This window comes from Streptomyces sp. NPDC052721, assembly GCF_040678315.1.
Classification (GTDB): Bacteria; Actinomycetota; Actinomycetes; order Streptomycetales; family Streptomycetaceae; genus Streptomyces.
In genome coordinates, this window is sequence record NZ_JBFATL010000003.1 from 57672 (window position 1) to 170101 (window position 112430).

Annotated in this window: 102 protein-coding genes, 3 tRNA genes and 4 pseudogenes (2 of these 109 cut by a window edge); 62 read left to right on the forward strand and 47 right to left on the reverse strand. The window is 71.4% G+C overall.

The genetic code is table 11. From position 1 onward, the window contains the following. From AB0L21_RS04010 to dapE, 4 genes are all read left to right on the forward strand, one after another. A protein-coding gene (locus AB0L21_RS04010; protein ID WP_365782073.1) for a DEAD/DEAH box helicase crosses the window boundary here: on the forward strand, positions 1-1102 show its 3' portion. Its footprint begins 698 nt before the window's first position; 1102 of the gene's 1800 nt are visible here — the last part of the coding sequence; its start codon lies beyond the left edge, outside the window; the stop codon is at positions 1100-1102. 427 nt (positions 1103-1529) lie between these two features. Then, on the forward strand, positions 1530-2171 hold the full coding sequence (locus tag AB0L21_RS04015) for a helix-turn-helix domain-containing protein (protein ID WP_365782075.1): 642 nt from the start codon (positions 1530-1532) through the stop codon (positions 2169-2171). 301 nt (positions 2172-2472) lie between these two features. Further along, positions 2473-3930, forward strand: a complete 1458-nt coding sequence (locus AB0L21_RS04020; RefSeq protein ID WP_365703502.1) for an amino acid permease — start codon at positions 2473-2475, stop codon at positions 3928-3930. Then, a complete protein-coding gene (gene dapE / locus AB0L21_RS04025) occupies positions 3927-4982 on the forward strand; it encodes a succinyl-diaminopimelate desuccinylase (protein WP_365703500.1) in 1056 nt (351 codons plus the stop codon). The genes AB0L21_RS04020 and dapE overlap by 4 nt, the downstream gene beginning before the upstream one ends. Here the strand turns inward: dapE and AB0L21_RS04030 are convergent. Continuing rightward, entirely contained in the window at positions 4963-6531 is a 1569-nt protein-coding gene (locus AB0L21_RS04030) for a helix-turn-helix domain-containing protein (protein ID WP_365782077.1), read from the reverse strand. The genes dapE and AB0L21_RS04030 overlap by 20 nt on opposite strands. Positions 6532-6632: 101 nt before the next feature. Here AB0L21_RS04030 and AB0L21_RS04035 point away from each other — a divergent pair, with 101 nt between their 5' ends. From AB0L21_RS04035 to AB0L21_RS04050, 4 genes and pseudogenes are all read left to right on the forward strand, one after another. After that, positions 6633-7382 carry a chorismate synthase gene (locus AB0L21_RS04035; protein WP_365703496.1) on the forward strand — a complete coding sequence of 250 codons (750 nt, stop codon included), beginning with the start codon at positions 6633-6635 and terminating at the stop codon, positions 7380-7382. Continuing rightward, positions 7379-8491 (forward strand): o-succinylbenzoate synthase, encoded by a 1113-nt coding sequence (gene menC, locus AB0L21_RS04040; RefSeq protein ID WP_365782079.1) that lies wholly within the window; start codon positions 7379-7381, stop codon positions 8489-8491. The genes AB0L21_RS04035 and menC overlap by 4 nt, the downstream gene beginning before the upstream one ends. Before the next feature lie 12 nt (positions 8492-8503). Next, positions 8504-8725: pseudogene (locus tag AB0L21_RS04045) on the forward strand (hypothetical protein); the annotation flags it as partial. Between the two features lie 9 nt (positions 8726-8734). Next, positions 8735-9526 carry a S16 family serine protease gene (locus tag AB0L21_RS04050; protein WP_365703492.1) on the forward strand — a complete coding sequence of 264 codons (792 nt, stop codon included), beginning with the start codon at positions 8735-8737 and terminating at the stop codon, positions 9524-9526. 12 nt (positions 9527-9538) lie between these two features. Here AB0L21_RS04050 and AB0L21_RS04055 read toward each other — a convergent pair whose 3' ends face one another. Beyond that, on the reverse strand, positions 9539-10018 hold the full coding sequence (locus AB0L21_RS04055) for an Lrp/AsnC family transcriptional regulator (RefSeq protein WP_365782081.1): 480 nt from the start codon (positions 10016-10018) through the stop codon (positions 9539-9541). Between the two features lie 122 nt (positions 10019-10140). Between AB0L21_RS04055 and hppD the strand changes: the two genes are divergently transcribed. Next, complete coding sequence (hppD, locus tag AB0L21_RS04060) at positions 10141-11289, forward strand: 4-hydroxyphenylpyruvate dioxygenase (protein ID WP_365782083.1); 1149 nt, start codon at positions 10141-10143, stop codon at positions 11287-11289. Positions 11290-11298: 9 nt separating this feature from the next. Here hppD and AB0L21_RS04065 read toward each other — a convergent pair whose 3' ends face one another. Beyond that, the gene (locus AB0L21_RS04065; RefSeq protein ID WP_365782085.1) at positions 11299-12771 is read right to left on the reverse strand and encodes a tetratricopeptide repeat protein; all 1473 of its coding nucleotides are present in this window, start codon (positions 12769-12771) and stop codon (positions 11299-11301) included. A gap of 92 nt (positions 12772-12863) precedes the next feature. Here AB0L21_RS04065 and AB0L21_RS04070 point away from each other — a divergent pair, with 92 nt between their 5' ends. Continuing rightward, positions 12864-14270 carry an FAD-linked oxidase C-terminal domain-containing protein gene (locus tag AB0L21_RS04070; RefSeq protein WP_365703484.1) on the forward strand — a complete coding sequence of 469 codons (1407 nt, stop codon included), beginning with the start codon at positions 12864-12866 and terminating at the stop codon, positions 14268-14270. Positions 14271-14312: 42 nt separating this feature from the next. Here AB0L21_RS04070 and AB0L21_RS04075 read toward each other — a convergent pair whose 3' ends face one another. Continuing rightward, complete coding sequence (locus tag AB0L21_RS04075) at positions 14313-14726, reverse strand: SsgA family sporulation/cell division regulator (protein WP_365782087.1); 414 nt, start codon at positions 14724-14726, stop codon at positions 14313-14315. A 234-nt stretch (positions 14727-14960) separates the two neighbouring features. On the opposite strand from AB0L21_RS04075, the gene AB0L21_RS04080 reads away from it, so the two are divergent. Next, positions 14961-16526 carry an RDD family protein gene (locus tag AB0L21_RS04080; RefSeq protein ID WP_365782089.1) on the forward strand — a complete coding sequence of 522 codons (1566 nt, stop codon included), beginning with the start codon at positions 14961-14963 and terminating at the stop codon, positions 16524-16526. Positions 16527-16591: 65 nt separating this feature from the next. Then, positions 16592-17287, forward strand: a complete 696-nt coding sequence (locus AB0L21_RS04085; protein WP_365782091.1) for an RDD family protein — start codon at positions 16592-16594, stop codon at positions 17285-17287. A gap of 93 nt (positions 17288-17380) precedes the next feature. Here AB0L21_RS04085 and AB0L21_RS04090 read toward each other — a convergent pair whose 3' ends face one another. Continuing rightward, positions 17381-17617 (reverse strand): hypothetical protein, encoded by a 237-nt coding sequence (locus AB0L21_RS04090; RefSeq protein ID WP_365703476.1) that lies wholly within the window; start codon positions 17615-17617, stop codon positions 17381-17383. Positions 17618-17977: 360 nt separating this feature from the next. Between AB0L21_RS04090 and AB0L21_RS04095 the strand changes: the two genes are divergently transcribed. Together AB0L21_RS04095 and AB0L21_RS04100 are read left to right on the forward strand one after the other, a co-directional pair. Further along, the gene (locus AB0L21_RS04095; protein ID WP_365782094.1) at positions 17978-20335 is read left to right on the forward strand and encodes an immune inhibitor A domain-containing protein; all 2358 of its coding nucleotides are present in this window, start codon (positions 17978-17980) and stop codon (positions 20333-20335) included. A gap of 121 nt (positions 20336-20456) precedes the next feature. Next, positions 20457-20783: a hypothetical protein gene (locus tag AB0L21_RS04100; protein ID WP_365703472.1), complete on the forward strand. Its 327-nt coding sequence runs from the start codon at positions 20457-20459 to the stop codon at positions 20781-20783. 88 nt (positions 20784-20871) lie between these two features. Here the strand turns inward: AB0L21_RS04100 and AB0L21_RS04105 are convergent, their stop codons facing one another. Then, on the reverse strand, positions 20872-21465 hold the full coding sequence (locus AB0L21_RS04105; RefSeq protein WP_365703470.1) for an isochorismatase family protein: 594 nt from the start codon (positions 21463-21465) through the stop codon (positions 20872-20874). A gap of 37 nt (positions 21466-21502) precedes the next feature. Then, positions 21503-22906 carry a nicotinate phosphoribosyltransferase gene (locus tag AB0L21_RS04110; protein WP_365782097.1) on the reverse strand — a complete coding sequence of 468 codons (1404 nt, stop codon included), beginning with the start codon at positions 22904-22906 and terminating at the stop codon, positions 21503-21505. Between the two features lie 57 nt (positions 22907-22963). Between AB0L21_RS04110 and clpS the strand changes: the two genes are divergently transcribed. The 8 genes from clpS to AB0L21_RS04150 all read left to right on the forward strand — a co-directional run bounded on the left by clpS (position 22964) and on the right by AB0L21_RS04150 (position 28251). Beyond that, positions 22964-23281 (forward strand): ATP-dependent Clp protease adapter ClpS, encoded by a 318-nt coding sequence (clpS, locus tag AB0L21_RS04115; protein ID WP_188290919.1) that lies wholly within the window; start codon positions 22964-22966, stop codon positions 23279-23281. Positions 23282-23291: 10 nt separating this feature from the next. Continuing rightward, positions 23292-23897 carry a DUF2017 domain-containing protein gene (locus tag AB0L21_RS04120; protein WP_365703465.1) on the forward strand — a complete coding sequence of 202 codons (606 nt, stop codon included), beginning with the start codon at positions 23292-23294 and terminating at the stop codon, positions 23895-23897. Between the two features lie 329 nt (positions 23898-24226). Continuing rightward, positions 24227-25645, forward strand: a complete 1419-nt coding sequence (locus AB0L21_RS04125; protein WP_365703464.1) for an amino acid permease — start codon at positions 24227-24229, stop codon at positions 25643-25645. A gap of 144 nt (positions 25646-25789) precedes the next feature. Then, positions 25790-26212: a M67 family metallopeptidase gene (locus AB0L21_RS04130; protein ID WP_365703462.1), complete on the forward strand. Its 423-nt coding sequence runs from the start codon at positions 25790-25792 to the stop codon at positions 26210-26212. Positions 26213-26291: 79 nt separating this feature from the next. Then, positions 26292-26387 carry a putative leader peptide gene (locus AB0L21_RS04135; RefSeq protein WP_309550412.1) on the forward strand — a complete coding sequence of 32 codons (96 nt, stop codon included), beginning with the start codon at positions 26292-26294 and terminating at the stop codon, positions 26385-26387. A gap of 88 nt (positions 26388-26475) precedes the next feature. Continuing rightward, a complete protein-coding gene (locus AB0L21_RS04140) occupies positions 26476-26754 on the forward strand; it encodes a MoaD/ThiS family protein (protein WP_014672988.1) in 279 nt (92 codons plus the stop codon). A gap of 17 nt (positions 26755-26771) precedes the next feature. Continuing rightward, complete coding sequence (locus tag AB0L21_RS04145; protein ID WP_365782099.1) at positions 26772-27722, forward strand: cysteine synthase; 951 nt, start codon at positions 26772-26774, stop codon at positions 27720-27722. A 67-nt stretch (positions 27723-27789) separates the two neighbouring features. Further along, a complete protein-coding gene (locus tag AB0L21_RS04150; RefSeq protein WP_365703457.1) occupies positions 27790-28251 on the forward strand; it encodes a hypothetical protein in 462 nt (153 codons plus the stop codon). Between the two features lie 8 nt (positions 28252-28259). Here the strand turns inward: AB0L21_RS04150 and AB0L21_RS04155 are convergent, their stop codons facing one another. Further along, a complete protein-coding gene (locus AB0L21_RS04155) occupies positions 28260-28718 on the reverse strand; it encodes a type II toxin-antitoxin system PemK/MazF family toxin (RefSeq protein ID WP_365703455.1) in 459 nt (152 codons plus the stop codon). A gap of 238 nt (positions 28719-28956) precedes the next feature. Between AB0L21_RS04155 and AB0L21_RS04160 the strand changes: the two genes are divergently transcribed. After that, the gene (locus AB0L21_RS04160) at positions 28957-29709 is read left to right on the forward strand and encodes an MBL fold metallo-hydrolase (protein ID WP_365703453.1); all 753 of its coding nucleotides are present in this window, start codon (positions 28957-28959) and stop codon (positions 29707-29709) included. Positions 29710-29771: 62 nt separating this feature from the next. Here the strand turns inward: AB0L21_RS04160 and AB0L21_RS04165 are convergent, their stop codons facing one another. Both AB0L21_RS04165 and AB0L21_RS04170 read right to left on the reverse strand, forming a co-directional pair. Continuing rightward, on the reverse strand, positions 29772-31037 hold the full coding sequence (locus tag AB0L21_RS04165; protein ID WP_365703451.1) for a PTS transporter subunit EIIC: 1266 nt from the start codon (positions 31035-31037) through the stop codon (positions 29772-29774). 181 nt (positions 31038-31218) lie between these two features. Then, positions 31219-32505 (reverse strand): PTS transporter subunit EIIC, encoded by a 1287-nt coding sequence (locus tag AB0L21_RS04170; RefSeq protein ID WP_365703449.1) that lies wholly within the window; start codon positions 32503-32505, stop codon positions 31219-31221. 155 nt (positions 32506-32660) lie between these two features. Between AB0L21_RS04170 and AB0L21_RS04175 the strand changes: the two genes are divergently transcribed. From AB0L21_RS04175 to AB0L21_RS04185, 3 genes are all read left to right on the forward strand, one after another. Continuing rightward, positions 32661-32894, forward strand: coding sequence for a glucose PTS transporter subunit EIIB (locus AB0L21_RS04175; protein ID WP_014672981.1), 234 nt, complete (start codon positions 32661-32663; stop codon positions 32892-32894). Between the two features lie 78 nt (positions 32895-32972). Further along, positions 32973-33707, forward strand: coding sequence for a ribonuclease PH (rph, locus tag AB0L21_RS04180; RefSeq protein WP_014672980.1), 735 nt, complete (start codon positions 32973-32975; stop codon positions 33705-33707). Between the two features lie 115 nt (positions 33708-33822). Continuing rightward, a complete protein-coding gene (locus AB0L21_RS04185) occupies positions 33823-34215 on the forward strand; it encodes a hypothetical protein (RefSeq protein ID WP_365703446.1) in 393 nt (130 codons plus the stop codon). 21 nt (positions 34216-34236) lie between these two features. On the opposite strand, the gene AB0L21_RS04190 is transcribed toward AB0L21_RS04185, so the two are convergent. The 4 genes from AB0L21_RS04190 to AB0L21_RS04205 are packed head-to-tail and all read right to left on the reverse strand — an operon-like array spanning position 34237 to position 37547. Continuing rightward, positions 34237-34890 (reverse strand): DUF1707 domain-containing protein, encoded by a 654-nt coding sequence (locus AB0L21_RS04190; protein ID WP_365703444.1) that lies wholly within the window; start codon positions 34888-34890, stop codon positions 34237-34239. Between the two features lie 9 nt (positions 34891-34899). Continuing rightward, on the reverse strand, positions 34900-35913 hold the full coding sequence (locus AB0L21_RS04195) for an ATP-binding cassette domain-containing protein (protein WP_365782101.1): 1014 nt from the start codon (positions 35911-35913) through the stop codon (positions 34900-34902). Position 35914: 1 nt separating this feature from the next. Then, a complete protein-coding gene (locus AB0L21_RS04200) occupies positions 35915-36754 on the reverse strand; it encodes an ABC transporter permease (RefSeq protein ID WP_365703440.1) in 840 nt (279 codons plus the stop codon). Continuing rightward, a complete protein-coding gene (locus AB0L21_RS04205; RefSeq protein WP_365782103.1) occupies positions 36747-37547 on the reverse strand; it encodes an ABC-2 family transporter protein in 801 nt (266 codons plus the stop codon). The genes AB0L21_RS04200 and AB0L21_RS04205 overlap by 8 nt, the downstream gene beginning before the upstream one ends. Before the next feature lie 1662 nt (positions 37548-39209). Here AB0L21_RS04205 and AB0L21_RS04210 point away from each other — a divergent pair. After that, positions 39210-41585, forward strand: coding sequence for a transglycosylase domain-containing protein (locus tag AB0L21_RS04210; protein WP_365782336.1), 2376 nt, complete (start codon positions 39210-39212; stop codon positions 41583-41585). Positions 41586-41604: 19 nt separating this feature from the next. Here AB0L21_RS04210 and AB0L21_RS04215 read toward each other — a convergent pair. The 3 genes and pseudogenes from AB0L21_RS04215 to AB0L21_RS04225 form a co-directional block, all read right to left on the reverse strand. Beyond that, positions 41605-41769: pseudogene (locus AB0L21_RS04215) on the reverse strand (SMR family transporter); the annotation flags it as partial. A gap of 58 nt (positions 41770-41827) precedes the next feature. Next, a complete protein-coding gene (locus AB0L21_RS04220) occupies positions 41828-42187 on the reverse strand; it encodes a co-chaperone GroES (protein WP_171155827.1) in 360 nt (119 codons plus the stop codon). Positions 42188-42209: 22 nt separating this feature from the next. After that, a complete protein-coding gene (locus AB0L21_RS04225) occupies positions 42210-42539 on the reverse strand; it encodes a DUF3618 domain-containing protein (RefSeq protein WP_365703436.1) in 330 nt (109 codons plus the stop codon). A gap of 93 nt (positions 42540-42632) precedes the next feature. Between AB0L21_RS04225 and bcp the strand changes: the two genes are divergently transcribed. The 4 genes from bcp (at position 42633) to AB0L21_RS04245 (ending at position 44682) form a co-directional block, all read left to right on the forward strand. After that, entirely contained in the window at positions 42633-43100 is a 468-nt protein-coding gene (gene bcp / locus AB0L21_RS04230) for a thioredoxin-dependent thiol peroxidase (protein ID WP_103810147.1), read from the forward strand. Positions 43101-43240: 140 nt separating this feature from the next. Next, entirely contained in the window at positions 43241-43894 is a 654-nt protein-coding gene (locus tag AB0L21_RS04235) for an HNH endonuclease signature motif containing protein (protein ID WP_365782105.1), read from the forward strand. Continuing rightward, entirely contained in the window at positions 43891-44586 is a 696-nt protein-coding gene (locus tag AB0L21_RS04240) for an HNH endonuclease (protein WP_365782107.1), read from the forward strand. The genes AB0L21_RS04235 and AB0L21_RS04240 overlap by 4 nt, the downstream gene beginning before the upstream one ends. Before the next feature lie 11 nt (positions 44587-44597). After that, positions 44598-44682, forward strand: a tRNA-Leu gene (locus tag AB0L21_RS04245). A gap of 41 nt (positions 44683-44723) precedes the next feature. On the opposite strand, the gene rdgB is transcribed toward AB0L21_RS04245, so the two are convergent. Further along, positions 44724-45326 (reverse strand): RdgB/HAM1 family non-canonical purine NTP pyrophosphatase, encoded by a 603-nt coding sequence (gene rdgB, locus AB0L21_RS04250; RefSeq protein ID WP_365782109.1) that lies wholly within the window; start codon positions 45324-45326, stop codon positions 44724-44726. 26 nt (positions 45327-45352) lie between these two features. Further along, on the reverse strand, positions 45353-46687 hold the full coding sequence (locus AB0L21_RS04255) for an SGNH/GDSL hydrolase family protein (protein ID WP_365782111.1): 1335 nt from the start codon (positions 46685-46687) through the stop codon (positions 45353-45355). 195 nt (positions 46688-46882) lie between these two features. Here AB0L21_RS04255 and AB0L21_RS04260 point away from each other — a divergent pair, with 195 nt between their 5' ends. Beyond that, positions 46883-48196, forward strand: a complete 1314-nt coding sequence (locus AB0L21_RS04260; protein WP_365782113.1) for a DUF445 domain-containing protein — start codon at positions 46883-46885, stop codon at positions 48194-48196. A gap of 63 nt (positions 48197-48259) precedes the next feature. After that, complete coding sequence (locus AB0L21_RS04265; protein WP_365703425.1) at positions 48260-49813, forward strand: MFS transporter; 1554 nt, start codon at positions 48260-48262, stop codon at positions 49811-49813. Between the two features lie 3 nt (positions 49814-49816). Here the strand turns inward: AB0L21_RS04265 and AB0L21_RS04270 are convergent, their stop codons facing one another. Then, positions 49817-50290 carry a hypothetical protein gene (locus AB0L21_RS04270; protein ID WP_365782115.1) on the reverse strand — a complete coding sequence of 158 codons (474 nt, stop codon included), beginning with the start codon at positions 50288-50290 and terminating at the stop codon, positions 49817-49819. A gap of 164 nt (positions 50291-50454) precedes the next feature. Here AB0L21_RS04270 and AB0L21_RS04275 point away from each other — a divergent pair, with 164 nt between their 5' ends. After that, complete coding sequence (locus AB0L21_RS04275; protein WP_365782117.1) at positions 50455-51411, forward strand: helix-turn-helix domain-containing protein; 957 nt, start codon at positions 50455-50457, stop codon at positions 51409-51411. A gap of 55 nt (positions 51412-51466) precedes the next feature. On the opposite strand, the gene AB0L21_RS04280 is transcribed toward AB0L21_RS04275, so the two are convergent. Continuing rightward, on the reverse strand, positions 51467-51769 hold the full coding sequence (locus AB0L21_RS04280) for a hypothetical protein (RefSeq protein WP_365782119.1): 303 nt from the start codon (positions 51767-51769) through the stop codon (positions 51467-51469). 186 nt (positions 51770-51955) lie between these two features. Here AB0L21_RS04280 and AB0L21_RS04285 point away from each other — a divergent pair, with 186 nt between their 5' ends. Further along, the gene (locus AB0L21_RS04285; protein WP_365703417.1) at positions 51956-52381 is read left to right on the forward strand and encodes an Hsp20/alpha crystallin family protein; all 426 of its coding nucleotides are present in this window, start codon (positions 51956-51958) and stop codon (positions 52379-52381) included. 302 nt (positions 52382-52683) lie between these two features. Next, the gene (locus AB0L21_RS04290) at positions 52684-53163 is read left to right on the forward strand and encodes a DUF2267 domain-containing protein (RefSeq protein ID WP_365782121.1); all 480 of its coding nucleotides are present in this window, start codon (positions 52684-52686) and stop codon (positions 53161-53163) included. 364 nt (positions 53164-53527) lie between these two features. Here the strand turns inward: AB0L21_RS04290 and AB0L21_RS04295 are convergent, their stop codons facing one another. Together AB0L21_RS04295 and AB0L21_RS04300 are read right to left on the reverse strand one after the other, a co-directional pair. Continuing rightward, entirely contained in the window at positions 53528-54700 is a 1173-nt protein-coding gene (locus AB0L21_RS04295) for a serine hydrolase domain-containing protein (protein WP_365782122.1), read from the reverse strand. A gap of 72 nt (positions 54701-54772) precedes the next feature. Beyond that, on the reverse strand, positions 54773-56116 hold the full coding sequence (locus AB0L21_RS04300; protein WP_365782124.1) for a transcriptional regulator: 1344 nt from the start codon (positions 56114-56116) through the stop codon (positions 54773-54775). A gap of 329 nt (positions 56117-56445) precedes the next feature. On the opposite strand from AB0L21_RS04300, the gene AB0L21_RS04305 reads away from it, so the two are divergent. The 3 genes from AB0L21_RS04305 to AB0L21_RS04315 all read left to right on the forward strand — a co-directional run bounded on the left by AB0L21_RS04305 (position 56446) and on the right by AB0L21_RS04315 (position 58687). Then, a complete protein-coding gene (locus AB0L21_RS04305) occupies positions 56446-56613 on the forward strand; it encodes a hypothetical protein (RefSeq protein ID WP_365782126.1) in 168 nt (55 codons plus the stop codon). Positions 56614-56696: 83 nt separating this feature from the next. Further along, positions 56697-57896, forward strand: coding sequence for a cupin domain-containing protein (locus AB0L21_RS04310; protein WP_365782128.1), 1200 nt, complete (start codon positions 56697-56699; stop codon positions 57894-57896). Further along, on the forward strand, positions 57830-58687 hold the full coding sequence (locus AB0L21_RS04315) for an aldo/keto reductase (RefSeq protein WP_365782131.1): 858 nt from the start codon (positions 57830-57832) through the stop codon (positions 58685-58687). Before AB0L21_RS04310 ends, AB0L21_RS04315 begins: the two co-directional genes overlap by 67 nt. Here AB0L21_RS04315 and AB0L21_RS04320 read toward each other — a convergent pair. The 5 genes from AB0L21_RS04320 to AB0L21_RS04340 all read right to left on the reverse strand — a co-directional run bounded on the left by AB0L21_RS04320 (position 58675) and on the right by AB0L21_RS04340 (position 71608). Beyond that, positions 58675-59532 carry a hypothetical protein gene (locus AB0L21_RS04320; RefSeq protein WP_365782134.1) on the reverse strand — a complete coding sequence of 286 codons (858 nt, stop codon included), beginning with the start codon at positions 59530-59532 and terminating at the stop codon, positions 58675-58677. The two genes, AB0L21_RS04315 and AB0L21_RS04320, sit on opposite strands and share 13 nt — an antisense overlap. Positions 59533-60136: 604 nt before the next feature. After that, positions 60137-61996 (reverse strand): DUF1998 domain-containing protein, encoded by a 1860-nt coding sequence (locus tag AB0L21_RS04325; RefSeq protein WP_365782136.1) that lies wholly within the window; start codon positions 61994-61996, stop codon positions 60137-60139. Then, positions 61993-65238 (reverse strand): helicase-related protein, encoded by a 3246-nt coding sequence (locus AB0L21_RS04330; RefSeq protein WP_365703399.1) that lies wholly within the window; start codon positions 65236-65238, stop codon positions 61993-61995. The genes AB0L21_RS04325 and AB0L21_RS04330 overlap by 4 nt, the downstream gene beginning before the upstream one ends. Continuing rightward, on the reverse strand, positions 65235-67148 hold the full coding sequence (locus AB0L21_RS04335; RefSeq protein ID WP_365782138.1) for a UvrD-helicase domain-containing protein: 1914 nt from the start codon (positions 67146-67148) through the stop codon (positions 65235-65237). Before AB0L21_RS04335 ends, AB0L21_RS04330 begins: the two co-directional genes overlap by 4 nt. After that, positions 67145-71608: a DEAD/DEAH box helicase family protein gene (locus AB0L21_RS04340; RefSeq protein WP_365782338.1), complete on the reverse strand. Its 4464-nt coding sequence runs from the start codon at positions 71606-71608 to the stop codon at positions 67145-67147. Before AB0L21_RS04340 ends, AB0L21_RS04335 begins: the two co-directional genes overlap by 4 nt. A gap of 66 nt (positions 71609-71674) precedes the next feature. Between AB0L21_RS04340 and AB0L21_RS04345 the strand changes: the two genes are divergently transcribed. The 4 genes from AB0L21_RS04345 (at position 71675) to AB0L21_RS04360 (ending at position 76550) form a co-directional block, all read left to right on the forward strand. Further along, complete coding sequence (locus AB0L21_RS04345; RefSeq protein ID WP_365703395.1) at positions 71675-72100, forward strand: hypothetical protein; 426 nt, start codon at positions 71675-71677, stop codon at positions 72098-72100. A gap of 434 nt (positions 72101-72534) precedes the next feature. Next, positions 72535-74676 carry a helix-turn-helix transcriptional regulator gene (locus tag AB0L21_RS04350; RefSeq protein ID WP_365782340.1) on the forward strand — a complete coding sequence of 714 codons (2142 nt, stop codon included), beginning with the start codon at positions 72535-72537 and terminating at the stop codon, positions 74674-74676. Positions 74677-74679: 3 nt separating this feature from the next. Continuing rightward, positions 74680-75675, forward strand: coding sequence for a hypothetical protein (locus AB0L21_RS04355; protein WP_365782140.1), 996 nt, complete (start codon positions 74680-74682; stop codon positions 75673-75675). Then, the gene (locus AB0L21_RS04360; protein WP_365703391.1) at positions 75672-76550 is read left to right on the forward strand and encodes a DUF6339 family protein; all 879 of its coding nucleotides are present in this window, start codon (positions 75672-75674) and stop codon (positions 76548-76550) included. The genes AB0L21_RS04355 and AB0L21_RS04360 overlap by 4 nt, the downstream gene beginning before the upstream one ends. A gap of 9 nt (positions 76551-76559) precedes the next feature. Here the strand turns inward: AB0L21_RS04360 and AB0L21_RS04365 are convergent, their stop codons facing one another. The 4 genes from AB0L21_RS04365 to AB0L21_RS04380 all read right to left on the reverse strand — a co-directional run bounded on the left by AB0L21_RS04365 (position 76560) and on the right by AB0L21_RS04380 (position 80823). Then, the gene (locus AB0L21_RS04365; protein WP_365782142.1) at positions 76560-78104 is read right to left on the reverse strand and encodes a DNA cytosine methyltransferase; all 1545 of its coding nucleotides are present in this window, start codon (positions 78102-78104) and stop codon (positions 76560-76562) included. A 97-nt stretch (positions 78105-78201) separates the two neighbouring features. After that, positions 78202-79173: a DNA cytosine methyltransferase gene (locus AB0L21_RS04370; protein WP_365782144.1), complete on the reverse strand. Its 972-nt coding sequence runs from the start codon at positions 79171-79173 to the stop codon at positions 78202-78204. Beyond that, positions 79170-79571, reverse strand: coding sequence for a very short patch repair endonuclease (locus AB0L21_RS04375; RefSeq protein ID WP_365703582.1), 402 nt, complete (start codon positions 79569-79571; stop codon positions 79170-79172). Before AB0L21_RS04375 ends, AB0L21_RS04370 begins: the two co-directional genes overlap by 4 nt. A gap of 229 nt (positions 79572-79800) precedes the next feature. Further along, positions 79801-80823 carry a hypothetical protein gene (locus AB0L21_RS04380; RefSeq protein WP_365782146.1) on the reverse strand — a complete coding sequence of 341 codons (1023 nt, stop codon included), beginning with the start codon at positions 80821-80823 and terminating at the stop codon, positions 79801-79803. A gap of 124 nt (positions 80824-80947) precedes the next feature. On the opposite strand from AB0L21_RS04380, the gene AB0L21_RS04385 reads away from it, so the two are divergent. Together AB0L21_RS04385 and AB0L21_RS04390 are read left to right on the forward strand one after the other, a co-directional pair. After that, on the forward strand, positions 80948-81994 hold the full coding sequence (locus AB0L21_RS04385) for a permease (protein WP_365782148.1): 1047 nt from the start codon (positions 80948-80950) through the stop codon (positions 81992-81994). A 20-nt stretch (positions 81995-82014) separates the two neighbouring features. Continuing rightward, positions 82015-82734, forward strand: coding sequence for a TIGR03943 family protein (locus tag AB0L21_RS04390; RefSeq protein WP_365782150.1), 720 nt, complete (start codon positions 82015-82017; stop codon positions 82732-82734). Between the two features lie 17 nt (positions 82735-82751). On the opposite strand, the pseudogene AB0L21_RS04395 reads toward AB0L21_RS04390, so the two are convergent. Beyond that, positions 82752-82910, reverse strand: a pseudogene (locus AB0L21_RS04395) (beta-1,6-galactanase); the annotation flags it as partial. Between the two features lie 297 nt (positions 82911-83207). On the opposite strand from AB0L21_RS04395, the gene AB0L21_RS04400 reads away from it, so the two are divergent. Beyond that, entirely contained in the window at positions 83208-84035 is an 828-nt protein-coding gene (locus AB0L21_RS04400) for a class E sortase (RefSeq protein ID WP_365782152.1), read from the forward strand. 4 nt (positions 84036-84039) lie between these two features. On the opposite strand, the gene AB0L21_RS04405 is transcribed toward AB0L21_RS04400, so the two are convergent. Continuing rightward, a complete protein-coding gene (locus AB0L21_RS04405) occupies positions 84040-85434 on the reverse strand; it encodes an MFS transporter (protein ID WP_365782342.1) in 1395 nt (464 codons plus the stop codon). Between the two features lie 167 nt (positions 85435-85601). Here AB0L21_RS04405 and AB0L21_RS04410 point away from each other — a divergent pair, with 167 nt between their 5' ends. From AB0L21_RS04410 to AB0L21_RS04425, 4 genes are all read left to right on the forward strand, one after another. Beyond that, a complete protein-coding gene (locus AB0L21_RS04410; RefSeq protein WP_365782154.1) occupies positions 85602-86141 on the forward strand; it encodes a helix-turn-helix domain-containing protein in 540 nt (179 codons plus the stop codon). Between the two features lie 44 nt (positions 86142-86185). Continuing rightward, positions 86186-86509 carry a DUF6412 domain-containing protein gene (locus AB0L21_RS04415; RefSeq protein ID WP_365703377.1) on the forward strand — a complete coding sequence of 108 codons (324 nt, stop codon included), beginning with the start codon at positions 86186-86188 and terminating at the stop codon, positions 86507-86509. Positions 86510-86622: 113 nt separating this feature from the next. Beyond that, on the forward strand, positions 86623-87333 hold the full coding sequence (yidC, locus tag AB0L21_RS04420; protein WP_365782156.1) for a membrane protein insertase YidC: 711 nt from the start codon (positions 86623-86625) through the stop codon (positions 87331-87333). Positions 87334-87479: 146 nt separating this feature from the next. Continuing rightward, positions 87480-88337: a fumarylacetoacetate hydrolase family protein gene (locus tag AB0L21_RS04425; RefSeq protein WP_365782158.1), complete on the forward strand. Its 858-nt coding sequence runs from the start codon at positions 87480-87482 to the stop codon at positions 88335-88337. Positions 88338-88533: 196 nt separating this feature from the next. On the opposite strand, the gene AB0L21_RS04430 is transcribed toward AB0L21_RS04425, so the two are convergent. From AB0L21_RS04430 to AB0L21_RS04440, 3 genes are all read right to left on the reverse strand, one after another. After that, complete coding sequence (locus AB0L21_RS04430; RefSeq protein ID WP_365782160.1) at positions 88534-89400, reverse strand: LLM class F420-dependent oxidoreductase; 867 nt, start codon at positions 89398-89400, stop codon at positions 88534-88536. Between the two features lie 95 nt (positions 89401-89495). Next, positions 89496-90005, reverse strand: coding sequence for a heme-degrading domain-containing protein (locus AB0L21_RS04435; protein ID WP_365703369.1), 510 nt, complete (start codon positions 90003-90005; stop codon positions 89496-89498). Continuing rightward, positions 90005-91078, reverse strand: coding sequence for a Gfo/Idh/MocA family oxidoreductase (locus AB0L21_RS04440; RefSeq protein ID WP_365782162.1), 1074 nt, complete (start codon positions 91076-91078; stop codon positions 90005-90007). The genes AB0L21_RS04435 and AB0L21_RS04440 overlap by 1 nt, the downstream gene beginning before the upstream one ends. 55 nt (positions 91079-91133) lie before the next feature. Between AB0L21_RS04440 and AB0L21_RS04445 the strand changes: the two genes are divergently transcribed. The 6 genes from AB0L21_RS04445 to AB0L21_RS04470 all read left to right on the forward strand — a co-directional run bounded on the left by AB0L21_RS04445 (position 91134) and on the right by AB0L21_RS04470 (position 98962). Next, entirely contained in the window at positions 91134-92333 is a 1200-nt protein-coding gene (locus tag AB0L21_RS04445) for an ROK family transcriptional regulator (RefSeq protein ID WP_365703365.1), read from the forward strand. A gap of 296 nt (positions 92334-92629) precedes the next feature. Further along, positions 92630-95368: an AAA family ATPase gene (locus AB0L21_RS04450; RefSeq protein WP_365782164.1), complete on the forward strand. Its 2739-nt coding sequence runs from the start codon at positions 92630-92632 to the stop codon at positions 95366-95368. Between the two features lie 273 nt (positions 95369-95641). Then, positions 95642-96610: a hypothetical protein gene (locus AB0L21_RS04455; RefSeq protein WP_365782166.1), complete on the forward strand. Its 969-nt coding sequence runs from the start codon at positions 95642-95644 to the stop codon at positions 96608-96610. A 219-nt stretch (positions 96611-96829) separates the two neighbouring features. Next, positions 96830-97609, forward strand: a complete 780-nt coding sequence (locus AB0L21_RS04460; protein ID WP_365699537.1) for an HAD-IIA family hydrolase — start codon at positions 96830-96832, stop codon at positions 97607-97609. A gap of 103 nt (positions 97610-97712) precedes the next feature. Further along, on the forward strand, positions 97713-98282 hold the full coding sequence (locus AB0L21_RS04465; RefSeq protein WP_365782168.1) for a hypothetical protein: 570 nt from the start codon (positions 97713-97715) through the stop codon (positions 98280-98282). A gap of 8 nt (positions 98283-98290) precedes the next feature. Beyond that, a complete protein-coding gene (locus AB0L21_RS04470) occupies positions 98291-98962 on the forward strand; it encodes a class F sortase (RefSeq protein WP_365782170.1) in 672 nt (223 codons plus the stop codon). Positions 98963-98977: 15 nt separating this feature from the next. Here AB0L21_RS04470 and AB0L21_RS04475 read toward each other — a convergent pair. Further along, positions 98978-99449: pseudogene (locus tag AB0L21_RS04475) on the reverse strand (FCD domain-containing protein). A gap of 106 nt (positions 99450-99555) precedes the next feature. Beyond that, positions 99556-99629: transfer RNA gene (locus AB0L21_RS04480), tRNA-Lys, on the reverse strand. A gap of 187 nt (positions 99630-99816) precedes the next feature. On the opposite strand from AB0L21_RS04480, the gene AB0L21_RS04485 reads away from it, so the two are divergent. From AB0L21_RS04485 to AB0L21_RS04510, 6 genes are all read left to right on the forward strand, one after another. Next, on the forward strand, positions 99817-101100 hold the full coding sequence (locus AB0L21_RS04485; RefSeq protein WP_365782172.1) for a peptidoglycan-binding protein: 1284 nt from the start codon (positions 99817-99819) through the stop codon (positions 101098-101100). A gap of 72 nt (positions 101101-101172) precedes the next feature. After that, complete coding sequence (locus AB0L21_RS04490) at positions 101173-102309, forward strand: SPFH domain-containing protein (RefSeq protein WP_365782174.1); 1137 nt, start codon at positions 101173-101175, stop codon at positions 102307-102309. A gap of 148 nt (positions 102310-102457) precedes the next feature. Further along, positions 102458-103063 carry a lytic polysaccharide monooxygenase gene (locus AB0L21_RS04495; protein ID WP_365699542.1) on the forward strand — a complete coding sequence of 202 codons (606 nt, stop codon included), beginning with the start codon at positions 102458-102460 and terminating at the stop codon, positions 103061-103063. Positions 103064-103155: 92 nt separating this feature from the next. Beyond that, on the forward strand, positions 103156-103587 hold the full coding sequence (locus tag AB0L21_RS04500; RefSeq protein WP_365699543.1) for a DUF3592 domain-containing protein: 432 nt from the start codon (positions 103156-103158) through the stop codon (positions 103585-103587). A gap of 96 nt (positions 103588-103683) precedes the next feature. Then, entirely contained in the window at positions 103684-104148 is a 465-nt protein-coding gene (locus tag AB0L21_RS04505; RefSeq protein ID WP_365699544.1) for a DUF3592 domain-containing protein, read from the forward strand. Between the two features lie 40 nt (positions 104149-104188). After that, a complete protein-coding gene (locus AB0L21_RS04510) occupies positions 104189-105853 on the forward strand; it encodes an AMP-binding protein (RefSeq protein WP_365782176.1) in 1665 nt (554 codons plus the stop codon). 56 nt (positions 105854-105909) lie between these two features. Here AB0L21_RS04510 and AB0L21_RS04515 read toward each other — a convergent pair. The 8 genes from AB0L21_RS04515 to AB0L21_RS04550 all read right to left on the reverse strand — a co-directional run. Continuing rightward, positions 105910-105983 (reverse strand) — tRNA-Lys (locus AB0L21_RS04515). Between the two features lie 96 nt (positions 105984-106079). Further along, entirely contained in the window at positions 106080-106832 is a 753-nt protein-coding gene (locus AB0L21_RS04520) for an IclR family transcriptional regulator C-terminal domain-containing protein (RefSeq protein WP_365699546.1), read from the reverse strand. A gap of 208 nt (positions 106833-107040) precedes the next feature. Beyond that, positions 107041-107823: an ectoine/hydroxyectoine ABC transporter ATP-binding protein EhuA gene (gene ehuA, locus AB0L21_RS04525; RefSeq protein ID WP_365782178.1), complete on the reverse strand. Its 783-nt coding sequence runs from the start codon at positions 107821-107823 to the stop codon at positions 107041-107043. After that, complete coding sequence (ehuD, locus tag AB0L21_RS04530) at positions 107813-108463, reverse strand: ectoine/hydroxyectoine ABC transporter permease subunit EhuD (RefSeq protein WP_365699548.1); 651 nt, start codon at positions 108461-108463, stop codon at positions 107813-107815. The genes ehuA and ehuD overlap by 11 nt, the downstream gene beginning before the upstream one ends. After that, entirely contained in the window at positions 108460-109107 is a 648-nt protein-coding gene (ehuC, locus tag AB0L21_RS04535; RefSeq protein WP_365782180.1) for an ectoine/hydroxyectoine ABC transporter permease subunit EhuC, read from the reverse strand. The genes ehuD and ehuC overlap by 4 nt, the downstream gene beginning before the upstream one ends. Then, positions 109104-110021 (reverse strand): ectoine/hydroxyectoine ABC transporter substrate-binding protein EhuB, encoded by a 918-nt coding sequence (gene ehuB / locus AB0L21_RS04540; RefSeq protein ID WP_365782182.1) that lies wholly within the window; start codon positions 110019-110021, stop codon positions 109104-109106. The genes ehuC and ehuB overlap by 4 nt, the downstream gene beginning before the upstream one ends. Positions 110022-110150: 129 nt before the next feature. Then, entirely contained in the window at positions 110151-111557 is a 1407-nt protein-coding gene (locus AB0L21_RS04545) for an amidase (protein ID WP_365699551.1), read from the reverse strand. A 28-nt stretch (positions 111558-111585) separates the two neighbouring features. Then, positions 111586-112430: the 3' portion of a D-2-hydroxyacid dehydrogenase gene (locus AB0L21_RS04550; RefSeq protein WP_365782184.1), read on the reverse strand. The gene runs 109 nt beyond the window's last position; 845 of the gene's 954 nt are visible here — the last part of the coding sequence; its start codon lies off the right edge, out of view — the gene reads right to left on this strand; the stop codon is at positions 111586-111588.

Here is a 112430-nt window from a genome sequence, read left to right on the forward strand (position 1 = left end):
GCGGACCAAGGCCGGTGACGAGGTCGCCGCGCGGCTCGGCGAGCCGATGACCAAGGACGCGATCAGCCAGGCCTGGCGTACGGCCCTCGACCCGCGCGGCGACTGGATGCCGAGCGTGCTGCGCGCAGCCGACCAGCGGCTGACCGAGGTACGCAAGGCCATCCCGGACGCGGGCGCGCTCGTCATCGCCTCCGACCAGGACTCCGCGCGCGCCTACGCCAAGCTCATCCGGGAGATCACCGGGACGAAGGCGACGCTCGTGCTGTCGGACGACGCCGGCGCGTCGAAGAAGATCGACGAGTTCAGCGCGAGCGACGACCGGTGGATGGTCGCCGTGCGGATGGTGTCCGAGGGGGTCGACGTGCCGCGGCTCGCGGTGGGCGTGTACGCGACGACCATCTCGACGCCGTTGTTCTTCGCGCAGGCCGTCGGGCGATTCGTACGGTCCCGGCGGCGCGGCGAGACCGCGTCCGTGTTCCTGCCGACCGTGCCCGACCTGCTGACCTTCGCCAACGAGATGGAGAAGGAACGGGACCACGCCCTCGACAAGCCGAAGAAGGAGGGCGAGGAGGACCCGTACGCCGCATCCGAGAAGGAGATGGAGGAGGCGAACAAGCAGCAGGACGAGGACACCGGTGAGCAGGACATGCTGCCCTTCGAGGCGCTGGAGTCCGACGCCGTGTTCGACCGGGTGCTGTACGACGGCGCCGAGTTCGGCATGCAGGCGCACCCCGGTAGCGAGGAGGAGCAGGACTACCTGGGGATCCCGGGACTGCTGGAGCCCGAACAGGTGCAGCTGCTGCTGCAGAAACGGCAGGCTCGGCAGATCGCGCACAGCCGGAAGAAGCCGGACACCGAGGCCGACCTGCTGGAGCTGCCGGCCGAGCGGCGGCCGGTGGTCACGCACAAGGAGCTGATGGAGCTGCGGAAGCAGCTGAACACGCTGGTCGGCGCGTATGTGCACCAGAGCGGCAAGCCGCACGGGGTGATCCACACCGAGCTGCGGCGGGTGTGCGGGGGGCCGCCGAGTGCGGAGGCCACGGCGGGGCAGTTGCGGCAGCGGATCGAGAAGGTACGGGAGTGGGCTACGCGCATGCGGTGACGCTGCGCTGGGCTTGGGCGGATGTGCTTTGCCCACCCGCCCACCCGACTCGGTCGGCTGAACAGGCACCGCCCAGCGGCTCCGCCCCGGACCCCGCGCCCAGGGTTCGCGCTGGATCACGGGTGGGTGGGATGCCGTGTCTGCGGGTGTGGCCGTGTGCGTATCCGGACGAATGGAGGCAGGCCGGAACTGGGCTTGCCCGGATTCTGGACGAAGACTTCCGCTGAGCGAACCGGCTTCGCTACTGTCCCGCTACGCACACGCCCCGTGGCAGCGCCGCCGCGGAGCGCAGCCGTGAAGCGACTCGGCCCGGGAGCCGCCGGGCCGTCCTGCCGATCGGCGGCCTCTCCAGCGCGTCGCCGACGGGACTCGGTGACGCATCCGCCGAACAGGGGCTGCCGACCTCACCGCCAAAGGAGTGGGCGTCGTGACCGCGGAGACCTCTCAGACGCTCGACCGGGGACTGCGCGTCCTCAAGCTGCTGGCCGACACGGACCACGGGCTGACCGTCACCGAGTTGTCCACCAAACTGGGCGTGAACCGGACCGTGGTGTACCGGTTGCTCGCGACGCTGGAGCAGCACGCGCTCGTACGGCGTGATCTCGGCGGGCGAGCCCGGGTCGGACTCGGCGTGCTGCGGCTCGGACGGCAGGTGCATCCGCTGGTACGGGAGGCCGCGCTGCCCGCGTTGCGGTCGCTCGCGGAGGACATCGGGGCGACGGCGCACCTCACCCTCGTGGACGGGTCCGAGGCGCTGGCCGTGGCGGTGGTGGAGCCCACCTGGACGGACTACCACGTGGCCTATCGGGCCGGGTTCCGGCATCCGCTGGACCGGGGTGCGGCCGGCAAGGCGATCCTCGCCGCGCGGCAGTCGGCGTCCTCCGATCCCGGGTACACGCTCACGCACGGGGAGCTGGAGGCGGGGGCGAGCGGCGCCGCGGCGCCCTTGGTCGGGGTGACGGGGGTCGAGGGCAGCGTGGGTGTGGTGATGCTCGCGGACGCCGTGCCCGAGCGGGTGGGGGCGCGGGTGGTGGAGGCGGCGAGGGAGGTCGCGGAAGCGTTGCGCTGAGCCCGTCGCGGCCGACGGCACCGCAGCGCCCCGGAAGGGACGCGCGGACCTGCGCGACCAGCCACCCGCTCGCCGCACTCGCCAACGGCCCCCGCATCCTCGGCACCGCCCGCACCCCCAGCACCGCGTGCACCGTCAGCACCCGGCCCCCCTCACCGCTTGCACCCCCCGTCACCCCTCGCACCCCTTGGCCACTGCTCCAATCCCGCTCTCCGACCTTTGGCCGATCCGCACACCCCCGCGCGCCCTCCCCTCCGCATCATCAAGGGCCAAGCAACCCCGAGGCGGAGGGAACGGCACGGTGGACAGAGTGGGGACGGCTGCCGCACCAGGTCGGCGGACAGGACGTACGGCAGGCAGGCTCACCCGGCGGCAGACCATCGGGGACCTCGTCGGTGAAGCCGCCGGGAGTCCGCTGAAGCGGACGATGGGCGTGGCCCAGCTCACCCTGCTCAGCGTGGGGGCCACCCTGGGCACCGGGATCTTCGTGGTGCTGGGGCAGGCCGTGCCTCAGGCCGGTCCCGCCGTCGTCGTGTCCTTCGTGCTGGCCGGCGTCACCGCTCTGTTCTCCGCGCTGTCGTACGCGGAGCTGGCCGGTATGATCCCCGGCTCCGGGTCGTCGTACAGCTACGCCTACGCCACCCTCGGCGAGCTGGTCGCCTGGGTCTGCGGCTGGTGTCTGATCCTGGAGTACGGGGTGTCGGTCGCCGCCGTCGCCGTGGGCTGGGGGCAGTACGTCAACGAGCTGCTGGAGCTCACCCTCGGCCTCTCCCTGCCCGCGTCCCTCAGCGCGCCGCCCGGCGCCGGTGGTGTGCTCAACGTCCCGGCCGCCCTCATCGTCGTCCTCGCCATGGTGGTGCTGCTGCGCGGCGCGAAGGAGAGCGCCGTCGCCAACACCGTCATGGTCGCCGTCAAGGTCGCGGCTCTGGTGCTGTTCTGCGCCGTCGCCTTCACCGCCTTCCGGGCCGGCAACTTCCAGCCCCTGTTCCCGCTCGGCGCGGCGGGCATGAGCGCCGGAGCGGCCTCCCTCTTCTTCTCCTACATCGGGTTCGACGCGGCCTCCACGGCGGGTGAAGAGGCGCGTGATCCGCAGCGGGACCTGCCCCGCGCGATCATCCTGTCCCTCGTCCTCGTCACCGCCCTGTACGTCCTCGTCGCCGTCGCCGCGCTCGGCGCGATGCCCTGGCGGGAGTTCGCGGGGACCGAGGCGACGCTGAGCGAGGTGCTCGTGCGGGCCGTCGGCGGCGGGAGCCTGTGGCCGGTCCTGCTGTCCGTGGGGGCCGTCGTCGCCACCACCAGCGTCGTGCTCACCGTGCAGTACGGGCAGATCCGCATCCTGTTCGCCATGGCCCGGGACGGACTCGTGCCGCCGCTGTTCGCCAAGGTGCACCCGCGCACCGGGGTGCCCCGCGCGGGCACCGTCATCGTCTCCGGCTTCATCGCCGTCCTCGCCGCGCTCGTCCCGCTCGGCAGCCTCGCCGACGCCACCAGCATCGGCACCCTCTTCGCGTTCATGCTGGTCAACCTGGCGGTGGTGCTGCTGCGCCGGCGCGACCCCGGCGCGCCCCGCTCCTTCCGGGTGCCGTTCTCCCCGGTCACGCCCCTGCTCGGCGTCGCCTTCTGCGGCTTCATGCTGTGCAGCCTCGGCGCCGACACCTGGATCGCGTTCGGCGCGTGGCTGGCGGCCGGGCTCGTCGTCTACGGCCTCTACGGCATCCGGCACTCCAAGCTCGCCCAGACCCAGGAAGACCCCGCATGACCGCCCTCGATCTCACCGCCGACGTCGTCACCCTGACCCGCGCCCTCGTCGATCTGCCCTCCGAGAGCGGGGAGGAGAAGCGGATCGCGGATGCCGTGGAAGCGGCCCTCCGGCGCCTGCCGCACCTCGTCGTGGACCGGGTCGGCAACTCCGTCGTCGCCCGCACCGACCTCGGGCGCGGCGAGCGTGCCCTGATCGCGGGGCACCTGGACACCGTGCCGGCCGCCGGGAACCTGCCCTCCCGGCTCGCCGGCGGGCGGGTCCACGGGCTCGGCGCCTGTGACATGAAGGGCGGGGTGGCCGTCGCGCTGCGGCTCGCGGCCACCGTGCCGGAGCCCGCCCGCGATCTCACGTACGTCTTCTACGAGTGCGAGGAGGTCGAAGGGGAGCGGAACGGGCTCGGCCGGATCGCCGCCGCCCGGCCGGGACTGCTGGAGGAGGCCGGCCTCGCGATCCTCATGGAGCCCTCGGACGCCGGTGTCGAGGCCGGCTGCCAGGGCATCCTGACCGCCGACATCGTGGTCAGGGGCGCCCGCGCGCACACCGCCCGCGCCTGGCAGGGCACCAACGCCGCGCACAAGGCGGGGCAGGTGCTCCAGCGGCTCGACGCACACGTCCCGGAGCGGGTCGTGATCGACGGACTGGAGTTCCGGGAGGGGATCAGCGCGGTCGCCGTACGCGCCGGGGTCGCCGGGAACGTCGTACCCGACGAGTGTGTCGTGACCGTCAACTGCCGTTTCGCGCCCAGCCGTTCGGCTCAGCAGGCGGAGGCGTACGTGCGGGGGCTCTTCCCGGAGTACGAGGTGCGGGTCACCGAGGTCACCGGAGGGGCGCTGCCGCACCTGGACCGGGTGGGCCCGCTGGTGGCCGCCCTCGGGGCCGAGCCGCGGGCCAAGCTGGGGTGGACCGACGTGGCCAGGTTCACCGCGCTCGGGGTGCCCGCGCTCAACTACGGCCCCGGCGACCCCTCGTTGGCGCACACGGCGGGGGAGTACGTCCCCGTGGCGCACCTGGAGCAGTGCGAGGCCCGGCTCAGGGCGTGGCTGCGCTGAGCCCGGCCAGCGTCCGCAACTGAAGCCACAGCACCAGCCGTTCGTCGGGGTCGTCCAGGTCGACCCCGGCGTGCTGCTGGAGCTGCCTGAGGCGGTAGCGGCAGGTGTTGGGGTGCACGGCCAGCAGCCTGGCCGCGCCGGCCATGTCGCAGCCCGCGTCGAACCAGCACACCAGCGTGCGCGCGTACTCGGTGCCGTGCCCGGCGTCGTACGCCAGCACCCGCCGCCACGCGCCCGCGCTCAACTCCCGGCGCCCCTCCATCACTTCGGCCAGCCGCAGCAGCGTCACCCGGGCCCGCACCTCGTCCACCACGGCCACCGGCAGGTCCGCGTCCAGGACCCGCAGCACCAGGTCGGCGTCCGCCCGCGAGTCCGTGAGCCCGTCCGCGTCCGGCACCAGCTCGCCGAGCGCCGCACGGACCGGCACCCGCAGTGCCTGCCCGGCCCGCGCCACGATGTCCCCGGCGAGCGCCCGGTGCCGCTCTCCCGGCCCGGGCAGCACCGCGTACACCACCCCGTCCAGCAGCACGCACGCGTGCCGGCCGTAGCGGGCCTCGCACTGCAGGCGTACGACGTCCAGCAGGCGCAGCGCGGTGCGTTCGGCGTCCGGGACGCTCGCGCCGGAGTCCAGGACGAAGGCCGCCACCCGGGCCGGGCCGTCGACGCCCAGGCGGGCGGCGGCCGTCGCCGGGTCGTCCGCCGTGCCGTCCAGGAGCCGGCGCAGCAGGTCGCCGCCCCGGTGCCGGGCCAGTTCCCGGGCCGCCCGGGCGCGCAGCAGGAGCAGCGCGGCGGTGGAGGCGCCCTGGGCGAGGGTGTCCTCGGCGTCCGGGGCGAGCGAGCCGCCGTCGATCACCCACACCGAGCCGAGGGTCTCCCCGCCGGCCCGGACCGGCATCGCCAGCCGGGGCAGGCCGCTGCCGGTCAGCGCGGGCAGCCGCACCGGCCGGTCGGCGGCGAACAGCCGCCGGTACTGCTCGGTGTTCTCGGCGCTGGCCGGCACCTGCCGGCCGAGGATGCCCTGCCGGCGGTCCTCGTCCACGGGCTGGCCGGGGACCGTGGAGTAGGCGAGGATCCGCTGGCGCGGGTCCTCGATGGCGGTGGCCCCGCCGGTCGCCGTCGCGACGGCGTCGGCCAGCGCGAACAGATCGCCGAGCCCGCTGTCGCCCGCCCCGGTGTCGGCGGCGAGGGCGGCGGGCCGGGCGGCGACAGCCGAGGCCAGCAGCAGATGGACCCGGTGCCAGGCCGCGTCGTCCGCGACCGACAGCAGGGCCACGCCGTGCTCCCGCGCCGCCGCGACCGGCCCGTCCGCGCCGCGCACCACCACCCCGGTCAGCCCCGCCTCCGCCGCCGCCTCCAGCAGGGGTCCCGCGTCCGCCGCCGGCACCCCGACCGCCAGCAGCAGCGCGCCGGGCAGCCTTGGGAGCGGGGTGCGGCCCTCGTACAGGACCGTCTCGGTGACCGGGGCGGTGAGCCCGGCGGGGGCGGTGTGCAGGCGCAGCGCGGGGGCGCCGACGACGTCCAGGAGGTCGCCGAGGGTGCAGGCGTCCATGAGTTCCTCAGCTTGCCGGTTGGCGGATGGTGCAACGAACGTACGCGTGCCTTGGCCGCTCGCACAACACATCCGCCTCCGGGGCCTCCGAGACTCGTCCCATGACAGGAGGAGCCACCATCCGTACCGTCCACGACGTCGCCGGGCTCGCGGCCGTCGCCGACCACTTCAGCGACGTCTGGCGGACACCCCGCACCGCCCCGCCCTACCCGGCCGAGGTCCTGCACAGCCTGGTCCACGCCGGCGGCGCCGTGCACGCCGCCCACGACGGGCAGCGGCTCGCCGGGGCGTCCGTCGCCGTCCTCGGCCCGGACCGGAGCACGTACTCCCTGGTGGCCGCCGCCGAGCGCGGTCTCGGGCACCGCCTGAAGCTGGCCCAGCGGGAGTGGGCCGTCGCCCTCGGCGCCCGCACCATGCGCTGGACCTTCGACCCGCTGGTCGGCCGCAACGCCCGCTTCAACCTGGTCAAGCTGGGTGCCGTCGGCACCGAGTACCTGGTCGACTTCTACGGCCCCATGACCGACGGCGTGAACGACGGCGACGAGAGCGACCGCCTGACGGTGACCTGGGACCTGACGGCGCGGGGAACGCCGTACGACGCCGAGCCGCACGGGCCCGTCCTGCGCGGCGCCCCCGACGGCGGGCCGCTCGTCCGGCGCGCCGGGCGGCACGTCTGGTGCCGGGTCCCGGACGACGTCGTCACGCTGCGCGCCGCCGATCCCGCCCTGGCGCTGCGCTGGCGGCACGCCGTGCGCGAGGTGTTCCTGGAGGCCTTCACGGAGGGGTTCCGGGCCACCGGGATGTCCCGCGACGGCTGGTACACGCTGACCCGGACCGAGGAGGCCGCGTGAAGCTGGAGCGCGTGGAGATCGTGCATGTGGCGATCCCGCTGGTCACCCCGTTCCGTACGTCCTTCGGGACCATGACGACGAAGGACACCTTCCTGCTGCGCGTCGTCACCGACTCGGCCGAGGGCTGGTCGGAGTTCGCCGCCGACCCCGAGCCGCTGTACTGCTCGGAGTTCGTCGCCGGCGCCGAGATCGTGCTGCGCGACTTCCTGCTGCCCCGCGTGGCCGCGCTCCCGCACCTCACCACGGCCGCGCTGGCCCCCGCCCTGGCGAAGATCAAGGGCCACGAGCTGGCGAAGGCGGCCCTGGAGACGGCCCTGCTCGACGCGGAGCTGCGCGGGTACGGCATGTCGCTCGCGACCTACCTGGGCGCGGTGCGGGACCGGGTGCCCGCCGGGGTCTCCGTCGGCATCAAGAACTCGGTGCCCGAGCTGCTGGACGACGTCGAGCGCTACCTCGCCGAGGGGTACGTCCGCATCAAGCTGAAGATCGAGCCCGGCTGGGACGTCGAGCCGGTGCGGGCGGTCCGCGAGCGCTTCGGCGACGACCTCCCCCTCCAGGTCGACGCCAACACCGCCTACACCCTCGCCGACGCCGAGCACCTGCGGCGGCTGGACGCGTTCGGGCTGCTGCTCATCGAGGAGCCGCTGGAGGAGAACAACCTGCACGCCCACGCGCAGCTCCAGAAGCGGCTGCGCACCCCGGTCTGCCTGGACGAGTCCCTGCACCACGCCCGGGACACCGCGTCCGCCATCGCCCTGGACGCCTGCCGGGTGGTCAACGTCAAGCCCGCCCGGGTCGGCGGCTATCTGGAGGCCCGCCGGGTCCACGACGTGGCCCACGCGCACGGGGTGCCGGTGTGGTGCGGCGGCATGCTGGAGACCGGCATCGGCCGCGCGCCCAACCTCGCCCTGGCCGCGCTGCCCGGGTTCACCCTGCCCGGGGACACCTCGGCGTCCAGCCGCTATTTCGCGGAGGACATCACCGAGCCGTTCGTCCTCGGCGCGGACGGCCGCCTGCCCGTCCCGGACGGCCCCGGCATCGGCGTCACGCCCCTGCCGGACGCGCTGCGCCGCTTCACGCGGGCGCGCCGGGACCTTCACAGGGCGTGACGGGACCCGAACGCGCCCGACCTCGCCCTGGCCGCGCTGCCCGGGGACACCTCGGCGTCCAGCCGCTGTTTCGCGGAGGACATCACCGAGCCGTTCGTCCTCGGCGCGGACGGCCGCCTGCCCGTCCCGGACGGTCCCGGCATCGGCGTCACGCCCCTGCCGGACGCGCCGGGACCTCTGCGCGGCATGACGGGTCCTGCACGCGGCAGAAAGGGCACGTGGTCGTCACGTTAGATTGACCTCGTGCTCTCACGTCTCACACGCCCCCAGGCCCTCGCCGTCTGCGCGCTGCCCGTCGTGGCCCTGCTCGCCACGGCGGCGTTCGCGCCGCTGCCGTTCTCGGTGGCGCAGCCCGGCATGACGGCGAACGTGCTCGGGCGGAACCAGGGCACCCCGGTGATCACGGTCTCGGGGGCGGAGACCCGTAGGACCAGCGGGCAGCTGCGGATGACCACGATCGAGGCGACCGGTCCGGATGCCCGGGTCGGGCTCGGTGACGTGGTCGACAGCTGGTTCCGCACCGACCGCGCGGTGCTGCCGCGCGACTCGGTCTACCCGAGCGGCGACACCGTCAAGGAGATCGAGCGGCACAACGAGGCGCAGATGCGGCAGTCCCAGGACGCGGCGACCCAGGCGGCGCTGAAGTACCTGGGACTCGGCGCCGGCCAGGTCAAGGTCACGCTGAAACTCGCCGACGTGGGCGGGCCCAGCGCGGGGCTGCTGTTCTCCCTGGGGATCATCGACAAGCTGGACGGCGACGGCAGCGGCGGCGACCTCACGGGGGGCCGCGTCATCGCCGGTACGGGCACGATCGACGCGGCCGGCAAGGTCGGCGCGGTCGGCGGGGTGGCCCTGAAGACGCAGGCCGCGCGCCGGGACGGGGCCACCGTCTTCCTGGTGCCGAAGGCGGAGTGCGCCGACGCCGAGGCGGAGCTGCCGAAGGGGCTGCGACTGGTCCCGGTGACCACGCTCAAGGGCGCGGTCGACTCCCTGGTGGCGCTGGAGACGGGCAAGGGCACGGTCCCGAGCTGTTGATTCCCAGGTCGCCTACGTCCGTTCGGCGTCCGCCGCCGCCTGCTCCACCAGCGGGATGATCCGCAGCGGAACGGGGTTCTCCATGACGATCGCCGTGGAGGCCCGGACGATGCCGTCGAAGCCGACGACCCGGTCGATCACCCGTTGCAGATCGGCGTTCGAGCGGGCCACCAGCCGGCACAGCATGTCCCCGCTGCCGGTGGTGGTCAGCAGCTCCAGCACCTCGGGCACGGTCGCCAGATGTGCCCGCACGTCCTGGCCCTGCCCCTGCCGGATCTGGAGGGTGGCGAACGCGGTGACCGGGTAGCCGAGGGCCGCCGGATCCACCTGCGGACCGAAGCCGCGGATGACCCCGTTCGACTGAAGCCGGTCGAGGCGCGCCTGCACGGTCCCGCGCGCCACGCCCAGCCGCCGGGACATCTCCAGCACCCCGATGCGCGGTTCCCGGGCCAGCAGCCCGATGATGCGCCCGTCCAGATGATCGATCGCCATGGGACCCCCTGAGATGGTCATCCTGTACAGAAAGACCGCCGGGACGGTCGTACCACTGGTCAGATTGCCCAGCGATAGCGCGAACTATTGCGCACCTTGCAGAGCAGAGCCACCCTTCCGCTATGACGCAGACCACAGACCTCACTCCCGACACGACCGCCCGGCAGGACGACCCCTTCCCGGTCAAGGGAATGGACGCGGTCGTCTTCGCCGTGGGCAACGCCAAGCAGGCGGCGCACTACTACTCCACCGCCTTCGGCATGCGGCTGGTCGCCTACTCCGGACCGGAGAACGGCAGCCGCGAGACCGCCAGTTACGTGCTGGAGAGCGGCTCCGCCCGCTTCGTCCTCACCTCCGTGATCAAGCCGAGCAGCACGTGGGGCCACTTCCTCGCCCAGCACGTCGCCGCGCACGGCGACGGCGTCATCGACCTGGCCATCGAGGTCCCGGACGCGCGCGCCGCGTACGCGTACGCCGTCGAGCAGGGCGCGAAGAGCGTCACCGAGCCGTACGAGCTGAAGGACGAGCACGGCACGGTCGTCCTCGCCGCCGTCGCCACCTACGGGGAGACCCGGCACACCCTGGTCGAGCGCACCGGCTACGACGGCCCCTACCTGCCCGGCTACACCGCCGCCAAGCCGATGGTCGAGCCGCCCGCCCACCGCGTCTTCCAGGCCATCGACCACTGCGTCGGCAACGTCGAACTCGGCCGGATGAACGAGTGGGTGGCCTTCTACAACAAGGTCATGGGCTTCACGAACATGAAGGAGTTCGTGGGCGACGACATCGCCACCGAGTACAGCGCGCTGATGTCGAAGGTGGTCGCGGACGGCACCCTCAAGGTCAAGTTCCCGATCAACGAGCCCGCCATCGCCAAGAAGAAGTCCCAGATCGACGAGTACCTGGAGTTCTACGGCGGCGCGGGCGTCCAGCACATCGCGCTCAACACCAACGACATCGTGCAGACGGTCCGCACCATGCGCGCGGCCGGCGTCGAGTTCCTCGACACCCCCGACTCGTACTACGACACCCTCGGCGAGTGGGTCGGCGACACCCGCGTGCCGGTCGAGACCCTGCGCGAGCTGAAGATCCTGGCCGACCGCGACGAGGACGGCTACCTGCTGCAGATCTTCACCAAGCCGGTCCAGGACCGCCCGACCGTGTTCTTCGAGCTCATCGAGCGGCACGGCTCCATGGGCTTCGGCAAGGGCAACTTCAAGGCGCTGTTCGAGGCGATCGAACGCGAGCAGGCCAAGCGGGGCAACCTGTAAGGGCGGGACCTACTCGCTGGGCGGCGGCTCGTCGGGTACGTCGCCCAGCTCCCGCAGCGTCTCCCGCGCCAGCGGCGCCTTCAGCGGCGAGAAGTACGGATTGATGCGCAGCGCCTCCTCCAGATGCCGCCGCGCGGGCGCGTACCGCTCCAGTTCCGCCTCGATCACGCCCCGGTGGAACGCGTACAGCGCGCTGCGCACCCCGCCCCCCTTCGCCTTGTCCGTCGCGGCGGTCGCGTAGGTCAGCGCCTCCTGGTCCTCACCGGCCCGGTGCAGCGCCCAGCCCAGCGCGTCGGCCACCTCGATCCCCGGCTGCCGCCGCCACTCCTCCCGCAACCGCTCCACGGCCTCCCACGGGTCCCCGTGGTCCGCCTCGAACCGGCCGATCAGCACCTCCTCGTCCACCCCGCCCGACACCGCCCGCCGCACCGCCGCCTTGAGCCGCGTGTACTGCTCCTCGGCGAGCCCGGGCTGCCCCAGCGACTCGTACAGCTCGCCCAGCTCCAGCAGATCCTCGGGGTCCGGCTGCTTCGCGACGGCGGCCCGGTACGCGGCCAGCGCCTGCGGCGTGCGCCCCAGCGCGGCCAGTGTCCGCGCCCGCCCGGCCGGTGCCGCCCGCTGGTCGGGATCGAGCCGCAGCGCGGCCTCGAAGTGCCGCAGTGCGTCCGGCAGGTCCCCGCGCTCCCACGCCAGCTGTCCCAGCGCGGTGAGCCACGCGGCCTGCTCCGCCGGGGTGCGGGCGGCGGCAGCCGCGTCGGTCAGCTGGGCCACCGCGTCCTCGCGCCAGCCCCGGTCCCGGTACACCGCAGCGGCCCGCGCCATCACGGCAGGCCGCGCCGTCGCATCGTTGCGCAGCGCCAGCAGCTTGTCCAGGGTGGAGCGGGCCTTCTCGTAGTCGCCGAGCCCGGTGTACGCGTCGATCAGCGGCGGATACGCCTGCCACCGCTTCGGCGCCGCCTTCAGCGCCTGCTCGCCGTAGCTCTTGGCCGCCGGGAAGTCCCGGCGCGCGAGCGCCAGCGCGGCCAGGCCGTCCAGCGCCTCGGTGTTCCGGCCGCCCCGCACCTCCAGCGAGGTCCGCAGCGCCCGCTCGGCCTTCGGATAGTCCGCCGCGTCACCCGCCCGGCGCCCACGTGCCACATACGCCGACCCCAGCACCGCCCACGCCCGGGCGTCCCGTGGCTGCGCCCGCACCCGCTGCTCCTGCCGCCCGATGAGCGCGGTCAGCCCGGGCAGCGCGGCCGGCACCCCGTAGGTCACCGTCGTCAGCGCCTGCGTCTGGACCCGTGGCCGCGCCTGCGGACCGGCGGCGGGCGGCACGGCCGGCCCGTGCCGCCGCTCGTGCGGCAGCAGCATCAGTACCGTGCCCGCCACGACACCGCCCGCCAGCGAGGCGACCAGTACCCGCCGCAGCACCCGCCGGGGCCGGGGCGGCGCCGGCGGCTCCGGGACCAGGGACGTACCCACGCACTGTCGGTTGTCCATGGCGCTCACTGTGCGTCAATACGACCAGCACATCCGCGTGGCCGCAGGGCGGCGCGGGCGGGGTTCACACCGATGGCCGCGAGTGACACGCTGTGATCATGAGCCGTATCGAAGCGCCGCGCGACGAGCACACCGGTAACCTCACCGACCGGCTCCTGGCCGGCCTGCCGCCCGAGGCCGTCCTCACCGACCCCGACGTCACGGCGTCCTACGCCCACGACATGGCGAGCTTCTGCCCGGCGGGCAGCCCCGCCGTCGTCGTCCTCCCGCGCACCGTCGAGCAGGTCCAGCACGTCATGCGCACGGCCACCGAGCTGCGCGTCCCCGTCGTCCCGCAGGGCGCCCGCACCGGCCTGTCCGGCGGCGCCAACGCCACCGACGGCTGCGTCGTGCTGTCCCTCACCAAGATGGACCGCATCCTGGAGATCAGCCCCGTCGACCGGATCGCCGTGGTGGAACCGGGCGTGGTCAACGCGACCCTGTCCCGCGCGGTCGGGGAACACGGCCTGTACTACCCGCCGGACCCCTCCAGCTGGGAGATGTGCACCATCGGCGGCAACATCGGCACGGCCTCCGGCGGCCTGTGCTGCGTCAAGTACGGCGTGACCGCCGAGTACGTCCTCGGCCTGGACGTCGTCCTCGCCGACGGCCGCCTGATGTCCACCGGCCGGCGTACGGCGAAGGGGGTCGCGGGCTACGACCTGACCCGGCTCTTCGTCGGCTCCGAAGGCTCCCTCGGCATCGTCGTCCGGGCGGTGCTCGCGCTCAGGCCCAAGCCGCCCCGGCAGCTGGTGCTGGCCGCCGAGTTCGCCTCCGCGGCGGCCGCCTGCGACGCCGTCTGCCGGATCATGGAGGGCGGTCACGTGCCGTCCCTCCTCGAACTCATGGACCGTACGACGGTCAAGGCGGTCAACGACCTCGCCCACATGGGGCTGCCCGAGACCACCGAGGCGCTGCTGCTGGCCGCGTTCGACACCCCGGACCCGGCGGCCGACCTCGCCGCCGTCGGCGCCCTGTGCGAGGCCGCCGGCGCGACACAGGTGGTCCCGGCCGAGGACGCGGCCGAGTCCGAACTCCTCCTTCAGGCCCGGCGGCTCTCGCTGACCGCGCTGGAGGCGGTGAAGGGCACGACGATGATCGACGACGTGTGCGTGCCCCGCTCGCGGCTCGGCGCCATGCTGGAGGGCGTGGAGCGGATCGCCGCCGCGTACGACCTCACGATCGGGCTCTGCGCGCACGCCGGTGACGGCAACACGCACCCCACCGTCTGCTTCGACGCCCGCGACCCCGAGGAGTCCCGCCGGGCCCGCGAGTCCTTCGACGAGATCATGGCCCTCGGCCTGGAGCTGGGCGGCACCATCACCGGCGAACACGGCGTCGGCGTCCTGAAGAAGGAGTGGCTGGCCCGGGAGATCGGCCCGGTCGGGGTGGAGATGCAGCGGGCGGTGAAGCAGGTCTTCGACCCGCTGGGCATCCTGAACCCGGGCAAACTCTTCTGACGGCACCCGGGCACGCTCGTCCGGTCCTTTCCCGGGGGCCGTTCACCGGGCGAGCAGCTGGCCGAGCGCGTCGTCGATGCCCAGCTGCCCGCCCTCCGTGCCCGGCGGCACCGCCCGCAGCGTCCGCTCCAGCCAGGCCGACACCTGCGGGACCGGCGCCTCCAGCAGCGCGTCGCCGTCCGGCGAACTCAGCGCCATCAGCACGACACCGCGCCCGCCCGCCCTCGTCGGCCACACCCGCACATCCCCGTGCCCGCACGGCCGGAACACCCCCTCCACCAGCAGGTCGCGGGCGAACGTCCAGCCGACGGGGTGGTCCGAGTCGGTGTGGAAGGTGATGTGGACGGCGTAGGGGTCGTCGGAGCGGTAGCCGAGCCGGGCCGGCACCGGCACGCTCCGCCCCGGTGACAGGATGAGCCTCAGCTCCAGTTCGCGCTCCACCACGGTGTGCCGCATGACCTGCGTCTCCTTTCGCGTCGGGGCCGCCAGGACGGGCCCGCACCGGGGGAGAGGGAGCAGGGGCCGGGCCATTACGCGGGTTCGAGGAACTTCTTTTCGCGAGCCCGGGGGAGTCCGGTGCGGTGTTGCCCGGAAAGGGGTGGGTCCGGCGGGAGTGGCGGTGCGGGATGCCCGGGTCTGATAGATGTGGAGGCCCCCATCCCACCCCCGAGCAGATACGGGACGACGGACATGAGCGCCCCAACCCCGGCCCCAGGCGATGACCGGCCCCGCGAGGGCTACTACCCGGACCCGTCCATCCCCGGCTACGTCCGGTACTGGAACGGCGCCTCCTGGGTGCCCGGCACGAGCCGCCCGGCGCCGGAGAACGGCGAACCGCTCACCCCGCCCCCCGGCGCCCGCCCGGCGTCCCCCTCCGTGGAGGAAACGGGCCCCCACTTCTTCGACGAGGACCCGCCGGACGGGGAGCAGCCGGGCGGCACGGGGCAGCAGGACCGGCAGGGCGGGCAGCCCGAGCGGGGTGCGCAGTGGGGCCGGCCGGGTGCGCCGGGCCGGCACGGTCAGCATGGTCAACCCGGTCAGCATGGTCAGCTCGGTGAACCCTGGGGCGCCGACCTCCGGGTGCCGGCCGAAGCCTCCGACGCCCCCGACGGCCGTGCCACCACCCGTACCGACGGCACCGCGACGATCCCGCCGACGGAGGACGACCCCCACGACCCCGGCACCTTCATCTTCCGCCGCCCGATCCCCGGCCCGGCGGCAGCCGACCGCACCGACGACGGCACGATGACCTTCCGCCCGGTCCCGTCCGCCCCGCCGGCCCCGTCCGGCACCGACAGCGGCCCGTCCGGCTTCGGTACGCAGGGTCCGGTCGGCGCGCCCGCGAACTCCGGCTTCGGCGCCGGAAAGGCCGCAGCGGCCCGCGCCGCCGCACAGACACCCCCGGCGGCCCAGGTACCGCAGGCGCCCTCCACCCCGCAGCCCTCCCCGGGGAGCCAGGGCCCACAGGCACCGTCCATCCCGCAGCCCTCCCCGGCGGCCCAGGTACCGCAGGCGCCCTCCACCCCGCAGCCCTCCCCCATGCCCCAGCCTTCCCCGGCCGCCCCCTCCCCGGTGGCCCCGTCGGTGCCCCACCAGGCAGGTCCCGTCCAGGCCGGTGCCCCCGTCCCCCCCCTGACCAGCGGACCCGGTGGCGGGCAGGCCTCCTGGGCGCAGCAGGTGCATCAGCTGGCCGGGGGCGGGGACGAGCAGCCCGTGGCGCCGTGGAAGCCGCCGGTGGAGGACCTCTTCCAGGCCGCGGCGCGCCGGCAGGCAGCCGCCCGCCCCGCCGGACTCGGCAAGCGGCTCGCCGCGCGGCTGATCGACCTGCTCGCCATCGGCGCCGTGACGGCCGCCGCGGCGGTCCCGCTCGGCATCCGGGCCGTGGACCACGTCCAGCAGAAGATCGACGCGGCCCGGCTCTCCGGCCGCGAGGTCACGGTCTGGCTGCTCGACGGCACGACCGGCACCAGCCTCGGCATCGTCCTCGCCGTCCTGCTCCTGGCCGGTGTCCTGTACGAGGTGCTGCCCACGGCCAAGTGGGGCCGCACCCTCGGCAAGAAGCTGTGCGGTCTGGAAGTGCGGGACATCGAGGCGCACGAGCCTCCGACGTTCGGCGCGGCGCTGCGGCGCTGGCTGGTCCTCAGCGTGCCGGGCCTGCTGGTCGTCGGGATCGTGGGCGTGCTGTGGTGCCTGTTCGACCGGCCCTGGCACCAGTGCTGGCACGACAAGGCGGCCCACACCTTCGTGGCCGGCTGAGCGCGCGTACTCCGTCCGGCCGTCTGCCGGATGCGGAGCCGGGATCTTCGGGTTCCACTCGGGCCATGAGCAGCGAACCGCCCCCCGGCTCCGGAGAGCAGCCCCCCGAGGACGACCCCTTCAGGAAGCGGCCCCCGTCGGACCAGGGTTCGGGCTCGCCGTACGACGCCCCGTACGGCGGCGCCCAGCCCCCTCCCCCCGGCGGCGGGGGCGGCCCTTACGGCGGTGGCCCCTACGACGGTGGCCCTTACGGCGGTGGTCCGGGCGGCGGTCCCTACGGCCCCGGCGGCTACCCCGCCGACCCGCTGGCCGGCATGCCCCCGCTCGCCGACAGCGGCAAACGGACGCTCGCGCGCATCATCGACATGATCCTGGTCGGCATCGTCGTGCTGCTGCTCACCTGGGCGTTCGGGGTGAGTGCGTACACGTTCGACGGCGAGCGCGCGGAGGTCGGCAGGTCCCTCGCCCAGTCCTTCATCGCGGCCGTGCTCTACATCGCGTACGACACCTTCATGATGACCAGGTCGGGGCAGACCCTCGGCAAGAAGTGGCTCGGCCTGCGGGTGGCCAACCTGGAGAACGGCGCCACGCCCTCCGTGCAGACGATGCTGATCCGCTCCCTGGTGCTGTGGGTGCCGTTCGCCTTCTGCTGCGCCTGCATCTGGACGGCCGTCTCGGGCGGTTGGAGCTTCTTCGACAAGCCGTACAAACAGGGCCTGCACGACAAGGCGGCCAAGACGGTGGTGGTCAGCACCGGTTGAGCCGCCTGCTGCGGGTCCTCACACGGCAGTGGCGGTTCCGGACATCCCGGAACCGCCACTGTCGCAACTCCGCGGTGCTGTGTCCCTGTCCGCTCACAGGGTCGTGGGGACGCGTTCCTCCTCCGCGACGGGCTCGGCGGGCACCCGCTCCGCGGGCGCCCCGGGGACGGGGACCGTCAGGGCGACCAGCAGGCCCAGCGCGAGTGCCGCGAGGGCGATGACGGCGACCCCGATGCCCGAACTCGTCTGGGACAGCAGCAGCATGGCGAGCGTCGAGAAGATCACGGTGCAGGAACCGTAGGCGAGCTGTGCGGCGGTCGGACGAGGCATGGCAATCGTGTCCTCGGCAGTCTTCGGAAGTCGGGGGTGCCACTCTGTTGGCCTGCATGCCCGAGCGGGACGCCCGGTAAGCGTGACCTAACCCACGGTACCGGTGCACAGGGGGCGCACGGAGTCACCGTCCCGGCCAAACGGGCGTTCGCTTGCGCCCGTTGACGGGGGGACACGTGTCCGTAAAGCGAACGCCACCTCCGCATAGTGCACTTGTCCTGCTCAAGTCAAGGTCTGTCTTTTCAGCTAAACCTCTAGTCAAATGTCGTCACTTGACTACACGCGTTGATCGTGCGCGCACGGATTCCTCCATGACCCGGAACCCTCTGTCCGTGTGCGCGGCGCGGGGGAGGAACTCAAGTGACCAGCACATCCTGGACGTTCAGAGCGGCCGCCATCGGCGTGACGCTCGCGGCGGCCTCCGCCACGTTCGCGACCTTCGCCGTCGCGGAGGCGAGCACCCAGGCCCGGAGCGCCGCGGCCAACCGGCACGACCCGGCTCCGGTGAAGCAGCGCGCGCACGACCTGGACGGCCCGCTGAGCAAGACCCAGGAGGCCCAGCGCGAGGAGGCCCTGAACCAGCTGATATCCGGCAAGGCCACCGCGAAGGAGCGCAACGGCTCCAAGGTCGTCGAGCTCAAGAGCCGCAAGGGCCGGAGCAAGTACGTCGAGCTGAGCCGCGAGAAGACCGACAAGATCTTCACGATCCTGGTGGAGTTCGGCGACCAGGCCGACCCCAAGTTCGGCGGCACCCCGGGCCCGCTGCACAACAAGATCGCCGCGCCGGACCGCAAGAAGGACAACTCGACGGCCTGGCAGAAGGACTACAACCGGAAGCACTACCAGGACCTCTACTTCGGCACCGGCAAGAAGACCGAGTCGCTGAAGAAGTACTACGAGAAGCAGTCCTCGGGCCGCTACTCGGTCTCCGGTGAGGTCACCGACTGGGTCAAGGTCCCCTACAACGAGGCCCGTTACGGCAACAACGCCTGCGGTGACACCAACTGCCCGAGCGTGTGGAACGTCGTCAGCGACGGCCTGAACGCCTGGGTCGCCCAGCAGAAGAAGGCCGGCCGTACCGACGCCGACATCAAGAAGGACCTCGCCAAGTACGACGAGTGGGACCGCTACGACTTCGACGGCGACGGCGACTTCAACGAGCCGGACGGCTACGTCGACCACTTCCAGATCGTGCACGCCGGTGAGGACGAGTCCGCCGGCGGCGGCGCCGAGGGCGAGAACGCGATCTGGGCCCACCGCTGGTACGCCTTCGGCACCGACGCCGGCGCCACCGGCCCCCAGAACAACAAGCTCGGCGGCACGCAGGTCGGCGACACCGGCATCTGGGTCGGCGACTACACCATCCAGCCGGAGAACGGCGGCCTCGGCGTCTTCGCCCACGAGTACGGCCACGACCTCGGCCTGCCGGACGAGTACGACACCGCCGGCGGCGACAACTCCACCGGTTTCTGGACGCTGATGTCCTCCGGCTCCTGGCTCGGCACCGGCAAGGAGTCCATCGGCGACCTGCCGGGCGACATGAACGCCTGGGACAAGCTCCAGCTGGGCTGGCTGAACTACGACACCGCCAAGGCCGGCAAGCAGTCCACGCACAAGCTGGGCGTCGCCGAGTACAACACCTGGGACAAGCAGGCCCTCGTGGTGACCCTGCCGGACAAGGCGGTCACCACCACCGTCACCGAGCCGGCGCAGGGCGCCACCCAGTGGTGGAGCGGCAGCGGAAACAACCTGAAGAACACGCTGACCCGTTCCGTCGACCTGACCGGCACGTCCTCGGCGAGCCTCACCCTGGACGGCTGGTGGGCCACCGAGGCCGGCTACGACTACGTCTACACCGAGGTCTCGACCGACGGCGGCGCCAACTGGACCGCCCTGGACGGCACGGCCGACGGCCAGGCCCTGCCGCGTGACGCCAGCGGAAAGCCTGCGCTGAGCGGCTTCTCGCAGACGCACAAGAAGCTGGCGTTCCCCCTCGACGCCTACGCGGGCAAGAAGATCGACCTGCGCTTCCGCTACGCCACCGACGGCGGTGTCGCGGAGAACGGCTTCACGGCCGACGAGATCGCCGTGACCGCCGACGGCACCCCGCTGTTCTCGGACAACGCCGAGACCGCGGACGCCGGTTGGACCGCGGACGGCTTCACCCGCATCGGCGCGTCCTTCACCAAGGACTACAAGCAGTACTACATCGCCGAGAACCGGCAGTACGTGTCGTACGACAAGACGCTGAAGACGGGCCCGTACAACTTCGGCTTCGCGTCGCGCCCGGACTGGGTGGAGCACTACCCGTACCAGAACGGCCTGCTGATCTGGAAGTGGGACACCTCCCAGGCGGACAACAACACGAACGCCGCCAACGGCCACCCGGGCACCGGTCTGATCCTGCCGATCGACTCGCACCCGAAGGCGCTGAAGTGGACCGACGGCACGCTGCTGCGCAACCGCATCCAGGCCTACGACTCGCCGTTCAGCATCTACGGCACGGACGGCATCACCCTGCACAAGGCCGACGTCGCGCTCAAGATCAAGGGCTCGAAGGGTGTCCGGGTCTTCAACGACCACACCAGCACCTACTACGACCCGTCGAACCGGACGGGTGGGGTGAAGGTCACTGACACCAACACCAAGATCACGATCGTCAAGGAGGCCAAGGACGGCTCCACGATCCAGCTCAAGGTCGGCCCCGCGGTGAAGTAGTCCGCATCACCGCAGGTCACAGGCGTATCGGCGGCAACCCCTTGGCGGGTTGCCGCCGGTCGTGTTTAGGTGCGTCCTGTGGACCGCTTATTGACACCGACCGGAACGGGGATGTGACCGCATGGCCGCTGGAGGCTTCTGCAAGCTGCCGAACGGCACGGTGGTGGTGGCGCTGAACCTGCCGTACGGCTCCGCCGGGGTGCGGGTTCTCGTGCACGCCCAGAACCGTGCCCGGGCCCTGACCAGGCTCCGGAACCTGGGACTGCGGGCGGTCTACCTCCGGGGCAACGCCGCGCCTCCGACGCCGGACGAGATCACGGCGGTCCTGCACCACCCCGACGGCCTGATATGGCGCACGGCCCCGGCCGACAACGGTGTCATCGTGAACGAGCTGTGGCGTCCGATCCGGGCGCTGCTGCGCGGGCCGGCGGTGGTGCGGCAGGGGTGACGCCCCTGTGGGGGTGGTGGCGCGGGTACGGCGACCGCGGGCCCTCGTGGCCGCCCGCGCAGTTCCCCGCGCCCCTTCGGGCGCTCCCCTACCCGCTGACCACCGGCTTGCCGGTCAGTTCCACGCCCGCTTCCCGCAGCTCCTCCAGGGCCCGTTCCGTCGTCTCCGGGGCCACGCCCGCCGTCAGGTCCAGGAGAACCTGCGTGCGGAAGCCCTCTCTCGCGGCGTCCAGGGCCGTGGCCCGTACGCAGTGGTCCGTGGCGATGCCCACCACGTCCACCTCCGTGATCTCCCGGGCGTGGAGCCAGTCGGCCAGGGGGACGCCGTTCTCGTCCGTGCCCTCGAAGCCGCTGTACGCCGCCGCGTAGGCACCCTTGTCGAAGACGGCGTCCACCGCGCCGGAGGCGACGGCCGGGGCGAAGTTCGGGTGGAAGCCCACCCCCTCGGTGCCCGCGACGCAGTGCGCGGGCCAGGAGCGGACGTAGTCGGGGTTGTCCGCGAAGTGGCCGCCGGGCGCGATGTGGTGGTCGCGGGTGGCCACCACATGCCGGTACCCGGTGCCCGCCGCCTGGCCGATCAGCTCGGTGATGGCGGCGGCCACGTCGGCACCGCCGGCCACCGCGAGGCTGCCCCCCTCGCAGAAGTCGTTCTGCACGTCTACGACGATCAAGGCGCGGCGCATGGTGGGTGTCCTTCGACTGAGAGTGAAGTAACTGAGCCTAGAGAATTCCGGGCTCCTGCGGGAGGGGGCGTCGAGGGGCGGACGGGGTCCCGCTCTGGCTACCCGAGCGCCCGTCGACGTACTCCGTCGGAATGACGGGTTCCCCCCTGGACAGCTGGGTAGCGGAGAGCGGCAGATTCGCGCGGGCCGCGATGTGGCGGTCGCGGGGCACGTCCAGCGGCTCCCGGGCGACCACCTGGCCGCCCTTGATCAGCTGCACCAGCAGCTGCCGGTCGGCCAGCTCGGCCGGGACCGGCCCGGTGCCGACGACCTCGGCCTCCGCGACCCCCTCCGCGTCCAGCCGGCGCGCCGCCCACTTGCGGCCCCCGATGGACGTCTTGCCGCCGCTGGACTTCTTCGCGACCGGCAGCAGCGGCGCCTTCGGGTCGGCGGACTCGGCGCGGGCGACCAGCTTGTAGACCATGGAGGAGGTCGGGTGCCCGGAGCCGGTCACCAGCTGGGTGCCGACGCCGTACGCGTCCACGGGCGCGGCGGCCAGCGAGGCGATGGCGTACTCGTCCAGGTCGGAGGTCACGATGATCTTGGTGTCGGTCGCGCCCAGCTCGTCCAGCTGCTGCCGCACCCGGTGGGCCACCAGCAGCAGGTCGCCGGAGTCGATGCGGACCGCGCCCAGCTCGGGGCCGGCCACCTCCACCGCCGTACGGACGGCCTCGGCGACGTCGTAGGTGTCCACCAGGAGGGTCGTGCCCCGGCCGAGGGTGTCGACCTGGGCCTGGAAGGCGTCCCGCTCGCGGTCGTGCAGCAGGGTGAAGGCGTGGGCGGAGGTGCCGACGGTCGGGATGCCGTAGCGGAAGCCGGCGGCCAGGTCGGAGGTGGTCGCGAAGCCGCCGACGTAGGCGGCGCGGGCGGCGGCCACCGCGGCCAGCTCGTGGGTGCGGCGGGCGCCCATCTCGATCAGCGGGCGCCCGCCGGCGGCGGAGGCCATCCGGGAGGCCGCGGCGGCGATGGCGGAGTCGTGGTTGAGGATGGAGAGGATCACGGTCTCCAGCAGGACGCACTCGGCGAAGCTGCCCTCGACGCGCATGATCGGGGAACCGGGGAAGTACACCTCGCCCTCGGGGTAGCCCCAGATGTCCCCGCCGAAGCGGTAGTCGGCGAGCCATCGCAGCGTCTCCTCGTCGACGATGTCCCGCTCGCGCAGGAAGCCGAGGACGCCGGAGTCGAAGCGGAAGTTCTCCACCGCGTCCAGGACGCGGCCGGTGCCGGCCACCACGCCGTAGCGGCGCCCGTTCGGCAGCCGCCGCGTGAAGACCTCGAACACGCTCCGCCGTTCGGCCGTACCGGCCTTCAGGGCGGCGCGCAGCATCGTCAGCTCGTACTGGTCCGTGAAGAGCGCTGTCGAGGGAACGTCCACCGGCAGCCCAAGGTCCGCTGTGTTCATGACGAGGAATCGTACTCCCTTTTCGTCGGTGTGACGATTTATGGAGGCCGTGGCAGCATGGGCTGTGTGACGTCACCCGCGCCCGTAGAGATCGAACGCACCGAGTCGGCGGAGGAGGTCTTCGCCGTACCCGAGCCCGACGTCCCCTGGGTCACGATCGTCCACAACGACCCGGTCAACCTCATGAGCTACGTGACGTACGTCTTCCAGACGTACTTCGGCTACTCCAAGGACAAGGCCACCAAGCTCATGCTCGACGTCCACCACAAGGGCCGGGCGGTCGTCTCCAGCGGGACCCGCGAGGAGATGGAACGCGACGTGCAGGCGATGCACGGCTACGGTCTGTGGGCCACCCTCCAGCAGGACCGGAAGTAAACGCACCCAGATGCCCGGACACTTCGAACCGCTCCCCGGCGGCGGCGCGGCCGTCGCCCTCGACGACGTCGAGATCTCCATCATCCGGTCGCTGGCCGTCCAGCTCCTGGAGCTCATCGGTCCCGGACCCGGCGCCGACGCCCCGGACGACCCGCTCGCCGAGCTGTTCGCGGAGGGGCCGAGCGAGCCGCCCGCCGACCCGGTGCTCCGCAGGCTCTTCCCGGACGCCTACAGCGACCCGGAGGAGATCCCCGCCTCGTCGGCCGAGGCCGAGGAGCGGCGGGCGCACTCCGCCGAGTTCCGCCGCTTCACCGAGAACGACCTGCGCGCCGGCAAGCGGGAGAACGCGCTCGGGGTGATCCGCAGCCTGGACGCGCTCGCCCCGGTCGACGAGGGCGGGGCGGTGCTCAAGCTGTCCCCGCAGGAGTCCCGGCAGTGGCTCGGCGCCCTCAACGATCTGCGGCTGGCGATCGGTTCCCGGCTGGAGATCACCGACGAGGACGACACCGACCTGCTCTACCGGCTCCCGGACGAGGACCCGCGCAAGCCGATGGTCCTGGCCTATCTGTGGCTCGGCGGGCTCCAGGAGACCCTGGTGACGACCCTGATGCCGTAGTTCGTGCGGTTTTGGCCCCCGGAAGTGTTCGCTCAGAGGACGCTCAAATCCGGATAACGATCCCGTCACCTTTGTGGCCTGTTTTGCCGCATTCGGGCGCTCTTTGTCCGCTTTTACCTGTGTGATGCGCCACATCGCGCCCCTGTGATCAATATTGCGGCCGTGATAAATCTTCACGACCGCCCGGCCGACACCACCCTCGTTCGGCCGGGTGCGCCACCGAGCCGACGACCGTCGGCCAGGCAGACAACTCCATCATCCGGGGGGATCGAGACCCGATCCGAGGCCGACGAAAGGCCCGGGTCGGCATGGAGAAAGGCGCACCACACATGACCTCTGAGAAGGTCACCACCACCCCTGAGGAGGGGTACGAGCGCGGACTCGGCAGCCGTCAGGTCCAGATGATCGCCATCGGCGGCGCGATCGGCGTCGGGCTCTTCCTCGGAGCCGGCGCGAACATCGCGAAAGCCGGTCCCAGCCTCATCCTGATGTACGCCCTCGCCGGCGTGATCATCTTCTTCATCATGCGGGCCCTGGGCGAACTGCTGCTCTACCGCCCGGTCTCGGGCTCCTTCGCCGAGTACTCCCGGGAGTTCCTCGGCCCGTTCTTCGGTTACTTCACCGGCTGGACGTACTGGCTGATGTGGGTCGTGACCGGCATGGCCGAGCTGACGGCCGCCGCGATCTACGTCCACTACTGGTTCCCGGACATCCCGCAGTGGGTGACGGCCCTGGTCTTCCTGGTGGTCCTGTTCGTGGCCAACCTGATCTCGGTGAAGCTGTTCGGCGAGATCGAGTTCTGGTTCTCCATGGTCAAGGTCACCGCCCTGATCGGCATGATCGTGATCGGCCTCGGCGTGCTCACCTTCGGCTTCAGCGCCGCGGGCGACACCGCGCACGTGGCGAACCTGTGGCAGTTCGACGGCTTCTTCCCCAAGGGCATCGGCTCCTCGCTGATGACCCTGCAGGGCGTGATGTTCGCCTACCTCGCCGTCGAGCTGGTCGGCGTCACCGCCGGCGAGTCCGAGGACCCGGAGAAGACCCTCCCGAAGGCCATCAACACGCTGCCCTGGCGCATCGCGCTGTTCTACGTCGGTGCCCTCACCGTCATCCTGTGCGTGGTGAAGTGGACCGAGTTCGCGCCGGGCGTCAGTCCCTTCGTGAAGGCGTTCGCGATGATCGGCATCCCGGCCGGCGCCGGCATCGTCAACTTCGTGGTGCTCACCGCGGCCCTGTCGTCCTGCAACTCGGGCATGTACTCCACCGGCCGCATGCTGCGCACCCTCGCCGACAACGGCGAGGCCCCGCGGGTCTTCTCGAAGCTGTCGGCCACCAAGACCCCCGCCCTCGGCATCACCGTCTCGGTGCTGTTCATGGGCATCGGCGTGGTCCTGAACTACATCGTCCCGGAGAAGGCCTTCGGCTACGTCACCTCCGTCGCCACCGCGGCCGGCATCTGGACCTGGCTGATGATCCTGGTCAGCCACGTCCTCTACCGCCGCGCGGTCGTCGCGGGCCGGCTGCCCGCCAGTTCCTTCCCGGCTCCCGGCGGCGCGGTGTGCTCGTACATCGCCATCGCCTTCCTGCTCTTCGTCACCGGCCTGATCGCCTACGACGCCGACTCCCGCGTGTGCCTGTACGTGATGGCGGTCTGGGCGGTCGCCCTCGGCGTCGGCTGGCTGGTCCTGAAGTCCCGGACGCCGTCCATCGCGGACCGCCGCGAGCCGGAGTTCGAGAAGGTGGGCTGACCACCGCGAGACCCTCGGAAAGGACGTCCGGCCGTCGGGAGCTCTCGTGGCGCCCCCGCCGGCCGCCGCTCAGGACGTCCGCCATGTGGGCCGTCCCGTACCACCCCTCGGTACGGGACGGCCCCTCTGCTTATCCTGACCCCCATGCTGACCATCACCCAGGCGCTCTACGACCAGATCGTCGCCCACGCGCGCGAGGACCACCCCGACGAGGCGTGCGGCGTGGTCGCCGGACCGGTGGGCTCCGGCCGCCCCGAGCGCTTCGTCCCGATGCTCAACGCGGCCCGCTCGCCCACCTTCTACGAGTTCGACTCCCAGGACCTGCTCAAGCTCTACCGCGAGCTGGACGACCGCGACGAGGAGCCGGTGATCATCTACCACTCCCACACCGCGACCGAGGCGTACCCCTCCCGGACCGACATCAGCTACGCCAACGAGCCCGGCGCGCACTACGTCCTGGTGTCCACCGCCGACACCGACGGCGTCGGAGAGTTCCAGTTCCGCTCCTTCCGCATCCTGGAAGGGGAGGTCACCGAGGAGGAGGTCAAGGTCGTCGAGGCGTACTGATCTCAGTACCCGGTCGGATTCCGTCCGGGATGTGGAATCACACTCCGGGACCCGGACCGGGAATCGATACGATGAGCCCATGGTTCTGAACGACGTGAGCGAGAAGGCGCCGGGCACGCTGCTCGTGGCGCGGCTGCACGTCGATCTGTGCAGGCTGAACAGCGCCATCTGTTGACGTTCCCCGCCGCCGTACGGCCGTGAGCCGCGGCGTGCCCCGCCGCGCGCCCACACCTTCCGACACTTCCTGACAGGAGCCCGCAACCATGGCCATCGAGGTCCGCATCCCCACCATCCTCCGCCAGTACACCGACGGTCAGAAGGCGGTGGAGGGCAACGGGAGCACCCTCGCCGAGCTGTTCGCCGACCTCGAGTCGCGGCACGCGGGCATCCAGGCCCGCATCGTGGACGGCGACCAGCTGCGCCGCTTCGTCAACGTGTACCTCAACGACGAGGACGTCCGCTTCCTGGACGGCATCAACACCAAGCTGTCCGACGGCGACAACGTGACGATCCTGCCGGCCGTCGCCGGCGGCATGCGCTGATCGGTCGCTGAGCAGCGATGCGCTACGACTCCCCGCTGGCCGCGGTGGGCAACACCCCTCTGGTGCGCCTGCCGCGGCTGTCGCCGGCCCCGGACGTCCGGATCTGGGCCAAGCTGGAGGACCGCAACCCCACCGGCTCGGTCAAGGACCGGCCCGCCCTGCACATGATCGAGCAGGCGGAGAAGGACGGCCGGCTGACCCCGGGCTGCACGATCCTCGAACCCACCTCCGGCAACACCGGTATCTCCCTCGCCATGGCGGCCAAGCTCAAGGGCTACCGGATGGTGTGCGTGATGCCGGAGAACACCTCGCAGGAGCGCCGGGACCTGCTCGGCATGTGGGGCGCCGAGATCATCTCCTCGCCGGCCGCCGGCGGCTCCAACACCGCCGTGCGCGTGGCCAAGGAGCTGGCCGCCGAACACCCCGACTGGGTGATGCTCTACCAGTACGGCAACCCGGACAACGCGGGCGCCCACTACGCCACGACCGGCCCCGAGATCCTCGCCGACCTGCCCTCGATCACCCACTTCGTGGCGGGCCTCGGCACCACCGGCACCCTCATGGGCGTCGGCCGCTATCTGCGCGAGCACAAGCCGGGCGTCCAGATCGTCGCCGCCGAACCGCGCTACGACGACCTGGTCTACGGCCTGCGCAACCTCGACGAGGGCTTCGTCCCCGAGCTGTACGACGCCTCCGTGCTGACCACCCGGTTCTCGGTCGGCTCGGCCGACGCGGTCACCCGCACCCGCGAACTCCTCCAGCAGGAGGGCATCTTCGCGGGCGTCTCCACCGGCGCCGCCCTGCACGCGGCGATCGGCGTCGGCCGGAAGGCCGTCAAGGCGGGCGAGAGCGCCGACATCGTCTTCATCGTGGCCGACGGCGGCTGGAAGTACCTCTCCACCGGCGTCTACACCGCGGTCACCACGGAAGAGGCCATCACGACACTCCAGGGCCAGCTCTGGGCCTAGCCGCGGATCCGCGCCCGCCGGTGGTACGTCACATCCGTACCAGGACACCGGCAGAAAGGCGGACCCCATGCGCCGTACGACGTTCCTCGCCCCCGCGGCGGCAGCGCTGCTCCTCGCGGGCTGCGGCTCCCAGCAGGACACCGGGAGCAGCGACAAGGTGTCGGCGCCGGCCCGTACGGGCACGCCGTCGCCCACCCGGTCCGCCGGCGACTGCACCGGTCACGTGGAGCTGACGGCCGCCGATCACGGCCGTACCGTCTGCGTGACCCGGGGCGGCGAGGTCCGGCTGACCCTGGACGGGACCAGGGCCCGCCCCTGGCAGCCGGTCGCCGCGAGCGGTACGGGACTGAAGGCCATCAACGCGGGTTTCGTACTCCAGCCGGGTGATGCCACGGCCGCGTACCAGGCGGTGGCCGCCGGCACGGTGAAGCTCACGTCGTCCCGCCCGCTGTGCGCCGAGCCGACCGCACCGGGCCAGGTCTCCTGCAAGGGCATCGAGGACTGGACGGTCACCGTCCGTGTGAGCTGAGGTGTCTTCTAACCCGCCAGGTGCCGTACCTGGTCCCACAGCACCGGGTCGACCACGCCCACACGACGGCGGAAGCCGTCCACCGGGACCTCGCGCAGCTCGTCGGTCTCCAGGAAGCTCGGCCGCCCCTGGGCGTCGCCGACCGCGCCGGGCGGCAGCGGGATCACCCCGCAGCGTTCGTCGTGGTACTTGCTGGTGATCTTCGCGACGGTGGCCCGGTTCCCGCGCACGGCCAGCACCAGACAGGGCCGGTCCTTGGCCTCGGCCCGGTCCTCGTAGGGGACCTGCGCCCACCAGATGTCCCCGGGGGACGGCCGTACGGCGTGTGCCGTGCGCGGGCCCGGCCGGCCCGGGGGCCGCAGGCGCCGTCCGCCGGGCCGGTGGCCGCGGCCCCAGCCGTCGACGAGCGTGGCGACCAGCGCGAGCAGTACCACCGCCGCGAGCGCCAGCCACCAGGACGTGTCCATACGACGACGTTACCGGCGCGCGCCGAACATCGCGCGCCCTCTTCCAACCCTTGTGCGCCCTGCGTCCAGCCGAACCGGTGACAGCGCAGGTGAGTTCGCCCACAACGGCCCCTGGCGGAGGAGCGACCCGCGCTTTTGCGCCTTACGCTCGACGGACCGCACGACCCCCGACAGCCCCCGCCCCGCAAGGGGTTTACGTCCCGCCCACCGGTTACCCGCCAACGGAGGTTTCTGCTTCATGAAGCTCACCGTCGTCGGCTGCTCGGGGTCGTTCCCGTCCGCGGAATCGGCCTGTTCGAGCTACCTCGTCGAGGCCGACGGCTTCCGGCTGCTCCTCGACATGGGCAACGGCGCCCTTGGCGAGCTGCAGCGCCACTGCGGTCTCTACGACCTCGACGCGATCTTCCTCAGCCATCTGCACGCCGATCACTGCATCGACATGCTCGGGTACTTCGTGGCGCGCTACTACCGCCATGACGGCGGCCGGTGCGATCCCCTCCCGGTCTACGGCCCCGAAGGCACCGAGCACCGCCTGACCACGGCCTACGCGGACACCCCCTCCGCCTCCTCGATGAGCGAGGTCTTCGACTTCCACACGGTCAAGCCGTCCACGTTCGAGATCGGCCCGTTCACCGTGCACACCGAGCGGGTCCGCCACCCCGTGGAGGCGTACGGCATCCGGGTCGAGCACGGCGGGAAGTCCCTGACCTACTCCGGCGACACGGGCGTCACCGCGGCGCTGGACGAGCTGGCCCGGGACACCGATCTGTTCCTGTGCGAGGCCGCGTTCACGCACGGCAAGGAGAGCATCCCCGACCTGCACCTCAACGGCCGCGAGGCGGGGGAGACGGCGGCCCGCGCGGGCGTGCGGCGGCTGGTCCTCACCCACATCCCGCCGTGGACCGATCCCGAGGTGAACCTGCGGGACGCCCGTGAGGTGTTCTCCGGGCCGGTCGAGCTGGCCGCCCCACGGGTCACGTACGAGATCTGACGCCCCACGCAGACGACAAGGCCCCGGAACCGAAGAGGTTCCGGGGCCTTCGCGCCGCCTGGTTACTTGGCCTCTGCCTTCTGCAGTTCCGCCAGTTCCTCGTCGGACTCGCGGCCCGGGGTCGGCAGGTCGAACTTGGTGATCGCGAAGCGGAAGATCACGTAGTAGACCACCGCGAAGCACAGGCCGACCAGGACCAGGCCCCACGGATTGCTCGCGATGCCCAGGTTGAGGCCGAAGTCGACCGCGCCCGCCGAGAAGCCGAAGCCGTCCTTCATGCCCAGCGCCCAGGTCAGCGCCATCGAGACACCGGTGAGGACCGCGTGGATCGCGTACAGGACCGGCGCGATGAACATGAAGGTGAACTCGATGGGCTCGGTGACGCCGGTGACGAAGGACGTCAGCGCCAGCGAGAACATCATGCCGCCGACGACCTTGCGGCGCTCGGGCCGGGCGCAGTGGACGATCGCCAGGCACGCGGCCGGCAGGGCGAACATCATGATCGGGAAGAAGCCGGTCATGAACTGGCCCGCGTGCGGGTCGCCGGCCAGGAAGCGCGCGATGTCACCGCTCTTGCCGTGGTACTCGCCCGCCTGGAACCACGGGAACGAGTTGAGCAGGTGGTGCATGCCGATCGGGATCAGCGCACGGTTGGCGACACCGAAGATGCCCGCGCCGACCGCGCCCGACTTCACCAGCCACTCGCCGAAGTTGTGCAGGCCCGTGCCGAGTACCGGCCAGATGTAGCCGAAGACGATGCCGATGACGAGGCCCGCGAAGGCCGACAGGATCGGGACGAGCCGGCGGCCGCCGAAGAAGCCCGCCCAGTCGGGCAGCTTGGTGCGGTAGAAGCGCTGGTACAGCAGGGCCACGACGATGCCCATCACCACGCCGCCGAGGACCTTGGCGTCCACCGGGGCGTTCTGCATGACGACCTTGCCGTCGACGACGGAGGCCACCTTCGGCAGGTTCTTGTCGGTGAACGTGGCGAGCACGTTCTTGAAGACCAGGTAGCCGACGACGGCGGCGAGGGCCGTGGAGCCGTCCGACTTCTTCGCGAAGCCGATCGCGATGCCGACGGCGAACAGCAGCGCCATGTTGTCGAGGATGGCGTTGCCGCCGGCCGCCATGAACGACGCTATCTTGGTCAGGAAGGTCGGGAAGGACGGCCGGCCCAGCATGTCGGCGTTGCCGAGGCGCACCAGGAGGGCGGCGGCGGGCAGCACGGCGACCGGCAGCATCAGGCTGCGGCCGATGCGCTGGAGCACAGCCATCGCTCCGGCGCCCTTCTTCTTCTCGGCCGCGGGTGCGGCGCTGGCCGTGGTCACAAGCTCCTCCATCGGGCAAGGCGCCGCCCGGGAACCATGGAAGGGGACGGCAGCGTCTCTGGTCTACACCACCTGTGGTGTAGACCTGTTGTAGCACGATGAAGGCGGCATAAGGAACCCGCGAATCCGCTACCGCGGCGCTACACGCTGTGCCGTGCCGTGCCGCGTCGTCAGCCAGTCGTCAGACCTTGGTGACGTCCTCGACCTCCTCCGCCGGCTCCCGCCCCGGCGTCTTCAGGTCGAACCGCGTGATCGCGACGCGGAACACCAGGTAGTACACGGCCGCGAAGCACAGGCCGATCGGGACGATCAACCACGGTTTCGTCGCCAGCTTCCAGTTGATCACGTAGTCGATCAGGCCCGCCGAGAAGCTGAAACCGTCGTGCACGCCCAGCGCCCAGGTCACCGCCATCGACACACCGGTCAGCACCGCGTGGACGGCGTACAGCGCGGGCGCGATGAACAGGAACGAGTACTCCAGCGGCTCGGTGATGCCGGTCACGAACGAGGTCAGCGCGACCGACAGCATCAGGCCGCCGACCTCCTTGCGGCGCTCCGGCCGGGCGCAGTGCGTGATGGCCAGCGCCGCGGCCGGCAGCGCGAACATCATGATCGGGAAGAAGCCCGAGGTGAACTGGCCGGCGTCCGGATCGCCTTGCAGGAACATGTTGATGTCGCCGTGCACCACGGTGCCGTCGGGCTTGGTCCAGCTGCCGAACTGGAACCAGATGGGCACGTTCAGGAACTGGTGCAGGCCCACCACCAGCAGCGCCCGGTTCGCGACCCCGAAGACGCCCGCGCCCCAGGAGCCGGCGTCCCGCAGCCACTCGCTGAAGCTCTCCAGGGCGTCGCCGACCGGCGGCCAGACGAACAGGCACACCACGGCGAACAGGATCGCGACGAAGGCCATGATGACCGGCACCAGCCGGCGCCCGTTGAAGAAGCCCAGCCAGTCCACCAGCTTCGTGCGGTGGTAGCGGGCCCAGAAGAAGGCGGCCAGCAGCCCCATGACGATGCCGCCGAAGACGCCCGGGTTCTGGTAGGTGAACGCGGACACCGTGCCGTTCGCCGCCTGGCAGCCGGTCACGCCCACCTTCGTGCCCGCCGGACAGGTCTGCGGGAACTGCCGCAGGACACCGTAGTAGACGAGGAAACCCACCACCGCCGCGAGCGCCGTCGAACCGTCGGCCTTCTTCGCCATGCCGATCGCGACGCCCACGCAGAACAGCAGCGGCAGCCCCAGTTGCCCGTCCAGCAGCGCGCCGCCCGCCCCGCTCATCACCCTGGAGACGTTCGTCCAGCCCAGGCCGTCCGTGCCGAACACGTCCGGCTGCCCCAGCCGGTTCAGGATGCCTGCCGCCGGCAGCACGGCGATGGGCAACTGGAGGCTGCGGCCCATCTTCTGCATGCTCTGGAACAGACGGTTCCAGCGGGCCCCGGCGGGACTCGCCGTGCTCTGAGCACTCATGGGTTTGGCGACCTTCCCCACGGTGGTGTAGACCAGTCGGCGGACGGTTCCGCTGTCGTGATCGTCATCATTCGGCACGCACGGCATGACCGCTCGCGAAGATGGGCCAACTGTGGGTTACTGCGACAAAGCGGTTCGGAGCAGGGAGAAGGAACATGGCCAGCAAGGCTGAGAAGATCGTCGCCGGGCTCGGTGGCATCGACAACATCGAGGAGATCGAGGGCTGCATCACCCGGCTGCGCACCGAGGTGTCCGACCCCGCTCTGGTCGACGAGGCCGCCCTGAAGGCCGCCGGCGCCCACGGCGTCGTCAAGATGGGTACCGCCATCCAGGTCGTCATCGGCACCGACGCCGACCCGATCGCCGCGGAGATCGAAGACATGATGTGAGTCGTACCGGTTCACCCCGAAGGGGCTCTTCCCGACGCCGGAGGAGCCCCTTCCCCGTGTGCGGCTAGGCTCATCGCCATGTCTCGCATCGACGGCCGTACCCCCGAACAGCTCCGCCCGGTCACCATCGAACGGGGATGGAGCAAGCACGCCGAGGGCTCCGTCCTCGTCTCCTTCGGCGACACCAAGGTCTTCTGCACCGCCTCCGTCACCGAGGGAGTCCCGCGCTGGCGCAAGGGCAGCGGCGAGGGCTGGGTCACCGCGGAGTACGCCATGCTGCCCCGCGCCACCAACACCCGCGGCGACCGCGAGTCCGTCAAGGGCAAGATCGGCGGCCGCACCCACGAGATCTCCCGGCTCATCGGCCGCTCCCTGCGCGCCGTCATCGACTACAAGGCGCTCGGCGAGAACACCATCGTCCTCGACTGCGACGTCCTCCAGGCCGACGGCGGCACGCGTACGGCGGCCATCACCGGCGCGTACGTCGCGCTGGCCGACGCCGTCGCCTGGGCCCAGGGCAAGAAGCTGATCAAGGCCGGCCGGCAGCCGCTCACCGGCACCGTGAGCGCCGTCTCCGTGGGCATCGTCGGCGGAGTCCCGCTGCTCGACCTCTGCTACGAGGAGGACGTGCGCGCCGACACCGACATGAACGTCGTCTGCACCGGCGACGGCCGCTTCGTCGAGGTCCAGGGCACCGCCGAGGCCGCGCCGTTCGCCCGCGAGGAACTCGACGCCCTGCTCGACCTCGCCGTCACCGGCTGCCGGGAACTGGCCGTGATCCAGCAGGCGGCACTGGCGGCCACGCGCGCGTAAAGAAGTCCCCAAGACCGAGGGGCAACCCGGCGGACCCCAGCGGCGTCCCAGTGGGTACGGGCGCACGGCTCACCGGCGTGCGCCCGGCCAGCCGTACCAGGGGAGGGACACCACCATGGCCGCCAGCCGACGCCGACTCACCGTTGTCGCCGCCGTAGCGACCGCCGCGCTCGCCGCCGGCCTCACGACCGGCTGCGACGCCGTGGACAAGGCGCTGGACTGCGTGCAGTCCGCCGACGCCATCGCCGACAACGTCACCGACCTCCAGCAGGCCGTGGAGAACGCGGCGAACGACCCCTCCCAGGCCGACGAGTCGCTCGACTCCATCGAGAAGAGCCTGCGGAAGATCGGCGACAAGACGGACAACACGGATGTCAACAAGGCCGTGGACGACCTGAACAAGGCGGTCGACAACGTGCGTACGGCCATCAAGAACGGGGACGAGACGCCGGACGTCAGCCCGGTGACGGACGCGGCGGGGGAGCTGACCAAGGTCTGCACGTCGTAGGGGAGCGCCGGCGGCGCGCGCTCAGCGCCGTCTCTTCAGGCGTTTCCGTTCCCCCCGCGGAAGTTTGCGCTCCACGCCCACGCCGCCCCAGAACGCGACACCGCCGATGACCACACGGGGGGCGCCCGGCTCGGGCGGGCCGTCGTCCCTCGGGTGTTCGAAGGCGCCCATCACGCCGATGCCGCGTACGACGACCTCGACGCCGGGCGGCACGATCACCTGGACCCCGCCCATGATCGCCACGCAGTGGATCTCGACCTCCCCGGCGGCGAAGTCCGCCTCGCGCAGGTCGAGTTCGCCGCCGCCCATGAAGGTGAAGCAGGAGAACCGCCTCGGCACCGTCCAGCGGCCCTTGCGCTCGAACCCCGACAGGATCGCCACCGCGCCCGTCGAGGAACCCTCGGTGCCGGTGATCCGGCCCGCCCAGCCATCGCGCACCGCCGGGGACTTGACGAAGGAGACGGGAAGGGCCGGCGCGACGGCGCCGGCCGCCGGAAGGTCGCGGGTCAGCGGCGCCAGCTCGCCGTACGTCCGCGCCTTGTAGGCCGCCTCCAGCCGCTCGTCGAACTCCTCCATGTCGAGCCGCCCCTCGGCCAGGGCGTCCCGCAGGATCTCGGCGACCCGGTCACGGTCGGCGTCGGACGCGCGGAGATCCGGGGCTGCGTCGTCGCTCATGGCAGCAGCCTACGAGACCGCCTTCTCGGCGTACATCCTGGCGATGACGGCCTCGATGTCCGGCTCCCGCACCGACAGGTCCACCAGCGGATACCGGGCGGCCAGATGCGCGACGAGCGGCGCCGCCGACTGCCCCGCCGGGAACGCCAGCCACTGCCGGGGGCCCTCCACCCGCACCACCCGGGCCGACGGCACCTGAACCGGCGGCAGCTCCCGCTCCAGGTCCACCACCAGCGTCCGCTCGCTCTCGCCGGCCTCGTGCAGCCCCGCGAGCGGGCCGTCGTACACCAGCCGCCCGTGGTCGATCACCATCACCCGGGAGCACAACTGCTCGATGTCCTGCAGGTCGTGCGTGGTCAGCAGCACCGTCGTGCCACGCTCGGCGTTCACCTCCCGCAGGAACTCCCGCACCCTGGCCTTCGACACGACGTCCAGGCCGATCGTCGGCTCGTCCAGGTACAGCACGTCCGGGTCGTGCAGCAGCGCCGCCGCGATGTCGCCGCGCATCCGCTGGCCCAGGGACAGCTGCCGCACCGGCACGTCCAACAGGGCGCCCAGGTCCAGCAGTTCCACCAGCCGGTCCAGGTTCTCGCGGTAACGGGCGTCCGGGATGCGGTACATGCGGTGCGCCAGCCGGTAGGAGTCGATCAGCGGCAGATCCCACCAGAGCGTGGTCCGCTGCCCGAACACCACCCCGATCCGGTGCGCGAGCCGCGACCGCTCCCGCGCCGGATCGATGCCCGCCACCCGCAGCCGCCCGGCACTCGGCGTCAGGATCCCGGTCAGCATCTTGATCGTCGTCGACTTCCCGGCGCCGTTCGGCCCGATGTACCCGACCATCTCGCCGCGCGCCACGGTGAACGAGAGCGCGTCCACCGCCCGCACCTCGCGCCGCTCCCGCCGCAGGAACCCCGTCTTCCGGCGCACCTGGAAGACCTTCTCGACCTTCTCCAGTGCGATGAAGCCGTCCCCCGCGATGCCGTCCCCCGCGATGCCGTCGTCCCCTGTGATCAAGTCACTCACGCTAGCTCCCTGTGCTGCGGTACGAACGAAGTCCCGCCCGCCAGGCCAGCCCCGCGAGCGCACCGCAGGCGACTGCCACCAGCGGCGGCGTGAACGCGGTCCACTCCGGCAGGTCCAGCGGATACGGCCGCCCCAGCACATAGGTCCCGGGCAGCCAGTTGACGAAGGCCAGCGGCAGCACGAAGGTCACCCCGCGCACCAGCTCCTTCGCGAACACCGTCGGCGGATACTGGAGCAGCGTCGTCCCGCCGTAGGTGAAGGCGTTCTGCACCTCCGAGGCGTCCTGCGCCACGAACTGGAACGCCGCGCCCGCCACGAACACCGCGCAGAAGACGCCGCAGCCGCTCACCACCATCACCGGCATCAGCAGCAGCCTGCCCGCCGTCCAGTCGATGTCCACCCGGGTCAGCGACCAGCCCAGCACCAGCGCCCCCTGCGTCACCCGGCCCAGCCGCCTGAGCGCGAACCGGTCGGCCGCCACCTGCGCCAGCACCGGCGCCGGCCGCACCAGCAGGGTGTCCAGCGTGCCGTCCCGGACCCGCCGGCCCAGCCGGTCCATCGACCCGATCACCAGGTCCGCCAGCCCGAAGGAGGTCGCGGACAGGCCGTACAGGAACGCCACTTCGGGCAGCGGGTAGCCGCCCAGGGCGTCCACCCGGGAGAACATCAGCATGATCGCGACGAAGTCGAGGAAGGTCGCCGCGAAGTTCCCGAACGTGGTCATGGCGAAAGACGCGCGGTAGGCCATCGTGGAGCGCACCCACATCCCGGCGATCAGCCGGTACGCCCGCACACCCTCCGCCAGCCGGTGGGCCGGGCCGGACGCCTGGCTGTCAGCCACCCTGCACCACCACCCGGCGCGTCGCCGCCGACTGCACCAGCCGCCCGGCCCCCAGCAGCGCCACCGCCCACGCGGCCTGGAAGAGATAGGTGGGCAGCGGGTCCGCGTGCCCCAGCAGGATGTCCGCCGGGGCCTGCAACAGGGACGACCAGGGCAGAGCCCGTACGACCTCACCGAGCGCGCCCGGGAACACGTTCAGCGGCAGCAGCATGCCCGAGCAGAAGTAGCCCAGCAGCCACGCCATCTGCACCACACCGGTGCCGTCCAGCAGCCAGAACGCGCTCAGCGCCACCAGGTAGCGGATGCCGAAGCCGACCAGCATGGCGAGGACGACGGCGACGAGGAAAGCCGCCCAGGTGCTGGCGTCGGCCGGCAGGTACACCGGGAAGCACAGCGCGCCGAACACGAACGGGACCAGACCCCGGCCCACCAACTGGAAGAACGCCCGGCCGAGATCCGCCGCCAGCCACCACAGCTGCAGATCGGCGGGCCGGTACAGGTCGATCGCCACGTCCCCCGTACGGATGCGTTCCATCAACTCGTCCTCGACGCCGCCGCCCCCGATGGCGAGGGTCGACAAGAACGCCTGCCCCAGCCAGACATAGGTGACGGCCTGCGCCTGGTCATACCCGCCGAGATGCGGCTTCTCGTCCCACAAGGCGCGATACGTGTAGACGAGGATGAGCCCGAAGACGGTGTTCGTGAACACCCCTGCCGCAGTGGCGGCCCGGTAGGTCGCGTACCGTCTGAATCCCCCTGTCGCCACGGCCGCGTACAACCATCCCGCGCCCACGCCAGTCGACCTCCTCGGACCGCTCGACACCGAAGCGCAGGAGCCTAGTCCGGAGGCCCGGCGGCCGGCCACGCGATTTCCGGTCGGAAGCGTGCCGGAATCCGGGAACGGAACGCCAGGTGCGAGAGTCTTCCAACAGGGGGAGCGCAGAAGCGTACGAGGCGTACGGGAACGTACGACGCGAAACAGGAGTCCGTGCACGACATGAGCGACGAGCCGCAGCCGCAGCAGCCGAACGAAGGCGTGGCACCGAAAAAGCCGCTGCCGGCTGAAGGGCCCGGAACCCCGGGACGCCGCGAACCGAGCAGCGCACCACCGGATCCCGTGGGGGGCACCAGGAGCGACACCAGTGCACGCGCCGAGGGTGCCGGGAGCGGCGACGGTCATTCGAGGAGCCCCAGGGGCGGCAGCGGTACTGGGCGCGCTGAGGGCGCCGAGGCCGGCACCGGCTCGGCGGACTCCCCGTCTCGGGCCGGCTCCGGCACGCCGGGCCCGTCGTCCCGGAACCGCTCCGGCATGACGGGCGCGCCCTCCCGGGGCGGCTCCCGCCCCGGGGACTCAGCCGAGCAGGACGGGGACCGGACGGCTTCCATCGCCCGCGCCCGCCAGGCGGCCCGCGCCCGCACGGAACAGAAGGCTGCTCCGGGAACCGGCGCAGGCACGGCCTCCGGTAGCGCTCCGGTACCCGGCCGCGGCCCGGCGTCCGGGAGCGCCCCGATAACTGGTCGTGGTCCGGTGTCCGGGGGTGGCCCGGCAGCTGGTCGTGGCCCGGAGTCCGGGCGTGCGCAGGGGGTCGGCGGCAGCCCGGCAGCTGGTCGTGGTCCGGAGTCCGGGTCTCGTTCGGCGTCCGGCGGTGGTCCGGTGTCCGGGTCTCGTCCGGCGTCCGGCGGTGGTTCGGAGTCCGGCCGCGGCCCGGTGTCCGGCCGTGGTCCGGTGTCCGGGCGAGGCTCGGTGCCCGGCCGGCGCCCGGAGTCCGGTGAGGCATCGGTGTCCGGCGACGGCTCCGTGTCCCGTCGCGGGCCGGAGTCCGGCGGTGCCCCGGTGTCCGGTGCCGCCTCGGCTGCCGGCGGCGACCGTGGTGCGTCCGGTGCCGGTGGTGGCTCGCGTTCCGGTGCGTCCGGTGCCGGTAAGGGAGGTGACTCGGGTACCCCCGAGGCCCCGCTCGGTTCCGGGCAGGAGCCGCCGGCCGAGAGTACTCAGGTGCTCCGGCGTATCACCCCGCCCCGCGGACCGCAGTCCGGTGCCCGGCAGGAGGCCGACGCCGCTGCGGTGCCCGAGACCACGCAGGTGCTCCGGCGGGTCAACGCGCCTCGCTCCGGTGAGCCCGGCGGCGCCGGTGCCGCCGCCGGTGAGTCGGACCCCACCCGCCGTACCCCTCGCCCCACCGTCCCCCGCCCCGGCGGGGAGAACCGCGCTGCCCAGGCCTCCGGCGCCAACCCGGCCGGTGCTGCCGCTCCCTCCTCCCCGGCCGCCGCCCGGGCCGCCCGCGCCGCCCGCGCGGCCGGCACCGCCGCAGCGGGAGCCGGGGCCGGTGCTCAGGCCGCCAAGGCCGCCACCGCATCAGCAGCCGGCGCCGCAGCCGGTGCCGCCTCAGCCGCCGCCGGCCCCTCCACCCCCGGCACCGGCTCCACCCCCAAGAACTCCGAAGCGCCCACCACCGCCCTGGCCGCCGCTGACGGTCAGACCGCCGCAGGCAAAGGCAAGAAGGGCAAGCGGCCCAAGCGGACCGGTTGGCGACGGGTCGTTCCCACCTGGCGCATGGTGCTCGGTACCTTCTTCGTCGGCGTGCTGCTGCTCGTCGGGCTGTTCTTCGTCGGGTACTCCCTGGTGAAGATCCCGCCGGCCAACGCGTTCGCGACCAAGCAGAGCAACGTCTACCTCTACGCCGACGGCTCACAGCTCGCCCGCGACGGCGAGGTCAACCGCGAGAACGTCAGCCTCGCCCAGGTCTCCAAGGACGCCCAGCACGCCGTACTGGCCGCCGAGGACCGTGACTTCTACACCGAGTCCGCCGTCGACCCGAAGGCCATGCTCCGCGCCGCCTGGAACACCGCGACCGGCAAGGGCAAGCAGTCCGGCTCGACGATCACCCAGCAGTACGTGAAGAACTACTACCTGGCCCAGGAACAGACGGTCACCCGCAAGGCCAAGGAGTTCTTCATCTCGATCAAGCTCGACCAGAACAAGTCCAAGGACGAGATCCTGGAGGGCTACCTCAACACCAGCTACTTCGGCCGCAACGCCTATGGCATCCAGGCCGCCGCCCAGGCCTACTACGGCATGGACGCCGCCGACCTCGACCCGGCCCGCGCCGCCTACCTCGCCGCGCTCGTCAACGCGCCCAGCGAGTACGACGTCGTCGCCCACCCGGAGAACCGGAAGGCGGCCGTCGCCCGCTGGAACTACGTCCTGGACGGCATGGTCACCAAGGGCTGGCTGAGCGAGTCCAAGCGTGCCGGCATGAAGTTCCCGATGCCCAAGGAGCAGACGGTCTCCACCGGCATGTCCGGCCAGCGCGGCTACCTCGTGGAGGCCGTCAAGCACTACCTCACCTCGAACAACATCATCGACTCCGACCACCTCACGGCCGGCGGCTACCGCATCACCACCACCATCCAGAAGGACCGGCAGGACGCCTTCGTCAAGGCGGTGAACGACCAGCTGATGTCCAAGCTGGACAAGAAGAACCGCAAGGCGGACACCTACGTCCGGGCCGGCGGCGCCTCCGTCGACCCCAAGACCGGCAAGGTCGTCGCGATGTACGGCGGCATCGACTACGTGAAGCAGTACACCAACGGCGCCACCCGCGGTGACTTCCAGGTCGGCTCCACGTTCAAGCCGTTCGTGTTCACCTCCGCCGTGGAGAACGGGTCCACCACCCAGGACGGCCGCACCATCACCCCGAACACGGTCTACGACGGCACCAACCAGCGCCCGGTCCAGGGCTGGAACGGCGGCGCCTACGCCCCCGAGAACGAGGACCAGAAGTCGTACGGCCCGATCACCGTCCGCAAGGCCACCGACGCGTCGGTGAACTCGGTGTACGCGCAGATGGCCGTGGACGTCGGCCCCGCCAAGGTCAAGCAGACCGCGGTCGACCTGGGCATCCCCTCCGACACCCCGGACCTCCAGCCGTACCCGTCCATCGCCCTCGGCACCGCCACCGCCAGCGTCCTGGACATGGCGGAGGCCTACGCCACGCTCGCCAACCACGGCAAGCACGGCACGTACACCCTGGTCGAGAAGATCACCAAGGACGGCACCGACGAGATCAAGCTGCCCGGGCAGCAGGTCAAGCAGGCCGTCAGCCGGGAGGCCGCCGACACCACGACCTCGGTCCTGCAGAGCGTGGTCGAGAGCGGCACCGCCACGGCCGCGCAGGCCGCGGGCCGTCCGGCGGCCGGCAAGACCGGTACCGCCGAGAGCGACACCGCCGCCTGGTTCGCCGGCTACACCCCGGACCTGGCCACGGTGGTCTCCGTCATGGGCCAGGACCCGGTCACGGCCAAGCACCAGCCGCTGTACGGGGCGCTCGGCCAGCCCCGCATGAACGGTGGCGGCCCGCCCACCCAGATCTGGGCGCAGTACACGCGCGACGCGCTGCAGGGCAAGCCGGCGAGCAAGTTCGACCTGGAGCTCCAGCAGGGCGCCGACCAGGTCCAGGAGCCGCCCGCCACCAGCACCGCCCAGCCCGGCACCGACGGCGGCCAGAACGACGGCGGCACCACGGGCGCCACGCCGACGGACGGCGGCACCACGGGCGCCACCCCGACGGACGGCGGCACCACGGGCGGCACCCCGACGGACGGCGGCACCACGGGCGGCACCCCGACCGACGGCGGCACGACCACGGACGGGGGCACCACCACCGGCGGGGACACCACCGGAGGAGCGACGACCACCGACGGCGGGACCACGGACGGCGGCGGCACGGCCGACGGGGGCACGACCACCGGCGGGGACACCACCGGTGGCGGCACACCGGGCGGCGGCACCACAGGCCCGGACGGAGGTGCGGGAGGCTCCCCCGGAACCTGACGCCTCACCCCAGACGCCCTCAGTGACCGCTGGCCGCCCTCAGCCCCACCACGGCGACCAGCAGCAGGCACACGAAGAAGACCCGGGCGGCGGTGACCGGCTCACCCAGCACCACCATGCCGAGCACCGCCGCACCGGCCGCGCCGATGCCCACCCACACGCCGTAGGCCGTACCGATGGGCAGGACAAAATCATGACGAAGAGGGCCGGTGACCATGGTCACCGGCCCTCTTCGTCTGTGTTTACAGGTACAGCCCCGTGGAGTCCTCCGACCCCTCGAACCGGTCCGCGGCGACGGCGTGCAGGTCACGCTCGCGCATGAGGACGTACGCCACGCCCCGTACCTCGACCTCGGCCCGGTCCTCCGGGTCGAACAGGACGCGGTCGCCGGGCTCCACCGTCCGTACGTTCTGGCCGACGGCGACGACCTCGGCCCAGGCCAGCCGCCGGCCGACCGCCGCGGTGGCGGGAATCAGAATGCCGCCCCCCGACCGCCGCTCGCCCTCACCGGTCTCCTGCCGCACGAGAACCCGGTCGTGCAGCATCCGGATGGGCAGCTTGTCGTGGTGGGGAGTGCTGTGCTGGTTTCTGTTGGCGCTCACGGCTCGAACCTACCTGTCCCGGTCAGTCCCTGCGCCGCCGGGCCCCGAGAGCGAGCAGCCCCACGACCCCCACGACGACGAGCGCGACGGGCACCACCCGCTCCAGGCGCGGCGCCCCCCGCTCATTCACAAACTGCGCCCGCACCTCGCTCACGACGCGGTTGACCTGCACGTACGCCCGTCCGACCGTATGGTCGACGTTGGCGACGACCTTGGCCTTCGCATCGCCGACGATGGTCTTCGGATGCACCCGCACCCCGATCTCGTCGAGCGTCTCGGCCAGCACTTCACGGCGGCGCTTGATGTCCGCCTCGATCTGCGCCGGGGTTCTGGTGTCCGACGTGTCCGCCACCGTACGGCCTCCGAAGTCTGCTGATGCTGTTCCGAACAGTTTGTCAGCTCCGGGCCGCGTCGCACCGCAAGGCCCCCCGGTTAGGCTGGCCCGATGAGCGAGCGACTCCAGCCGGGGGACGTGGCCCCCGCCTTCACCCTCCCCGACGCCGACGGCACCGAGGTGTCCCTCTCGGACCACAAGGGCCGCAAGGTCATCGTCTACTTCTACCCGGCCGCCCTGACCCCCGGCTGCACCAAGCAGGCCTGCGACTTCACGGACAACCTGGAGCTGCTGGCCGGCGCCGGCTACGACGTCATCGGCATCTCCCCCGACAGCCCGGAGAAGCTGGCGAAGTTCCGCGAGAAGGAGTCCCTGAAGATCACCCTCCTCGCCGACCCCGACAAGAAGGTCACCGAGGCCTACGGCGCCTACGGCGAGAAGAAGAACTACGGCAAGACGTACCTGGGCGTCATCCGCTCCACGATCGTCGTGGACGAGGAGGGCAAGGTCGAACGGGCCCTCTACAACGTCCGCGCCACCGGCCACGTGGCGAAGATCATCAAGGACCTGGGCATCTGAGGGCGCCTGTTACCACTGTCGGCGGCTCGCACCGGGAGGACCGGGTGCGGGCCGCTTTCTCTTTCCGTGCGTGACTGTCCGATAACCGGTTCGTTACTCCGTACGGGCTGCGAACGCACACCCGGATCGGAGGGGGCTCGATGGGGGCCGGCGCATACACCAGGGAGCGGCTGGAAGAGGCGGCTCGGGGAGCGAGGACGCTGTCGGAGGCGTTGGAGAGGCTGGGGGTGGATCCGAGGAGCCCGACACGGCGGTACCTGCTCGGGCGGATGAAGAAGCTCGGGGTGGACGTCTCGCACTTCGAGCGGGAGGGGGTGAAGTGGACGAGGGAAGTGCTTGAGGGAGCCGTGGCTGCCTCCACGAACATGTGCGAGGTGCTGCGCCACCTCGGTTTGGAGGTCGTCGGCGGCCATCACACGCACATCAGCCGCAGGATCAAGGCCTACGGGATCGACACCTCGCACTTCCAGCTGCCGACGCGGCGCGGGAAACCCTGGCGCGCCAGGACGCCGGAGGCCCTGCTCGTCGAGCAACCGGTCGGCCAGGCTCGGCGCATTCCGAGCGACCGGCTCAAGTGGGCCATGACGGCCGCGGGCCTGCCCGAGCGCTGTGCCCGCTGCGGTACGGAGCCGGTGTGGCGGGGCCGTCCGCTCCCGCTGGAGGTCGATCACATCGACGGCGACTGGCGGAACAACCGGTTCGAGAACCTGCGGTTCCTCTGTCCCAACTGCCACTCGATCACGGACAATTACCGAGGGCGCGGCAAGGGCCGTTCCCGGGGCGGCGCCGTATGAGCAGCGGGGTGCGGTACACGCGTGAGCGGTTGGCCGAGGCCGCCGAGCGGTGTGCGAGCCTCGACGAGGTCATCGCCTTCTTCGGCACTCGCCCCTACGGCAAACTGCGCCGGTACCTTGTGCGGCGTTTCGAGCGCTTCGGAATCGACATCTCCCACTTCTCCGACTCTGGCAGTCACGGCAGCCTCGCGCACGAGGAACTGCGTGCGGCGGTCACCGAGTCGATCTCCATCGCCGAGACGCTACGACGCCTCGGACGGCCGGATACCGATACGCAGCGCGCGCTGCTTCGGCAGTGGGTCGCCGAGCAGGGCATCTCGACCGCCCATTTCCTGGGGCAAGCGCACCAACGCGGCAAGACCCGCACGGACCGCGCCAGGCGCCCCGAGGACATCCTGGTCAAGCACGACGGCCGACGCCGGACGCGAACCCACCTGCTGCGCCGTGCGCTCCGCGAGGTGGGCGTACCGGAGGAGTGCGCCGAGTGCGGCGTCGGACCGGAGTGGTGCGGGCAGCCGATGACGCTGGAGGTCGACCACATCGACGGTGACTGGAGCGACGACCGGCGTGAGAATCTCCGGCTGCTCTGTCCCAACTGCCACGCGGTCACGAGCACCTGGTGCCGAGGGGGCGCACGGCGAAAGGCGTCGCCCCGTACACTGAGCGAGGCAAAACGGCCTGCAAGTAAATAGTCCGTTTTGGGGCGGCCGTGGCGAAATAGGCGATACGCGCGGGTTTTAGGTGCCCGTGGGAGAAATCCCGTGTGGGTTCGAGTCCCACCGGCCGCACATGTGAGGGGCCGTCCGTCCGGGCGGCCCCTCGGCCTCTTTCAGCCCAACAGCTCCCGCACCACCGGCACCAGCGCCCGGAACGCCTGGCCCCGGTGGCTGATCGCGTTCTTCTCCTCGGGGCTCAGCTCCGCGCACGTCCGCGTCTCGCCGTCGGGCTGGAGGATCGGGTCGTAGCCGAAGCCGTTCGTGCCGGCGGGGGCGTGCCGCAGGGTGCCGCGCAGCTGTCCCTCCACCACCCGCTCGGTGCCGTCCGGCAGGGCGAGGGCCGCCGCGCAGGCGAAGTGGGCGCCGCGGTGCTCGTCGGCGATGTCCGAGAGCTGGGCCAGCAGGAGGTCCAGGTTGGCCTTGTCGTCGCCGTGGCGGCCGGCCCAGCGGGCGGAGAAGATGCCGGGGGCGCCGTTCAGGACGTCGACGCACAGGCCGGAGTCGTCGGCGACGGCGGGCAGGCCGGTGGCCCGGGCGAGGGCGTGTGCCTTGAGGAGGGCGTTCTCGGCGAAGGTGACGCCGGTCTCCTTGACGTCGGGGACGTCCGGGAAGGCGTCCGCGCCGACGAGTTCGTGGGGGAGGCCGGCTTCGGCGAGGATCGCCCTCAGTTCGGTGATCTTTCCGGCGTTGCGGGTGGCGAGGATCAAGCGGGTCATGGCCGCCAGTATTCCTCGCCGCCCGGTCACAGCTCCGTCTGGCCCGCGCCGTCCAGCGTGCGCAGGTTGAAGATCTCGGCCATGGTGCGGTAGCCCAGGTCGCTGGGGTGCAGATGGTCGCCGGAGTCGTACTCGGGGCGCAGCCGGCGGGGGTCGTAGGGGTCCCGGAGGGCCTTGTCGAAGTCGACGACCGCGTCGTAGACCCGGCCGGCCCGGATCTGTGCGTTGACCTGCTGCCGTACGGCTTCCCGGGCGGGGGTGTATCCGCGGTGGCCCTGGAACGGCATCAGGGTGGCGCCGACGGCCTTCAGGCCGCGGGCGTGGGCCTGGCGGACGAGGGTGCGCAGGCCGGTGACGATGCGGTCGGGGTCGGCGAGCCGGGGGTTGCGCAGGATGTCGTTGACGCCGAGGTCGATGACGACGACCTTGACGTTGGGGCGGGAGAGTGCGTCCCGGCCGAAGCGGCCGAGGCCGCTCTGGTTCTCGGCGGGCCGGCCGAGGCCGTCGGCGAGGACCTGGTTGCCGCTGATGCCCTCGTTGACGACGCTGTAGCGCGGCAGTTGCCGCCCGTTCTGCAGGGCGCTGCGCAGCCGGCGGGAGAGGATGTCGGGCCAGCGGCGGTTGGTGCCGGTGGTGGAGGTGACGCCGTCGGTGATCGAGTCGCCGAAGGCGACGACGGTGCCGGTGGCCTCGTTGCTGAGTACGTCGAGGGCCGTCACGTACCGCCAGTAGGGGGTCTGTCCGGTGTAGGGGGCGCCGGTGGTGTCCTCGGTGCGGTCGCCGGTGGCGGTGTAGGAGATCTGCCGGGCGCGTGGGTGGTAGGTGACCGGTCCGGACGGGGTGGGGGAGTAGGTGGTGATCAGGACGTCGGCGCCGTGCGGGAGGGTGATGCGTACGGCGTCGCTGACGGCGTGGCCGCCGGCGGGTATGACGACGCGGGGGGCGCCGTTGAAGGTGAGGCGCCGCATCGTTTCCGCGTCGGCGGCGGCGCTGCCGTCGCCCAGGGACAGGGCGAGGGAGGCGTGGCTGATGGTGAGGGCGGACTGGCCGTAGAGATTGGACAGCGTGACGCGGGCACTCGTACCGCCGGTGCCGGTGTGCACGACGTTGCGGACGGAGCGGCCGGCGAGGCCGGCTGTCTCGGTGCCGGGTTCGCCGCCGACGGGGGCGGTGGCCCAGGCGCCGACCCAGGTGCCGGTGGAGGCGGGGGCGGCGTGGGAGTCGCGGCGTGGGCGGTTGTCGCCGAGGGTGCCGCGGGGGGTGCCGTCATCGGCGGCGACGGTGACGTATATGGCGGCGGACAGGGCGACGACCAGGGCGACGAGCGCGCTCAGGACGGCATAACCATGACGCTTGGTCACGCTTGTGTTGTTCTCCTCGACAGATGGGAGCCCGAGGCTCCGATCTTGCTCACCCATGATGGGTCATGGGCCGGGGAGATCTGACAGGACCCTGCCACGACTCCCCTTGAGACAGACGCCGGGAACTCCTGTTCCGTTCCGGGAGTCGGTCAGGAAGGGACAATTGTGTGCGGGATCACCGAACGGGTGGAGCTGATGGAACCTACCGAGACGGGAACACCGGGGCGGGTCGCGTCGTACAAGACGATGACGGCGTTCACCCCGGCCGACGAGGAGCGCCGGCGCGGGGTGCGCCGGATGAAGGCCACGGCGACGGGCATGCTGCTGTTCGTCGCGGTGGTCTACGTCCTGGCGAAGACGGCCGGGAACGCGGGCGCCGGGGCGTGGACGGACTATGTGGCGGCGGCGGCCGAGGCGGGCATGGTCGGCGCGCTCGCCGACTGGTTCGCGGTCACGGCCCTTTTCCGGCACCCGCTCGGGCTGCCCATCCCGCACACCGCGATCATCCCCACGAAGAAGGATCAGCTGGGCGTCTCGCTGGGGGAGTTCGTGGGCGAGAACTTCCTCTCCGAGGACGTGGTGCGGCAGCGGCTGCGCGCGGTCGGTATCGGCAGCCGGCTCGGGGCGTGGCTGGCCGAGCCGGAGCACGCGGAGCGGGTGACGGCGGAGCTGGCGACTGCGCTGCGGGGCGCGCTGACGGTGCTGCGGGACTCCGATGTGCAGGCGGTCGTCGGTGAGGCGATCACCCGGCGGGCCGACGCGCAGGAGATCGCGCCGGGCATCGGCAAGACGCTGGAGAGGATCGTCGCCGACGGCGGGCACCGCCGGGTGGTGGATCTGGTGGTGGCCCGCGCGCACGACTGGCTGGTGCTGCACCGGGACGACGTGATGGTGGCCGTGGAGGGTGGTGCGCCCGGCTGGACCCCGCGGTTCGTGGACCGGAAGGTCGGGGAGCGGGTCTACAAGGAGCTGCTGCGGTTCGTCACGGAGATGCGGGACATGCCCTCGCATCCGGCGCGCGGCGCGCTGGACCGTTTCCTCACCGATTTCGCCTCCGACCTGCAGTCGGACACGGACACCCGGGCGCGGGTGGAGCGGCTGAAGGGCGAGGTGCTGGGGCGGGGCGAGGTGCAGGACCTGATCGCGTCCGTGTGGACGGCCGTACGGTCGATGATCGTGGCGGCGGCGGAGGACGAGCGCAGTGAGCTGCGGACGAGGGTGCGGGCCGCGCTGCTGTCGCTGGGCACGCGGATGGCGACCGAGCCGAAGGTGCAGGACAAGGTCGACAGCTGGGTGGAGGGCGCGGCGGTGCACGTGGTGACGACGTACCGCAAGGAGATCACCTCGCTGATCACGGACACGGTGGCGGGTTGGGACGCCGAGCACACCACCCGCAAGATCGAAGCGCACATCGGCCGTGACCTGCAGTTCATCCGCATCAACGGCACGGTGGTGGGCTCTCTGGCCGGGCTTGTGATCTATACGGTCTCGGGCTGGCTGGGGGCCTGACCGGACTGTTCCGCCGAGGCCAGGGCACCCGGTATCCCGTCCTTCGACGCGGAGGGAGCCCGCATGAGCACAGCCGAGGCCGGGACCGGCCCGAACCTCACCACCGACATCCCTGCCAGACTCGACCGCCTGCCCTGGTCCCGCTGGCACTGGACGATCGTCATCGGCCTGGGCACCGTGTGGATCCTGGACGGCCTGGAGGTCACGGTCGTCGGCAACATCGCCGGCCGGCTGTCGGAGCCCGGCAGTGGCCTGGCGATCAGCTCCGGGCAGATCACCGGTGTCGCCGCCGCGCTGTATGTGGCGGGCGCCTGCGTGGGCGCCCTGTTCTGGGGCCGGCTGACCGACCGTTTCGGCCGTAAGAACCTCTTCATGATCACCCTGGCGGTGTACCTCGCGGCGACGGCGCTCACGGCCGTCTCCTGGGAGGCCTGGTGGTTCTTCCTCTTCCGCTTCCTGACCGGCTTCGGCATCGGCGGTGAGTACGCGGCCATCAACTCCGCGATCGACGAGCTGATCCCGGCGGACTACCGCGGCCGGGTCGACCTGATCATCAACGGCAGCTTCTGGCTGGGCGCGGTCGGCGGCTCCCTGCTGTCGATCGTCGCGCTCGACACCGGCCTGCTGGCGAAGAACGTCGGCTGGCGCCTGACCTTCGCGCTCGGCGCCGTCCTCGCCCTGGTCATCCTGCTCGTACGACGGCACGTCCCGGAGAGTCCGCGGTGGCTGCTGATCCACGGCCGGGACCGGGAGGCGGAGGAGATCGTCTCGGGGATCGAACGCCGGGTGGAGGCCGAGCGCGGTGAAACGCTCCCCGCGCCCGAGGGCGAGCTGGAGATCCACCAGCGCAAGAGCGTGACGTTCCTGGAGATCGCCCGCACGGTCTTCGGCCGCTACCGCAGGCGGGCGGTGCTCGGCTTCTCCCTCTTCATCGGCCAGGCGTTCCTGTACAACGCGATCACCTTCGGCTTCGGCGCGATCCTGACCAAGTTCTTCGACGTGCCCTCCGGTCACACCGGCTACTACTTCGCGGTGATCGCGGTCGGCAACTTCTGCGGCCCGCTGCTGCTGGGCAAGCTCTTCGACACGGTCGGCCGTCGCGTGATGATCTCCTCGACGTATCTGCTGTCGGGTGTGCTGCTGTTCGTCACGGCCTGGCTGTTCGACCGGGGCTCGCTGAGCGCGGGCACGCTGACCGCCTGCTGGTGCGCGGTGCTGTTCTTCGCTTCGGCGGGCGCTTCCAGCGCCTACCTCACGGTGTCGGAGATCTTCCCGATGGAGACGCGGGCGATGTCCATCGCGTTCTTCTACGCGCTCGGCACCGCGGCCGGCGGCATCAGCGGCCCGCTGCTGTTCGCCGACCTCACGGGCACGGGCCGGGTCGGCGACACGGTCCTCGCCTTCTGCATCGGCGCGGCGCTGATGTGCGCGGCCGGGCTGGTCGCCGCGTTCCTCGCGGTGCGGGCCGAACGCCGTTCCCTGGAGGACATCGCCCGCCCGCTGACGGCGGTGGCCGGCCGGGCCAGGGCGGCGGCCCAGGGCGCCCGGCCGTCGCGGGGCACGCCGGGTTCGCGGGGCAGTGGTCCCACGGCACCGCCGGCGGCGAGCAGGCCGTGACCGTCAGGCGCCGGTCGTGGAGCCCGGCCGGACGATCATGAGGACGGTCACGGCGGCCCACAGCAGGTTGAACAGCCCGGTGACCATGGCGAGGCGCGCGGTCCGCCCCGCCCCCGCGGTTCCTTCGAGGAGCGCGGACTGGGCGGGCAGCACCAGCGCGACGAGGACGAGGGCGGCGAGGGTGGTGAGGACGATCGACACGATCAGCCAGGGGCTGCCGAGCACGCCCATCTCGCTCGCGGTGGCGAACCCGAAGACGGGGACGACGACGCCGACGACGGCGTAGGCGCGGCAGATCCGGTGCAGCAGGTGGAGGGTGGCGGCGGGGTCGGGGCTGCCGGGGTGGGGTTGACCGTCGTCGGCGCCGGCGGTCAGGGCGCGGCGGGCGGCGGGCGGGAACATGCTGGCGGCGACGGCGACGGGACCGATGGCGAGGACCGCGGCGATGACGTGGACGCAGAGGAGGAACTTGGTCACGGGGGGACGGTAGAGGGCGCCGGGATCTCGCAGAAGTGGCGAGATTGCCAGTGCTCAGCGGATTCTCGCCAGCAGGTGGTCAGGCGGTCCGTACGCGTCTTTGCCGCTGAAGCTGCCGCTGACACCCGGTTGGCGAGACCCCGTCGTACGGCTACGTTCCTGCCATGCACACCGTGGCCGTACTGGCGCTGGACGGCGTCATCCCCTTCGATCTGTCCGCACCCATCGACACCTTCGGCTGGGCACGGCTGCCCGACGGCCGTGAGCCGTACCGGGTGCGGGTGTGCTCGGTGCGGGATGAGGTGAGCGCGGGTGCCTTCACGGTCCGGGCGCCGTACGGCCTGGAGGCGCTGGCGGAGGCCGACACGATCATCCTGCCCGGAGTGGCACAGCCCCCGCGGACGCTGCCGCCCGGGGTCGCCGAGGCCCTGCGCGCGGCGGCGGCGAACGGCACCCGGATCGCGTCGATCTGCGTGGGCGCGTTCCTCTTCGCGGCGACGGGCCTGCTGGACGGTCTGCGCGCGACGACCCACTGGTTCGCGGCCCCGGACCTGGCCCGGCGCCACCTGGCGGTGACGGTCGACCCGAACGTCCTGTACGTCGACAACGGCCAGTTCCTGACGTCGGCGGGCGCCGCCGCCGCCCTGGACATGTGCCTGCACATGATCCGCAAGGACTTCGGTTCGGCGGTCGCCGCGCACGCGGCCCGGATGTCCGTGATGCCGCTGGAACGGGAGGGCGGGCAGGCCCAGTTCATCGTCCACGACCTGCCTCCGGCCCCGGCCGGCACCACCCTGGAGCCCCTGCTGGCCTGGCTGGAGGACCACTGCGACCGGGATCTGACGCTGGCCGGGATCGCGGCGAAGGCCGGCATGAGCACCCGTACCCTCAACCGCCGCTTCCGGGAGCAGACCGGTACGACACCCCTCCAGTGGCTGCACCGGGCGCGGGTACGGCGGGCCCAGCACCTGCTGGAGAGCACTCCGTACCCGGTGGAGCGCATCGCCGTCCAGACGGGCTTCGGCTCACCGACGGCTTTCCGGGAACGGTTCCGCAGGGTGGTGGGGACGAGCCCGCAGGCGTACCGGAGGGCGTTCCGGGCGGGGGAGAGGGCGTCGTAGCGAGTTGCTTGTGTTGCTGTTGTCGCTGTCGCTGTCGCTGTTTGTGCTGTTGCTGTCAGGCCTTGCGGTCGGCGACGGCCCAGGAGGCGAGGGCGACGGCACCGGCGACACCGAGGACGGACGGCCAGGCGCCGACCTTCTTGGCCAGCGGGTGGGATCCGGCGAACGCGGCGACGTAGGCGGCGGTCAGCGCGCCCGCGGCCTTCCCGCCGGCGCGGGTGCGCCACTGCCGGGCCGCCGCGGCGCCGGCGACGGCCAGGACGGCCCCGCCGAGCTGTCGCTTCTTGGTCCAGCGGGCGACGCCGTAACCGCCGACGAGCCCGGTGGCGGCGACGACCGCGCTGGGAACTGCGGCCATGGTGGCCTCCTCGTGTCCGTTTCACTGCCGTTGGGTCTGGCCCGAGGCTAACGCGGGCCCGAGGCTGACGCGCACGTGTGCGGACGAATCCAACCTGAGTCGAGGCTTGTCAAGTTTTCGGCGGAGAGTTATATAAGAAGCCGTAGGGCATCGCATCCCAGCGCCTGATGGAAGGAGTGACCTGTGATGCTCATGCGTACGGACCCGTTCCGGGATCTCGACCGGCTCACGCAGCAGCTGTTCGGCGCGACCGCCCGCCCGTCCGCGATGCCGATGGACGCCTACCGTTCCGGGGACGAGTTCCTGGTCCACTTCGACCTTCCCGGCATCGACCCGGAGACGATCGAACTCGACGTCGAGCGCAACGTCCTCAACGTCCGCGCGGAGCGGCGCAGCCCCGCCCCCGAGGACGCGGAGATGCTGGTCGCCGAGCGGCCGACGGGTACGTTCACCCGCCAGCTGTTCCTGGGCGAGACGCTCGACACGGACCGCATCGACGCCTCGTACGAAGCCGGCGTCCTGACCCTGCGCATCCCGGTGGCCGAGCAGGCCAAGCCGCGCCGCATCCAGATCACCGGCGGAGGCGGCGACCGCAAGGAGATCAGCGGCTGAGGCCGCCGCACAGGCCGTGTGACGCGCATGGCACGGATGCCGCCGGTGACGCATGACCGCGTGCCCCGCATGCCGCTCGTGACGCATGACCCGCATGACGCGCACGACCCGCATGCCACGCACGACCCGCACGCCGCCACGCACGGCAGGCGGGGCACGCCGGACCGCACGACACGCCCATGCAGCCCAAGCAGTCCAAGCAGCCCATGCCGCACATTGGCCGAACTCCCGCCCATGTCCGCTGCATTACGGGGTACCGGGCTTCCGGTGCCCCGAAGCGTCCCGGAGGAGGAGCCACCACGATGACCGTGACGACCCCCCAGCCCAGAACCACCATTCCCACCCCGTCCCTGCGCCCGCGCCCCAAGGGCGAGGCGCAGGACACCGACTGGCTGGAGCTGACCGAGGCGGTGCGAGACGCGGGTCAGTACCCGACGAGGGCGGAGGCGGAACGCGTCACGCGCATCGTCCTGTCGGCCCTCGGCGGCCACGTCACCGGCGACGAACGCGTGGCCCTGGCCCAGGCCCTCCCCCGGGAGGCAGGCCGCGTCATCGCTTCCCAGATCCCCGCGACCCACCCGTTGACGGCCCGCGAGTTCGTGGAGTCGGTGGCCACCCGCATAGAGGGCTCGACCCCCGCGACGGCCCGCTGGGACGTCAGCTCGGTCCTGAGCGTCCTGTCCGCCCGCATCGGCGAACCCCTGACCACCCGAGTCCTGACCCAACTCCCCCCGGGGTACGCCCTGCTGTTCGGGCGGGCGGACCTGGCACCGGTGGTCTAGCGGTCTAGCACGCGACGGGCGCCGCACACCCTGGGGCGGCGCCCAGCAAACTTCTAACCGGTTGTAAGCCACCGAACCGGCCCGGCGTCCATGCGAGCGACCGCGCCCCTCGCCAACGATGCGGACGCAGCCGACGTTGCGGCCCAGCCGGCCACTTTCCCGGGTTGTCCGCTCGCTTCGTCCCTGTGCCGGAGTGAGCCGAGTCAAGGATGACGATGGCCCGGATGGCCATCGCCGAAGGCGACGCGGGAAGCGCCCTTCACTCGGCTCGCGGAAGCACGACACTGACCCAAGAAGCGGGCGGCCCTGCCGCACCGTTGCAGCCGACAGCACCTCCGACACCGCTCAAGAGGCCGGCCATGCGTCACACCAGCGACTTGCGCACGGCGTCCACCAATGACTGCGCGCGTACATCGCCGGATCCGCCGACGATGTGGTTGACCACGTATCCGAAGGCGATACCGAGGTCTGGGTCGGCGAAGCCGAGTGAGCCGCCCCGACCGGTGTGACCGAAGGCGCCCGGGCCGGTCATGGGATTGGTATCGGTCGGCAGCATGTAACCGGCGCTGAATCGGCTCGGCACCACCATCACCCGGTCCAGCCCGTTCGCCTGTTCAGCGGTCGCCGATGCCAGGGTGCCCGGGGTGAGCAGGCGCACACCGTCCACCTCGCCGATCAGCGCGGCGTACAAGCGCGCCAGAGCCCTGGCGGTGCCGATGCCGTTGGAGGAAGGAAGCTCCGCGGCCTGTACCTCAGCCGAGTTGAAGTCGATCCCAGCAGGGTCGGTGACCTCGTACGCCCTGTTGCTGAGAGAGCCGGGGTCACGCCAGGCTGCCACCTGTTCGCGGAGTTCCTCGGGCACCGACTCGGGAGGCACGGTGGTGAGGTCGACGTCCGGCTTCCGGAACACCATGCGGCTGACCCGGCCGCGCTCGCCCGCCGGCAGCCCGATGAAGAAGTCCAGCGCGAGCGGCGCGGCGATCTCGTCGGCGAAGAAGCGGCCCGGCGTACGGCCGGACACTCGGCGGATGACCTCGCCGACCAACCAGCCCCAAGTCCGTCCGTGATAGCCATGAGCAGTTCCCGGAGCCCACACCGGACGCTGAGCGGCCAGCGCGGAGGTCATCGGATTCCATGCCAGCGCATCGGCCAGCGGCACCGGCCGATCCAGCGCGACCAGACCGGCCTGGTGGGACAACAGAAAGCGGACCGGAATCTCAGCCTTGCCGTTCGCGGCGAATTCGGGCCAGTACTCGGCCACCGGAGCATCCAGCTCAAGCAAGCCGCGCTGGACCAGTAGATGCGCCGCCGCCGCGGTCGCCCCCTTCGTCGCCGAGTAGACCAGTTGCAGGGTGTCCCGCTCCCACGGACGACCGGTGCGTGGGTCCGCGGACCCACCCCACAGATCCACCACGGGCCGGCCGTCCCGGTACACGCACACAGCCGCACCGATGTCCTCACGCTCGGCAAAGTTCTCCGCGAATGCATCGCGTACGGCCTCGAACCCGGCCACGACCTCACCGTAGATCGTCGTCATACCGCCCATCCTGGCATCCGGACCGCCGCCGCGGACGGGTCGGAACTGCCATCGGTCAGGAGGCGGCAACCGTCAGACCGAACCGCACAGTGCCTGAAGACGCTCGCGGAACTCGCGCACGCTGGGCACCGACTTATGGGGTTGTAGCTGTGCGGAGAACTCCTTGAGTCGGTCCAGCGCCCGTACCGAGTTGACCTCCTCTTCCAGGAGCCGGGCGCCATGATTCGCGGCGTACAGAGCCCCGTCGAGGTCACCGCCGGCGAGCCGGGCCTCGGCCAGCCGACTGGACCGTACGGCCCTGTCCCGTGGAGCTGCCCTGTCGACGGAGATCTCCAAGGAACGCGTCGCGCGCTCCACCTGCCCAGAGCGCAACAGGACCTTGCCTTCGGTCGACTTCAACTGAGCCTCGCCGAACCAGTCGAGCCAGTCCGGGGTCTCATCGGCCGACTGACGGTCCCAGATGGAAGCGGCCCGGTTGAGCGCCGCCCCGGCCTTCCGGTGGTCGCCGTGGCGTGACAGTGCCTCCGCCTTGTGCAAGTAGAGGAAGGACCGGGTGCGCGGAGACAGGGCCCTGGGGGCATTGTCGATGGCCGTCGAGATGAGGTCGACCCGCTCGGCGGTCCGCCCGGCCTCGGATACGTGGACGCCCATCTCCGCAAGGACGAAGGCCCCGAAGGCGTCGTCCCCGGCCGTCCGAGCACTGCGCAGAGCCCCGACGTAGTACCGCTGCCCGGCGGACCGCAGCCCCGCGTCGTACGCCATCCAGCCGGTCAGGTGCGACACTCGGGCCGCTAGCACGTACAGGCGCACCCGGATCTCGTCCGTGTACCGTCCTGTGGCGAGAAGACCGGTGACCAGGGCCAGATCACCGCGCGCCTGTTCCAGCAGACGGGCACCTCCGAGCTGGTCGTCGAGCGAGCGGAGGGTGGCGATCCGCTGCTCGACCGTGGAGACCATCGTGTCCGTGACGCGATCGCCGTCGAGCGCTGCGGCGAAGGCGGAGGGCGCCTCGACCCAGCTCGCCGCGAGTCCTGTCAGGGCGGCGCCGGTGATGGTGAGAAATCCGCGGCGATCCGTGCGACCGCTGCCCACCAGGTCGGTCAATGTCTCGACGGTGCCGCCTTCGGTCCACGGAGCGCTCAGCGCGGTGACTTCCCATACAGGGAGCCACCGCGGCCATCCTTCCGCCCGCACGTGCTCGTGCGAAACGCGCAGCAAGTCGGCGAGCACGTGCTGGGCATCCGCGTCCGGTTCCTGTCCCTGCTCCCACTTCCAGACGGTAGTCCGGTTGGTCGCCAGAGGAATTCCGAGCGCCTTTCCGTGCGCCTGCATGCGGCGAGCCAGTTCGGCCTTCCCCAGCCCGTGCGACTGGCGAAGGTAGGCGAGCGGATGCACAGCTAACGGCTCTTCGGGCACGTCATCACTCCTGTCGTACGGTCATGGCGTGACTGGGAGGTTACGTCGCGTGCCGATCCGTGAGGAGGCCCGCGACTTGAAGAGGAACCCCCCGGAAACGTTCCCGGCCGGACCAAGCCGGCCTTGACTGGGCATCAGCCGTCCAAGCCCCACTCGTGAGTCGCTCGGAACAGTTTCCCGGTTCGGCGGCTCCGCCTCCGCGCCTCCGTCGGAGACGGCCGGCTGAGAACGCTGCCTACGGCGCCTGACCGCAACGCTGCCGAGGAAGTGTCCGTCGTCTTCCCGCCGGATTCCCGGCGGGAGAAACCAAACACGAAGGAGAGCACGAGGTGACAGAACACACCGCACCGCCTCCGGTCCCGAGCGACCTTCTGCTGGCGGTGGAAGAGCTGAGCGCTGTCCACGACCGGTACGACAGCCTCCGGTCGGACAACGCCGGAAGTTCCGGCGACGCGCCGTGGCCGGGTGGCGACGGCAACCTGCACGACAGCGAATAGGCGCAGAGCGGCCGGGGCCGGCACGGTCCGCGTGCCGGCCCACCACCCAGACATCACACGGTTGATCCCTTGAGGAGGCAGTGATGGAACACCAGTTGATCAGCGCCGTCGAGGAAGCACTCGGGTGGAACGGACCGGACGAACTGGGCGAGGGCTTCGCTCGGGGAAGCATGCGCGACCCGGCGCTCGCCCACCGCGTCCTGAGCCCGAACCGTCTGCTCGACATCGCGATGCGCAGGAGCCTGAGCCGCCCGCAGTTCCGGTGCTTCCAGAAGGGGGTGGAAGTCCACCCGGCCGTCTACTGCACCGACAGTGTCAGCCCTCGTGGCCAGAGCATCTCCATGGTCGACATGCGCGGTCTTGGGCGGCTCCTCGGGGAAGGGGCGACTCTCATCCTCGATCAGGTCAACGTCTTCGACCCCACGATGGAAGTCGCATGCCGGGCCCTCCAGTGGTGGTCCCACGAGCGAGTTCAGGTCAACGCTTACCTCACGACGAACGATGCCGAAGGGTTCCCCCTGCACTGGGACGACCACGATGTCGTCATCGTCCAGCTGGCGGGTGAGAAGCAGTGGGAGGTGCGTACGGCGTCCCGCAAGGTGCCCATGTACCGGGACTGCGACCCCAACGACACCCCGAGCGACGAGATCATCTGGTCGGGTGTTCTGAGGGCGGGAGACGTCATGCACATCCCCCGGGGTCATTGGCATCGGGCGACGCGTACGGGCAGCGGCCCGGGAAAGAGCCTTCACGTCACGTTTGGCATCACCAGGCGAACCGGAGCCAGCTGGCTCGCCTGGCTGGCGGACTGGTGCCGCGAGGACGAGGTATTCCGCTACGACCTGGACCGCACGCAAGGAGCCGGCAGCAGCGAGCCCCTGATCGAGGCCGCAGGCCGACTGATCAAGGAGCGGACCCCGACGGACTTCCTGGCAGCGTACGAGGAGGAGACGACACTGCCTCGCCACGTGCCGTTCCTCGACGTGCTCGGCCCGCTCGACGCCGTGGTGTGCACCACCCATTTCGCTCCCCGCCTACGGGAGTGCGGCGAGGCGGTCGACGTCGTGGCCTCGGGGAAGAAGTTGACTTTCGCGACCAAGGCCCTTCCTGCCCTGCGTCTGCTGCTGAGCGGAAGGCCGGTCCCGCTCGACCGTGCCGCGACCGTTGTGGGAGCGGAGGTGACGGAGGTCGCCGAGATTCTGGTGAAGGAGGAATTGTGCGCGGTGCTGACCCCCGAGTTGTCCTCGGGCTACACCGGTCTCGTCACGAACGCCGTCTCCTGACCGGCGCACTGAACGCCGGTGTCACCTCGCTCGACACGGCCTTCAATTACCTCGGCTTCCGCTCACACCAGGTCTTGGCTCGGATCGCCGGTGACCTACTGCCGAAGTTCGTGGTCTCCACGAAGGTGGGCTACTTTCCGGGGCCGAACGGCCCGACGCACTCTCTGAACCCTGTTCGGTTGCTTGCGGCAGTGGAACAGACGGCCAGAGACCTTGGGCGTGAGCCGGATCTGATGTTCCTGCACAATCCGGAACACTCATTGCGTGAAGCAGGACCGCCCAGCCGGGACATGCTGACGGCGGCATGCGCAGCTATGACGGAGGCTGTGAAGAAGGGGCTGTGCGGCGCCTGGGGCGTAGCGACCTGGGATCCCTGTCCGCTATTGGGCCTGATCGACACGACCGTCCCAAGACCGGCTGTTCTGATGGTCCGCGCGGGACTTCTGGTCGGAGGCAGAACACTGGACGCGGCGGACATGCTGACGGCGACGTGGGGACCGGACGACGGTGAAGTGTGGGGGATGAGCCCCTTCGGAGGCAGCACGAGGGCTCCGCTGTGGAAAACGTTCGATCCTCGGGTGTTCCTTCGGGAAAGGGGCGGCCTCTCGCGCGTACAGGCAGTCTTCCGGCTCGCGTACGCGCTCCCATCGGCCGATGCCGTGGCTGTCGGCACCGACGAGCCGGCCCATCTGGAGGAACTGGTCGGTGCCCTTGCAGTCGAAGCCGATGAGTCGGCGGTCGACGGGTATCGCTGCTTGCTCCGGGAGCGGTTGCGCGGTCAGCCCGACTGAAGGTCTGCGACGGTCTTCTCTGCCATCCGGCGTGCGGGGCCGAGCCGGGGGTCCTCGGGGTGCGAGTACGGCCCCAGAATCTTCGAGCATACGAACAGAGTCATCAGCTTGCCGTCCCGGCTTGCGAAGTCGGAGCGACGCTCGCGCCGGACGCGATCGGCCAGAGCGGGGACGGCAAGCGAACTCGCCCAGAGCGAGGCGGAGTCCAGTCCGCGCGGCGCGTTCCCCCAGTCCTCCCAGTCGAAGAGGCTGAAGGCCGGTGCGGTCACGTTCGCCCAGTTGAGATCGGCGTGAGCGGGTACCCACAACTCGACCGTCGTATCGAATGCGTCGCCGAAGACGCCGCGGACGGACTCGGTGACGAAGTCCTGGGTGATGGTGACGGTGTCCGGCGTGGCCACGCGCATGGTCTTCTGAGCGGCGAGGGCGTCCAACGAGGCGTTGAGCGCCTGCCACCACTCGCAGGGTAAGCCTGGATCCGCGCTCAGAACGGCGGTACCGACGGGCGTACCCGGCAGGACCTCCGTCTCGTCGGCCCGCCACATCACGGGCTCGTCAGTGTCCCGCCACACCAGGGACCCGAGCCATGCGGGCTGGGCGACGCCTTCCAGACGAGAGGCGCACTCCGTGCCGTTCCAGCCCTGGACACCGATCCTCTCCAAGGCCCGCCGTTCGATGCGCACCCATGTGCCACGGTCGGTCCGTGCTCCGACCGTGCGGCGCTTGCGCACCACCGTGTTGTGGTCGAAATGTGTCTGGAGCGACCGCGCCACGTGGTCGAGAACTTGATCAATCGGTTCGGTCCGCAGGTCAAGGGAACGGGCCGTGGATACCGAGAGGGTCATGGGCCGACGGTAGCAGCGGAGGGTGGGGGTGAGATCCCACACCGAGGCCAATTCACCCAGCTTCTTCCAGGTTCGACCTGCGCCGCTGGGGCGAGCAGAAATGCATCGCGCAGGCCTTCCGGGGACTACCGGAGCTGACCGAAGCGGCGTAACTACTCGCCACCGCGATCGACGACCGCTGGGGCGTCCAGCTCCTGGCCGAACGCAAGGTGACCTGGGTCGAACCGGCCACGACTCTCGGCCGACCTGACGGCCATAGCGGGAATACGCACGTCTCGGGAGCCGAGAACCTTCTGTGCCTACAACGCAGGAGCACCAGTCGCGCGATCAGCGGGATCACGCAGACCGAGTGCCACTTTCGCGCAGACGGTGGCGATCGGAGCCATCGCGGACATCCTTCGGTGGCTTCGGGCGCACGGATGTGACGCCGACGAGGCCCTGGAGAGGGCGCAGGCACGGTTCGATGCAGACCTGGCTTGAACTGCAAGTGAGGCACGAGGTGCCATTCGCGTATGGGTGTTGGTCGCGCAGGTGACTCGTGGGGACTGGCAACCCAGTTTGTGCTGCTTCGCCAGTCCCCGGTTCCAGGCCTGGCCGTCCGACGTCAGGGGCTCAGTATGTCCGCGAAGAATCCCAACCGAGGATCGTCCGGTGTGCCGACGAGCAGTGCGCGGTCGAGCAGGATGTTGTTGTGCTCACAGCTCGTCTCGGGGAGCATCGCGCAGGCGTGGCAGGCAGCCAGGTTCGCGCCCGCCGTATGCGCCTCGACGCACAGCGGGTCGGCCGAGCACCAGGTGGCGCGTCGCAGTGCCGAGCGGAGCGCCGCAGCGAGGCGTTCGGGTTCGCCCTGGGCCACCACCCCGCCCAGACTGCCGGCGGAGTCGCTCGTCGCCGTGTAGATGAGGATTCCGGCCATCTCGGCGTCCGTGTACAGGCGCTCGCGAAGGGCTGCGGCAGGGTAACCGGCGTCAAGACTCCACTGGTTGATGAGCACGTGCGCCAAAGTGTGCAGCAGGACCATGCGAGGCGTCGCCGGTGAGGGGGGCGCCTCCGTCGGATCGGTGGCCCGTTCTCTCAGTATGCGGTCGTGGTTGGTTCGCATGCGCTCCACACGGGTAGCCACCGCGACCGATCGAGCCCAGTCGTCGAGCCGGTTCTCGTCGAGGCGTACGAAGACGCCCTCCCCGTGCACCTCCATGGCCGGGAGCCAGTCGGTCGGCGTCAGGGACAGGGCCGCCTCGTGGCCGTCGGAACTGGACTCCGGGTCTGCGATGCGGGTGAACGCCTTGAGCGCGCGTACCTCGCGCAGGCGCTTGACCAGCATCGGCCTCTCCACCCCGAAGGGGGTGAGGACCGCCGGGTCCGTGACAGGCGGCTCGCACACGAACTGCTCGTCGCGCCCTTTGTCCCGCAGAGCGTTGCCGGCGCACAGCCGCTCGTACTCCTGGCGACGCAGCGCCTGGTAGCGGTTCGCCGCGCCCTTGTCCCCGGCGCTGTCCTCGGCCGGGTCCTCCGCCTGCTCGGCCTCCAGCAGCGCCATGACGGCGTCGACCGAGACCGAGTCGTCGTCCGGGAACGCTCCCATCAGGTATATCTCGATCTTCTCGCGGGATGCGAGGGAACGCAGACGCTCCCAGTGACCTGTCAGCTTGTCGACGAGACCGTCGCTCCACGGCGGAATGGACAGCGCGGACTTCAGCACCGGCTGCCAGACCGCCGACGAACCGCGCTGGAGCGTGCGGGGTGCTTGCGTGCAAAACTCGGCGGGCGCGTCCTTGAGCCAGGGCCGTCTGCCCTCGCAGCGCACTCCGAGTTCGGTCAGTGCCGAGCGGCGGAAGGCGCCCTCCATGGACACTTCCGGCACACCGCAGGTGCAGGAGATGAGGATGGAGCGCAGCGAAGCGCTCTGGCCGGAGAATCGCATGCTCATCTCGCCGCCGCAGTGTCCGGTAGTGCCTTCTTCGCGGTTCTTGCGGTGCAGCCACTTCCAGTAGGGGAAGTCGTCGAGGTGCCCGTCCTCGCACGCCATGACGAATCGGGACGGCACGAGCGGCTCGTCGTCACAGTCCGTGCAGACGTTCTTCCCCGGTGGTGGGTTGAAGCCCCTTACGTGCTGGAGCGACTGGCACTTCGGGCACGAGTGCCACAGCGGGAACCGCCGCACGCGCACTCCGTCCGTGCTCGTGTCCTCGGAGGCCGGGGGCAGTCGGAAGTGGCTCACACCCAGGACTCGAGCGAGACGGTGCTCGTGAACGATCGGGGCCTCGTCGAGGGGCCAGCTCCGGTAGGCGTCATCGATGCCGGAAACGATGAACGACTCGTTGTCGACTGCGATCAACGAACCGACCCCGTACGTTGTGATCATCTGGGAGCGGCGGACCGAGCCGCGTCGGGGGAGGGCGAGACGGGGTGCGGCGGAGTTGCCGTCGCTGCTCCGGCGGCGACGCTCGCGTGGCGGGGTCATCGGGAAGCCTCCAGGAAGAGAGCGGACTCGGCGTCGACGTCACGCAGGCTCCACAGGGTGGACCAGGCGTCGTTGCCCTCGGACTCGTCGTCGTACGGCTTGAGCAGAGCGGGGGCCGGATTGCCGCGAACGGGCTCGTACAGCAGGCCGCCGTGGCCGCTCGCCATCTCCGCCCACCATTCGACGAACTCGTCGAATGCGTCGGAGGTGTCCTGCAGTTCGTCGCCGGCGACCTGGGAGACGCGATCCGTCAGCAACGGCTTGATCTCGGCGTACAAGCGATCCATGTACGTGTCGATCCGACCGGCGGCATCGTTCTCCCTGGCCTCCGGGATGAGGATGCGGGCGAGGGCCACTACCACGGCGTGCAGACCGCGGTCGCGGGAGCGAGCGGAGAACGGCGTCACGGACGTCGACTCCACCTCGCGGTAGAGCGCGGAGTGGAAGTGCAGGAAACTCTCGTAGTGCGAACGGTCCCGAGCGCGAGAGGAATTGAGCATCACTGCGACCAGTCCGGGATGCGCGCGGCCCACGCGGCTGGTGGCCTGGATGTACTCGGCCGTGGTCTGGGGCTGGCCCATCACCGCCATCAGGCCGAGGCGGTCCACGTCGACGCCGACAGCGATCATGTTGGTGGCCAGGAGGACGTCACGGACGTCAGGATCCGGGTACCGCTTCTCGATCTCCTTGAGACGGGCGGGGATCAGGCTCGCATCCACCCGACTCGTCAGTTCCGAGTAGCGGTTGGAGACACGAACGTCGGTGCCGTCCCGTTCGGCGAGCAGCCGCAGGTAGTCCTCCACGTCGTCGTTCACCTGAAGCTCGGCGGCCGACAGCAGGCGGAGGCTGTTGAAGTAGCCGACCAACGTCCAGTACGCGTCCCGGACCTCGTCGCTCGTCTCCGCGCGCATGGCCTGGTGAAGCAGGGCCGCGTATGTGCGGATGAGGAGGGTCGACTGGCTGGTCCCGGGGGCGAGCAGCCCTACGTACCGCCGACTGGCCTTGGTCCTGCGGTCGGTCTCCACGGCGAACCAGGAGTCACGCGCGTCCAGACCTGCCGGCGGGAACTGGCGCACGTCCCGGTCGAAGAGGTTGCGTCCCTGGTCGGATGCGCGGCGGATCGTCGCCGTGGAGGCGATCACTTTCGGCCGGTCGGCGAGGGCGTCCACAGCCGTCTCGTACAGGCCGGTCAGGGTGCCCAAAGGCCCGGAGATCAGATGGAGCTCGTCCTGGACGATCAGCTCCGGGGGCGGCGTGGCGTCGCCGGCCCGATTGCGGTTGAAGAGCGCCGCCGTCTGCTTGCGCCACGGCATGGAGGCGAACTTGTCGACCGTGGCGATGACGAGGGTGGGCCGGGCCTCGTAGACGGTCTGGTCCACGAGGTGCACGGGCAGGCCCGAGGAGAAGTCGCAGTCGGTGCCCGGGCAGCGGACGTCCATGCGGACGTCGTCCTCGTCCACCGTGTAGTTGTGGGCGTCCAGCGCCGTGCCGCACCAGGGGCAGGCATGGAGCTGGACCGGATTCTCCTTCTGCAGACTCTGCCCGCCCCGCAGCTTCAGCAGTTTCTCGGAGGCCGTCTTCAGATCGTTCGGCGTCGCCGACTTGCCCACCCACATGCCGATGGAGATGCCCTCGTGGCCCAGGCGCTCGGGGTTCGTCCGGCGCATCGACTCCATCGCGCAGATGAGGATCGTGGCACGCTCGAACTGCTGAAGGGTGAGCAGGCGCAGCGTGTACCGCATGAGCACAGTGACGCCGCCGCCGTGCACGCCTCGGCGCAGTCGCCGCAGGAACGTTGTGAAGGCGATCAGGCCCAGGTAGGCCTCGGTCTTGCCGCCGCCGGTGGGGAACCACAGCAGGTCAGAGATCTTGCGGTCGGGGTGCTTCGGGTCGTCGATGCCGCTCAGACACAGCAGCATGAACGCGATCTGGAACGGTCGCCAGCGCTGGGCAGAAAGATCGGGACCGCCCTGACGCCCGTTCTTCACCCAGGCGCTGCGTGCACGCTGCTCGGCCATCGCCCGGTTGGCCAGCCGGAAGGCCTCCATGACTTCCGGCTTCTCCGCGAGGATGCGGATGCCCTCACGCATCCGACCGAGGGCCTCGCGACAGGCGTCGAGCTGTACGTGCGCGGCCTCCTCGTAGGGGCTTCCGGCGAGCGTGGCCGCCTCGGAGGCCTTCGCGTCGATCCACTGCTCGTAGCCGAGAGCCAGTCCGCGCAACGCAGCGAGCACCTCGGTGTCGGTGCGTTCGGCGAGGCCGAGCATGCCGAGCGCCGTGCTGTCGATCTCCGGGTTGGAGTCGGTCAGCAGCACCTCGTACGTGGGCAGGAACTCGGAGCGGATCTCGCGGATCGCGGCCCGCTCTATTTCGGTCAGACCGACCGGCGGGGGAGCCCAGTCCCAGTGGGCGGAGCAGCCGTGCCCCACGGCGAAGGTGGGAGCGTGGCGGTACAGCAGGCGGCTCGCGGCCAGCTCCGGGTCGGTGGCGGACGCACCGGGGGAGCGGTCGACGAAGGCGGAAGCGCCGTTGGCCGCCCGGACCCGGAGAGCGGGCTGAAACAGGGCGAACGCGTCCTGGAGTTCTTGTTCGCCCACGACCTGTGCGTTGATCAACGTCACGGTGACAGTGACGGTACCGGAGGCCCTGTCCACCGGTCGGACGAGGATGTGCAGCTTCACCTCACCCGGTACGAGATCGTCCACCCTCACCTCGGGTCGGGTCACGTCGATCGTCGTGTCGGGCAGCTCCAGCTCCCGTCGTCGCCAGTGCTCGCGCTGATCGACCGTGGTCCGGGCCTCCGCGCGCCGTGCGGACACCGGCCGGCCATCGGCGTCGACGGCGTCGTACACGGCGGCACGCGCGGAGATCACGATCTCGGAGCTGATCTCGGGAGCCACGGCGAACGTGAGGCCCATCGTCGAGGGGCGACGGTCTCCGGACACCGGAGGCTCGAAGGCGGCGCCGCTGTCCTCCGAACTGTCGTTGCCGACCACAGGGGGCTCATCCAGGCCCTCCTGCTCGGTGGCATCCTCCTTCTGGCGCAGACGAGCCTCGCTGTTGGCGGCCTGAGGGAAAAGCACTCCGACCGGGTAGCGGGTGACCGGGGCATCCTGAGTGAGGATATCGACCGGGTCGTCCCCCGCCTCGACGTCCGGCCCGAGAAGCTCCCGGCGCAGCCGCGCCACCAGTTCCTCACGGACCCGGTAGTGCTCGGCGTGCGGGCTGGTCCCCTGCGTCATGCCTGCTCCTCCCCGGCGCGCTCGCCGCGTCGATGCCTTCCGATTCCGGTGATGCGAGGGGCGATCCACACCCCGTGGCCGCCGAGCCCCGCGTTGGAGCCGGCCGCCGTACTGCCCGCGACCGTCTCCAGCGTGTCCATCCGCAGGCCGACGATCTCCGTGGGCCAGGTGACGTCCCACGAACGCGAGATCATCTCCACCGCGTGCAGGTCCCGGCGGAAGCGCTCCGAGGCCTCGCCGATGATCCGGTCGCGATGGATCAGGTCGTACGGCGGGCTCTGATCGGGACCCGCGGGGAGCGCATGGCGCATACGAAGGGTCACCGGGTCACCCCGACGAACCTGCTCGAGCAGATAGGCCTGCGTCTCGACGGCGGACAGGGACGCGTCGTACGTCCCGGGAGGCTGCTCGCGGTGGACGTCTCCCGACACGACCTGGATGCCGTAGCGCTCGTGCTTCCTCCAACCACCGAGATACCAGCGGCCGGTGGGGCGATGACGTCGTATGCGGGAGGTGTCCGGCCCGGTCACGTGGTACAGGTCCTCGCGGGCCCGAGTCATGGCGACGTAGAGAGCCCGTGCCTCGGCGGGCACGTCGAGGCCGTCGTGCGCCTTGCGCAGCTCGGCGACGGACGGGGGCGACAGAAGCACCACCCGGTCGTACTCCAGGCCTTTGGCCCGGTGCACCGTCGAGACGACCAAACGAGCAGATTCCGGGTCGGCCAGCTCATCGGGGAACCGCCCCTGGGCCACCAGACGCCCCACGGCGGCGACATCGACGAGCCCGCGACCCGTGCGACGGGTCGCGGCACGCAACGAGCGCCAGCACCGCTGCGGATCCACGCCGGCAGGCAGCGGGATCCCTGCGAGCAGCTCCAGGAACCGGGCCTCCGTGAGCGTCGAGGACTCGGCTCTGCGCAGGAGTTCGGCGACCCAGTACGGCACGGCCCGGTCCTGCAGCGAACGTTTCAGCGCATGCTCGACCCCGTGCTCGTGGAGGAGCTCGGAGACGGCGAGCGCCTGGCGGTTGTCGCGGGTCAGGATTGCGCAGGTGCCGGGGTACGCCTTCAACGTGTTCAGCGTGAACTCGTCGGCCAGGTCACCGAGGCCCGGCAGGTCGAGCAGCCTGTCCCGCAGCTCGGCATGGAGCGTCGCGGCTGCGGCCTCCTGACTCTCCCTGGTACCCGCGAGGTCTTGCAAACGGGCACCGAGGGCGAGGGCGGTGCGCGCCTCGTCGCTCCGCGCTCGGAAGTTCTCGGTCAGCCGGAGCTCGACGAGGTCGTCGTACGAAGTCCTCAGCCAGGCGAAGAACCTGTCCGTCTCCCCCGCTCGTTCCGCCGGGTTGTCGATCTGGAAGCCGTAGATGCCCTGAGCGGAGTCACCGACCACGGTGAATCCGCACGAACGCTGGAAACGGTCGAGCAGGGTCTCCACCAGGTCCCGACGGTCGCCCACCAGATCCTGCGCCTCGTCGATCACCACGTGCGAGGGGGAACCCAGCTCACCCGCTTCCACCGCACCCTTCGTGATCGCGTCCGCAGCCGCGCGGATGCGCTCGTCGAAACTGCGGGCCGCCCACTCCTCGTCCGGGTACGCAGTCACGAGCAACTGGTAGGCCCACGAGTCGAAGGTCTGGACGCGCACCCTGCGGGCCCGGTCGCCGTGTCGGGCGATCCGGTCCCGCAACTCACGGACGGCGGCGCGGGAGAAGCTCAGAACGAGGATCTCACCGGCCTCCAGTGCCTCCTCGGGATCCTCGTGCCCCACCAGGGCGTCGAGGCGTCGCACCACCGTATGGGTCTTGCCGGAGCCGGCTCCCGCGGTGACGAGGAGGCGGCTGTCCCAAGGGAGATCGACGACGGCCCGCTGCTCGTCGGTGAGTGGAGGACTGTCGCCGTAGGGGTCGATCACTTGCTGCTCCACAGGTGCTCGAACTGGGTGAAGGCCAGGGCGGTGTCGAAGTTCCGCACGTTGTCCCTGACATTGAGGATCAGGCAGGTCTCCTTGCCCCCGTTGAGGGGGCCGCGCAGGCCGCGCCCGATCATCTGCTGGTACACGTTGGGGCTGTACACCGGGCGTGCGACGACCACGGCCCGGGTGGCGGGGGCGTCGAAACCCTGCGTGAGGACGCCGTAGTTGGTGAGCACGCGGATGCGGCCGGCCCGGAAGTCGTCGATGCGCCTGCGGCGATCGTTGGCGGACGTGGTGGCGTCGACCGCGGAGGCGGTGATGTTCCGATCACGAAGCTTCGCCGCCAGGTACTTGGCGTGATCGACGGAGGTGGCGAAGACCAGCACGGGCCAGTCCTCGGGCATGTCCGAGATCTCGGCCAGGATGCGGGCATTGCGGTCGTGGTCGTCGGCCAGCCGCTGCTCGGCCGCCCTGGACAGGATGCTCAACTGTTCGGCCCGCTGTTTCTCCTCGGGCTTCAGGGTGATCGTGCCTCCTTGCAGGATGCGATGCTCGACCTGTGCCAGCATCCCGAGACGCTGCAGCTCGGCGTACGCATCCCCGTTCCGGAAGACGCCTTCGTCCAGACGCCGGCCGCCGAAACGGTTGATCAAGCGGCGCGTCTCGTCCTGGTTGGTGTTGCGGAACGGCGTCGCGGTGAGCCCGAGGAGGTGGCGGTCGGTGCGGGAGGCCGTCAGCCCCAAGTGCGCAAGGATCTGGGTGTAGCGGGGCGTGATGGCGGTGTGCGCCTCGTCGACGATGACGAGAGCGGCGTTCCGCAGCCATGCGTAGGCGTCCGCGGCGAGACAGTTCGGCTGCTGGAGCTTGGCGTCCGTGGCGACGACCAGCTGCGGTCGATCCACGACGGGGCCTGCCTCGTTCGTCGACCACAGCCGGTTGATCGCGAGCGGCATCTCGGCACCGACCTTCTCCCAGACGAACTTCCAGCTCTGCACCGCCTGCTCGCACAGTTCCTCGGTCTGGGCGATCCAGAGGATCGGCCCGTCGAGCCGTCCCACCTGCTTCACCCAACGGATCACCGCCTCGGCCGTGACGCGCGTCTTTCCCGCGCCGGTCGGCAGGGACAGCATGCCGCGCTGCGGCACGATACGGTCCAACATCGAAAAGACGTTGGCGGCCAGCCGCTCCTGGTAGTCGTGCAGCCGGGGAAAGTGCAGAGGTCCGTCCACGTCGATCCGCGGCTCCAACGACGGCGCTCTGAACCCGGCGAAGGCGTCCGGGAAGCGGAGGTCCGCCACGAACGCCACCGCCGTCGAGGCACCCGTGAAGGACGCAGGGGCGTGGCTCGGGTAGAGGTTCTGCAGGTCACGGGCGTGCACCTGCAGAATGCTGTCCCCATGCGCGTTGAACGCCATCTGCGCGATGCGATAGTCGTCGGGTTCCGCTCCGCCGTTCTCCGCGCGCTCACCGTCCATGAGGCCCGCAGGCAGACGGTCCCGCAGGGCCTCGGCCCCCAGCAGCAGCAGGAGCTTGGCCACTACGTCGTCGGCCTCCCGTACGGCCTTGAGCGCGTTCTTGACCTTCTGGTCCTGCTCCTGACGCTGCTGCGCCTCCAACACCTGCCGGCAACCGGATGCACCCATGCGCCAGCGAAGCTCGCGGTCCACGGCCATGAGGGCGTCGAGAGAGGAGGCCGGTTCAAGAACGAGGATCGTGGCCCCTTGAAGGCTGCTGTTCAGCGTCCGGGGGCGCATGCCGTTCGGGGTGCGCGTGACCTCCTCGAGGACCTTGCACCGCTGCAGCATGTACTGGTCGACCTGCGAACCGCGCAGTTGCCGGAGCGCGGGGTAGGCTTCCTTGAGCGGAACGGCCTCGCCGGCCGGCTCGTACCGGGTCTCCCGGCTGATCACATCGGCGTAGGGCAGCATCCCCCACTGCTTGACGAGCAGCGCGGCGTCCTCGGCGGACGTGGTCAGCAGAGCAGGCAGTCGCTCGGACCGCAACGCCCGGTACTCCTCCTGTGAGGAGGCAACGGCGATCTCTCCATCGGGGCGGCTGCCCCACTCGTCCCCGATCCGACACCTGGTGAGGGTGTCGTCGGGGAAGGGCACCTCCAGACGGGTCAGAAGCACGTACGTGTTGCCGACGAAGACGTCGTCCTCGCTTCGCTGGAGCTTTTCCCGGAGCTGTGCCCAGAAGGAGTCGGGCACGTCTTCGACGCTGGCCGCGAGACGAAGCTTGCGGGCCTTCTCCGCACTGATCTGCGCAACCGGCAGCACGTCGCTGTACGCGGCGAGCTGGGGGCCGACGGCCTCGGTGACAGGACGGACCCCCTGCGAGGTCCTGACGAAACCGTGCCGCTTGAGCATCCAACGCATCGGCGAGGCCACGGCCCGACGGGTCCCGACCTGCGCTCCGACCTGGAGCGTCCAGTTGTCGACAAGGGCGTCCTCGGGCAGGACCGCGAGGAAGTTGGCTCGGGCCTCTTCCGAGAGTGCGGGCAGCAGGTGCAGCGGCCCGCCGATCGCCGCTCCCTCCAGCTTGATCTTGGCAAGCGTCGGGCGGGACGCCTGGTCGGGCAGCGTCGCGCAGTACTGCTTGTGAGCGACCTCGCGGTACTGCTGGAACCACGGCTCCTGCTCGGGACGGTATCCACCCGTGGGCCGGTCGCGCAGGCCCACCTCGCGGAAGAAAGCCATGTCGTCGGAGTGGAACCGGGTGTCCACGGAGATCGTGGGGTCGGACTCCGGCGTCACGACCGGGCCGGGCAGCAGACAGTCCCGTATCGGTCGGAAGCGCCCGTCCGAGGTGCGCGCGTACAGCATCGAGAGCGGGTCCGGCACCCGTCGGACCACCTCGTGCGACAGCTGGCCGCTGCCGGCCTGGTGGAACAGTTCCCAGAACCGGGTCCATTCTTGTGGGCCGTACGACGTGAACCCCTGCTCGAGGACACTGATGAAGCGACCTCGGACGTCTGCCTCGCGGATGCCGAGCACGGCGAGGGCGCCGGCGAGCGAGGGGTCGGTCGACAGAGCGGTGTCGACGTAGACCAGGGACTCGCGCAGCCCGTCCTGGTCGGTGCGGCGGAACACCTTGCCGACGACCGGGGCGACCATCCCGTGCTCCTCGGTGAGCACGATCCGCGCGGCCCGGGCCTGGTCCGCGTAGGGGGAGGCCGACTGGATCATGTCGGCGACGATACGGACAGCGGCCGCGGACGCCTCTGCTGTGCCGTCGACGACCAAAGCCTCCAACCACTCCCGTACCGAGGCGCGTTCCCGCTTGGACGCCTTGAGGATGTGTTCGACCTTGCCGGAGCGCAGGTCGGTGGCCTCCACCGACGGGTGCAGCCAGTTCGTGGGCCGGCCCGGGCAGGAGTTCCACAGGGTCAGCCAGCGGACCAGCGACTTGTTGTCCTTGCCGAGCGACGGGTGGATGTTCAGATCGCGAGGCACCTGAAGCCGGCCGTCCTGGTCCGGCAGCGACGGTCGGTGAGCGGTGGCCTCCCAGATCTTCTCCGTGAGGTAACGGTCGGCCCAACTGACCGTCTCGGACTCCCGTGAGCGCCCGGGAAGGAGCGGAAGGTATGCGGCCGGGTCCTCGATGGGAGCCAGCTCGGGCAGCGACTCGACCACCAGTCGGGCGGCGATCCGGATCATCTCCTGGTTGAAGGGCGAGGAGTCCAGCAGATTCTGCCGGTCCTCGTTGGTCTTCCAGGACCCGTTGAGGATTCCACTGAGCGTCATCTCGTACTTGGTCGGGAAGAACGACCAGAACCTGCCACGCCCCTTGGGGGACGACTTGAGTCCGGTGGCCGCGTCCTCCTCGTACTCGGGGACGGCCCACGAGATGTCGAGGGAGACACGGTCGTGGAGCTCGCCCGCGCTGGAACGGGCGACGGACGTCGGCTCGTGTGTGAGAGTGAACACCCGCCACCGGCTGGCAGAAGGGTGCCGACCGGGGCGCTCCTCGCGGACGGTGTGCAGGTGCCGGTCACGTTCGACGGTGAGGGTTCGGCGTACGACGGGGCGCGGACGGCGGTCCTCCAGAATCACCTTGGCCACGTGAGGCGAGAAGAGCTGGAACCCGAGGGGGAACTCCTCACGGCCACCGGCCGAAGCCCCTCCGTGCATGTCCTGGCCGAGTCGCTCCGCGGCCCCGTCCAGCAGCGGAAGACGGACGACGGTGGTGGCCCAGCTCAGCAGTTCGTCCAGTACCGGGTCGTCGGCCCGCTCCGCTGCGTCGTCGAGGCGACGGGCCATGCGCAACACGGGAGCCTCGAACTCCTCGCCAAGACGCGCCGTGACCCCCGGAACGGAACGGATCTGAGCGTAGGCCCACTCGCGGTCGAAGCCGAAGGAGCCGGTACTGCTGAAGAACTGCGGGGCGTCGGTCACGACGAGCACGGATTTGACACCGACGCCGAAACGGCCGATCTGTCCACCGCGCTTTCGCGACATGCTCATCCGGAGAATCGTCTCTGCGCCCTCGGGGGTGACGGGATCTCCCTCGTTCGCGCAGTAGAGATGGTTTTCCGTGAGAACGACGTGGATGGTGCCACCTGGCTCTGCGGCGATTTCGTCGGCGGCGTTCTGGACGAGCTCGAAGAGTTGCCGGTCACCGTATCCGCCTTGGGTGATGCGTCTTTCTCCGTTCGCGTGCTCCGGAATGAGACCGGGATCGACGGCGTACGTCTGGAGGACGCGGGAGGACTGGTCGATCACGGTCTTGAGCACGGGGGTCAGTTCGAGAGACACAGGACTCCGATCCTGGAACAACGACCTGATGGGAAGGGTACGGAGGACCGCACGAGTCAGGTGACGTCAGATGCTGACGCCACATCAGTCACCTTGCGTTATAGGGGTGATGACTGGGACGCACTCGAAGGGGCGGTGGTTCCGGAGGTGTGGAATGCGCAGAGAAAGTGGATGCTCTTCTCGCTGGGAGCATGACAAGGATTCAACGTGGCCTGCGCTTTCCGGGTCGACGGTCGACAGAAATGACGACAAAGGGGCCGGTGGGCGAACTCGGGTGCGCGAAAAGCGGTCCGCACACCGCGCTTGTGATGCCGCCGAAAAGGGCTGTACAGAGGAAGACGGCACACTTCTACCAGGGCGTCGGAGAAATGTTTCTCCCGCGGGTGGGGCCGCTGAAGGAAGAACGTACTCGGTCCCGTAGAGAGTCCGCAAGAGGGTTGGAAGGGGGCTTTGAGGCGGCGAAAAAGGTGCATTCGGTGACAAGTTGGGCATAGCTCGCCGGGGAACCTCTCCGGGAGGTCCGGAATCTCTGTCAAAGGTTGTTTGACAGAAGGTGCACTGTCAAAGGGGCGGGTAGGGTGGCGGTGCTGTCCCACGCAAGAGGACCAGGACCCTGAGAGCAGGTGACCGTGGAAGCAGGCGAGGACTTCGGTCCATGGCTGGCACGGCAGTTGAAGCTCGCCGACATGACCCAGACCGAGCTGGCCCAGGCGGTGGAGGTGACGCGCGCGGCCGTCTCGGCGTGGATCACCGGGCGGGCGGCACCGCGTCCCGAGACGATCGAACGCATCGCCCGGGCCCTGAACACCGACCTGGCCACGGTGCACACTCGCACCACCGACACCCAGGCCGGCCTACCCGTCACCTGGTATCACCGGCCCGGCTATTCCGACGGCGGCCGTGACGGCGGCAATGCCGCGGCCTTCGCCTTCGACGCGGACGTCCAGGTCCTCGCCCGGGAGACCTGTCAGAACAGCCTCGACGAGCGGTTGACGGAGAACGGCCGCCCGGTCCGCGTGCGGTACACCATCCACGAGCTCACCGGCGAGAAGCTGGAAGCCTTCCGCAAGGCCATCCTCTGGGACGAACTCCACCCGCACTACATGGCGGTCTCGGAGTCCGCTTCCCATCAGAAGGTCGGACGGGTCGTGGACGCCGGTGTCCGTGACATGTTCGAGAAGGGCCGGTTGGTCCTCCTGCGCATCGACGACTACAACGCCTCCGGTCTCACCGGCGACGACTACGACGACGGCAAGTTCGCCGCCGTCGTCCGTCGCCAGCTGGAGAGCCTCAAATCAGGGCGGGACGCGGGTGGTTCCTACGGCCTCGGCAAGGCGACGCTCTGGGCGACGAGTGCCCTCGGCATGGTGCTGATCAACTCGACTCTCTCCGTTCCTCACGAGGGCCGAACCGAGCGCCGTGTCATCGGACGGCTGGAGCTGCCCTGGCGTTCCGTCGGCGACTGCGCGTACGCGGGTCCCGCCTGGCTCGGGCGCCCCGACCCCGACAGGCCCGGTGCCGAGGTGGTTCGTTCCTGGTGGGCCGACGAGGAGACGGTCGAGAACCTGTACCTCACCCGTGACAGCGACGATCCCGGCACTTCCTTCCTCATCGTCGGTGCCCATGACGTGGCCAGCCTCGACCAGGGCGGTTCGAGCCCCGACATGGACGAGGAGAGCGGGGGCGAGGACGACGGGACCCGTGACATCGAAGCCATGCACCGACGACTGGTCGAGGCACTGGGGCGGAACTTCTGGGCGGCGATGACGGGTGGTGGAGGCCGGCTTCCCCTCCTGGAGACCTCGGTACGCACTCTTCGCAACGGTGAGATCGTCGTCGAGGAGCAGAAGGTCGACCCCACCGACGAACAACCCTCTCGGACCAGGGCGTTGCGTGCCTTCTACGACGGGACGACCGTGGACCGGCTCACCGAGGTCGGTCAAGTCGCGCTGCGCACGGTCCCGCTCCGGCTTCCTCTCTCGGGCGGACGCCGTGGCACGCTCGGTACGCACCCAGCGGTGCTTCTGGTCACGACTGCCGAGGACAGGGACGGCGTCCCGAACCAGGTCCACTCGCTGCGTGGCAACCGCATGACCATCAAGAAGTCGGGCGTCGCCGGCCTCCCGCTGGGCGTCAACGCCTTCCAGGCCGTTCTTCTGACGGGACATGCGGCTGGAGAGTCGGCTCCCTTCGCCGAGGAAGCCGAGGAGTTCCTACGCGCTGCCGAGCCGCCCGAGCACGACAACTGGGGGCAGACCGAGGAGTTGACCCTCCGCTGGTCGCACACCGCGCACCATCGCATCAAGCGGTTGACCACCGAGGTCAACGCAGCTGTGAAGGAACTGGTCTCCCGGCCGAGGCGTTCCAGTGGTGAGGGTGGCACGAAACTGCGGAAGGCGCTCACCGTTCAGCGCAGGACCGGCCCCAAGCGTGGTTCGGGCGCGGCGCTCCCGGAGTTGGACGGACTCGACGCCTCGATCGGCGCGCGTGGGGAGTGGCAGATCACCGCGGAGGTGAAGCTGCCTCGTGGCGACGAACTGCCGACCATGACACCGGTGGTCCTGCTCGACGTGCGTTCCGGCAGTCGCCCCAAGCTCGATTGGGCGGAGCTCGTCGCCGTCGAGGGCTGTGAGGTCGAGGACGGGGCACTGCGCTTCACGCCTGGCGCCCGTCGTGCCGTCTTCAGGGGTTCGACCGACGTGAGCGGCCATCCGGTTCGTACCGCGCTCACCCGGCTCGTCCTCGAACTGCGTGCCGGCAAGGGGGAGTGAGGCGTGAAGTTCTACCCGTACAAAAGGCTGAACCGCCCGATCGCCCTACGGGTGACCTCGGCTTCCCTCAAGCTGCCCGACGGTTCCCGAGACCACCTGGACACCTCGGCGTTCTCCACACAGCAGCGGGCCGTGGCCCTGGGTGTGGCGCAGCACGAGGATTGGGTGTCGGCCAGGATCGGCCTGTCCGCCACTTTGCCGCCCGGCGCCACCGCTCCCGACGCCCCGTGGAGCGAACTGCGCGTCCTGGCGGTGCTCGCCGACGGTGAGACCAACGTGCGTACCTCCGTCGAACTGAGGCAGGACGCCCCGGGGAGCAAGGAGTGGTCCGGAGCCATCGAAATGTTCCGGGACGATCACGTGGGCCGTGCGGGTCTTGCGGTACATGCTGTCGCCACGGTCGACGGTGTACCTGGTCGAGCGATCGCCGAGACCGATGAGGACTGGACCGTCGATGTGGCCGCCGAGGAGCCGCTCGGTGGTCTGCGTCTGGACGTGAAGCAGATGAGTTTCTCGAAGAGCGCACGAGACTGGCTGAACGCCTACTCCGACGCGCCCTGGATCGTGGATGCCTCGGGTCGGCTACCGACAGTGCTGGTCAACACCGACATCGAGGGATTCTCCGATCTCCTCGGTGGTGAGAGCGGAGGCATCGAGAGCAAGGTCCACGAGATGCTGGTCTCCCAGATGGCCACCGATGTCTGGACCGCCGTGTTCCACAGCTCCGTGGGCGACCTGGAGACCGAACCCGATGGCTCGCCGGTCTTCCCCACCGACTGGCAGGGCGAGGTACTCCGGGAGATGCTCCCCGATGTGGTGCCGGGCGTCCACGTGGAGGAAGCGCTCCGCCAGGTACACCGCCGCCGCACCGGGGACGCGGGGTGGGTGGAACTGCAGACGCGCATCCACTATGCGGCCGTGCGTCGCGCAGGAGCGAGCAAGGCGCTCGCCAATGCCCTGCGCGGACTCCAGCAGATGAACCGAGGGGACAGAGCGTGATCGAGAAGCCGCACCATCTTCCTCAGCGCCTCGGTCTGTTGTCCGCTGCGGCGGCAGACCCCTTCCTCACCGAGGACCTGCTCAAGGGGACTCAGGGCCACAGCGGCGTTGATCTCGCCAAGGTCGTCGAACCCCTGCCGGAGGACGACCCCCGATGGGAGGTCGAGCCGCTCCGGGAACTCGTGGAGGACGCGATGCACGAATTCCGGGACAGTCGGACCCAGGCCGATGCCTGGCTGGCCCCACGACTGCACGCCGCCTTGCGGATCACTCGGCGGGAGGCCGCGGACCGACGAATCTGGAACCATCTCGCGTTGGCCGTCGCTCCGGATTACGTGGCGTGGCGGCATCTGTCGACGCCGGCCTCGGAGCAGAGCGAGTCGCGTATCAACCCCGCCCGCTTCAAGGGGGCGCCCGATCGCCAGTGCTTCTCGCGCTTGTGGTGGGCGGCGGAGATGTTCCGCAACGGCAAGGACTATTCCCCGGTCGTGGCGGCCTGCTCCAGCCAGGAGCTGATCCACTCCGCGCTGAAACGGGATCTGATCGACCATCGTCCCACTGCCCAGGCCCTGGTCCGACTGCTGAGTGGTGGGATCGCCACCACAGGCCGTGAGATCGAGGGCCTCATGACGGCGATCAACGCCGCTGGCGCGACCCTCGTCTACGACGTGCTGGCTCCGGACGAGCCCCGCGATCCCGAGGCGCTGCGGCAGTGGGTGGCGGAGGCCGAGTCCGCGCCACCGGTGCCGAGACGCTCTCTGCCGGCGGGGCCCGACGAGGAGCCCGTCCCGGAGGTCTCGGTGGCCGCACTCACCGACTTCTTCGCCGATTTGTTCGAGACGGCCCCGGTCAGAGGCCGGACACTGCAGGACTGAGGGCGGTGGTCAACTGTCCTTGGGTGCATGCCTCTTCAGGTCGCGGTGGTCGCAGATCTCCACGGGCTTCTCGGGCTTCCACGCCTCCAGGGCCGCGGCGGCCTGCTTCAACCTGCTCTTGGCCTCGTCGCTGCTCAGTTCGGGCTCGAGGACGTGCCGCAGCACATGCAGGGCAAGCCTGGGCGGCACGGCGTTGCCGATCTGCTGCGACACGTCGTTGCCCCTCCACGGGTACGCGACCGGGAACGACTGGAGCACCCCTGCCTCGGCAGCGCTGAAGCGATTGAAGTCGGCGAGGTCCGTGTCGGTGCCCTTGTGGACAACGCGATTGCGCGACACCTTCCCGGTGATCGTGGCGGAAGGGGCGTCATGGTCACGTCGGCCGCGCGCCTCAGGGACGCCGCCGGTCCCGTAGTTCGAGACAACGGTGAAAGCGGGGCGCTTGGGTAGATCCCGCTTGATGCCCCGCGCCCTTTTGAGCGCCTTCTCCATGGAGATCCAGCTCTCCTTCGCAGTCTCCAGCGGGAGCATGTCCGCGCGACTCGCCTTCGACGATCGGGTGGCGGAGCCACCCGGGTGGTAGCGCTCATGTGTCTCCTCCACTTCCGGGAGGTGACCGGGACGGACTCCGCTCTGGAGGGCGGCTCGATCGAGACGAGCCATCAGCACCGCGCGCCGTCGTGTCTGTGGTACGCCGAATGCCTCAGTGTGCATCAGCTGTGTCGCGGTCCGATAGCCAAGGGTGGTGAGGACCTTGGCGTACTCCGTCCACACCGGCATCACCGCGGGCACCTGTTCGAGGATGACGGCATCGTAGGGCTTCAGGCCGGGGCGCCGGCTCCGCTCGATGACCCACCACAGGGGTTGCAGAACCAACCCCGTCCGCTCGTCACCCAGGTCCTCGAGCTTGTCCTTCAACTTGTCGAGCTCGTCGCTCAGGTCGCTGAACTCCGTGAGCAGGCCCTTGAGCGTGTCATCCGTGATGTCGAGGGTCTGCGGCGCCTTGAGCTTCTTCAAGAACTGCTTGACCTCCTCCGCAGAGGTCCCCGACTCCTCCAGCCTCTGCTTCATGGCCTTGCGCCTCGTGGCCCTGAACTCCTCGAGCTTGCGCTTCTCGGCCCTGACCTCCCTGGCCTCGAGCTCTCTGATCCGGAGTTCCTCGGAGATCGTCCTCCAGGTGCGGAAGATCTGAGCCCAGTCCCGGGCGTTGTCAGGGTGTACGGCCTCGTGCAGCCGCTCGATGTACTGGATCACCTTGTCCAGCGCCCTGCGGCCTGCCCCGTGGCCGGCCACGGTGAAAGTCTGGCAAGGAGGTCCACCGGTCAGCACCTGGGCGTCGGGGAAAAAGGCCGCTCGGTAACGGCGGACGTCGCCCTGGAAAGTGTGCATGCCCGCCTTGCTGCGGGTGGCGCACGCCCCTGGATCCCATTCGATGCCGGTCACCTGGTAACCCAGAACCTTCGCGGCCACATCCAGTCCACCCGGCCCCGCGAAGAGATCAATGATCGCTAGGGGTTTGTCCTGGTTTACGTCCGGATGAGGTGCTGGGGTCATGAGGTGGAAGTGTAGCCGGCGATACGGGGAGGCCACCGCCCTACCTCACGCTCGGTCGAAGGGCCGCAACAACGGTTCCCACCTGGCAATTCTTTGTTCACGAGCGAAGTGCCTCGGCGACAGCCCTGCCGAGGGCTTCGCCCACGGGCGGAGGAGAGGCGTGACCGACCTGACGGTATCGGGCCGTCTTCTTCCCGGTGATCTCCCAGTCGGCGGAGAAACCCTGGAGAAGAGCCGTCTGCTCCACGGTGAGTCGTAGCATGCCTTCCCGGCCGAGTTCAGGCGCCCACACGAAGTCTCGTCCCGGGATCTCGTCGCCCAGTGAGTGGGCGTTCACCCCCAGCTTCTCCCATTTCCTTTTGGCTCCGGAAGGTCCCAGGTCCGCCCCACCGCGATTCTTCGATCCGCCGACCAGCGTCGGAGCCACGGTGGCCGCCTGGGCCGCCCAGCGGTCGGCGTCCCGCCAACCACGCGACCGCATGGAATCCCCCAGAGCCTCGCCGACCGACACGTGGTCCGTTGCAGTGGGGGTCGGCGGCCGAAAGGCCGAGAACCACTCCTTCTTGATGGCGATCAGAACGCCCTGCTTGCGATCCTGCGGCACACCGAAGTCGGCGGCATTGAGGACAAAAGCGCTGAACTGATATCCCAGGTGCTCCAGTTCTGCACGGGCGAACTCGCGGAAGTCTCGGAACTTGTCGCTGTGGGCCAGCGTGGGCACGTTCTCCACGAGGAGTGCCCGTGGTCCGATGGCATGGGCGAGGTAGACGGCGGCCTTCAGCAGCCGCTCCTCGTTCCCGGATTCGACCCGGACGGTCGTCGCGTTCGACTTCACGCGCGGTAGGCCGGCAGACAACAGATCCACGTCATAGCTCTCGGGATGTTCGCTCGGATCGAAGTCCAGAAGGTCCGCCTGGAGCACGTTCCAGTACGGCCGGTTGGCCCGCAGGGTGCGGCAGGCGTCGACGTCCTCGTCGAGCAGCAGTCTCGGCTCGAAGCCGGCCCGCTCCAGACCCAGAGCGAGTCCACCTGCCCCCGAGCACACATCGACAAAGGTCAGCCCGCTCAACGATTCGTCCCCCGTCCCCGTTGGGCCCTCCGCCGATCGACCGCTGAGGCGATGCGCAGGGCCACGTCCTCCGGAGCTTCATGCTCCCAGAACCGCAGCACTTCCCACCCGGCGGCCATGAGATGTTCGGTGGTCTCCACATCACGTGCCATGTTGCGGTCCAGTTTCTGCCGCCACCACTCTGCGTTCGACTTCGGCTGCGTGGCGTGCTCGGGGCATCCGTGCCAGAAGCACCCGTCGATCAGGACGGCCACTTTGACCGAGGTGAAGGCCACGTCGATCCTGCGCCGGGCCAGGCCGGGCACCGGGTACTCGACGCGGTAGCGCAGCCCTGCCGCGTGCAGCAGGCGCCTGACCGTCAGCTCCGCGGCGGTGTTCTTGCTGGCTTGCCGGCTCATGCGTGCCGAGACGGCAGGCGACGACGGCTTCATCGTGCTCAACGCGGCTGTGCCTCACGATTATGGCTTGGTCCTGACGGCAGCCGAGTCCGTGTCGATCGAGCCGTCGGACCACGGCTGTCGTGTCGATTCCATCACGGGGCCGGGCGCCCACGCACCACGTTCGGCGGCCGGGCCCACGGCGATGCGGACGTTCTTCTCCATCGTGATGGCGAACTGCCGGTCGAGCTCAGCCCTCAGGACCGCCGTGGCAGTCTGCGTACCCGCTCCCCGACCCACACCAACACCCCGCCCCCCGCTGCGGCGGCCAAGCCACCGCCCTCCCCCGCGCAGCCAGCGTCGTCGCGTACTGCGGCAGCAGCGTCGCGTCCCCCGGTGAAGCTCCCTCCGACGCCGCGAACGCCTCGTACGACGGGACCGTGCCCGTGACGATGCCGAGGTTCGCGGTGCCGGAGGCCGCCAGCTCGCGCAGGGAGGACTCTATGGTCGACAAGTGGTCGGTGTGGGACGGGTACTCCGACGACAGGGTGGGGTACGCCGAGAGGAGTTCCGTGAGTTCCGGGGCGGGCCAGTGGAGGACCGCCACCGGGAAGGGGCGGGAGAGGGCCTCTCGGTAGGCGCCCAGTTCGGCGCGGAGGCGGGAGATCTCCGCCGCCAGTTCCGCCGGGTTGTCCGAGCCGAGGGACCATACGCGTTTGGGGTCGTGGAGTTCGTCCAGGGAGACGGGGGACGTGTGCAGGGTGTCCGCGAGGGTGTCCCGGTCGTCGTGTGGCAGGCCCAGCATGCGGCGGACGCGGTGGCGGCCGTAGAGGAGGGGGTGGGTGGCGGGAGGGGGTTCCTCCGACGCGTCCGGCAGCAGGAGGTCGGCGGCCTCGCTGAACGTCTTCGCCGCTGCCTCCAGCTCGTCGTGGGCCTCCAGGGCCTCCGCCACGATCACCCACGCGGCCGGGTCCCGGGGCGCCGTCGCGCGGATGCCCTCGATGATCGCTCTCGCCTCGGCCTCGTGACCGTACTCCCACAGGTTCGACGCCTTCAGGGCGCGCACCAGGGCGGGGTTGTCCAGCCCGTCGGCGGACGACAGCAGGCGGTCGTAGAGCGTGGTCGCCGCGGGGCGGTCGCCGGACAGCTCCAGGTGGGCCGCCGCCCGCAGGAGGAGGGTCTCGGCGTCCTCGGGATACAGGCCGGCGGTCCGCTCCAGGCGTGCCGCTTCGGCGGTGTGGTCGACGTTCTCGGCAGGCGTGTCGGGGCGCATGGGGGACACCGTACTGCCGGGACGTGACAAAAGTGAGGCGTGGAGGCCTGCCGGGGAGGGGGCCCGTCCCGGCGGTACGTATATCTGGATATCTTCTGTGCCGACGTCTACACGCGGAGTCGGCATGCAGAACACGGGTGCGCTGCTCGGGGACGGTCGTCCGGCCGGCGTCGGGGACGGGGCGGACGACCCGGCAGCGAGGGCGGACGACCCGGCACCGCCCCGGTACTGGCCGGTCCTGCTTCTCGGCGCCGCCGTCGTACCCGGCACCCTCCTCTTCCTCCTCGGGCGCTGGGGCGACGCCCCGGCCGTGCAGGCCTGGCGGACCGTGTGCCTGGCCGTCACCGTGCAGGCCCTGCCGTTCCTGCTGCTCGGCACGGCCCTGTCCGGCGCGATCAACGCCTTCGTGCCGGAGGGAGTGTTCAACCGGATCCTGCCCCGGCGGCCCGCGCTCGCCGTACCCGTGGCCGGGGTCGCGGGGGTCGTCCTGCCGGGCTGCGAGTGCGCCTCCGTGCCGGTCGCCGGCAGTCTCATCGGCCGCGGGGTCACCCCGGCCGCCGCCTTCGCGTTCCTGCTCTCCGCGCCCGCCATCAACCCGGTCGTGCTCACCGCCACCGCCATCGCGTTCCCCGGGAACCCCGCCATGGTGCTCGCCCGGCTGCTCGCCTCCCTCGCCACCGCCGTCGTCATGGGGTGGCTGTGGCTCCGGTTCGGGCGGGCCGAGTGGCTGCGGCCCGTCGTACGGCACACCGGGCATCAGCACGGGCACAGCCGGTGGGACGAGTTCCGCCGCGGGTTCCAGCACGACTTCCTGCACGCCGGCGGGTTCCTGGTGCTCGGCGCCGTGGCCGCGGCCACCTTCAACGTGGCCGTCCCGCGCTCCGTGCTCGACACCTTCGCCGCCGCGCCCTGGCTGTCGGTGCTCTTCCTGGCCGCGCTGGCCGTGCTGCTCGCGGTGTGCTCCGAGGCCGACGCCTTCCTGGCCGCCTCGCTGACCGGGTTCCCGCCGGTCGCGCGGCTGGCGTTCATGGTGGTGGGGCCCATGGTCGACCTGAAGCTCATCGCCCTGCAGGCGGGGACCTTCGGGCGGGCCTTCGCGGTACGGTTCTCCGCCGCGACCGTCGTCGTCGCCGTCACGTGCAGCGTGCTGATCGGAGGGGTGCTGCTGTGAGCCGGTCTGCGAAAGGGTCTGTGAAACGGTCACTTCAGGCGGGGCTGCTCGCCCTCTGCGGGCTCGGGCTGCTGCACGTCTCCCTCTTCACCGACCTCTGCCTGCGCTACGTCAAGGAGGGCATGCGGCTCCCGCTCATCGCCTCCGGGGCCGTCCTGCTCCTGCTGGGGATCGCGAGCGCCGCCCTCGACAGAGGCGACGCCGGCACCGGTCATGGACACGACCACGCCGGCCTGCCGCGCGTCTCCTGGCTGCTGCTCCTGCCCGCCCTCAGCCTGCTCTTCTACGCCCCGCCCGCCCTCGGCGCCTACACCGCCGCCCGGCAGCCGGCGAAGACCGTCACCCATGACAGCGACTTCGATCCGCTGCCCGCCACCTCGCCCCTGCCCATGACCCTCTCCGACTTCACCAGCCGGGTGCGGGAGGACCGCGGGCAGGCCGTCGAGGGGCGCACGATCCGGATGACCGGGTTCGTCACGCCCCTCTCCGGCACCCGGGGAGGCGGCTGGGAGCTGACCCGGATCATCCTCAACTGCTGCGCCGCGGACGCCCAGTCGGTCAAGGTGCGGATCTACGGCGGCCCAAAGCTGCCCGCCGACACCTGGGTGACGGTCACGGGGACCTGGCACCCCGGCGGACGGCTCGGCACCCGGTCCGCGCCGGTCGCGCTGGACGCCCGCACGGTCACCGAGGTCCCCCGGCCGTCGAACGGCTACCAGGACGCCCTGCCCCTGCAGTGACCGTCACGCGATGACGCTCACGCGGTGACGCCGTCGATCTGGAGCGTCTGCACCGCCGACTTGGCCGCGAAGGGCACGGACACCGACGTGCCGTTCAGGTAGGTGCCCGAGCGGGCCGCATAGCGGTCGCCGCCCGTCGTGACCGTGTTCCAGCGGGGGACCAGGCCGCCCGGGCCGGCGCGCTGCCGAGGACGCCGCCGCCCGCGGCGGCCGGCAGTGTTCTGCGTCGGATCATGGGTCGTTCGCTGCCTCTCCGTGCGGCTCCGGCACCGCGTTCCTGGGAGCGGTGCCGACTCGTCCCCCCGGCATGCCACAGGCAGCATCGGGGGCGCCGGACGGCGTTGTCGAGGGTTGTGACGGCCCTTTCTCAAACCCATTGAAGAAGCGCGGGTACGGGCTACCGCCCTTCTGTCTCTGGCCAGTTGGAGGCTCCGCGCCTATCGTGCGGGCGGCTCCGGTGGAGGTGGGCGCGGATGCGGACTGCGGCGGGCGTGCGGGTCGTACGGCACAGCGATCGGCGCAGGCGCGCCCGGTGCGGGCGGGTGCTGTGGAGCGGGGGCGAGGTCATGGTGACGGCCGGGCTGGTCCTCCTGCTGCTGGTCGCGCACCAGATGTGGTGGACCAACCGGGAGGCCCGGCGCGGCGCCGAGCGGAAGGTGGCGGCGCTGGAGCGGGAGTGGCGCAGCGGTACGACGGCCGGCGACGACGGTACGACGAGCGCGGACGGCGGTACTACGGCCGGCGACGGCGACTCTCCCGGCGGTTCCGGTCCCTCCGCCGCGCCGTCCGGGGAGCCCGGCACCTCCCGCGCGCCCCGGCGCTCGTACACCCCCGCGCCCCTGCCCCGGCGCTCCCAGGCGTACGCCGTGCTCACCATCCCCCGGCTGGGCCTGCGCGTCCCCGTCGCCGAGGGCGTGAGCAAGGCCGAGGTACTGAACCAGGGGTACGTCGGCCACTACCGGGGGACCGCCCAGCCGGGCCGGGCGGGGAACTTCGCGCTCGCCGGGCACCGGAACACGCACGGCGAGCCCTTCCGGTACCTGCCCCGGCTGCGGCGCGGGGACGCCATCGAGGTGGAGACACGGACGGCGACGTACCGCTACGACGTCGACCGGATCCTGCCGCGCACGTCACCCACGGACTCGGCGGTCGTCCGGCCCGTCCCCCGCTCGCTCGTGCGGCGGGGGTACGGGTATGACGAACCCGGCTACTACATCACCCTGACCACCTGCACCCCGGAGTTCACCTCCCGGTACCGGCTGGTGGTGTGGGGGAAGCTGGTGTCGATGCGGCCCAGGTGAGCCTTCACGCCCGCTCGCGCAGCGCCAGCACGCTCACCGCGCCCGCCACCGCCAGCCCCGCCGACACCAGCAGGGCGATGTCCGTGCCCCGGGCCAGGCCGCCGCCCGACGTGGCGATGGCGATGGTCAGGGCCACGCCGGCGCAGGAGCCGATGTAGCGGAAGGTCTGCTGCGCGCCGGAGCCCATCGCGGCCCGCTGCGGCGGCACCGAATCGACGGCGAGCAGCGGCAGCGCCCCGTTGAGCAGGCCGCTGCCGATGCCGCCGACGATCAGGCCGGGCAGCAGCCGGGTCCAGGAGCCGGAGCCGACGGCGCCGAGCATCGTGACCATGGCGATCGTGTGCAGGGCGAAGCCCAGGGCGAGCTGGGTGCGGGCGGCGACGCGGCCGGCCAGGTGCTTGACCTGGAGGGCGACGACGAAGCTCAGGCCGGACCAGAGCAGGAACAGCGCGGCCGTGGCCAGGGGGGAGAGCCCGAGCGACTGCTGGAGCAGCGCCGGCAGGAAGCTGAACAGGCCGATCACGGCCAGGCCGGTGAACAGGCCGCCCGCCGAGGAGGCCAGGAAACGGGCGTGGCGCAGCAGTCCGAGGTCGATCATCGGCGTGCCGGTCCGGTGCTCCACCGCCACGAACACGGCGACCAGGACGACGGCCGCCGCGAACAGCAGCCCGACCGGCGCGCGCAGCCAGCCGTCCCGGCCCAGCGTCAGGGCCGCGATCAGGGCCACCAGTGCCAGGCCGAAGGTGAGCGCGCCGAGGGCGTCCGGCCGGCCGCCGCGCGGGGCGCGTGACTCGGCCAGCGCCCGGGTGCCGAGCGCGGCCACGACGAGGGCGGCGGCACCCAGGACGCCGTAGGCGACCCGCCAGGTCGGCAGCGCGCCCGCGAGCAGCGGGCCCGCGGCGATGCCCCCGCTGACGAAGGCACCCCACACCCCGGTGGCGTGCAGCCGGCCGCGCGGGCTGGGGAAGGCGTGCACGATCAGGCCGAGGGCGCTGGCCAGCAGGGCCGCGCTGGCCGCGCCCTGGGCGACGCGGGCCAGGGTGAACTGCCAGGTCGACGTGGTGAAGGCGCCGAGGGCGGTGGTGAGGCCGAGGGCCAGGGTGCCGGCGAGGAAGATCCGGCGGCGGCCGTAGTCGTCGGCGAGGCTGCCGGCCACCAGGAGGAGGGCGGCGAGACCGAGGGGGGCGCCGTTGAGCAGCCAGGCCTGGGCGGACAGCGGGGTGTGCAGGGCGGCGGCGGTGTCCGGCAGCGTGACCATCGGGGCCGTGTACGTCATGAGGGCCACGGCGGTGGCCGCGCTGGTCAGGGCCAGGGTGGCGCGGGGGTGTGCGGGGGCGTCCCGGGAGGTGGCGTCGCGCACGGGCGCGGAGGCGGTGGTGGCGGGGTCGAGCCGGGGCATGGCCTGTCCTGTCGTGTCCTGTCGTGCGGTCATCAGGTGAGGTCTTCAGGTGCGGTCATCAGGTCCGGTCAGTAGGTTCGGTCATTGAATCGACGCGGTGTCCGCCACCGTAGCACCGTCGGTTCGTTTACTGAACCTATATGCGGCCAGTGGTTACAGTGGACGGCATGGCACTGGGCAAGGACTACGCGACGCAGGCGTGCTCGATCGCTCGCGCGCTGGAGGTCGTCGGCGAGCGGTGGACGCTGCTCGTCGTCCGCGACGCGATCTACGGCGTCCGGCGCTACAACGACTTCCTGGTCCACCTCGGCATCCCGCGCGCCGTCCTCTCGGCCCGGCTGCGCGCGCTCACCGAGGAGGGGATCCTCGAAAAGCGCCGGTACCAGGAGAGCCCGCCCCGGGACGAGTACGTCGTCACCGAGCGCGGTGCCGCCCTGTGGCCCGTGCTGCGCGCCCTCAGCCACTGGGGGCGCGAGCACGTCGACGCGCACCGGCTGCGGTCCTTCCAGCACGCGGACTGCGGCGGGGAGGTCGACCCGTACGGAAAGTGCGCGGCGTGCGGAACTCTCGTACCGGTCGCGGACGTTGTCATGGGGCCGGGGCCGGAACTCGACTCCGCGCCGGCGGACCCGGTCAGCAGGGCACTGCTGAAGCCCAAGCGGCTGCTGGCGCCCCTGGAGACCGAGCCGCCGCAACTGGCACACTGACGAGTGGTACGCAGAAGACGAGTGACGCGGAGGGGGGAGTGCTGATGTCCGGCCGTGTCGCCGCCGCGCGTCCTCTCGCCCTCCTGCTGCTCCTCGCGCACCTGCTGGTGCTCCAGGCCGCGCTGCTCGGCACCGGCGGCCTCACCACCGCCGTCGCCCTCGCCGCGACCGCCACCGCGGCCGCCACGCTCGCGGTCTGCGCCCTGCTGGCCGCGCGCAGCGTGCCCGCCGTACCGCCCACGCGCATCCGCACGGCGATACGCGACCGGGCCCGGCGTACGGCCTTCCTGCCCCAGCGCGATCCCGACGCGCCCGGCCGGCGGCGGCCCAGAGCTCCCGGACTCGCCGGTCCGGCGACCGCCGCGTAGGGCACGTCCTCACCCACGTCAGCGCGTGACCCCGCGCGGGTCGTCCTGCCGATCTCCCCTTATGACCGTCTCCGGTCACTCCCGGCACGACGAGACCCCCGGAGGGCTCACCCATGTCCGTTTTCGCGCGCCTGGTCGAGCACCTGGCCGACCTGCTGGCCCCGCTCTTCCACGCCTCCGCGGCAGCCGCCGCGATCGTCCTGTTCACCGCGCTCGTACGGCTCCTCGTCCACCCGCTGTCCCGGGCCGCCGCCCGCGGCCGGCGCGCTCGCGCCGCGCTCCAGCCGAGCATCGCCGCACTGCGCGAGAAGCACGCCGAGGACCCGCAGCGACTCCAGCGGGCGGTCCTGGACCTGCACGCCGAGGAGAAGGTCTCACCGCTCTCCGGTTGCCTGCCCAGCCTGCTGCAACTGCCCGCCTTCTTCCTCCTCTACCACCTCTTCTCCAGCACCACGATCGGCGGCGAGACCAACGGCCTGCTCGGTCACCGGCTGCTCACGGCCCCGCTCGGCGGACACTGGGCCGACGCGCTGGCGCACGGCGGTGTGTTCGGCCCGGCCGGACTGGTCTACCTCGCCCTCTTCGCCGTCGTCGCGGCCGTCGCCACCGTCAACTACCGGCGCGCCAGGCGGACGATGGCCGAGCAGCCGGCACCGGCCGGCACCGGGGGCGAGGTGCCCGGGCTCGGCGCGGTCAACCGGGTCGTACCGTTCCTGTCCTTCTGCACGCTCGTCACCGTGGCGGTCGTCCCGCTCGCCGCCGCGCTGTACATCGTCACCAGCACGGCCTGGAGCGCGGCGGAGCAGTCCCTGTTGTCCCGCTGACCGGTCAGGGCTGCCCCTGCGTCCCTGGTTACGGTCCAGTACGTGAACAGGGTCTTGTGGACTGGACGGCGTAATTGGAGGATCGGCCAGTCCTCCGATGGCTGCACACATCGGCCGGGCGCCGGCGATCGAGGGAGATGGTGACCATGAAGCTGCTGCGAGTCGGTACGGCAGGGGCGGAGCGCCCCGCACTGCTCGACACCGACGGGACCCTGCGGGACCTGTCGGGCCTCGTGGACGACATCGACGGCGCGCTCCTCGCCGACGACACCGCGCTCGGCCGGATCCGGGCCGCCGCCGAGGCCGGTGAGCTGCCCGCGCTGGACGCCACCGGCCTGCGGATCGGGCCCCCGCTCGGCCGCATCGGCAAGATCGTGTGCATCGGGCTCAACTACCACGACCACGCCCGCGAGACGGGCGCCGAGCCGCCCGCCGAGCCCGTGGTCTTCATGAAGGCGCCGGACACGGTCGTCGGACCCAACGACACGGTGCTGGTGCCGCGGGGCTCGGCGAAGACCGACTGGGAGGTCGAACTCGCGGTCGTCATCGGCCGTACGGCCCGCTACCTGGACTCGGCCGAGGAAGCGCTCGCACACGTCGCCGGATACGCGGTCGCGCACGACGTCTCCGAGCGGGAGTTCCAGATCGAGCGGGGCGGGACCTGGGACAAGGGCAAGAACTGCGAGACGTTCAACCCGCTCGGGCCGTGGCTGGTGACGGCCGACGAGGTCCCGGACCCGCAGCGGCTGTCGCTGAAGCTGTGGGTGAACGGGGAGTTGAAGCAGGACGGCACGACGGCCGAGCAGATCTTCCCCGTGGGAGAGGTCGTGCGGTACCTCAGCCGGTTCATGACGCTGTACCCCGGCGACGTCATCAACACGGGGACGCCGGCGGGCGTGGCCATGGGGCGGCCCGAGCCCAAGCCGTATCTCCGGGGCGGGGACGTGGTGGAGCTGGAGATCGCAGGGCTCGGGCGGCAGCGGCAGGAGCTGAAGAACGCGTAGCCGCTCCGCCGGGAGCGCCGGGGAGCCGCGGATCCGTTGCCGGCCGCGGTGGTGCGGGCCGGTCGTGCCCGCACGGCGGGGCCGTATGCCGGACACGGCCCCGCGCCCCTGACGCCGGCCGGCTCACGCCGGCAGGGAAGCGGTGGGCGTGGCCATGGGGCGGCCCGAGCCCGAGCCGTAACTGACGCCGGCCCGCTCACGCCAGCAGGGAAGCGAGGGTGCGCCATTCCTTCCTCGGCAGCGAGTCGCCCGCGTCCGCCCGCACCACCTGGAGGGCCACGTGGTCCGCGCCCGCCTCGTGGAAGGCGGTGACGCGCTCGCGGATCCGGGTCTCGTCGCCCCAGGCGAAGACCGCGTCGACGAGACGGTCGCTGCCGCCGTCCGCGATGTCGGCCTCCGTGAAGCCCAGGCGGAGGAAGTTGCCGGTGTAGTTGGGGAACTGGAGGTAGCGGGCCAGGTAGGCGCGGGCCGTGTCCCGGGCGCGGGCCGGGTCGGTCTCCAGGACCACCTTCAACTCCGGTGCCAGCAGCGGCCCGTCGCCCAGGATCTCCCGGGCCTGCGCGGTGTGCTCGGGCGTGACCAGGTAGGGGATCGCGCCGGCCGCGCGGTCCCGGGACAGCCCCAGCATCTTCGGGCCCAGCGCGGCGAGCACCCGGCGGCCGGCGGGTACGCCCGCCGCGTCCAGCTCGTCGAGGTAGCCGACCATCGTCGCGTACGGGCGGCGGTAGTCCTTCACCAGCGGGCCGTGGCTCACGCCGAGGCCCAGCGCGAAGCGGCCGGGATGCGCCGCCTCCACCTCGCTGAAGCCGGCCGCCGTCGTCGCGGCGTCCTGCTGCCAGACGCTCTGGATGCTGGTGCCGACGACGACGTTCCGTGTCGCGCCGATGAGCGGGGCCGCGTTGCCGACGGTGCTGCTGCCGCCCAGCCAGATGGCGCCGTACCCGAGTTCCTCCAGCTCGGCCGCGGCCTCGTCCAGTTCCCCGCGCCGGGCCGGGTCCTCCGAGCGCAGCTCGACGCTCCAGACGCCGTAGCGGCCGACGGTCTCCTTCAGTGAAGCGGTCATCGGATGTGAGCCCTCCGGTGGTGGTCCGCGCCGTGATCGCCACGGCCTCTCTCCTGCCAACAGGAGGGCGTCCCGGCCGGATTCCCGCCGTTCGCTCAGTCGGCCGAACGGCCCAGGAACTCCTCCAGCGCCTCCACCACGAACCGGTGGTCCTGGAGCTGGGGCAGACCGGAGACGGTCACCGCGCCGATCACGCCCACGCCCTCGACCGTGATCGGGAAGGAGCCGCCGTGGGCCGCGTACACGTCCGGGTCGAGACGGGAGGACTCCTCGAACGTCGTGCCCTTGGCTCGGAAGCGGGCGCCCACCAGGTAGGAGGCGGCGCCGTAGCGCTCCACCACCCGGCGCTTGCGGGCGATCCAGGCGTCGTTGTCCGGGGTGGAGCCCGGCAGTGCGGCATGGAAGAGCTGCTGGCCGGCCCGGTGGATGTCGATGGCGACCGGCGCCTGGCGCTGCCGGGCCAGCTCCACCAGGAGGGAGCCGAGCGCCCAGGCGTCGTCGTGGGTGAACTGCCGGAAGACCAGGCGGCGTTCCTGGGCCTCCAGCTCCTCCAGGCTCGGCGTGAGTTCGGGCGTCGTCCTCGGGGTGATCTGCGGGTGCTGCATCAGAGGGTCACCGTCACCTTGTCGCGGGCGGACCTGCGGGCCGCTTCCAGTACGTCGAGCGCGGCGGCCGCCTCCAGGGCGGTCACCGGGTTGGGGCCGGCGCCGCGCAGGGCGGCGGCGACGGCCGCGTAGTAGGCGGGGTAGTCGCCGGGCAGGGTCGGTACGGGGGTGCCGCCGCCGGTCAGCGGGGACTCTCCGGAGCCGATACGGCCCCACAGGGACTGGTCCTCGGCGCCCCAGTCGGCGGTGGCGCCGGGGCGGCTGCCCTCGCGCAGGGCCGCTTCCTGGGGGTCCAGGCCGTACTTGACGTAGCCCGCGCGGGAGCCCAGCACCCGGAAGCGGGGGCCGAGCTGGGCGGCCGTCGCCGAGACGTGGAGGTGGGAGCGGACGCCGCTCGCGTGGGTGAGCGCGATGAAGGTGTCGTCGTCGGCCTCGGCGCCGGGGCGGCGGATGTCCGACTCGGCGTAGACCTCGGTGACCGGGCCGAAGAGGACCAGGGCCTGGTCGACGACGTGGCTGCCGAGGTCGTAGAGCAGACCTCCGATCTCTGCCGGGTCGCCGGACTCGCGCCAGCCGCCCTTGAGCTGGGGGCGCCAGCGTTCGAAGCGGGATTCGAAGCGCCAGGCGTCGCCGAGTTCGCCGTCGGCGAGGAGCCGCCGGAGGGTCAGGAAGTCGTTGTCCCAGCGGCGGTTCTGGAAGACGGACAGGAGCAGGCCGCGTTCCTCGGCGAGGGCGGCCAGTTCGCGGGCCTCGGCCGCGGTGCCGGCGACCGGCTTGTCCACGACCACCGGCAGGCCCGCCTTGAGGGCGGCCGTGGCCAGCGGGACGTGCGTCTTGTTCGGGGAGGCGACGACGATCAGGTCCAGGTGGTCCGCGCGCTCGAACAGCTCCTCGGCGGTGGCGGCGATCCGCACGTCCGGGAACTCGGCGCGGGCCTGCTGCTGCCGCTCCGGGTGGGAGGTGACCACGGTGTCCAGGGCGAGGCCCTCGGTGGCGGCGATCAGCGGGGCGTGGAAGACCGAGCCGGCGAGGCCGTAGCCGATCAGGCCGACGCGGAGGGGGGTAGCAGTCATGCCTCCACTTTGGCAACACTGTTGCGGAAGTGCAAGCGGTGAGGACAATGGGGGTGTGAAGCGGGTGAGGACGGCGACGACGGCGGGACCGACGGGCGGCGGGGCGACGGGCGCGAATCTGGGGGCGCTGCGCAGTCACAACACCGCGTTGGTGCTGGGGCTGCTGCGGGACGCCGGGGCCGACGGCATCAGCCGGCTGGAGCTGGCCGAGCGCACCGGGCTGACCCCGCAGGCCGTCAGCAAGATCACCGCACGGCTGCGGGCGCAGGGGCTCGCGGCGGAGGCCGGGCGCCGGGCGTCGACCGGGGGCAAGCCGAGGACCGTACTGCGGCTGGTACCGGAGGCGGGCCACGCGGTCGGGGTCCACCTGGACCGCGACGAGCTGCGGGTGGTGCTGGTGGATCTGGACGGGGCCGTGGTGGGGGAGCGGCGGGCGGCGCTGGACCTGGGCGCGGGGGCCGAGGCTGTGCTGGGGGCGGTGTGTGCGGCGGTTCGGGGGGTTGTCGGGGGGTTGGGTGCGGGTGCTGACGCCGGTGCCGGCGGTACCAGTACCGGTGGCGGCCGGCTTGCGGCAGTGGGCTCCTTGCTGGGCGTCGGAGTCGCACTGCCGGGCCCCTTGGACCATGTGCGGGGGGTGTTGCACCGGGTCACCGGGTTTCCCGAGTGGGACGGATTCCCGCTGCGGGACGCGCTCGCCGAGCGGCTCCGGGTGCCGGTGGTGGTGGACAAGGACACCAACGCGGCGGCGCTCGGGCTGGCGGTCGGGGGTGAGGAGGGCGCGGCGGGCCGGTCCTTCGCCTACCTGCACCTCGGCACCGGGCTCGGGGCCGGGCTGGTCATCGACGGGAGCGTGCACCGTGGGGCGCGGACCGGGGCCGGGGAGTTCGGGCACCAGGTGATCCAGCTGGACGGGCCGCTGTGCGAGTGCGGGAACCGGGGCTGTGTGGAGGTGCTGTGCCTCGGAGCCGTGGCGCGGGGCGAGGTGGCCGAGGCGGCGCGGGTGCTGGGGGTGGCGGCCGGGAACCTGGTCGGGCTGCTGGACATCGACGTGGTGCTGCTGGGGGGCAGGACCGTCGCCGGTGCCCCCGAGGCCTATGTGAGCGGGGTCGCAGAGGTGCTGGGGGCCCGGGCCCGGCGGGAGGGTACGGGCGAGGAGACGGTGCCGGTACGGGTCGCTCCGCGCGGGGAGCGGATCGTCGCCGAGGGCGCCGCCCAGTTGTTGCTGGCGCCGCTGTTCGGGCGCGGGAACGACTGAGCGGCACAAGGCCGAACGCGCGGGCAGGAAGCGCCCTGCGCGGGAGAAGCTGCGGCGCAGGCCGCTCACCGCCCTGCGCCGGTGCCGGTACGGGTGGCGGTGCGGGTGCGGGACCCTCGGCCTGCCCCGGCGCCCCGTCAGCGACCAGCGGCTTCCGCGCGGCCCCGGCCCGTGCCACCACCCCGTGCTAACTTTTGGTAATCACCGGGGGTCGATTTTCAGCCGGGGAAGGTGGGGTCAGGCTCCTTCTGCGGTCGAGCGCGAGCGGCCTCGTGGCGAGGGCATTGGACGGGGACATGCTGTACGGGCGTGAGGCGGAGCTGCGGCTGCTGTCCGACCACGTCTCCGCGAGCTTCGACGGGGCAGGCGGTGCCCTGCTGCTCCGGGGAGAGGCCGGCATCGGGAAGACCACCCTGCTCGGCGCCGCCCGGGAAGCCGCCGTCGCACGTGGCGGCCGTACCCTGTCGGCGCTCGGCGTCCAGTCCGAGGCGTCGGTGCCCTTCGCCGGGCTGCACCAGTTGCTCAAACCGGTTCTCCCCGATCACGCCCCGTCCCTGCTGGCCCGGCAGCGGGACGCGCTGTTCGCGGCCTTCGGGATGTCCGACAGCGCCGCGCCGGAGATGTTCTCCGTCGGACTGGCCTCGCTCGAACTGATCAGCGGCCTGGCCGAAGAGGCCGCCGTGGTGCTGCTGATCGACGACGCCCAGTGGATCGACAGGCCGAGCAGTGAGGTCCTGGCTTTCGTCGCCAGACGGCTGGAGGGGGAACGGGTCGCCATGCTCGTGGCCGTACGCGAGGGCCACGAGACCGTGCTGAACGACGCCGGCCTGCCCGAGGTGCAGCTGGAGAAGCTCACCGGCGACGCGGCGGCGGCGCTTCTCGCGGCGCGGGCGCCGGAACTCGACCCCGCCCTGCGCCAACGGCTGCTGGCGGAGGCCGCCGGCAATCCGCTGGCGCTGGTCGAGCTGCCGACGGCGCTGCACCGGGAGGGAACCGTCGCGCAGTCACCGCTGCCGTGGCTGCCCACCACCCGGCGCCTGGAGCGGTCGTTTCTCGCGCGGGCGTCCGCACTGCCCGAGGTGACCCGGACCGCCCTGCTGATCGCGGCGGCCGACGACGAGGGTGATCTCGCCGAGATCCTCACGGCCGCGGAGATCCTGGCCGGCGCGGCCCTCTCGGTCAGCTCCCTGGAGCCCGCGGTCCACGCCGGGCTGATCGAGGTGCGTGGGCACGCGGTGCGCTTCCGGCACCCCCTGATCCGTTCCGCCGTCTATCACGCGGCTGCCCCGTCGAGACGCCTGGCCGGACACGCGGCCCTGGCGAAGGCGCTGGCGGCGCATCACGAGCGCCGGGCCTGGCACCGCGCTGCCGCCACCCCCGGTCCGGACGACGACGTGGCGCTCGACCTGGAACAGGCCGCCTGCAGAGCACTGCGGCGGGGCGCTCCGAGTGCCGCGGCGGAGGCACTGCGGCAGGCGGCGCTCCGCAGCCGTCCGCAGACACACCGGGGCCGCCTGCTGCTGCGGTCCGCGGAGATCAACTTCGAACTCGGCGAGGCGGACACGGCACGCCGGCAGCTGGCCGAGGCGAGGTCCGCGGAACTCGCGACGGAGGAGAGGCTGCGGCTCACCCTCTGGGCGGAGGCCCTCGACGAGGAGAGCGGGTTCAGGCCGGAGCGGGTACGGGCCTTCGCCGACGTGGCGGACCAGCTGGCCGGTGCGGACAGCGACGGCGCGGCACTCGCCCTCAGAGCGCTGTGGCCGCTTTCCATCGGGTGCTGGTACGGCAACCCGGCCGAGGAGACCCGTGGTCTCGTCGTCAAGGCGGCCCGGCGCCTCCGGAAGGACGACAGTGAACCGATGGTTCTGTCCGTCGCCGCCTGCGCGGACCCGGTGGGAGAAGCGGCCTGGGTCATCGACCGGACGACCCGGCTCGCGCCGGGGGCCGTGGACGACCCCGCCGAGCAGCACGCCCTGGGCGCGTCGCTGACCGCCATATGGGCCTACGACCTCGCCTGGCCCTATCTGTGCGCGGCCGTCGACGGCCTGCGCCAGCAGGGCCGCCTCGGACTGCTGGGCGAAGCCCTGGCGTCCCAGGCGTGGGCGGCGCTGCACCTGGGCAAGCACCGGCTGGCGCGCACCGCGGCGGACGAGTCGCGGCGGCTGTCCCGGGACACCGGCCGGTCCCGCTGGGCGTGCGTCGCCGAGCTGGCCCTCGCCACCCTGGCCAGCGAGCGCGGCGAATCCGAGACCGCGACCGGACTCATCCGGACGACCGAGGCGGATCTGCTGTCGCTGGGCCCGCGGTCGATCCTCGGCTTCGCCCAGTTCGCACGGGGGCGCCACGCGATGGTCAACAAGCAGTACGACGACGCGTTCGAGCAACTGACGCGGGTGCTGGACCCGGCCGACATCACGTACCACCCCTTCGTGGGCTACCTGGGGATGGCGGACCTGATCGAGGCAGCGGTCCGCACCGGCCGCGGCGACGCGGCGCAGCGCCATTACGCACAGCTCAGCGCCATGGCCGAGCGGACGACCGCGCCGTACCTGCGGGCCATGGCCGCCTACGTCCGCCCTCTGGTCGCCGCCGACGACCAGGCGGAGCCGCTCTACCGCCGTGCGCTCGACGACCGGCTGCTGGCCAACTGGCCGTTCCACCGCGCCCAGCTCCTGCTGGCCCACGGCCGGTGGCTGCGGCGCCGGCGCCGTATCGTCGAGGCCCGCGGTCCGCTGCGGGCGGCCGTGGAGAGCTTCGACGCGCTGGGGATCACGGCGATCGGTGAGGACGCGCGGGCCGAGCTGCGCGCGGCGGGCGAAGCGGTCGGCAGACCGACGCCGTCCACCGTGGACAGCCTCACCCCGCAGGAACTGCAGATCGCCAGAATGGCAGCCACCGGAATGACCAATCGGGAGATCGGCACCCGGCTGTTCCTCTCGCACCGGACTGTCGGCCAGCACCTCTACCGGATCTTCCCCAAGCTCGGCATCACCTCGCGCGGTCAGCTGCACCTGGCCGATCTCGGCGGGGACTAGGCCCTGTCGTCAAACTCCCGTCTGCCGCGCGACGCCATGCACGCACTCTCGCCGCACCGGGCCCGACCCAAGTACATCCAGTACGAGGGCCGGGGCCCGGCACGCCGAGAGCACGCACCTGACGCCGCGCGGCCCGCCCTCCGGGCGGACGACGGGAGTTTGACGACAGGACCTAGGGGCTGTCCGGGCGGCTCCGCTGCGCTGGCCGGGCGGACTTCGCCGCCGCCGCCGGAGTGGCGGGGCCGGTGTCCCCGCCCCACCCGGCATGGTCATGTGTTCATGCGACTGTGCACGTCCCTGTCCCTCTGCCTCACCGCAGCCGCCGCCGTCGTCCCCGTCGTCGTCCCCGCGCCGGCGCATGCCGCGTCCGCCGGTACGACCCCCTCGTGCGTCGCCGCCGACGCGCGGGCCTTCCCGCTGGCCACCCGGATCCGGGGCGGGCCCACGTCCTACGAGGCCGGCGGCGGATACGGCACCTGGTACATCGACCTCACCAACACCACCGGCCGGACCTGCGCCGGCATCCATCCGGTCGTGGTCCTCGTCGACGACAGGCGCGCCCTGCGGCCGGGGCAGCCCCAGCTGGACTTCTACGACGGCCCCCGGGCCCGGCCGGTGGCCTTCGAGAGCACCGACGAGCAGGAGCTGGTCGGGGTGCTGGACGGCGCCGGGTTCGGCGGGTTCACCGTGCCGCCCGGCCGGACCGTCAGCGTCCGGGTCCGGCTCGCGCTCACCTCCGACACCGCACCCGGCCAGGTCACCGCCAACGCGGCCGTCGTGCAGCGGCGGGGCCAGGACGGCGACTGGGTCGGGCAGTCCAACGCCTACCGCTTCGGGATCGACGAGGAAGCGGAGGACGTCCCGGAGGGCTCCCTGGAGGACGCCCAGGAGGCCGCGCAGGAGGACTCCCCGGAGTCGGAGGGCGTGCGGGCGACCGCGGGCGCGCAGGCGGCAGAAGGCCTGCCGACCGCGCCGTCCGGCAGCGCACGCCAGGACGCCGAGGCCCTGCCGACCGCCGGGTCCGGCGGCAGCACACCGCCCGCCGCCTCCGCCACGTCCAGGGCCTCCGGCAGCGACGCCCCGGACGCCTCCCTGCCCCTCGGCCAGGACGAGGCGGCCGGAGAACGGGCGCGCGAGCTGGCCCGCACCGGCCCGGGACTCGCCCGCGGCCTGCTCACGGCCGTCGCCGCGCTGGTCGCCGTAGGAACGACCGCGCACCTGGTGGCCCGCAGCCGCCGCTGACGCGAGCCGCTGCGTTCCCGGCCGGCCCCGACGCCAGGCCCACCGCTCCGCCGCGTCGCACGCCGGGGCCCGGAAGCCCGCCACCGGCAGCTGACCTGTGGGTACCTGGTGATCGACGGGGTCAGGACCGGCCGGTCCTGACTAGGCTGGGGGCGTCGGTACGCCGTGGTTCCGGCGCCCCCGTTTCTCGACCCTCACGTACGCCAGGAGACGCACAGCATGGCAGACCGCAAGCCCATAGAGTCATGGCTCACCGACATGGACGGCGTCCTGATCCACGAGGGCGTCCCGATCCCCGGAGCCGACGCCTTCCTGAAGAAGCTGCGCGAGTCCGGCCGGCCCTTCCTGGTGCTCACCAACAACTCGATCTACACCGCCCGTGACCTGCACGCCCGGCTGCGCCGCATGGGTCTGGACGTGCCGGTGGAGAACATCTGGACGTCGGCCCTCGCCACCGCCCAGTTCCTGAACGACCAGCGGCCCGCCGGCAGCGCCTACGTCATCGGCGAGGCGGGCCTCACCACCGCGCTGCACGACATCGGCTACATCCTCACCGACCACGACCCCGACTTCGTGATCCTCGGCGAGACCCGCACCTACTCCTTCGAGGCCCTGACCAAGGCCGTCCGGCTGATCAACAACGGTGCCCGGTTCATCGCCACCAACCCCGACAACGTCGGCCCGTCCACCGAGGGCGACCTGCCCGCCACCGGCTCGGTCGCCGCCCTGATCACCGCCGCGACCGGCAAGAAGCCGTACTTCGTCGGCAAGCCCAACCCGCTGATGATGCGGGCCGGGCTGAACGCGATCGGCGCCCACTCCGAGACCTCGGCGATGATCGGCGACCGGATGGACACCGACGTGCTCGCCGGCCTGGAGGCCGGGATGCGTACGTTCCTGGTGCTCAGCGGTGTGACCCAGCCGACCGACGTGGACCGCTACCCGTTCCGCCCGTCCCAGGTGGTCGACTCCATCGCGGACCTGGTGGACCTGGTCTGAGCCCGGCCGAAACCCGGCCTCACCCGTTCGGAGCAATCCGACGCCTCCCGAGGATGCGGGGGCGCCCTGGGCGGGGGAGCCTCCTGATAACTGGAGGTTCACGATGGGCTCACTACGCCTCACGCTCTGTACAGCAATCCCCGCGGTCGCCCTCGCCGCCGTCGCCGCGGTCGCCGCGCCGGCCCGGGCGGCGGACGGCGGCGCGGTCACCGTGACCCCCGCGAGCCCGGCGCCGGGCGACGACGTCACCCTGCGGGTCAGCGGCTGCTCCGGCGAGCAGGGCAGCGCCGCCTCGTCCGCCTTCGTCGCCGACGCCCGGCTGACCGGCGCCCAGGGCAGCCTGAGCGGAGAGACCCGCGTCCGGTCCGCCCTGGAGCCGGGCGCCTACCCGGTGAAGGTCACCTGCGCCGGCACCGTGCTCACCGGCATGATCACGGTCGCGCGGTCGGGCGCCGCCGCCGGCCGGCCGGAAGAGCCCATCCGGCTGCCCGCCGCGTCCGCCTCGCCGATCGCCCCGGTCCCCGCGGGGGGTGGCGGCACCGCCCACTTCGCGACGGTGGCCACCAGCGGTTCCGGCCCCGACGCCGTCCAGGCGGCGACCGGTCTGGCGCTCGCCGGGATCGCCGCGGTCGCCGTCGGGCTGCGCGCCCGCCGGAGCCGCGGCCCCCGCTGAGTGCCGCCATGTCCGACGACCACGGGCGCACCACCGCCACCGGGCGGCTGGTCACCGGCCTGACCTGGGCGCTGCTGCTGTCCGGGCTGTGGCTGTGGGGGCGCGGCGTGACCGACGTCCCGCGGGGCACGGACGGCCCCGCCACGGGCGATGTCTTCGCCCTCGGCCGTGCCGCCGACCCGGCCTGGCTGCCCCGCCCGGCGAAACCCCTGGCCGGCGCGGTGCCCCAGCGCGTCGACATCCCCCGGCTGGGCGTCCAGGCCCCGGTGGTGGCCCGCGGTCTGGACGCGCGGGGCGCGGTCGACCCGCCGCCCTACGACCAGCCGGGCGTGGTCGGCTGGTACGGCGCCGGCCCCGAGCCCGGCGCCGCCGGGGCGGCCGTGCTGGTCGGGCACGTCGACACCGAGACCCGGCCCGCCGTCTTCTACCAGCTCAGCACCGTCAAGCCCGGCGAGCGGATCCGGGTGTTCCGCGCGGACGGCAAGGTCGCCGAGTTCACCGTCGACGACGTCCGCGTGCTGCCCCGGGACGGCTTCGACGCCCGGCAGGCCTACGGCCCCCGCGAGCCGGGCCGCGCCGAACTCCGCCTGATCACCTGCGGCGGCTCCTTCGACCGCGCCAGCCGCAGCTACACGGCGAACGTGGTGGTCTCGGCGTATCTCACCGGGACGGCCGGCTGAGCGTCCGGACGGCGGTCACCGCTGGGGCACGGCCGGCGGGGACAGCCGGCTGCGGATGTCGCCGAAGTGGTCCCTCATGGCCCGTTCGGCCCGCGGGGAGTCACCGGACCGCACCGCGTCCAGGATCTCCCGGTGCCGGCGGCAGGTGACCCGTGGATCCTGCGGCACGTCCACCAGGTCCCGCTGCGGCCTCCCGTTCCATGTGCTCCACGAGGGCGTCCAGCGCCACGAGGTTCGCCTCCGGCAGCCGCCCGGCCAGCCGGGACACCGGCCCGGTCTCGACGGCCTCGCGCAGCTCCAGCGGCCAGCCCCTCGATCATCGGCGCGAACGACATGGAGCCGACGTACGTCCCAGGGCCTCCCGCACCGAGTCGCGGCTCGCCCCGAGGAGCCGCATCAGCTGGGGCTCGGTGGGCAGTGGGGCACCCGAGGGCAGCCGCTGGTCCACGATCAGCTTCTTGATCCGCTCCTGAAGGTCCCGGGCCAGAGGGTATCCGGCCGTTCAGGCGGAGGGGATACGGCGGAAAAGGAGCGAGGGCATGCACGAGGGCATGCGGAAGGCCCCCCGCTTCCGCGAGGGGCCTTCCGGTCGGTGCGCCGCCAGGGACTCGAACCCCGGACCCGCTGATTAAGAGTCAGCTGCTCTAACCAACTGAGCTAGCGGCGCCTGCTGACGGAGAAAACTCTACCCGACCTCCGGGGGTGCTTCCGACCACCTGGAAGACGGCGCGGCAGCCGCACGGGGGGCCGTGTACATCATTCGGACCGTCAAAATGCGCGTTCTGTGCCCAGTTGGGAAACTGATCAACGTGCACACTCGCGGACAAACCACGCCCGAATGTGAGGCAGATCGCATGACCGCTCCGTTGTTCGAGGACATCGACCCCGCGAGCGACTGTGACTGCCCCGGCTGCGTCCACGGGCGCCGGCCGACCCCCCGACCCCTGCTCACCCGCGGTCATCCGGCGGCCCGCGGGGTCGTCGTCGTGGCCGCCGCGTCCGCCGCGCTCGGCACGGTGACGCCGGCCGCCGCCCTCACCCCCGGCCACTCCCCGCACCGCCAGGCCCTGCCCGGCGACGGCGAAACCGACACTCCGCAGGGCGCCAGGACGCCCCTGCACGGCCCGGCGGGCAAGCCCGCGGGGCCGGTGACCGTTCCGACCCGCGCCATCACCCGTACCGAGATCATCAACCGGGCCAAGATCTGGGTGGCCGCCAAGGTGCCGTACAGCATGTACGACTTCTGGTCCGACGGCTACCGGCAGGACTGCTCGGGCTATGTCTCCATGGCCTGGGGGCTGCCGAACAACGAGTGGACCGGCAGCCTCGGCCAGTTCGGCGTCAAGATCAAGAAGGAGGAGCTGCAGCCCGGCGACATCCTGCTCTACCACAACCCCGACAACCCGGAGAAGGGCTCCCACGTCGTGATCTTCGGCGGCTGGACGGACCACACGCACACCTCTTACACGGTCTACGAGCAGACGCCCCCGCGCACCCGCAGCCAGACCACCCCGTACCCGTACTGGAGCAACGCCGACAAGTACGTCCCCTACCGGTACAAGGGGGTGACCAAGGCCGGCGCCGCCGAGCCGGCGCCCGGCGGGAAGGCGGTGGTGGCCTACCCCGGCGCGGCCTACTTCGGCCCCGGCGCCGACAACAAGTACGTCACCCTGCTCGGCCAGATGCTGATCGCCCGGGGCGGAGCCTCCTACTACGCCAAGGGCCCCGGGCCGGTGTGGGACGCGGCGGACCGGCGGGCCACCCAGGCGTTCCAGCGGGCCCAGGGCTGGACCGGCGCGGACGCCGACGGGATCCCCGGCCGGCGCACCTGGGAACTGCTGAGCACGGGCCAGGGCAAGGACATCGCGTCCCCGGCCGGAGGACCCGCCTCGCACGGGGTCCCCGGCTACCCGGGCCGGAACCACTTCCGGCCGGGCCAGAGCAACGACTACATCACCCGGCTCGGCGCCCAGCTGGTGAAGAAAGGGTTCGGCCGGTTCTACGCCCACGGTCCGGGACCGCACTGGGGCGAGGCGGACCGGCGCGCCGTCGAGGCCTTCCAGCGCGCCCAGGGCTGGCGGGGCGGCGCGGCGGACGGCTACCCGGGGCCGGAGACCTGGCGCCGCCTGTTCGCCTGACCGGCCCGGCACCCGACCCCCCACCCCAACCCCCCTGTTCATGACGCGTCTGGCGCGGAGGCTGGAGCACGCATGAGTACGACCACATCCCACACGCCGCCCGAGTCCGAGGGGCAGTCGGAGGACGCGGGCGCCGGCCCCGGCACCCGGCCGGCCCGCCTGATCCAGAACGAGGCCACCACCGAGATCCCCGTCCACCTGCTCTTCCGGGACGATCCCGACCCGGTGAAGGTGCCGCTGCGGCCGGCCGTGGTGGCCCGCCGGCAGGGCACCGGCGAGCAGCCCCGCCTCAGGCGTCCGGCACCGGTGCGCAGACCGCCGCTGCCCGAGGCGGACCCGGAGCTGGTGGAACGCCCGGCGAGGGTGCTGCCCGGGGCGGCCGGGGTGCTCGCCGGGGTCTGCGGGGTCACCGGCTGCCTGGCCACCACCTGGTGGGCGGGGCTGCTCCCGCCGCTCGCCGCGCAGGCGCTGGGCCTGCCGTCGGACCCGGGTACCGGTCTCGGCCCCGCGCAGTGGGCCGCGTACGCCGGGGCCGGGCTGCTCGGGGCGTTCGGCTTCGGCGGGCTGGCCCGGGGGCGGACCGGGCGGGCCTGGGTGCTGGGACTGTTCGGGCGGTACCGGGGGACGGTCCGGCGCACCGGGCTGCTGTGGGTGAACCCGCTGGTGCCGCGCCGCCGGGTGGACGTGCGGCTGCGGCACTGGCGCAGCGAGGCGATGCCGGCCGTGGATCCGGACGGGCTGGCGCTGCGGGTGGTGGTGCTGGTGGTGTGGCGGGTGCGGGACACCGCGCGGGCCCTGCTCGGCATCGACGACCACGAGACGTATCTGCGGGAGTGCGTGGAGTCGGCGCTGGCCCGGGTGCCGGTGGAGCCGGCGGGCGGTACGCGGGGCGGGGCGACGGCGGCCGGGGCGGCGCTGACCCGGCTGGTGGCGGCGGAAGCCGCGCCGGTCGGCGTGGAGGTGTTCTCGGTGCGGCCGGTCCGGGTGGAGTACGCCCCCGAGGTGGCCGGGGCGATGCACCGGCGCCGGATCGCCGCGCTGGACGCCCGGCAGCGGGCCAGCATGCTCAGCTCGGTGGTGGACTCGGTGGAGGACACGGTGACCCGGCTGACCATGCGCGGTCTGGTCGAACTGGACGACTACGAGCGCAAGGTGCTGGTCCGTGACCTGACGGTGGCGTTCTGCTCGGGGCGCGGGGAGCCGGTGTAGAGCGGGGGCGGGGAGCCGGTGCGGAACGGGCTCGCGGCCGGTCTGCGATTGGTATGGACATGTTCAACTCACGGCAATAATCTGAGGCTTGGTCTAGACCTAATCTGCACGGCTCACCGAACTCCCCACGTTCTCCAGGAGCGGCAGCATGCGCACCAAGACCAAGTTGTCCGCGGTCGTGCTGGGCGCGGTGACCGCCGGAGCGTTCGCGCTCTCCACCGGCGGCGCCAGCGGGCACGGCTACACCGACCTCCCCATCAGCAGGCAGAAGCTCTGCCAGAACGGCACCGTGGCGAACTGCGGCCCGATCCAGTGGGAGCCGCAGAGCGTCGAGGGCCCCAAGGGCTTCCCGGCCGGCGGGCCCGCCGACGGTCAGCTCTGCAACGCGGGCCTCAGCCAGTTCGCCCAGCTCAGCGCGCCGAAGACGCCGTCCGGTGCGGCCTGGCCCACCACCAAGGTGACGGGCGGCCAGTCGTACACGTTCCGCTGGCAGTTCACCGCCATGCACGCCACGACGGACTTCAGGTACTACGTCACCAAGCCGGGCTGGAACCAGAACCACAACCTCTCCCGCTCGGACCTCAACCTCACCCCGTTCCTGACGGTGCCCTACAACGGCCAGCGCCCGCCGGCCACCCTCAGCCACAGCGGCACCCTGCCGACCGGCCTGAGCGGACACCACGTCATCCTCGCGGTGTGGACGATCGCCGACACGGGCAACGCGTTCTACGCCTGCTCCGACGTCACCTTCTGATCCCCGTTCGGGTAAGGTCCGCGTGCGCCGGGCCGGTGCTCCGGCACCGGCGCACGTGAGTCCGGGAACCGCACACGGGGGTGACAGGCGCCATGGACGCCTTGTTCCACATCAGCATGGCGGGGTTCCTCGCCCTCTTCGCCTGGGGCGCCGTGGCGATGGTCCGCCGCACGCGGCAGCGGCTCGCGGCCTGGCGGAGCGGGTTCACCGCGCAGGCCCGGGTGGTGCGCGCCTGGGCGACCAGTCAGGTCGTCAACAACGCCGCCCGGCGGGTGCAGTGGCACGAGTACGACTTCACCACCCGCGACGGCCGTGCCGTCCGCTTCAAGGAGAGCGGCGGCCCGGCCGGCCGCGGCGTCGGCGACCAGGTCCTCGTCCACTACGCCCCGGGGCAGCCCGACAAGGCCACCGCCGCCGAGCCGCGGCCCGGCAGGGACCTGACGGTCGCCGTCGTGTGGCTGGCCCTGCTCGCGGGCTGCGCGGTCTTCGTCGCGCACGAGTGGATCACATTGTCCCGGTTCTGATACTGAGCTTCCCTTGAGGCGGTCCGCCCCGCGCACCGGGTACGTTCCTCGCACGCCGGCCGAGCGGGGACGGCGTACCTGACCTCGGGGGATCTCATGGAGCTCTTCTTCTACGCCGTGCCCAGCCTCATGATCGCGGGGTTCGCCTTCGCCGCCTGCCTGCTGGTCCGCCGTGCCCGGCGGCTCCGCAGGACGTGGACGCAGGGACTGACCGCCGAGGCGCGCTGCCTGCGGATGTTCACGACGACCAGCGGGGGCGGCGGGGACACCTCCGTGCACACGACCGTGCACCACGTCTACGAGTTCACCACCCGCGAGGGCCGCACGGTCCGCTTCGAGGAGGAGAACGGCCCCGCGACCGTCCTGGAGGGTGACTTCGTGACCGTGCGCTATCTCCCGGAGTTCCCTCAGCGGGCCACCGCGCTGCCGCCGACGCCCGGCAGGCTCGCCGTCGGCACCGGCTTCGGGCTGGTCCTCCTCGGCGTCGCCGGCTCCTTCTGCGTCGGCTTCATGGTCCTCGCCCACGTGATCTTCGCCGAGTCGGACGGCCTGCTGCCGTAGCCCTCCACATCTGACGTTGGGTCAGTTACCGTGCGCGGCCATGGAGTCCACGACGGTCGCCGCGCTGGTCGCGGCACGCTGGGGTGACCACCGGCCGGGGCTGTGGTGCGAGGAACGGACGCTGACCCACCACGAGGTGGCCGCCGGTGCCGCCGCCCGGGCCGCGCTGCTGACCGACCTGCTCCCGCCCGGCGCCGTACCGCACCTCGGGGTGCTGCTCGACAACACCGAGGAGTTCCCGCTCTGGCTCGGCGCCGCGGCCCTCGCCCGGGCGGCCGTCGCCGGGATCAACCCCACCCGGCGCGGCTCCGAACTGGCCCGGGACATCCGGCACACCGAGTGCGCGCTCCTGATCACCGAGCGGGCCCACCTGCCGCTGCTCGCCGGGCTCGGCCTGCCCGGCGTGCGGCTGCTCGTCACGGACACTCCGGAGTACGCCGCTCTCCTCGCGCCCTACGCCGGTGCCGTGCCCGACCCGTCCCGGGCGGCCCCGGCCGACCGGCTGCTGCTCTACTTCACGTCCGGCTCCACCGGCGCCCCCAAGGCCGCGCTCTGCTCCCAGGGGCGGCTGGCGGCGGCCGGGCAGGCCCTGGTCCGCCAGTTCGACGTCCGCGCGGACGACGTGCACTACCTCTGCATGCCGATGTTCCACGGCAACGCCGTGATCGCGGACTGGGCGCCCGCGCTGGCCGCCGGCGCCGGGGTGGCGCTGCGCCGGCGCTTCTCGGCCTCCGGGTTCCTGCCCGACGTCCGCCGCTACCGCGCGACCTACTTCACCTACGTCGGCCGGGCCGTCCAGTACCTCCTCGCCACCGAGCCGTCGCCCGACGACCGCGACCACCGGCTGCGGCTCGGCTTCGGCACGGAGGCGGGCGCGGTGGACGCGGCGGCCTTCGAGCGGCGCTTCGGGGTGCGGCTGGTGGAGGGGTACGGCTCCTCGGAGGGCGGGGCGGCGATCCGGTGGGAGCCTGGCACCCCGGCGGGCGCGGTGGGTCCGGCCGGGCCCGGCCTGGTGGTGCTGGACCCGGTCACCGGGCGGGAGTGCCCGCCTGCCGTCTTCGACGGGGCCGGGCGGCTGCTGAACGGGGAGGAGGCGATCGGCGAGCTGGTCAACCGGGGCCCGAACCCCTTCGAGGGCTACTGGCGCAACCCGGCCGCCGAGGCCGAGCGGCGCCGGGGAGGGGCGTACTGGACGGGCGACCTCTTCTACCGGGACACCGCCGGCTTTCTGTACTTCGCCGGCCGCACCGACGACCGGATCCGCGTCGACGGGGAGAACCTGGCCGCCGCGATGATCGAGAACATCGTGGCCCGGTACCCGGGTGCGGACGCCGTGGCCGTGTACGGCGTCCCGGACCCGGTCACCGGGGACCAGGTGATGGCGACCATCGCGGGGACCTTCGACCCGGCCGGGTTCGCCGCGTTCCTGCGGGCCCAGCCGGACCTCGGCACGAAGATGGCGCCCCGGTTCGTGCGGGTGGTGGAGCGGATGCCGGTGACGGCGACGAACAAGATCGAGCGCGCGCGGCTGCGGCGGGAGGGCTGGACGTGCGCGGACCCGGTGTGGTGGCGCCCGCCGGGCGAGGAGTCGTACCGGCGACTGACCAGGGAAGACACCGAGGGACCCCTCGCTTCCGCGAAGGGCCCGGCTTTGGGGGGTGTGGGTGGCGCAGCCCCCACCGCGCGCGGCGAAGCCGCGCAATGACAGAGATGGCGAGCCAGGTCCGCGCTGTGTGCGGACGTGGCTCGCCATCGTCATCGTGCGCCGCCAGGGACTCGAACCCCGGACCCGCTGATTAAGAGTCAGCTGCTCTAACCAACTGAGCTAGCGGCGCATGACTCCCGCCCGCCTCGGATTTTGTTTCCCGTGGCTGGCGACAAAGAAAATACTACCTGGTCCTGGGGGGTGCTCGTGACCACCCATGTGCCCCTCAGATCGTCAGCGACAGGACCACCGGAGCCGCGTTCCGGTTCAGTGTCTCCGCCGCCCGCTTCAGCCGGTGCGCGTGCTCCACCGGGAGCGAGACGGCCAGGCAGCCGACCGAGGAGCCCGCGGTGAGCGGTACGGCCGCGCAGACCGTGCCGACCGCGTACTCCTGGAGATCGAGCATGGGCACCGTCGGCGGCTGCGACTCCAGCCGGGACAGCAGCAGCTTGTCGCTCGTGATGGTGCGCGAGGTGAGGCGGGCCATCTTGTGCCGGGAGAGATGGTCGCGGCGGGCGTTGTGGTCCAGCTGGGTCAGCAGGCTCTTGCCGACGGCGGTGGCGTGGGCGGAGTAGCGGAAGTCCACCCACTCGTTGACCGCCGGGGTGGTGGGCCCGGCCGCGTACTGGGTGACCCGGACCTCGCCGTCGAGATACCGGCTGAGGTAGACGGCCGCGCCGACCGAGTCGCGCAGCCGGTCCAGGGTGAGCTGGAGCTTCTCGCGCAGGGCCCGCTCCCGGTCGTGCGCCGAGGTGATCCGGCGCAGGGTGTCGCCGGTGACGTACGCCCCGTCGGCGATCTGCTCGACGTAGCCCTCGCGGCGCAGCATGCGCAGCAGGGCGGTGAGCCGCTCGGCGCCGAGGCCGGTGCGGCGGGCCAGCTCGGTGTCGGTGGCACCGGCGGGGTGCCGGGCCACGGTCTCCAGCACGCGCAGCGCGTCCTGGGCGGAGTGGTACGGGGCGGTCGGCTCGATCCTCATGTCGGTCCCCCTCGGCCACGACCCGGGTCGGCGGATCGTCTCCACGATAGCCGTCAATGAGGCGCGGGGGAGAGGGGGTTGCGAGATTGCGCCCCGCGCGTCCGTGCCGCCAACCGGGGCGAAAACCCATAGGCATATGCCAGAGTCATTCCCCATCGAGCGGACCTCGGCTCTTCCGTCCAGGGCCCCGCGCGCACAGGGCCGCGCTTCACAGCACCGCGCTGATGAATTCCCGGGTGCGCTCCCGCTCCGGGTCGCCGAAGATCTTCTCCGGCGGGCCCGCCTCGATGACCCGGCCCGCGTCGAACATCAGGACCTGGTCGGAGATGTCCCGCGCGAAACCCATCTCGTGCGTCACGCACAGCATCGTGATGTCCGTGCTGCGCGCGATGTCCCGGAGCAGGTCGAGCACGCCCGCGACCAGCTCCGGGTCGAGCGCGGAGGTCACCTCGTCCAGCAGCAGCACCTGGGGCCGCATCGCCAGCGCCCGGGCGATCGCCACCCGCTGCTGCTGCCCGCCGGAGAGCCGGGTCGGCTTCGCGTCGCACTTGTCGGCCAGGCCCACCAGGTCCAGCAGCTCCCGGGCCCGCGCCTCGGCCTCGTCCTTCGACAGGCCGAGCACCCGGACCGGCGCCTCGGTGAGGTTCCGCAGCACCGACATGTTCGGGAACAGGTTGAACTGCTGGAACACCATCCCGATCTTCTTGCGGACCTCCCGGACCTGCTTCTCCGGCGCCGGGAACAGCCGCTGCCCGTCCACGGTGATCGTGCCCTCGTCGGGCTTCGCGAGGGTCATCAGCAGTCTGAGGATCGTGGTCTTGCCGGAGCCGGACGGGCCGATCAGGGTGACGTGCCGGCCCGCGTCCACGGACAGGTCGAGGCCGTCGAGGACGGTGTTGTCCCCGAACCGCTTGGTCACGCCCTCCAGGCGGATCAGCTCGGTCGGCAGGGTGCCGGTCACGGCCGGCTGCTTGCGGGTCTCAACGGACAAGGCGTCGCTCCAGGGTGCGCAGACAAAGGGAGGCCAGATAGGAGACGACGATGAAGGCGATCCCGATCACCGTCAGGGGCTCGGTGAACTGGAAGTGCTGCTGCGAGACGAGCCGCGCCCGGCCCAGCATCTCCAGCACGCCGATGGTCATCAGCAACGGCGTGTCCTTCAGCATCGCGATGACGTAGTTGCCGAGCGGCGGCACCACCCGGCGGACGGCCTGCGGCAGGATCACGGCCGCCCAGGTGCGCCGCACCGGCAGGCTCAGCGCCGTCGCGGCCTCCCACTGGCCCGTCGGCACCGCCTCGATACCGGCCCGGTAGACCTGCATCGTGTACGTCGAGTAGTGCAGCCCGAGCCCGAGGACCCCGGTGGTCAGCGGGGACAGGGTCACGCCCGCCTCGGGCAGCACGTAGAACAGGAAGAACAGCTGCACCAGCAGCGGGGTGTCCCGCACGAACTCCGTGAAGACCCCCACCGGCCAGCGCACCCACCGGGTCGGCGTCCGCAGCAGCAGCGTCCACACCAGGCCCAGCGCGAACGAGATCAGCGACCCCAGGGCCAGCGCCTCCAGGGTGACGAGCAGGCCCTTGACGAAGTACGGCAGGAAGTCGGCGACCGCTGCCCAGTCCCAGGTCATCGGGCCACCTCCGCCTTCAGCCGGCGCTCAAGACCCCGCATCCCGCGGGTGAGCAGGAACGCGATCACGAAATAGATCAGCAGCAGGTACGCGTAGATCTGGCCGCTCTGCTGGAGGGCGAGGCGGACCAGGTTGCCGCTGAACGCCAGGTCGCCCATGCCCGTGATGGACACCAGCGCCGTGCCCTTGAGCAGCTCGACCAGCAGGTTGGAGAAGGAGGGGATCATCTCCGGCACCGCCTGCGGCAGCAGGATCAGCCGCAGCCGCTGCCAGGGCGAGAAGCCGAGCGCGATCCCGCCCTCCCGCTGGGCCGGGTCCACCGCCGCGAGGGCGCCGCGCACGATCTCCGAGCCGTACGCGCCGTAGGTGAGGCCCAGCGCGAGCGTGCCGGCCCACATCGGCACCAGCTGCCAGCCGAACGCGACCGGCAGCACGAAGAACACCCAGAAGATCATCACCAGCGCCGACGTGCCGCGGAACACCTCGGTGTAGAACGCCGCCACGAAGCGGACGAGCCGCGACCGGTGGGTGCGGGCGGCACCGGCGACGAACGAGACCGCGGCGGCGAGCAGCGCGCTGTACACCAGCAACTGGAGCGTGGTGCCCGTGCCGTGGAGGACGAGTTCCCAGAGTCCCGCAGTCATCGGCCGCACAGCTCCTTGGCGGTCAGCGTCGTCATCTCGGCCTTGGTGAAGCCGAAGGGCCGCACGATCCGGTACAGCTCACCGCTGCGGCGCAGCTTGCGCAGCTCGGTGTTGAAGGCGTCACGCAGCCGGGTCTCCGTCGGCCGGAACGCGAACGCGCCGCCGTCCACTTTCGGTTCGCCGTCGACGAGCGCGACGAACGGCCTGGTCGACTCGGCCTTGGCGGAGTCCCGGGCGACGAGCCGGGCGGTGACGGCCGTGGCCGCGAACAGGTCGACGCGCCCCGACTCCACCGCGTTCAGCCCGGCGACCTGGTCCGGGACGATGACGAGGTCGCTCTCCCGGTAACCCGCCTCCACGGCGTGCTGGATCTGCGCGTACCCCGTGCCGGTGGCCACCTTGGCGTGTGCGCGCAGCGCGTCCGCGTAGGTGCGCAGACCCAGCGGGTTGCCCTTGCGGACGATGAAGGCGTCCGGCATCTGGTAGTCGGGGTCCGCGAAGATCACCTGCTCGCAGCGGTCCGGGGTGACGTACATGCCCGCGGCCACCACGTCGAACTGCTGCGACTTCAGCCCGGGGATCAGCGAGCCGAACTCCGTCGGCACCGGCTGCACCCGGTCCACGCCGAGCCGCTTGAAGACGGCCTTCGCCAGCTCCGGCGCCTCCCCGGTCAGCTCGCCGTTCTTGTCGATGTACCCGAAGGGGATCTCCCCGGCGATCCCGAGCCGTACGACACCCAGCGCGCGCAGCCGTTCCAGCAGATCGCCGCCGTTCTTTCCGGACGCCGACGCCACCCGGGTGCAGCCCGCCGCGCCCAGCGCGCCGAACGCGGCGAGGCCCGCGAGCACCGAGCGCCGGGTGTGTCTGTGTTCCGGCCGGATGGTGTGTACGTCGTTGCCAAGTGGTGGAGCCATGGCGGCGCGGCTACCCAAGCGCAACCGGGCTATGCGCCCCGGTTTTCACGGCCTGCGCCGAAGCGAGATCTACGCTCTCTTCCCGCCCTTCGCCTCCACGGAACCCCCACCGGGTGCCCTGCATCGTGCTCAGTTTCCGGCGGGCGTGACCTTTCCGGAGAGGGGCAGGCCGGCCTCGTACATCGCGTGCGCGGCCCGCAGGACCAGGTCGTCCCGGTGCCGGGCGGCGACGAGTTGCATGCCCACCGGCAGCCCCTCCCCGTCCATCCCCACCGGCACACTCGCCGCCGGCTGCTGGGTCAGATTGAACGGGTAGGTGAACGGGGTCCACCCCGTCCAGCGCCGGAACACGCAGCCCCTCGGCACTTCCAGCCCCGCCTCGAACGCCGTCAGCGGCAGCGTCGGCGTCACCAGCAGGTCGTACCGTTCGTGGAAGCGGCCCATCCGCCGGCCGAGGTCCGTCCGGACGTCCACCGCGGCCAGATACTCCAGCGCGCTCATCCGGGCGCCCTGCGCGCAGATCTCCCGCAGCCCCGGGTCCAGCAACTGCCGTCGACGCGGGGAGAAGTTCTGGGTCAGCCGGGCCGCGCCGCTGAACCACAGGGTGTGGAAGGCGTCCACCGGTTCGCTGAAGTCCGGGTCGGCCTCCTCGACGTACGCCCCCAGGTCCGCGAGGGCGGCCACCGCCCGCCGTACCGCCGCGGCCACCGCCGGCCGGACCGCCACCTGCCCGCCCAGCGACGGCGAGTACGCCACCCGCAGCCCCCGCACCCCGCCCCGCAGCGCCTGGGTGAACGAGCCCGGCGCGGGCGGCAGCGCCGACCAGTCGCGCGGGTCGGGTGTGCCGATCACATCGAGCAGCAGGGCCGCGTCGGCCGCGTCCCGGGTCATCGGCCCGGTGTGCGACAGCGTGCCGAACGGGCTCGCCGGATACAGCGGCACCCTGCCGTACGTCGGCTTCAGCCCGAAGATCCCGCAGAACGCGGCCGGGATACGGATGCTGCCGCCGCCGTCCGTGCCCAGCGACAGCGGGCCCGCGCCGAGGGCGACGGCCGCCGCGCTGCCGCCGCTGGAGCCGCCCGCGGTGCGCGTGGGGTCGTACGGATTGCGGGTGATCCCGGTCAGCGGGGAGTCGGTGACGCCCTTCCAGCCGTACTCGGGCGTGGTCGTCTTGCCGAGGAACACCGCGCCGTGCTCGCGCAGCCGGGCCACCGGGGGCGCGTCCTCGTCCCACTTCCCCTGCTCGGAGACGGTCCTGGAACCGCGCAGCGTGGGGTGGCCGCGCAGCAGCAGGATGTCCTTGACCGTCACCGGCACCCCGTCGACCAGCCCGGCCGGCTCACCGCGCCGCCAGCGCGCCTCCGACTCCCGGGCCCTGGCGAGCGCGTCCTCCTCGGTGAGCCGCACGAACGCGTTCACCTCCGGCTGGCTCCGCCGCGCCCGCTGAAGCGCCTGCTCGGTCACCTCCACAGGGCTGAACTCGCCCTTGCGGTAACCGTCGAGGAGCCGGACGGCGGTCAGGTCGGTGAGCTGCATGCACCCTCCAGGGGTCGGTGTCAGGCCCTCAGTGGCCAGGCACGTAACCACGCGTCTTGTCGACCACGTTCCGCAGAGACCTTCCCGCCGCCCACCGCTCGTACAACTCCACGAACTGCGCGCCCAGTTCGTCCCGCCAGCCGGCCGTGTCGCCGCTCATGTGCGGGGACACGATCAGCCCCGGCAGCTCCCACAACGGGCTGTCCCCGGGCAGCGGTTCGGCGGCGAACACGTCGAGGGCCGCGCCCGCGATCCAGCGCCGGGCCAGCGCCCGGGCGAGGGCCTCCTCGTCGACCAGGCCGCCCCGGCCGACGTTCACGAAGAACGCCGAGGGCTGCATCACGCCGAACCGGTGCGCGTCGAACATGCGGTACGTCTGCTCGGTCAGCGGAGCCGCCGCGATCACCCAGTCCGCGCGGGAGATCAGCCGGTCCAGGTCGTCCGGGCCGTGCACGCCGGTCCGCGCCACCCGCCCGACCAGCGCCGTCGTCACCCCCAGGGCCTTCAGCGTCCGGACGATCGCCCGGCCGATCGGGCCCGAGCCGACCACGCACGCGCGCGTGCCCGCCACCCGCCGGGTCTCCCGGTGCCGCCAGACCCGCTCCCGCTGGTGCTCCAGGGTCCGCGGCAGGTCCTTGGCGGCAGCCAGCACCAGGGCCGCCACGTACTCGGCGACCGGCTGGTCGAAGATCCCGCGCGCGTTCGTCACCACCGTCTCCGACGCGGCCAGCTCCGGGCACATCAGATGGTCCACACCCGCGCTCGCGGTGTGCACCCAGCGCGGCCGGGGCCCCTCGCCGGGCCACGCCTGCCGCACCGCGTGCGAGGTGAAGTCCCACACCAGCAGCACGTCCGCCGCGGGCAGCCGCTCGG

Coding starts and splice junctions, on each gene's coding strand:
- AB0L21_RS04065 (WP_365782085.1), bottom strand. CDS start 12,771: ATGGACAACCGACAGTGCGTGGGTACGTCCCTGGTCCCGGAGCCGCCG.
- AB0L21_RS04330 (WP_365703399.1), bottom strand. CDS start 65,238: ATGACGCAGGGGACCAGCCCGCACGCCGAGCACTACCGGGTCCGTGAG.
- yidC (WP_365782156.1), top strand. CDS start 86,623: ATGTCCGTTTTCGCGCGCCTGGTCGAGCACCTGGCCGACCTGCTGGCC.
- AB0L21_RS04380 (WP_365782146.1), bottom strand. CDS start 80,823: ATGCGCCCCGACACGCCTGCCGAGAACGTCGACCACACCGCCGAAGCG.
- hppD (WP_365782083.1), top strand. CDS start 10,141: ATGACGCAGACCACAGACCTCACTCCCGACACGACCGCCCGGCAGGAC.
- AB0L21_RS04235 (WP_365782105.1), top strand. CDS start 43,241: ATGGGGGCCGGCGCATACACCAGGGAGCGGCTGGAAGAGGCGGCTCGG.
- AB0L21_RS04100 (WP_365703472.1), top strand. CDS start 20,457: ATGGCCGCTGGAGGCTTCTGCAAGCTGCCGAACGGCACGGTGGTGGTG.
- AB0L21_RS04260 (WP_365782113.1), top strand. CDS start 46,883: ATGGAACCTACCGAGACGGGAACACCGGGGCGGGTCGCGTCGTACAAG.
- AB0L21_RS04490 (WP_365782174.1), top strand. CDS start 101,173: ATGAGTACGACCACATCCCACACGCCGCCCGAGTCCGAGGGGCAGTCG.
- AB0L21_RS04105 (WP_365703470.1), bottom strand. CDS start 21,465: ATGCGCCGCGCCTTGATCGTCGTAGACGTGCAGAACGACTTCTGCGAG.
- AB0L21_RS04175 (WP_014672981.1), top strand. CDS start 32,661: ATGGCCAGCAAGGCTGAGAAGATCGTCGCCGGGCTCGGTGGCATCGAC.
- AB0L21_RS04295 (WP_365782122.1), bottom strand. CDS start 54,700: ATGACGACGATCTACGGTGAGGTCGTGGCCGGGTTCGAGGCCGTACGC.
- AB0L21_RS04545 (WP_365699551.1), bottom strand. CDS start 111,557: ATGCAGCTCACCGACCTGACCGCCGTCCGGCTCCTCGACGGTTACCGC.
- AB0L21_RS04240 (WP_365782107.1), top strand. CDS start 43,891: ATGAGCAGCGGGGTGCGGTACACGCGTGAGCGGTTGGCCGAGGCCGCC.
- AB0L21_RS04345 (WP_365703395.1), top strand. CDS start 71,675: ATGGTTTTCCGTGAGAACGACGTGGATGGTGCCACCTGGCTCTGCGGC.
- AB0L21_RS04500 (WP_365699543.1), top strand. CDS start 103,156: ATGGACGCCTTGTTCCACATCAGCATGGCGGGGTTCCTCGCCCTCTTC.
- AB0L21_RS04085 (WP_365782091.1), top strand. CDS start 16,592: ATGAGCAGCGAACCGCCCCCCGGCTCCGGAGAGCAGCCCCCCGAGGAC.
- AB0L21_RS04030 (WP_365782077.1), bottom strand. CDS start 6,531: ATGGACGCCTGCACCCTCGGCGACCTCCTGGACGTCGTCGGCGCCCCC.
- AB0L21_RS04425 (WP_365782158.1), top strand. CDS start 87,480: ATGAAGCTGCTGCGAGTCGGTACGGCAGGGGCGGAGCGCCCCGCACTG.
- AB0L21_RS04185 (WP_365703446.1), top strand. CDS start 33,823: ATGGCCGCCAGCCGACGCCGACTCACCGTTGTCGCCGCCGTAGCGACC.
- AB0L21_RS04055 (WP_365782081.1), bottom strand. CDS start 10,018: ATGGCGATCGATCATCTGGACGGGCGCATCATCGGGCTGCTGGCCCGG.
- ehuB (WP_365782182.1), bottom strand. CDS start 110,021: ATGGCTCCACCACTTGGCAACGACGTACACACCATCCGGCCGGAACAC.
- AB0L21_RS04280 (WP_365782119.1), bottom strand. CDS start 51,769: ATGGCCGCAGTTCCCAGCGCGGTCGTCGCCGCCACCGGGCTCGTCGGC.
- AB0L21_RS04375 (WP_365703582.1), bottom strand. CDS start 79,571: ATGAGCCGGCAAGCCAGCAAGAACACCGCCGCGGAGCTGACGGTCAGG.
- AB0L21_RS04505 (WP_365699544.1), top strand. CDS start 103,684: ATGGAGCTCTTCTTCTACGCCGTGCCCAGCCTCATGATCGCGGGGTTC.
- AB0L21_RS04320 (WP_365782134.1), bottom strand. CDS start 59,532: ATGACCCTCTCGGTATCCACGGCCCGTTCCCTTGACCTGCGGACCGAA.
- AB0L21_RS04495 (WP_365699542.1), top strand. CDS start 102,458: ATGCGCACCAAGACCAAGTTGTCCGCGGTCGTGCTGGGCGCGGTGACC.
- AB0L21_RS04340 (WP_365782338.1), bottom strand. CDS start 71,608: ATGTCGCGAAAGCGCGGTGGACAGATCGGCCGTTTCGGCGTCGGTGTC.
- AB0L21_RS04140 (WP_014672988.1), top strand. CDS start 26,476: ATGGCCATCGAGGTCCGCATCCCCACCATCCTCCGCCAGTACACCGAC.
- ehuD (WP_365699548.1), bottom strand. CDS start 108,463: ATGACCTGGGACTGGGCAGCGGTCGCCGACTTCCTGCCGTACTTCGTC.
- AB0L21_RS04160 (WP_365703453.1), top strand. CDS start 28,957: ATGAAGCTCACCGTCGTCGGCTGCTCGGGGTCGTTCCCGTCCGCGGAA.
- AB0L21_RS04290 (WP_365782121.1), top strand. CDS start 52,684: ATGACCGTGACGACCCCCCAGCCCAGAACCACCATTCCCACCCCGTCC.
- AB0L21_RS04465 (WP_365782168.1), top strand. CDS start 97,713: ATGGGCTCACTACGCCTCACGCTCTGTACAGCAATCCCCGCGGTCGCC.
- AB0L21_RS04155 (WP_365703455.1), bottom strand. CDS start 28,718: ATGGACACGTCCTGGTGGCTGGCGCTCGCGGCGGTGGTACTGCTCGCG.
- AB0L21_RS04430 (WP_365782160.1), bottom strand. CDS start 89,400: ATGACCGCTTCACTGAAGGAGACCGTCGGCCGCTACGGCGTCTGGAGC.
- AB0L21_RS04385 (WP_365782148.1), top strand. CDS start 80,948: ATGCAGAACACGGGTGCGCTGCTCGGGGACGGTCGTCCGGCCGGCGTC.
- AB0L21_RS04120 (WP_365703465.1), top strand. CDS start 23,292: ATGCCCGGACACTTCGAACCGCTCCCCGGCGGCGGCGCGGCCGTCGCC.
- AB0L21_RS04410 (WP_365782154.1), top strand. CDS start 85,602: ATGGCACTGGGCAAGGACTACGCGACGCAGGCGTGCTCGATCGCTCGC.
- AB0L21_RS04365 (WP_365782142.1), bottom strand. CDS start 78,104: ATGACCCCAGCACCTCATCCGGACGTAAACCAGGACAAACCCCTAGCG.
- AB0L21_RS04460 (WP_365699537.1), top strand. CDS start 96,830: ATGGCAGACCGCAAGCCCATAGAGTCATGGCTCACCGACATGGACGGC.
- AB0L21_RS04325 (WP_365782136.1), bottom strand. CDS start 61,996: ATGACCCCGCCACGCGAGCGTCGCCGCCGGAGCAGCGACGGCAACTCC.
- AB0L21_RS04125 (WP_365703464.1), top strand. CDS start 24,227: ATGACCTCTGAGAAGGTCACCACCACCCCTGAGGAGGGGTACGAGCGC.
- AB0L21_RS04435 (WP_365703369.1), bottom strand. CDS start 90,005: ATGCAGCACCCGCAGATCACCCCGAGGACGACGCCCGAACTCACGCCG.
- AB0L21_RS04510 (WP_365782176.1), top strand. CDS start 104,189: ATGGAGTCCACGACGGTCGCCGCGCTGGTCGCGGCACGCTGGGGTGAC.
- AB0L21_RS04130 (WP_365703462.1), top strand. CDS start 25,790: ATGCTGACCATCACCCAGGCGCTCTACGACCAGATCGTCGCCCACGCG.
- AB0L21_RS04440 (WP_365782162.1), bottom strand. CDS start 91,078: ATGACTGCTACCCCCCTCCGCGTCGGCCTGATCGGCTACGGCCTCGCC.
- clpS (WP_188290919.1), top strand. CDS start 22,964: ATGGGCTGTGTGACGTCACCCGCGCCCGTAGAGATCGAACGCACCGAG.
- AB0L21_RS04415 (WP_365703377.1), top strand. CDS start 86,186: ATGTCCGGCCGTGTCGCCGCCGCGCGTCCTCTCGCCCTCCTGCTGCTC.
- AB0L21_RS04150 (WP_365703457.1), top strand. CDS start 27,790: ATGCGCCGTACGACGTTCCTCGCCCCCGCGGCGGCAGCGCTGCTCCTC.
- AB0L21_RS04520 (WP_365699546.1), bottom strand. CDS start 106,832: ATGAGGATCGAGCCGACCGCCCCGTACCACTCCGCCCAGGACGCGCTG.
- rdgB (WP_365782109.1), bottom strand. CDS start 45,326: ATGACCCGCTTGATCCTCGCCACCCGCAACGCCGGAAAGATCACCGAA.
- AB0L21_RS04405 (WP_365782342.1), bottom strand. CDS start 85,434: ATGCCCCGGCTCGACCCCGCCACCACCGCCTCCGCGCCCGTGCGCGAC.
- dapE (WP_365703500.1), top strand. CDS start 3,927: ATGACCGCCCTCGATCTCACCGCCGACGTCGTCACCCTGACCCGCGCC.
- ehuC (WP_365782180.1), bottom strand. CDS start 109,107: ATGACTGCGGGACTCTGGGAACTCGTCCTCCACGGCACGGGCACCACG.
- AB0L21_RS04285 (WP_365703417.1), top strand. CDS start 51,956: ATGCTCATGCGTACGGACCCGTTCCGGGATCTCGACCGGCTCACGCAG.
- AB0L21_RS04135 (WP_309550412.1), top strand. CDS start 26,292: ATGGTTCTGAACGACGTGAGCGAGAAGGCGCCGGGCACGCTGCTCGTG.
- bcp (WP_103810147.1), top strand. CDS start 42,633: ATGAGCGAGCGACTCCAGCCGGGGGACGTGGCCCCCGCCTTCACCCTC.
- AB0L21_RS04450 (WP_365782164.1), top strand. CDS start 92,630: ATGCTGTACGGGCGTGAGGCGGAGCTGCGGCTGCTGTCCGACCACGTC.
- AB0L21_RS04470 (WP_365782170.1), top strand. CDS start 98,291: ATGTCCGACGACCACGGGCGCACCACCGCCACCGGGCGGCTGGTCACC.
- AB0L21_RS04090 (WP_365703476.1), bottom strand. CDS start 17,617: ATGCCTCGTCCGACCGCCGCACAGCTCGCCTACGGTTCCTGCACCGTG.
- AB0L21_RS04110 (WP_365782097.1), bottom strand. CDS start 22,906: ATGAACACAGCGGACCTTGGGCTGCCGGTGGACGTTCCCTCGACAGCG.
- rph (WP_014672980.1), top strand. CDS start 32,973: ATGTCTCGCATCGACGGCCGTACCCCCGAACAGCTCCGCCCGGTCACC.
- AB0L21_RS04485 (WP_365782172.1), top strand. CDS start 99,817: ATGACCGCTCCGTTGTTCGAGGACATCGACCCCGCGAGCGACTGTGAC.
- AB0L21_RS04035 (WP_365703496.1), top strand. CDS start 6,633: ATGACAGGAGGAGCCACCATCCGTACCGTCCACGACGTCGCCGGGCTC.
- AB0L21_RS04265 (WP_365703425.1), top strand. CDS start 48,260: ATGAGCACAGCCGAGGCCGGGACCGGCCCGAACCTCACCACCGACATC.
- AB0L21_RS04075 (WP_365782087.1), bottom strand. CDS start 14,726: ATGCGGCACACCGTGGTGGAGCGCGAACTGGAGCTGAGGCTCATCCTG.
- AB0L21_RS04170 (WP_365703449.1), bottom strand. CDS start 32,505: ATGAGTGCTCAGAGCACGGCGAGTCCCGCCGGGGCCCGCTGGAACCGT.
- AB0L21_RS04190 (WP_365703444.1), bottom strand. CDS start 34,890: ATGAGCGACGACGCAGCCCCGGATCTCCGCGCGTCCGACGCCGACCGT.
- AB0L21_RS04275 (WP_365782117.1), top strand. CDS start 50,455: ATGCACACCGTGGCCGTACTGGCGCTGGACGGCGTCATCCCCTTCGAT.
- AB0L21_RS04310 (WP_365782128.1), top strand. CDS start 56,697: ATGGAACACCAGTTGATCAGCGCCGTCGAGGAAGCACTCGGGTGGAAC.
- AB0L21_RS04400 (WP_365782152.1), top strand. CDS start 83,208: ATGCGGACTGCGGCGGGCGTGCGGGTCGTACGGCACAGCGATCGGCGC.
- AB0L21_RS04145 (WP_365782099.1), top strand. CDS start 26,772: ATGCGCTACGACTCCCCGCTGGCCGCGGTGGGCAACACCCCTCTGGTG.
- AB0L21_RS04080 (WP_365782089.1), top strand. CDS start 14,961: ATGAGCGCCCCAACCCCGGCCCCAGGCGATGACCGGCCCCGCGAGGGC.